Annotated in this window: 110 protein-coding genes, 3 tRNA genes, 1 pseudogene, 1 riboswitch and 5 other annotated features (1 of these 120 running past the window's edge); of the genes and pseudogenes, 103 read left to right on the plus strand and 11 right to left on the minus strand. The window is 37.0% G+C overall.

All coding sequences use genetic code 11. The features are described 5' to 3' along the window. The first annotated feature begins 444 nt into the window (after positions 1-444). From ACFSCX_RS05125 to ACFSCX_RS05155, 7 genes are all read left to right on the plus strand, one after another. Complete coding sequence (locus tag ACFSCX_RS05125; protein ID WP_377927081.1) at positions 445-1,269, plus strand: putative sporulation protein YtxC; 825 nt, start codon at positions 445-447, stop codon at positions 1,267-1,269. 86 nt (positions 1,270-1,355) lie between these two features. Then, positions 1,356-1,590 (plus strand) — a binding site (T-box leader). A gap of 139 nt (positions 1,591-1,729) precedes the next feature. After that, the gene (gene thrS, locus ACFSCX_RS05130; RefSeq protein WP_377927082.1) at positions 1,730-3,667 is read left to right on the plus strand and encodes a threonine--tRNA ligase; all 1,938 of its coding nucleotides are present in this window, start codon (positions 1,730-1,732) and stop codon (positions 3,665-3,667) included. 59 nt (positions 3,668-3,726) lie between these two features. Continuing rightward, positions 3,727-3,863, plus strand: a sequence feature (ribosomal protein L20 leader region). A 69-nt stretch (positions 3,864-3,932) separates the two neighbouring features. Further along, entirely contained in the window at positions 3,933-4,433 is a 501-nt protein-coding gene (infC, locus tag ACFSCX_RS05135) for a translation initiation factor IF-3 (RefSeq protein WP_377927213.1), read from the plus strand. Positions 4,434-4,453: 20 nt separating this feature from the next. Beyond that, positions 4,454-4,648 (plus strand): 50S ribosomal protein L35, encoded by a 195-nt coding sequence (rpmI, locus tag ACFSCX_RS05140; protein ID WP_377927083.1) that lies wholly within the window; start codon positions 4,454-4,456, stop codon positions 4,646-4,648. 204 nt (positions 4,649-4,852) lie between these two features. Further along, positions 4,853-5,212: a 50S ribosomal protein L20 gene (rplT, locus tag ACFSCX_RS05145; protein WP_377927084.1), complete on the plus strand. Its 360-nt coding sequence runs from the start codon at positions 4,853-4,855 to the stop codon at positions 5,210-5,212. 60 nt (positions 5,213-5,272) lie between these two features. Further along, entirely contained in the window at positions 5,273-5,542 is a 270-nt protein-coding gene (locus ACFSCX_RS05150; protein ID WP_377927085.1) for a DUF1294 domain-containing protein, read from the plus strand. Positions 5,543-5,637: 95 nt separating this feature from the next. Beyond that, the gene (locus ACFSCX_RS05155; protein ID WP_377927086.1) at positions 5,638-6,219 is read left to right on the plus strand and encodes a TVP38/TMEM64 family protein; all 582 of its coding nucleotides are present in this window, start codon (positions 5,638-5,640) and stop codon (positions 6,217-6,219) included. A gap of 175 nt (positions 6,220-6,394) precedes the next feature. Here the strand turns inward: ACFSCX_RS05155 and ACFSCX_RS05160 are convergent, their stop codons facing one another. The 3 genes from ACFSCX_RS05160 to ACFSCX_RS05170 form a co-directional block, all read right to left on the minus strand. Beyond that, positions 6,395-6,904, minus strand: coding sequence for an SRPBCC domain-containing protein (locus ACFSCX_RS05160; RefSeq protein ID WP_377927087.1), 510 nt, complete (start codon positions 6,902-6,904; stop codon positions 6,395-6,397). 82 nt (positions 6,905-6,986) lie between these two features. After that, entirely contained in the window at positions 6,987-7,322 is a 336-nt protein-coding gene (locus ACFSCX_RS05165; protein WP_377927088.1) for an ArsR/SmtB family transcription factor, read from the minus strand. 589 nt (positions 7,323-7,911) lie between these two features. After that, entirely contained in the window at positions 7,912-8,304 is a 393-nt protein-coding gene (locus ACFSCX_RS05170; protein ID WP_377927090.1) for a sigma-w pathway protein ysdB, read from the minus strand. 104 nt (positions 8,305-8,408) lie between these two features. Here ACFSCX_RS05170 and ACFSCX_RS05175 point away from each other — a divergent pair, with 104 nt between their 5' ends. Together ACFSCX_RS05175 and ACFSCX_RS05180 are read left to right on the plus strand one after the other, a co-directional pair. After that, complete coding sequence (locus tag ACFSCX_RS05175) at positions 8,409-8,903, plus strand: dUTP diphosphatase (protein WP_377927091.1); 495 nt, start codon at positions 8,409-8,411, stop codon at positions 8,901-8,903. 40 nt (positions 8,904-8,943) lie between these two features. Continuing rightward, positions 8,944-10,032, plus strand: coding sequence for a M42 family metallopeptidase (locus ACFSCX_RS05180; RefSeq protein ID WP_377927214.1), 1,089 nt, complete (start codon positions 8,944-8,946; stop codon positions 10,030-10,032). A gap of 592 nt (positions 10,033-10,624) precedes the next feature. On the opposite strand, the gene sspI is transcribed toward ACFSCX_RS05180, so the two are convergent. Beyond that, a complete protein-coding gene (sspI, locus tag ACFSCX_RS05185; RefSeq protein WP_377927092.1) occupies positions 10,625-10,834 on the minus strand; it encodes a small acid-soluble spore protein SspI in 210 nt (69 codons plus the stop codon). A 127-nt stretch (positions 10,835-10,961) separates the two neighbouring features. Between sspI and ACFSCX_RS05190 the strand changes: the two genes are divergently transcribed. The 7 genes from ACFSCX_RS05190 (at position 10,962) to ACFSCX_RS05220 (ending at position 20,188) form a co-directional block, all read left to right on the plus strand. Further along, the gene (locus ACFSCX_RS05190; protein ID WP_377927093.1) at positions 10,962-11,717 is read left to right on the plus strand and encodes a TrmH family RNA methyltransferase; all 756 of its coding nucleotides are present in this window, start codon (positions 10,962-10,964) and stop codon (positions 11,715-11,717) included. A gap of 31 nt (positions 11,718-11,748) precedes the next feature. After that, on the plus strand, positions 11,749-12,486 hold the full coding sequence (locus ACFSCX_RS05195; protein ID WP_377927094.1) for a YwaF family protein: 738 nt from the start codon (positions 11,749-11,751) through the stop codon (positions 12,484-12,486). Between the two features lie 46 nt (positions 12,487-12,532). Next, positions 12,533-12,767 (plus strand) — a binding site (T-box leader). 55 nt (positions 12,768-12,822) lie between these two features. Next, positions 12,823-13,857, plus strand: coding sequence for a phenylalanine--tRNA ligase subunit alpha (gene pheS, locus ACFSCX_RS05200; RefSeq protein ID WP_377927095.1), 1,035 nt, complete (start codon positions 12,823-12,825; stop codon positions 13,855-13,857). A 15-nt stretch (positions 13,858-13,872) separates the two neighbouring features. Continuing rightward, a complete protein-coding gene (gene pheT, locus ACFSCX_RS05205) occupies positions 13,873-16,290 on the plus strand; it encodes a phenylalanine--tRNA ligase subunit beta (protein WP_377927096.1) in 2,418 nt (805 codons plus the stop codon). Between the two features lie 172 nt (positions 16,291-16,462). Beyond that, positions 16,463-17,896 (plus strand): PTS system trehalose-specific EIIBC component, encoded by a 1,434-nt coding sequence (gene treP / locus ACFSCX_RS05210; protein WP_377927097.1) that lies wholly within the window; start codon positions 16,463-16,465, stop codon positions 17,894-17,896. A 91-nt stretch (positions 17,897-17,987) separates the two neighbouring features. After that, complete coding sequence (gene treC, locus ACFSCX_RS05215; protein WP_377927098.1) at positions 17,988-19,667, plus strand: alpha,alpha-phosphotrehalase; 1,680 nt, start codon at positions 17,988-17,990, stop codon at positions 19,665-19,667. Between the two features lie 29 nt (positions 19,668-19,696). Continuing rightward, on the plus strand, positions 19,697-20,188 hold the full coding sequence (locus tag ACFSCX_RS05220) for a PTS sugar transporter subunit IIA (RefSeq protein ID WP_377927099.1): 492 nt from the start codon (positions 19,697-19,699) through the stop codon (positions 20,186-20,188). Positions 20,189-20,288: 100 nt separating this feature from the next. Here the strand turns inward: ACFSCX_RS05220 and rnhC are convergent, their stop codons facing one another. Next, the gene (gene rnhC, locus ACFSCX_RS05225; protein ID WP_377927100.1) at positions 20,289-21,227 is read right to left on the minus strand and encodes a ribonuclease HIII; all 939 of its coding nucleotides are present in this window, start codon (positions 21,225-21,227) and stop codon (positions 20,289-20,291) included. A 154-nt stretch (positions 21,228-21,381) separates the two neighbouring features. Here rnhC and zapA point away from each other — a divergent pair, with 154 nt between their 5' ends. The 13 genes from zapA (at position 21,382) to ACFSCX_RS05290 (ending at position 36,715) form a co-directional block, all read left to right on the plus strand. After that, positions 21,382-21,645, plus strand: coding sequence for a cell division protein ZapA (zapA, locus tag ACFSCX_RS05230; RefSeq protein WP_377927102.1), 264 nt, complete (start codon positions 21,382-21,384; stop codon positions 21,643-21,645). A 49-nt stretch (positions 21,646-21,694) separates the two neighbouring features. Then, positions 21,695-22,237 (plus strand): CvpA family protein, encoded by a 543-nt coding sequence (locus ACFSCX_RS05235; protein ID WP_377927103.1) that lies wholly within the window; start codon positions 21,695-21,697, stop codon positions 22,235-22,237. Positions 22,238-22,373: 136 nt separating this feature from the next. Then, positions 22,374-24,089: a DNA polymerase/3'-5' exonuclease PolX gene (gene polX / locus ACFSCX_RS05240; RefSeq protein ID WP_377927104.1), complete on the plus strand. Its 1,716-nt coding sequence runs from the start codon at positions 22,374-22,376 to the stop codon at positions 24,087-24,089. A gap of 30 nt (positions 24,090-24,119) precedes the next feature. Further along, positions 24,120-26,480, plus strand: coding sequence for an endonuclease MutS2 (locus ACFSCX_RS05245; RefSeq protein WP_377927105.1), 2,361 nt, complete (start codon positions 24,120-24,122; stop codon positions 26,478-26,480). A gap of 50 nt (positions 26,481-26,530) precedes the next feature. Beyond that, positions 26,531-26,941, plus strand: a complete 411-nt coding sequence (locus ACFSCX_RS05250; RefSeq protein WP_377927106.1) for a DUF350 domain-containing protein — start codon at positions 26,531-26,533, stop codon at positions 26,939-26,941. Between the two features lie 488 nt (positions 26,942-27,429). Continuing rightward, on the plus strand, positions 27,430-29,112 hold the full coding sequence (locus ACFSCX_RS05255) for a long-chain-fatty-acid--CoA ligase (protein ID WP_377927107.1): 1,683 nt from the start codon (positions 27,430-27,432) through the stop codon (positions 29,110-29,112). A gap of 160 nt (positions 29,113-29,272) precedes the next feature. Further along, positions 29,273-29,863 (plus strand): TetR/AcrR family transcriptional regulator, encoded by a 591-nt coding sequence (locus tag ACFSCX_RS05260; protein ID WP_377927108.1) that lies wholly within the window; start codon positions 29,273-29,275, stop codon positions 29,861-29,863. Between the two features lie 37 nt (positions 29,864-29,900). Continuing rightward, positions 29,901-30,674, plus strand: coding sequence for an enoyl-CoA hydratase (locus tag ACFSCX_RS05265; protein ID WP_377927109.1), 774 nt, complete (start codon positions 29,901-29,903; stop codon positions 30,672-30,674). A gap of 84 nt (positions 30,675-30,758) precedes the next feature. Beyond that, a complete protein-coding gene (locus ACFSCX_RS05270) occupies positions 30,759-31,532 on the plus strand; it encodes an electron transfer flavoprotein subunit beta/FixA family protein (protein ID WP_377927110.1) in 774 nt (257 codons plus the stop codon). 46 nt (positions 31,533-31,578) lie between these two features. Further along, positions 31,579-32,556, plus strand: a complete 978-nt coding sequence (locus ACFSCX_RS05275) for an electron transfer flavoprotein subunit alpha/FixB family protein (RefSeq protein WP_377927111.1) — start codon at positions 31,579-31,581, stop codon at positions 32,554-32,556. Positions 32,557-32,695: 139 nt separating this feature from the next. After that, the gene (gene trxA / locus ACFSCX_RS05280; protein WP_377927112.1) at positions 32,696-33,010 is read left to right on the plus strand and encodes a thioredoxin; all 315 of its coding nucleotides are present in this window, start codon (positions 32,696-32,698) and stop codon (positions 33,008-33,010) included. 232 nt (positions 33,011-33,242) lie between these two features. Then, positions 33,243-35,018 carry an excinuclease ABC subunit UvrC gene (uvrC, locus tag ACFSCX_RS05285; protein ID WP_377927113.1) on the plus strand — a complete coding sequence of 592 codons (1,776 nt, stop codon included), beginning with the start codon at positions 33,243-33,245 and terminating at the stop codon, positions 35,016-35,018. Positions 35,019-35,090: 72 nt separating this feature from the next. After that, a riboswitch (Lysine riboswitch) is annotated at positions 35,091-35,273 on the plus strand. Between the two features lie 209 nt (positions 35,274-35,482). Further along, positions 35,483-36,715, plus strand: a complete 1,233-nt coding sequence (locus tag ACFSCX_RS05290) for an aspartate kinase (RefSeq protein ID WP_377927114.1) — start codon at positions 35,483-35,485, stop codon at positions 36,713-36,715. Positions 36,716-37,002: 287 nt separating this feature from the next. Here ACFSCX_RS05290 and ACFSCX_RS05295 read toward each other — a convergent pair whose 3' ends face one another. Next, positions 37,003-37,455 (minus strand): YslB family protein, encoded by a 453-nt coding sequence (locus ACFSCX_RS05295; protein ID WP_377927115.1) that lies wholly within the window; start codon positions 37,453-37,455, stop codon positions 37,003-37,005. A gap of 319 nt (positions 37,456-37,774) precedes the next feature. On the opposite strand from ACFSCX_RS05295, the gene ACFSCX_RS05300 reads away from it, so the two are divergent. The 30 genes and pseudogenes from ACFSCX_RS05300 (at position 37,775) to ACFSCX_RS05445 (ending at position 65,155) form a co-directional block, all read left to right on the plus strand. Beyond that, on the plus strand, positions 37,775-38,404 hold the full coding sequence (locus tag ACFSCX_RS05300; protein ID WP_377927116.1) for a succinate dehydrogenase cytochrome b558 subunit: 630 nt from the start codon (positions 37,775-37,777) through the stop codon (positions 38,402-38,404). Between the two features lie 94 nt (positions 38,405-38,498). Next, complete coding sequence (gene sdhA / locus ACFSCX_RS05305; protein WP_377927215.1) at positions 38,499-40,256, plus strand: succinate dehydrogenase flavoprotein subunit; 1,758 nt, start codon at positions 38,499-38,501, stop codon at positions 40,254-40,256. Between the two features lie 2 nt (positions 40,257-40,258). Further along, positions 40,259-41,020, plus strand: a complete 762-nt coding sequence (gene sdhB, locus ACFSCX_RS05310; RefSeq protein WP_377927117.1) for a succinate dehydrogenase iron-sulfur subunit — start codon at positions 40,259-40,261, stop codon at positions 41,018-41,020. Between the two features lie 122 nt (positions 41,021-41,142). Then, positions 41,143-41,631, plus strand: a complete 489-nt coding sequence (locus ACFSCX_RS05315; RefSeq protein WP_377927118.1) for an acyl-CoA thioesterase — start codon at positions 41,143-41,145, stop codon at positions 41,629-41,631. Positions 41,632-41,745: 114 nt separating this feature from the next. Beyond that, positions 41,746-41,970 carry a spore germination transcription factor GerE gene (gerE, locus tag ACFSCX_RS05320; RefSeq protein ID WP_149218241.1) on the plus strand — a complete coding sequence of 75 codons (225 nt, stop codon included), beginning with the start codon at positions 41,746-41,748 and terminating at the stop codon, positions 41,968-41,970. A 206-nt stretch (positions 41,971-42,176) separates the two neighbouring features. Beyond that, positions 42,177-42,599, plus strand: coding sequence for a MarR family winged helix-turn-helix transcriptional regulator (locus tag ACFSCX_RS05325; protein WP_377927216.1), 423 nt, complete (start codon positions 42,177-42,179; stop codon positions 42,597-42,599). Between the two features lie 9 nt (positions 42,600-42,608). Continuing rightward, entirely contained in the window at positions 42,609-43,403 is a 795-nt protein-coding gene (gene racE / locus ACFSCX_RS05330; protein WP_377927119.1) for a glutamate racemase, read from the plus strand. 373 nt (positions 43,404-43,776) lie between these two features. Next, positions 43,777-44,850, plus strand: a complete 1,074-nt coding sequence (locus ACFSCX_RS05335) for a GerMN domain-containing protein (RefSeq protein WP_377927120.1) — start codon at positions 43,777-43,779, stop codon at positions 44,848-44,850. Between the two features lie 152 nt (positions 44,851-45,002). Continuing rightward, entirely contained in the window at positions 45,003-45,752 is a 750-nt protein-coding gene (rph, locus tag ACFSCX_RS05340) for a ribonuclease PH (RefSeq protein ID WP_377927121.1), read from the plus strand. A 13-nt stretch (positions 45,753-45,765) separates the two neighbouring features. Continuing rightward, the gene (locus ACFSCX_RS05345; protein ID WP_377927122.1) at positions 45,766-46,368 is read left to right on the plus strand and encodes an XTP/dITP diphosphatase; all 603 of its coding nucleotides are present in this window, start codon (positions 45,766-45,768) and stop codon (positions 46,366-46,368) included. Between the two features lie 2 nt (positions 46,369-46,370). Then, positions 46,371-46,877: a metallophosphoesterase family protein gene (locus tag ACFSCX_RS05350; protein ID WP_377927123.1), complete on the plus strand. Its 507-nt coding sequence runs from the start codon at positions 46,371-46,373 to the stop codon at positions 46,875-46,877. 116 nt (positions 46,878-46,993) lie between these two features. Beyond that, positions 46,994-47,067, plus strand: a tRNA-Gly gene (locus ACFSCX_RS05355). Between the two features lie 19 nt (positions 47,068-47,086). Beyond that, positions 47,087-47,160 (plus strand) — tRNA-Arg (locus ACFSCX_RS05360). Between the two features lie 131 nt (positions 47,161-47,291). Then, the gene (locus tag ACFSCX_RS05365; RefSeq protein WP_377927124.1) at positions 47,292-47,459 is read left to right on the plus strand and encodes a hypothetical protein; all 168 of its coding nucleotides are present in this window, start codon (positions 47,292-47,294) and stop codon (positions 47,457-47,459) included. Between the two features lie 91 nt (positions 47,460-47,550). After that, positions 47,551-47,733 carry a hypothetical protein gene (locus ACFSCX_RS05370; protein WP_377927125.1) on the plus strand — a complete coding sequence of 61 codons (183 nt, stop codon included), beginning with the start codon at positions 47,551-47,553 and terminating at the stop codon, positions 47,731-47,733. Positions 47,734-47,848: 115 nt separating this feature from the next. After that, positions 47,849-48,040: pseudogene (locus ACFSCX_RS05375) on the plus strand (DUF7674 family protein); the annotation flags it as partial. A 16-nt stretch (positions 48,041-48,056) separates the two neighbouring features. Continuing rightward, a complete protein-coding gene (locus ACFSCX_RS05380) occupies positions 48,057-48,563 on the plus strand; it encodes a hypothetical protein (protein WP_377927127.1) in 507 nt (168 codons plus the stop codon). A gap of 192 nt (positions 48,564-48,755) precedes the next feature. Beyond that, a tRNA-Arg gene (locus ACFSCX_RS05385) sits at positions 48,756-48,818 on the plus strand. 948 nt (positions 48,819-49,766) lie between these two features. Next, positions 49,767-49,901 (plus strand): hypothetical protein, encoded by a 135-nt coding sequence (locus tag ACFSCX_RS05390; protein ID WP_377927128.1) that lies wholly within the window; start codon positions 49,767-49,769, stop codon positions 49,899-49,901. 140 nt (positions 49,902-50,041) lie between these two features. Continuing rightward, on the plus strand, positions 50,042-50,824 hold the full coding sequence (locus tag ACFSCX_RS05395; protein ID WP_377927129.1) for a class I SAM-dependent methyltransferase: 783 nt from the start codon (positions 50,042-50,044) through the stop codon (positions 50,822-50,824). Positions 50,825-50,848: 24 nt separating this feature from the next. Further along, positions 50,849-51,898, plus strand: a complete 1,050-nt coding sequence (locus ACFSCX_RS05400; protein ID WP_377927130.1) for a GNAT family N-acetyltransferase — start codon at positions 50,849-50,851, stop codon at positions 51,896-51,898. Between the two features lie 623 nt (positions 51,899-52,521). Next, positions 52,522-53,517 carry a tetratricopeptide repeat protein gene (locus ACFSCX_RS05405; protein WP_377927131.1) on the plus strand — a complete coding sequence of 332 codons (996 nt, stop codon included), beginning with the start codon at positions 52,522-52,524 and terminating at the stop codon, positions 53,515-53,517. Positions 53,518-53,917: 400 nt separating this feature from the next. Continuing rightward, the gene (tig, locus tag ACFSCX_RS05410) at positions 53,918-55,204 is read left to right on the plus strand and encodes a trigger factor (protein WP_377927132.1); all 1,287 of its coding nucleotides are present in this window, start codon (positions 53,918-53,920) and stop codon (positions 55,202-55,204) included. Positions 55,205-55,537: 333 nt separating this feature from the next. Next, complete coding sequence (gene clpX / locus ACFSCX_RS05415; protein WP_377927133.1) at positions 55,538-56,803, plus strand: ATP-dependent protease ATP-binding subunit ClpX; 1,266 nt, start codon at positions 55,538-55,540, stop codon at positions 56,801-56,803. 190 nt (positions 56,804-56,993) lie between these two features. Next, positions 56,994-58,673 carry an ATP-dependent protease LonB gene (lonB, locus tag ACFSCX_RS05420; RefSeq protein ID WP_377927134.1) on the plus strand — a complete coding sequence of 560 codons (1,680 nt, stop codon included), beginning with the start codon at positions 56,994-56,996 and terminating at the stop codon, positions 58,671-58,673. Positions 58,674-58,848: 175 nt separating this feature from the next. Next, on the plus strand, positions 58,849-61,173 hold the full coding sequence (lon, locus tag ACFSCX_RS05425) for an endopeptidase La (RefSeq protein ID WP_377927135.1): 2,325 nt from the start codon (positions 58,849-58,851) through the stop codon (positions 61,171-61,173). Continuing rightward, positions 61,170-61,778: a ribosome biogenesis GTP-binding protein YihA/YsxC gene (gene yihA / locus ACFSCX_RS05430; protein WP_377927136.1), complete on the plus strand. Its 609-nt coding sequence runs from the start codon at positions 61,170-61,172 to the stop codon at positions 61,776-61,778. Before lon ends, yihA begins: the two co-directional genes overlap by 4 nt. Positions 61,779-62,855: 1,077 nt before the next feature. Then, positions 62,856-63,638: a transporter substrate-binding domain-containing protein gene (locus ACFSCX_RS05435; RefSeq protein WP_377927137.1), complete on the plus strand. Its 783-nt coding sequence runs from the start codon at positions 62,856-62,858 to the stop codon at positions 63,636-63,638. Positions 63,639-63,727: 89 nt separating this feature from the next. Next, positions 63,728-64,387 carry an amino acid ABC transporter permease gene (locus ACFSCX_RS05440; RefSeq protein ID WP_377927138.1) on the plus strand — a complete coding sequence of 220 codons (660 nt, stop codon included), beginning with the start codon at positions 63,728-63,730 and terminating at the stop codon, positions 64,385-64,387. A gap of 45 nt (positions 64,388-64,432) precedes the next feature. After that, positions 64,433-65,155, plus strand: a complete 723-nt coding sequence (locus ACFSCX_RS05445; protein ID WP_377927217.1) for an amino acid ABC transporter ATP-binding protein — start codon at positions 64,433-64,435, stop codon at positions 65,153-65,155. A 26-nt stretch (positions 65,156-65,181) separates the two neighbouring features. Here ACFSCX_RS05445 and ACFSCX_RS05450 read toward each other — a convergent pair whose 3' ends face one another. Continuing rightward, complete coding sequence (locus ACFSCX_RS05450) at positions 65,182-65,667, minus strand: LiaI-LiaF-like domain-containing protein (RefSeq protein ID WP_377927139.1); 486 nt, start codon at positions 65,665-65,667, stop codon at positions 65,182-65,184. A gap of 229 nt (positions 65,668-65,896) precedes the next feature. On the opposite strand from ACFSCX_RS05450, the gene hemA reads away from it, so the two are divergent. The 8 genes from hemA (at position 65,897) to ysxE (ending at position 74,605) form a co-directional block, all read left to right on the plus strand. Beyond that, positions 65,897-67,255, plus strand: a complete 1,359-nt coding sequence (gene hemA / locus ACFSCX_RS05455) for a glutamyl-tRNA reductase (protein WP_377927140.1) — start codon at positions 65,897-65,899, stop codon at positions 67,253-67,255. A gap of 15 nt (positions 67,256-67,270) precedes the next feature. Next, positions 67,271-68,104 carry a cytochrome C assembly family protein gene (locus tag ACFSCX_RS05460; RefSeq protein WP_377927141.1) on the plus strand — a complete coding sequence of 278 codons (834 nt, stop codon included), beginning with the start codon at positions 67,271-67,273 and terminating at the stop codon, positions 68,102-68,104. A gap of 38 nt (positions 68,105-68,142) precedes the next feature. Further along, positions 68,143-69,075 carry a hydroxymethylbilane synthase gene (gene hemC / locus ACFSCX_RS05465; protein ID WP_377927142.1) on the plus strand — a complete coding sequence of 311 codons (933 nt, stop codon included), beginning with the start codon at positions 68,143-68,145 and terminating at the stop codon, positions 69,073-69,075. Beyond that, positions 69,075-69,875: a uroporphyrinogen-III synthase gene (locus ACFSCX_RS05470; protein WP_377927144.1), complete on the plus strand. Its 801-nt coding sequence runs from the start codon at positions 69,075-69,077 to the stop codon at positions 69,873-69,875. The genes hemC and ACFSCX_RS05470 overlap by 1 nt, the downstream gene beginning before the upstream one ends. Next, the gene (gene hemB / locus ACFSCX_RS05475) at positions 69,862-70,842 is read left to right on the plus strand and encodes a porphobilinogen synthase (RefSeq protein WP_377927145.1); all 981 of its coding nucleotides are present in this window, start codon (positions 69,862-69,864) and stop codon (positions 70,840-70,842) included. The genes ACFSCX_RS05470 and hemB overlap by 14 nt, the downstream gene beginning before the upstream one ends. A gap of 12 nt (positions 70,843-70,854) precedes the next feature. Beyond that, entirely contained in the window at positions 70,855-72,144 is a 1,290-nt protein-coding gene (gene hemL, locus ACFSCX_RS05480; RefSeq protein ID WP_377927147.1) for a glutamate-1-semialdehyde 2,1-aminomutase, read from the plus strand. A gap of 213 nt (positions 72,145-72,357) precedes the next feature. Further along, positions 72,358-73,473 (plus strand): stage VI sporulation protein D, encoded by a 1,116-nt coding sequence (gene spoVID, locus ACFSCX_RS05485; RefSeq protein WP_377927148.1) that lies wholly within the window; start codon positions 72,358-72,360, stop codon positions 73,471-73,473. 85 nt (positions 73,474-73,558) lie between these two features. After that, positions 73,559-74,605, plus strand: coding sequence for a spore coat protein YsxE (gene ysxE / locus ACFSCX_RS05490; RefSeq protein ID WP_377927149.1), 1,047 nt, complete (start codon positions 73,559-73,561; stop codon positions 74,603-74,605). A 20-nt stretch (positions 74,606-74,625) separates the two neighbouring features. Here ysxE and ACFSCX_RS05495 read toward each other — a convergent pair whose 3' ends face one another. Further along, entirely contained in the window at positions 74,626-74,817 is a 192-nt protein-coding gene (locus ACFSCX_RS05495) for a hypothetical protein (RefSeq protein ID WP_377927150.1), read from the minus strand. A gap of 172 nt (positions 74,818-74,989) precedes the next feature. Beyond that, positions 74,990-75,220 (plus strand) — a binding site (T-box leader). Positions 75,221-75,457: 237 nt separating this feature from the next. Between ACFSCX_RS05495 and ACFSCX_RS05500 the strand changes: the two genes are divergently transcribed. From ACFSCX_RS05500 to ACFSCX_RS05530, 7 genes are all read left to right on the plus strand, one after another. Then, positions 75,458-78,103: a valine--tRNA ligase gene (locus tag ACFSCX_RS05500; protein WP_377927151.1), complete on the plus strand. Its 2,646-nt coding sequence runs from the start codon at positions 75,458-75,460 to the stop codon at positions 78,101-78,103. 88 nt (positions 78,104-78,191) lie between these two features. Further along, positions 78,192-79,496, plus strand: a complete 1,305-nt coding sequence (locus tag ACFSCX_RS05505; protein ID WP_377927152.1) for a bifunctional folylpolyglutamate synthase/dihydrofolate synthase — start codon at positions 78,192-78,194, stop codon at positions 79,494-79,496. 135 nt (positions 79,497-79,631) lie between these two features. Then, on the plus strand, positions 79,632-81,350 hold the full coding sequence (locus ACFSCX_RS05510) for a sensor domain-containing diguanylate cyclase (RefSeq protein ID WP_377927153.1): 1,719 nt from the start codon (positions 79,632-79,634) through the stop codon (positions 81,348-81,350). 326 nt (positions 81,351-81,676) lie between these two features. Then, a complete protein-coding gene (locus tag ACFSCX_RS05515) occupies positions 81,677-82,672 on the plus strand; it encodes a hypothetical protein (RefSeq protein WP_377927154.1) in 996 nt (331 codons plus the stop codon). A gap of 71 nt (positions 82,673-82,743) precedes the next feature. Beyond that, on the plus strand, positions 82,744-83,997 hold the full coding sequence (locus ACFSCX_RS05520; protein ID WP_377927155.1) for a VanW family protein: 1,254 nt from the start codon (positions 82,744-82,746) through the stop codon (positions 83,995-83,997). Positions 83,998-84,050: 53 nt separating this feature from the next. Further along, on the plus strand, positions 84,051-84,473 hold the full coding sequence (locus ACFSCX_RS05525; protein ID WP_377927218.1) for a type IV pilus modification PilV family protein: 423 nt from the start codon (positions 84,051-84,053) through the stop codon (positions 84,471-84,473). A gap of 1 nt (position 84,474) precedes the next feature. Further along, positions 84,475-85,020 carry a prepilin-type N-terminal cleavage/methylation domain-containing protein gene (locus tag ACFSCX_RS05530; protein ID WP_377927156.1) on the plus strand — a complete coding sequence of 182 codons (546 nt, stop codon included), beginning with the start codon at positions 84,475-84,477 and terminating at the stop codon, positions 85,018-85,020. 29 nt (positions 85,021-85,049) lie between these two features. Here the strand turns inward: ACFSCX_RS05530 and ACFSCX_RS05535 are convergent, their stop codons facing one another. Beyond that, positions 85,050-86,393 carry an Ig-like domain-containing protein gene (locus tag ACFSCX_RS05535; protein WP_377927157.1) on the minus strand — a complete coding sequence of 448 codons (1,344 nt, stop codon included), beginning with the start codon at positions 86,391-86,393 and terminating at the stop codon, positions 85,050-85,052. 173 nt (positions 86,394-86,566) lie between these two features. Between ACFSCX_RS05535 and ACFSCX_RS05540 the strand changes: the two genes are divergently transcribed. From ACFSCX_RS05540 to pheA, 26 genes are all read left to right on the plus strand, one after another. Beyond that, positions 86,567-88,204: a GspE/PulE family protein gene (locus tag ACFSCX_RS05540; protein ID WP_377927158.1), complete on the plus strand. Its 1,638-nt coding sequence runs from the start codon at positions 86,567-86,569 to the stop codon at positions 88,202-88,204. Between the two features lie 12 nt (positions 88,205-88,216). Further along, positions 88,217-89,257, plus strand: coding sequence for a type IV pilus twitching motility protein PilT (locus ACFSCX_RS05545; protein ID WP_377927159.1), 1,041 nt, complete (start codon positions 88,217-88,219; stop codon positions 89,255-89,257). Next, positions 89,258-90,466: a type II secretion system F family protein gene (locus ACFSCX_RS05550; RefSeq protein ID WP_377927160.1), complete on the plus strand. Its 1,209-nt coding sequence runs from the start codon at positions 89,258-89,260 to the stop codon at positions 90,464-90,466. A gap of 175 nt (positions 90,467-90,641) precedes the next feature. Continuing rightward, entirely contained in the window at positions 90,642-91,112 is a 471-nt protein-coding gene (locus tag ACFSCX_RS05555) for a type II secretion system protein (protein WP_377927161.1), read from the plus strand. Between the two features lie 55 nt (positions 91,113-91,167). Beyond that, on the plus strand, positions 91,168-91,929 hold the full coding sequence (locus ACFSCX_RS05560) for a prepilin peptidase (protein WP_377927162.1): 762 nt from the start codon (positions 91,168-91,170) through the stop codon (positions 91,927-91,929). A 22-nt stretch (positions 91,930-91,951) separates the two neighbouring features. Further along, entirely contained in the window at positions 91,952-92,923 is a 972-nt protein-coding gene (pilM, locus tag ACFSCX_RS05565) for a type IV pilus biogenesis protein PilM (RefSeq protein WP_377927163.1), read from the plus strand. Between the two features lie 10 nt (positions 92,924-92,933). Continuing rightward, entirely contained in the window at positions 92,934-93,533 is a 600-nt protein-coding gene (locus ACFSCX_RS05570; RefSeq protein ID WP_377927164.1) for a PilN domain-containing protein, read from the plus strand. Further along, positions 93,533-94,630, plus strand: a complete 1,098-nt coding sequence (locus tag ACFSCX_RS05575) for a LysM peptidoglycan-binding domain-containing protein (protein ID WP_377927165.1) — start codon at positions 93,533-93,535, stop codon at positions 94,628-94,630. The genes ACFSCX_RS05570 and ACFSCX_RS05575 overlap by 1 nt, the downstream gene beginning before the upstream one ends. Before the next feature lie 113 nt (positions 94,631-94,743). Further along, positions 94,744-95,805: a hypothetical protein gene (locus tag ACFSCX_RS05580; protein WP_377927166.1), complete on the plus strand. Its 1,062-nt coding sequence runs from the start codon at positions 94,744-94,746 to the stop codon at positions 95,803-95,805. A 326-nt stretch (positions 95,806-96,131) separates the two neighbouring features. Then, positions 96,132-96,698: a Maf family protein gene (locus tag ACFSCX_RS05585; protein ID WP_377927167.1), complete on the plus strand. Its 567-nt coding sequence runs from the start codon at positions 96,132-96,134 to the stop codon at positions 96,696-96,698. 36 nt (positions 96,699-96,734) lie between these two features. Beyond that, complete coding sequence (gene radC / locus ACFSCX_RS05590; protein WP_377927219.1) at positions 96,735-97,406, plus strand: RadC family protein; 672 nt, start codon at positions 96,735-96,737, stop codon at positions 97,404-97,406. Positions 97,407-97,587: 181 nt separating this feature from the next. Then, positions 97,588-98,607 (plus strand): rod shape-determining protein, encoded by a 1,020-nt coding sequence (locus tag ACFSCX_RS05595; protein ID WP_377927168.1) that lies wholly within the window; start codon positions 97,588-97,590, stop codon positions 98,605-98,607. A gap of 89 nt (positions 98,608-98,696) precedes the next feature. Beyond that, a complete protein-coding gene (gene mreC / locus ACFSCX_RS05600; RefSeq protein WP_377927169.1) occupies positions 98,697-99,575 on the plus strand; it encodes a rod shape-determining protein MreC in 879 nt (292 codons plus the stop codon). Between the two features lie 3 nt (positions 99,576-99,578). Then, positions 99,579-100,097 carry a rod shape-determining protein MreD gene (mreD, locus tag ACFSCX_RS05605; protein ID WP_377927170.1) on the plus strand — a complete coding sequence of 173 codons (519 nt, stop codon included), beginning with the start codon at positions 99,579-99,581 and terminating at the stop codon, positions 100,095-100,097. Positions 100,098-100,240: 143 nt separating this feature from the next. Continuing rightward, the gene (minC, locus tag ACFSCX_RS05610; RefSeq protein ID WP_377927171.1) at positions 100,241-100,921 is read left to right on the plus strand and encodes a septum site-determining protein MinC; all 681 of its coding nucleotides are present in this window, start codon (positions 100,241-100,243) and stop codon (positions 100,919-100,921) included. Between the two features lies 1 nt (position 100,922). Then, the gene (minD, locus tag ACFSCX_RS05615; protein ID WP_377927172.1) at positions 100,923-101,717 is read left to right on the plus strand and encodes a septum site-determining protein MinD; all 795 of its coding nucleotides are present in this window, start codon (positions 100,923-100,925) and stop codon (positions 101,715-101,717) included. A gap of 114 nt (positions 101,718-101,831) precedes the next feature. After that, a complete protein-coding gene (locus ACFSCX_RS05620) occupies positions 101,832-102,632 on the plus strand; it encodes a peptidoglycan DD-metalloendopeptidase family protein (protein ID WP_377927173.1) in 801 nt (266 codons plus the stop codon). Then, positions 102,625-103,491, plus strand: a complete 867-nt coding sequence (locus ACFSCX_RS05625; protein ID WP_377927174.1) for a M50 family metallopeptidase — start codon at positions 102,625-102,627, stop codon at positions 103,489-103,491. Before ACFSCX_RS05620 ends, ACFSCX_RS05625 begins: the two co-directional genes overlap by 8 nt. 65 nt (positions 103,492-103,556) lie before the next feature. Then, entirely contained in the window at positions 103,557-105,035 is a 1,479-nt protein-coding gene (locus ACFSCX_RS05630; RefSeq protein WP_377927175.1) for an Rne/Rng family ribonuclease, read from the plus strand. Positions 105,036-105,085: 50 nt separating this feature from the next. Next, positions 105,086-105,162 (plus strand) — a sequence feature (ribosomal protein L21 leader region). Between the two features lie 15 nt (positions 105,163-105,177). Next, positions 105,178-105,486: a 50S ribosomal protein L21 gene (gene rplU / locus ACFSCX_RS05635; RefSeq protein WP_377927176.1), complete on the plus strand. Its 309-nt coding sequence runs from the start codon at positions 105,178-105,180 to the stop codon at positions 105,484-105,486. Between the two features lie 10 nt (positions 105,487-105,496). Then, positions 105,497-105,832 (plus strand): ribosomal-processing cysteine protease Prp, encoded by a 336-nt coding sequence (locus ACFSCX_RS05640; protein WP_377927177.1) that lies wholly within the window; start codon positions 105,497-105,499, stop codon positions 105,830-105,832. Between the two features lie 29 nt (positions 105,833-105,861). Beyond that, a complete protein-coding gene (gene rpmA, locus ACFSCX_RS05645) occupies positions 105,862-106,152 on the plus strand; it encodes a 50S ribosomal protein L27 (protein ID WP_377927178.1) in 291 nt (96 codons plus the stop codon). Positions 106,153-106,387: 235 nt separating this feature from the next. Then, the gene (locus tag ACFSCX_RS05650) at positions 106,388-106,921 is read left to right on the plus strand and encodes a Spo0B C-terminal domain-containing protein (RefSeq protein ID WP_377927179.1); all 534 of its coding nucleotides are present in this window, start codon (positions 106,388-106,390) and stop codon (positions 106,919-106,921) included. Between the two features lie 48 nt (positions 106,922-106,969). Then, a complete protein-coding gene (obgE, locus tag ACFSCX_RS05655) occupies positions 106,970-108,256 on the plus strand; it encodes a GTPase ObgE (protein WP_377927180.1) in 1,287 nt (428 codons plus the stop codon). Positions 108,257-108,464: 208 nt separating this feature from the next. Continuing rightward, a complete protein-coding gene (locus ACFSCX_RS05660; RefSeq protein WP_377927181.1) occupies positions 108,465-108,914 on the plus strand; it encodes an ACT domain-containing protein in 450 nt (149 codons plus the stop codon). 18 nt (positions 108,915-108,932) lie between these two features. Further along, positions 108,933-109,790, plus strand: a complete 858-nt coding sequence (gene pheA / locus ACFSCX_RS05665; protein ID WP_377927220.1) for a prephenate dehydratase — start codon at positions 108,933-108,935, stop codon at positions 109,788-109,790. Between the two features lie 211 nt (positions 109,791-110,001). On the opposite strand, the gene ACFSCX_RS05670 is transcribed toward pheA, so the two are convergent. Next, on the minus strand, positions 110,002-110,544 hold the full coding sequence (locus tag ACFSCX_RS05670) for a transcription repressor NadR (RefSeq protein ID WP_377927182.1): 543 nt from the start codon (positions 110,542-110,544) through the stop codon (positions 110,002-110,004). A 13-nt stretch (positions 110,545-110,557) separates the two neighbouring features. Further along, the gene (locus ACFSCX_RS05675) at positions 110,558-111,688 is read right to left on the minus strand and encodes an IscS subfamily cysteine desulfurase (protein WP_377927183.1); all 1,131 of its coding nucleotides are present in this window, start codon (positions 111,686-111,688) and stop codon (positions 110,558-110,560) included. 250 nt (positions 111,689-111,938) lie between these two features. Here ACFSCX_RS05675 and nadB point away from each other — a divergent pair, with 250 nt between their 5' ends. The 3 genes in view from nadB to nadA are tightly spaced (at most 2 nt apart) and all read left to right on the plus strand, a layout consistent with a single transcriptional unit that may run on beyond the window. Beyond that, positions 111,939-113,483, plus strand: a complete 1,545-nt coding sequence (nadB, locus tag ACFSCX_RS05680) for an L-aspartate oxidase (RefSeq protein WP_377927184.1) — start codon at positions 111,939-111,941, stop codon at positions 113,481-113,483. Beyond that, positions 113,480-114,328: a carboxylating nicotinate-nucleotide diphosphorylase gene (gene nadC / locus ACFSCX_RS05685; protein ID WP_377927185.1), complete on the plus strand. Its 849-nt coding sequence runs from the start codon at positions 113,480-113,482 to the stop codon at positions 114,326-114,328. The genes nadB and nadC overlap by 4 nt, the downstream gene beginning before the upstream one ends. A gap of 2 nt (positions 114,329-114,330) precedes the next feature. Next, on the plus strand, positions 114,331-115,343 hold the 5' portion of the coding sequence (nadA, locus tag ACFSCX_RS05690; protein ID WP_377927186.1) for a quinolinate synthase NadA. The gene runs 94 nt beyond the window's last position; only the first 1,013 of its 1,107 coding nucleotides appear in the window; the start codon lies at positions 114,331-114,333; its stop codon lies off the right edge, out of view.

Here is a 115,343-nt window from a genome sequence, read left to right on the forward strand (position 1 = left end):
TTGGCGGGTTGGTAAATGATTGAGTTAACTTGGTTAAGTAGTTCAATCGTAGCATAGTCTTGGGACTTTTTTATGTGTAAAAATATTATTTCATACACCAGAAATTATAAGTTTTGATTGTATCTTATTACAATGTGCTTTAGTAATCCGGCCACTCGAGGTCAAATAACCTGTCATGAATCAAAGGGAAAAACCACCCTTTTTCATGACAGGTTATTTGCTCTTCCTTAGGCTAAACGGCGCGCGCATAGCCTTTTGTTCCTTCCTTCACAAAACACTTCAATTACACAACTACATAAGAGAAACGCTGCAATAGTTAGTGTTGCTTGACTTTAAACATGCCAAGTTCTGCCAAGAAATGCCTTATATAAGTGAACTGTTATCATTTTTTTTGTTCCCCTTCATATAAATAGAATCAGGTGCTAAAAAGGGGGGACAACCAATATGCATATCAGCTTTGAAAAATCTTCCGATGCTGAAGATGTATACAAAATCATACAAGAATTCATAAATGAGCCAATCCAATACATGGATATTGCACTTGAAGAATGTACCCTTTACATAAATATTGAGAAAGATGAGTTGTTTTGTATTCATACATATGTTGTACCTGCTCTTACAAAGTTTGTAACAGAATGGAAGGAAACTTTATATTTACAAGAAATTATTTCAAACATCTTTTATTTTCACGATGAAATGGAGCAGCAGAATATTATCCAAATGGTATATTCACTTGTAGACGAGGTTGAGTGTAGTACGATGAAGGAGAAAAAGAGGGAGGAAATTGTTACACAATCACTAAAAAAATTTCTTTCAAAGAACATATCATTTTCTTTTGATGCATTCGTAACGTTTCGTTTAAAAGAATATTTGAAGCGATTAGAAGAATATATAGAGCTTGCCATTGATGAATATAAATTAGAGCAGGATTACCAGGATTTTATTGAAAGTCTTAGAAAGTATATTTTCGCCAAAACGCCTACCTTTGACCTCATTCATGTCGTTCATGAAAAGGATGCATTTTTATTTTACGATAGGGAGTATAAGGCGATCACACATCATATCCAATTGATTGAGGAAGACTTTGTTACTATAAATGGATTTGAGGTTGATAAGCAAGTGATTGCCCCACTTCTGTTTCTTGCACCAAAAGAAATTCATTTGTATACGTATTTTTTTGACCATGGAGTTGTTCAGACACTTATGAATATTTTTCAAGAGAGAATCCAATGTCACCAGTATGAACAATTTAATAATATAAAGAACTAATTTCTTCCAAATTAAGCTAATCATAAAAAGACCTTGCTTTCCTTTTCAAATATGCATATAATAACCTACATAATCAATTTATCATGAAAATTGTTATGATGAGGACATGGATTATTTTTACGGCTCACAGAGAGGGAAGACATGGCTGTAAGCTTCCTAGCACGGAAAGTACATCTACCACCTTTAAACTTTAGTACGGAACCGGCATAAATGTCTAAGTATGTACTAACGGCTCAAACCGTTATCTTTCTTCTAAGCTAAAGGGGTTTTGTCTACCTTTAGAAAGAAGGGTGGAACCACGATACATAACTCGTCCCTTTTCTAGGGATGAGTTTTTTTATTTTGGCTTTGTTAAACTACTGTGTTGATATTTTGTATTGGAAAGCGAGTTACCTTTCCACGGAAATAAACATCATAGTAAAACAGAGCCCTATTTAAAAAGCAAAAAGGAGTGACTAGGATGTCAGAATTGGTGAAAATTACATTTCCAGACGGAGCGGTTAAGGAGTTTGATAAAGGTACGACAACAGAAGATATCGCGGCATCAATAAGTCCAGGACTAAAAAAGAAAGCGATTGCTGGAAAGATGAATGGAGAATTAATTGATTTGCGTACTCCAATTAATGTAGATGGAAGCATTGCAATTATAACTCAAGATTCTGATGAAGCACTAGAAATTTTACGCCATAGTACAGCTCACTTAATGGCACAAGCGGTAAAACGCCTTTTTTCAGATCAAAATGTGAGATTAGGTGTTGGACCTGTGATTGAAGGTGGGTTCTATTACGACATTGATATGGAATCTTCCATTACACCTGAAGATCTTGGCAAGATTGAAAAGGAAATGCAAAAAATATCAAATGAGAACTTAGACATTGTTCGCGTTGAGGTTTCGCGTAATGAAGCAAAATCACGCTTTGAAAAAATTGGGGACCATCTGAAGTTAGAATTACTTGAGGCTATACCCGCTGATGAAGCTGTTACCATTTACGAACAAGGTGAATTCTTTGATCTTTGCCGCGGGGTTCACGTACCTTCAACTGGGAAAATTAAAGAATATAAGCTGTTAAGTGTTGCAGGTGCATATTGGCGTGGTGACAGTAATAATAAAATGCTTCAACGTATTTACGGGACTGCCTTCTTCAAGAAGGAAGACTTATCCGAACACCTACGTCTATTAGAGGAAGCAAAAGAGCGTGATCATCGTAAACTAGGAAAAGAGCTAGATCTTTTTACAACTTCCCAAAAAGTAGGACAAGGCTTGCCTCTATGGCTTCCAAAAGGTGCAACGATCCGCCGTATTATTGAACGATATATTGTGGATAAAGAAATAAGCTTAGGCTATTCACATGTTTATACTCCTGTTTTAGGAAGTGTGGAACTGTATAAAACTTCAGGACACTGGGAGCATTATCAAGACGACATGTTCCCTGCAATGGCCATGGATAACGAGGACCTTGTCTTACGTCCGATGAACTGTCCTCACCATATGATGGTTTATAAAAGCGACATCCACAGCTATCGCGAACTACCAATCCGTATTGCAGAATTAGGGCAAATGCACCGTTATGAGATGTCAGGGGCACTGACAGGCTTACAACGTGTACGTGGAATGACATTAAATGACGCTCACATTTTCGTTCGTCCTGATCAAATTAAGGATGAGTTTATCCGAGTGGTTCGCTTAGTTGAAGCAGTCTACAAGGATTTTGGATTAGAGAACTACTCATTCCGCTTATCTTATAGAGATCCTGAAGATAAAGAAAAGTATTTTGATGACGATGCGATGTGGGAAAAGGCACAAAGTATGTTAAAAGAAGCAATGGATGATCTAGGACTTGATTATTTTGAAGCTGAAGGAGAAGCAGCCTTTTATGGTCCAAAGCTTGATGTTCAAGTACGTACGGCATTAGGAAAAGACGAAACATTATCCACTGTACAATTAGACTTCTTGCTTCCTGAACGTTTTGAATTAACATATGTTGGGGAAGATGGAAAACAGCACCGACCAGTTGTTATTCACCGCGGTGTTGTTTCAACTATGGAACGTTTCGTAGCCTTCCTAATAGAAGAGTATAAAGGCGCATTCCCGACATGGCTTGCACCAGTTCAAGTACAAGTAATCCCGGTTTCTCCTTCTGTTCACCTTGATTATGCATTAAAGGTGAAGGAACAACTGCAAGCAGAAGGAATCCGTGTTGAGCTGGATTCTCGTGATGAAAAGATTGGTTACAAGATTCGTGAGGCACAAATGCAGAAGATTCCGTATATGCTAGTTGTAGGAGATAATGAAATACAAGAGAACGCTGTTAATGTACGTAAGTATGGAGAACAGAAGTCGGAAACTCTCCCTTTTGAACAGTTTAAAGAGAATCTTGTACAGGAAGTTAAGAGATAAGTGTTGACAGGTTATAGGTCAGCATGGTAAATTTATTTAGGTAATTAAATAGTATGTGAATTCCAAAGAAGAAGCACCCGCTTCTCACCTGATTGACGCACATTGTAGTTAGCAGGTTTCAACGAAAAGCTTTATGCATGTTTGTGATGACTTTCGTTAGTGTGGGTGTTTTGTACACCCACACTTTTTTAATTTGTTTACAAGTGTGTCTTATGGAAAGAGCGGTACAAAATTTCGGAGGTGGCTCACTATTAGTAAAGACATGATGGTTAATGAAGGCATTCGTGCACGTGAAGTACGTTTAATTGGAGCAAATGGAGACCAATTAGGTATTAAGTCTCGTCAGGAAGCACTTGAAATTGCACAGAATGTTAATCTTGACTTAGTTATGGTTGCACCAAACGCGAAACCACCAGTATGTCGTATCATGGACTATGGTAAATTCCGTTTTGAGCAACAAAAGAAAGAAAAAGAAGCTCGTAAGAATCAAAAGGTCATTAACGTGAAGGAAGTACGTCTAAGCCCTACAATTGAAGAACATGACTTTAACACGAAGCTAAGAAATGCAATCAAGTTCCTAGAAAATGGGGACAAAGTGAAAGCATCAATTCGTTTCAAAGGTCGTGCAATTACTCATAAGGAAATTGGACAGCGTGTACTTGATCGATTCTCTGAGGCTTGTAAGGAAGTAGGAACTGTTGAATCTGCTCCAAAAATGGATGGACGTAGCATGTTCTTAATGTTAGCACCAAAAAATGAAAAGTAACAATTAAGGAGGAACTCCCAATGCCTAAAATGAAAACTCATAGTGGTACAGCTAAGCGTTTCAAGAAAACAGGATCTGGTAAACTTAAGCGTTCACACGCTTACACAAGTCACTTATTCTCAAACAAGACTAAAAAGCAAAAGCGTAAGCTTCGTAAAGCAACTCTTGTAAGCAGTGGCGATTACAAGCGTATCAAATTCATGGTTGGTAAATAAGTTAAAAAACAATTCGAATTCAAATAAAATCTCGTTTGAATAGGAGGACAACATAACCGAGAAATTCAAGGCGGCGAAGCAGGAGCACCGGTGTATATGTATTAACATGAGGAGCAACAAAGGCGAGCCAACGAAGAAGTTCGATAGTTATTTGTTCTCGGACGGTTCGAACATCACTTTAAGATATCCTAGGAGGGAAACAAAATGCCAAGAGTTAAAGGTGGTACAGTAACTCGTAAGCGTCGTAAGCGCGTACTAAAGTTAGCAAAAGGTTATTTCGGTTCAAAACATACATTATATAAAGTAGCAAATCAACAAGTAATGAAGTCTCTAAACTATGCATTCCGTGACCGTCGTCAAAAGAAGCGTGACTTCCGTAAACTATGGATCACTCGTATTAATGCGGCTGCACGTATGAACGGACTTTCTTATAGCCGTTTAATGCACGGTTTAAAAGAAGCAGGTATTGAAGTTAACCGTAAGATGTTAGCTGACCTAGCTGTTCATGATGAAAAGGCATTTGCTGAATTAGCGTCTGCTGCAAAAAACAATCTAAATAAGTAATGATAACGAGCCTCTCTTTTAGAGTGGCTCTTTTTTCATTCAAAGCTCAGGAGGTACGTAGTGATCTACATTCTCGGGTATATAATTCTGGCATCATGTATTGCATGCTTAATCATGTGTATAGACAAACAAAAAGCTATCAAGCAGAAATGGAGGATTTCTGAAAAAACATTATGGACCTTTGCTATAATTGGGGGTTCATTAGGGATTTTGGTGGGAATGAGTTTATTTAGACATAAGACGAAGCATCGTTCATTTCAAATAGGTATTCCCGTTTTGATTATGCTTCAAACAGCACTATTGATAGTAATTTTGCAAAATATGTCATAATGGCTCGTACGATTGTATAGAATATATAGTCAAAGATTGCCTACATGAATAGAGCTCTGCTTTCAAATGTCAGTCATCCTTCAGGGGGGGTCTAGATGAATCAAACGATGACAATGTTATTCGCTTTTCTAGAAGGTAGCGGAATGTGGGCACCAGTAATATTCCTTCTTTTTCATAGTATAAGACAATTCCTATTTATTCCAGTTGCTTTGTTATGTGTGGTAGGAGGTATTTTATTTGGGGCATTACTTGGGACTCTTTATTCAGTAGTAGGGTTAACGATATCATGTATTGTTTTTTATTTCTTGTATCAAGGCATGCCCAAGACATTTGCAAAGGTTCATAGAATGAAAGAAAGGTGGATAGGTGATCGGATCAACCTAACTATAGGACAAATCACCATCTTGCGCTGCATTCCCTTCATGCAGTATCAGCTATTATCCCTCATTCTCCTCGAGAGAAAAAAGAACTTATTTTCTTTTACAAAGCAGTCCATCATTACGAATACCCCTACAGCTATACTATATACGTTGTTTGGACAATCGATTAGTCATTTATCCCCATCAGTTATTGTCATCATATTGCTTTGCTTTACCGCATTGTTCTATTTATTACGGGAGCGAGTCACAACCGTAAAATGGACTTCCTTTTTTGCAAAGACGAATAGTCCACAGTAAAACCGTGAAGATTATCCTTCACGGTTCACTTGTGAGGTACAAAATGATAAATCATAGACCGAATTACCAGAAAAAATTAAAGCTACCGTACATCAAAACGATCCTTTAGCTTCACTTATTGTTATCTAATTTTCAATGTTTTAACAATTTCTTTTCTTGGCGTAGGTTACAACCATTATTTTATCGTGGATACGTACTCTTCTAGACGATCCCAAGTTTCAGTAAATCCTTGCTCCATTCCCATATCTAAGACGGTTTTTAGCGCTTCTGCCGAATCATAGATGGCACGATTAACAAGCTTTGTCTTACCCTCATCTTCTTCAAATGTTAAAGTGATGTGAGTTGAAGGCATTCCATCTACTTCATTCCCTTCTGCATCTGAAAAATAGTCAATATAAACTATCTTTTCATCCTGGATAATCTCTTCATAAACTCCTTTTCCCCAAGATTCGAAACCAAAAAAATCACCTTGATTCTCATCAATACACTTCATACAATAATGCCAGATTCCACCTACTTTAAAATCAACGTTACATACGGTAAGAATCCAACCACGAGGTCCCCACCATTGTTTAAGATGTTCAGATTCCGAGTACGCTTTGAAAACTAAATCCTTAGGTGCATCAAACTGACGTTCAATAACAAGTACGTTTCCCTCTACTTTTGAGATCATTTTAGTTGACATATGAATTCCTCCAAAAAGATTTTTTTATTATACCTACTATGGTAAATCTATGGTAAATAATTTTTTCCATTTGAAACCTCTATCATTTCTCACCTTTATCTTCCATCTGTTTTTGCATAACCTTTACATAATCATCCAAGCGGTCAAATCTGTCCTCCCAGATTTGGAGATATGACGCAATCCATGCATCCAAATTCATAAAAGGCTCTGGACGCAATCTGTAAATACGGCGATTCGCATCTGCGTGTGCTTCAACAATGCCGGCCACAGAAAGAATTCGGAGATGTTTAGATGCTTGTGGCTGACGTATTTTTAAACGATCTGTAATTTCTCCCACAGTAAGGGGGCCATCTCGCAAAAGTTCAACAATCTGTAAACGATTGGGTTCGGCTAGAGCACTCAATGTTGTCGTATCCATTTTTAGAACCTACCCCTATCCATAAAAATAGTTTCACAATCTACAGTAACCTATAACTAGTCTTAATAATCCCCTCCTAATTTGCCAAACCTCTCCTAATACCAAACTATACTTTGGAGTTCTGACATGTATTTTGTATTTATCCCGTTCCAACTGGCGCTAAAACCCCCACTTCAAAACTTTAAATGAATCGAGAAGTTTAAGTGGGGGATAAGCGCCAGTAAGAACCCTGTATAGGAACACAGACTAAAGTCGCCACCTTCTGTGACAATGTCTGTGTGACCCACATCATGCGGGCCTGGGCTAACAATCAGTGGGGGATGAGGAAAACCCCCACTGATTGAAGTTTCACTTTATTGGAAATAATATACCATATAAGGAATATTCCTGTAAAGGTATATTAGAGATATTTTTGTAATTTCTATTCATACGATTGTATTTTTAAAAGAGGGTGACTAAATAGCTCGTTGGTTTCAGTAACTTTTTACAATCTCTAACAACAAAAAAACACACGCTATCCAGATGCGGAATAACGTGTGTATAAGTATGACTATTAAACTTGTTACCACTCTTTAGTAAACCCGTTAGATTATCCTTCATGGTTTTTAATTAGTTCTTTTATAGGGCTTTTCCACTGGACTGTACTATGTGGATATTGAATTAATATTTCCCTTTCAAGGAAATAAAAATCTTCTTTCGTAAAGCCTTGCAAGCTAGAGGCAGATTTGACAGAAACATTGATGGTTACAACTTCGAATGAATTTTCGGTAGTTCCTAAATATTTTTCCCCCTCAAACATTGCTCCCCTATATGTTATATAAAAGTTTTTGTGAACATTCCTTTTATCATCAAGGAAATAATATTTCTTCTGTTCATGAGCAAGCTCAAGTTTCCTTTTTGGGTTTAGTAAATATTTGAAGCCTGTATATATAAGTGCAACCATTGCAATCAATATTAAAAGTCTAAAAAGTATGATAATCATGGTTAATCCCCCTATAAGCATGGTCCTTTTACATATATACGAATAAAGATAGAGAAGGTTTCAAAAGTTTTTGTTATAATTTTAACATAATAAGGAGGTTTATTATGAATCTATCTACATTATTTACGATGCAAAAAAAGTTAGATCAAAGAATTGAATTAGAGCACGGATTACAAAATGAATCTCTGTTTGAACGAAAGGTTCTGGCTCTATTAGTAGAACTAGGGGAACTAGCAAATGAAACTCGTTGTTTTAAGTTTTGGAGTAAAAAGCCGGCTTCAAACAAAGACGTAATCGTAGAAGAGTATGTAGACGGCTTACACTTTATCCTGTCATTAGGAATAGAAGCAGGTTATGATCAAGAGATTGAAAAAATAGAAATAGAAACTTCTATGGTACAAAACCTCACCACTCACTTTATTGATGTATACAGTGGAATCTATAAGTTTAAAGAAGACCATTCCAAAGTGAATTATATTTGTTTAATTGAACAATATCTTTTATTGGGACATGCCCTCGACTTTAAATATGGGGATATTGAAAAAGCATATATGGATAAAAATACGGTCAATCACGAAAGACAGGATCAAGGATACTAGTACATATGTAGGAAGTAACTGAGGGAGGGAGAATTTGATTGTGAAGAAAATGGATAAAACACTCGTTATGCTAAAAGAATTAACAGACGCAAAAGGAATACCAGGTAATGAAGGTGAAGTTCGGGAGGTTATGAAAAAATTTATCGAACCTTTCTCTCATGAAGTTTACACGGATGGGTTGGGGAGCTTAATTGCTAAAAAAGTTGGAGATGAGAAGGGTCCAAAAATTATGATTGCAGGACACTTAGATGAAGTCGGTTTTATGATTACTAAAATTGATGAGAGAGGATTTCTCCTTTTTGAACCAATCGGTAGCTGGTGGTCTCAGGTGTTACTTGCCCAGCGCGTAACAGTTGTGACAAAGAATGGGGATGTAAGTGGTATTATTGGCTCTAAACCGCCACATATTCTCTCTCCGGAAGCTAGAAAAAAACCGGCGGACATAAAAGATATGTTTATTGACATTGGAGCTTCAAGCCGTGAGGAAGCAATGGAATTTGGAGTTAGACCAGGTGATCAAGTCGTGCCATATTTTGAGTTCACGGTAATGAACAACGAAAATCTACTACTTGCAAAAGCATGGGATAATCGTATTGGATGTGCGATTGCGATTGAAGTGTTAAAGCAATTAAAGAATGTCGACCATCCAAATATCGTATATGGTGTAGGTACTGCACAAGAAGAGGTACCGGTATCAAGGGGAGCACAGACCTCGGCTGAAATGATAAAACCAGACATCGCTTTTTCTGTAGATGTCGGTATTGCAAGTGATACACCCGGTATTTCAGGTAAAGAGGCTCGCAGTAAAATGGGAGAAGGACCTCAAATCATTATATATGATGCTTCTATGATTTCTCACAAAGAGCTTCGTGAGTTTGTTGTTGGAATAGCAGAGGAGTTTAATATTCCATATCAATATGATTACATTCCTTTAGGTTGGACAGATTCGGGAGCGATTCATGTAACTGCAAATGGTGTTCCAGCTTTGTCCATTGCTGTTCCAACTCGCTATATCCATACACATGCGGCTATGTTACACCGCGCTGATTTTGAGAATACGGTCAAGCTGCTTGTAGAGATTATTAAAAAGCTTGATCTTGATAAGGTACGTGAGATTACTTTTTCTTAGTCGCTTTATGGTCATGATTTAACGCGGAAAATTCCAGTAAGAATTGCCGTTGTATAGTGGAAAAAGCGGAATTGCTGCAAAAATGTCATAGTTGCCAATAAGAACTGCAGAGTTGCTGATAAACGCACCAAAGTTGACGGTAAAGTCGAAACTTACTGATAAATCCAAAACTTGCTGATAAAATCAAATAGTTGCTGAAAAAATTCTAGTAGTTGCTGATAAAATCGAACAAGTTAATGATAAGTTCCAAGAGTCTATAAAAAAGAACAAGATAATAGCCAAGTTGACTTTGCAAAGCTAGTATGGAAGCTTATAGGAGCAAAATTCTCGAGAAAAATGCCCGGAATATATAAAAAATTTGCACAATTTTGTAAAAAATGCCGTATTTTTTAAGGGTTGAGTGTAACAGGTGGGACTTCTGCAGGTGAATCACGACGAGGAGGCAGAGGTCCTATGGAGTCTATGCTAAAGGCTGCTACATCCTGTAAGTAAATCAAACTAGAGATGCCAGTACATCCAATACAAGTGCGGAATGGGAGTCCCTCCAAGGGGGGGAACCTAGCAAAAAGAAAAGGATAGCAGAAGCTATCCTTTACATTTTTAATGCATTTTCTAAAGTAGTAAGCATTTCTTGCTTATCGCTATCATTTGAATGTTGCCAAATGACTTCGAACAACACCCCTAGTCCAGGAAGCATTTTTTCTTCACCACTTTGAATGGCATCTACAATGGTGGCTTGCAATTCTTGCTGAGAGTTCCCTTGTACATTTGTAATAACAGCATTACGTAAGTTTAAATCCATTTTTTGTACACCTCTTCATGAAAAGTTGGCTTCATACATGATTATGTTTCTTCATAACAGCTTTAAATATGTATCTAATTTAAGATATAATGGGAAATCATACAAAGAAAGTAAAGGACGGAAGAAAATGAAGCAAATTGAGTCCAAGAAGAATCCTCGTGTTAAACAATGGAAAAAGCTACATACAAAAAAAGAGCGTGATAAAACAGGTCTTTTTTTCATTGAAGGCGAACATTTAGTTGAAGAGGCATTAAAGTACAAAGACTTTATAAAAGAACTCATTGTCAGTGAAAGCTTTACACTACCTCTTAACTGGAATGTCGATGATGTTGAACTTTATTTAGTTCCAGATGAAGTGATGAAAGAAATTAGCGAAACGGAAACACCTCAAGGTGTATCAGCCGTTTGTGTGCAGCCAACCTTCAAGGAAAGTGACATGGAAATGGAATCTATTCTACTAGTGGATGCAGTTCAAGATCCAGGAAATTTAGGAACCATGATTCGTACGGCAGATGCTGCCGGTATAAGTGGCGTCATCCTTGGAGAAGGATCAGTCGATTTGTTTAATAGTAAAGTTCTACGTTCCTCTCAAGGATCAATCTTTCATCTACCAATTTTAAAAGGAAATATTGGTGATTGGATTCATAAATTGAGAGGGTATGGACATACCATATATGGAACTTCATTAGAAAATGGTAGTCCATATCAGACGGTTACAACCTCTCGGCCCTTCACTTTACTTGTTGGAAATGAAGGAAGGGGAGTAAATAAGGAATGGCTGTCTTTTACAAATCACAACTTGTATATCCCCATCCATGGTAAAGCAGAATCCCTAAATGTAGCCGTTGCAACAGGTATTCTATTATATTATTTACGTACCTAAAAACAGCTGATTAAAAACAGGGGGAATCAATATGGGGGGATTTTTTAGTGCCAGATCAGAGAACACATTTGCATTGTATTCAGTTTCACATGTTAGCATGATCATTCTATTTATCGTATTAGCGGTGATGCTCTATGTATATCGTGAACAAATACGACAAAATGTATGGAAAAAGTCTATTCGTTATTCATTAATAGGAGTACTGGTCCTTAGTGAGCTGTCCTTAAACATCTGGTATACAACAACAAATGTTTGGAATCCGTTGGACACATTACCTTTTCAGCTGTGCTCAATCTCTTTATTTCTATGTATTTTTATGTTAGTTACAAACAGCTATAGAGTATTCGAAGTGACATACTTCTTTGGTTTGGCAGGTGCTTCGCAGGCACTACTGACTCCTGAACTATTTTTTGACTTCCCTCATTATCGATACTTTCATTTTTTTCTTGCTCATATTGGGATCATGCTCGCTTGTTTATATATGGTTTGGATTGAAAAAATGACACCAACGGTTAAATCAATTTGGAAAGCGATCATAACCATAAATGTTATCGCGTTTGTAGTCTTTTTTGTGAATAAATGGACAGGTGGGAACTATATGTTCTTGGCCAGGAAGCCAGCAAACCCAAGTCTAATCGACTTTTTAGGGCCATACCCTTACTACATACTATCCTTAGAGATCGTTGCAATTGTATTATTTAGCTTGCTTTATCTTCCAATATTTTTTGCTAAGAAAAACAATAAGCAAAGAATGCCTAATTCGGCTTGAATTTGTCAATACTTTAAGGTAGTATCATATAGTATAAAAAATATCTAAAAAAACAATGATAGAGACTAGTAGCTTGTTGAACTGCCAACTAGGGAGAAGGTGTCCTAGACTGAAAGCACCTTTGTGGTATGTGATAAGTGAATTCACCTCTTGAGTTGACACTTGGACCGATTTAATCGTAAAGGTGTTCCGGTGAAGAACCGTTATGACAATGAAGTGACTAAAGCTTTTGGCTTTAGTAATTAGGGTGGTACCGCGAATTTCAAGTCCTCGTCCCTTTATGGGATCGAGGACTTTTTTGTATTTAAAAAAATTGAAAAATTAGGAGGAAAAAACATGCAAGAACGTTTACTTGAGCTAAAACAAGAAGCTCTTGATCAAGTGGAAGCAAGCCGAGACTTAAAAACTCTTAACGATATTCGCGTGAGCTTTTTAGGAAAGAAGGGACCTATTACAGAAGTACTTAAGGGGATGGGGAAACTCCCAGCTGAAGAGCGTCCAATTGTTGGGGAAGTAGCAAACAAAGTAAGAGAAGCGATTTCGAATGCAATTGAGGGAAAGCAAGCTACCCTTGAAAAAGCAGAGGTAGAGAAAAAGCTAGCTTCTCAAAAGATTGATGTAACATTACCCGGTCGTCCGGTCCGAAAGGGAAGTAAACACCCCCTTACTGCCATTATTCAAGAGATTGAAGACTTGTTTATTGGGATGGGATACACGATTGCTGAAGGTCCTGAAGTTGAAAAAGATTATTATAATTTTGAAGCTTTAAATCTTCCAAAGGGTCATCCAGCAAGAGATATGCAAGATTCTTTCTATATTACAGAAGAAACGCTTTTACGTACTCAAACCTCTCCGATGCAAGTTCGAACAATGGAGAAACATGAAGGAAGAGGGCCCATTAAGATAATTTGTCCTGGGAAAGTGTATCGCCGTGATAATGATGATGCGACACACTCTCATCAGTTTACTCAAATTGAGGGACTTGTCGTTGATGAAAACATTCGTATGAGTGATTTAAAAGGTACATTAAAGGTGTTTGCACAAAAATTATTTGGAGAAGACCGAGAAATTCGCCTTCGACCTAGCTTTTTCCCATTTACAGAACCTTCCGTAGAGATGGATATTTCATGTAAAATCTGTAATGGAAAGGGCTGTAATGTATGTAAAGGAACAGGTTGGATTGAAATTTTAGGAGCAGGAATGGTACATCCAAATGTTCTTGAAATGGCAGGGTTTGATTCAAAGAAATACACAGGATTCGCCTTCGGAATGGGACCAGAGCGTATTGCAATGCTGAAGTATGGAATTGAAGATATTCGTAATTTCTATATTAATGACCGTCGTTTCATCGAACAATTTAGACGAGCATAAAAGGAGGGTAACAACATGTTTGTTTCTTATAAATGGTTAAGTGAATATGTAGATTTAACGGGTGTATCAGCCGATGAACTAGCTGAGAAGATTACAAGAAGTGGGATTGAAGTTGAAGGTGTGGAAGTTTTAAATAAAGGAATTAGTGGTGTTGTAGTTGGTCATGTTGTAGAACGTGAGCAACATCCAAATGCAGACAAACTAAGTAAATGTTTAGTTGATATCGGGGCTGAGGAGCCTGTGCAAATTATTTGCGGTGCTCCCAATGTAGCGAAAAATCAAAAGGTTGTAGTCGCAACAGTTGGAGCAGTGTTGCCTGGTAACTTCAAAATCAAGCGTGCGAAGCTTCGCGGGGAAGAATCAAATGGAATGATTTGTTCACTTCAAGAAATAGGTATTGAAGGTAAGCTTGTTCCTAAGGAATACGCGGAAGGTATCTTCGTCTTTCCAAACGATGTTGAAGTCGGGGCAGATGCACTTTCTCAATTAAACCTAGATGATCAAATTTTAGAGTTAAGCTTAACACCAAACCGTGCAGATTGCTTAAGTATGCTAGGGGTGGCGTATGAGGTAGCAGCGATTTTAGGAAGAGAAGTTAAATTCCCTGCTATTGAAGTGAACTCTATCAAGGAAAAGGCGTCTGAATATATTAAAGTAAGTGTTGATGCAATTGAGGATAACCCAATTTATGTTGCAAAAATCGTAAAGAATGTGAAAATTGGTCCATCACCTATTTGGATGCAAACAAGATTAATGTCAGCTGGAATTAGACCTATCAGCAATGTTGTAGATATTACAAACTATATTTTGCTAGAGTATGGCCAGCCGTTACATGCATTTGATTATGATTGTTTAGGTTCAAAAGAGATCGTTGTTAGAAGAGCAAACAATGGGGAGAAAATCGTCACATTAGATGATGTAGAAAGAACATTAACAGATGAGCACCTAGTTATTACAAACGGTTCTGAAGCTGTCGCTCTTGCAGGTGTAATGGGAGGAGCAACATCAGAGGTAGGCTCTGATACGACAACTGTTCTGATTGAATCTGCCTATTTTAATGGAGCTACAATCAGGAAGGCTTCAAAAGATCATGGCCTTCGAAGTGAAGCAAGCACTCGTTATGAAAAAGGAATTGATCCTAAACGTACTCATGAGGCTGCAGAACGAGCAGCGCAATTAATGGAACAATACGCAGGTGGTGAGGTGTTAGACGGTATTGTTGAGGTTAATGAATTAAATCTAGAGCTTGCTACGGTGGAGATTTCTCTTGAGAGAATTAATAAGGTACTTGGAACTGAAATCACTGCTGAGACAGTAAGAGATATTATGACACGTCTTCAGTTCGACTATAAAGAAGACAATGGTCAATTCTTGATTACCATTCCTTCTCGTAGACAGGATATTACTATTCAGGAAGATATTATTGAAGAAGTGGCACGATTATATGGCTATGATAATTTACCTGTAACGTTACCTGCTGGGGAACAAACTCCTGGCCAGTTAACTGAACTTCAATTACTTCGTCGTAAGGTTCGTCATTACTTAGAGGGGGCAGGATTGTATCAGGCTGTAACGTACTCTCTTACTAGTAAGGAAAAGGTACACCGTTTCTTAAATAAAGAAGAACAAGCTGCACCAATTGAGCTCTTAATGCCAATGAGTGAAGACAGAAGTGTGTTACGATTAGGTCTCGTTCCTCACCTAACCGATGTTCTAAAGTATAACTTGCATAGGCAAGTGGACCAGTTAGGTTTTTATGAGATTGGAACAACATACGTCCCAACAGCCGAAGGTCAATTGCCAAATGAAATTGAAAAGGTGGCAGGTGCTGTAACCGGGCTTTGGCATACTCACCTTTGGCAAGGTGAAAAGAAGCCAGTTGATTTTTATGTAGTAAAAGGTATATTAGATGGATTATTTGATACGATTGGCATCTCTCATGTGCAATATGAGGCAGCTGATCGAACAGACCTCCATCCGGGTAGAACAGCTCATCTTTCTGTTGATGGTCAGTATGTTGGATTTATTGGGCAAATCCACCCAACCACTCAGAAAGAACTTGATCTCCAAGAAACGTATGTTTTTGAGCTATCATTAGAGCTATTGTCAACATTCAGTAGGGAGCGAGTAAGCTACACACCAGTCCCTCGTTATCCATCTATTACTCGAGATATTGCATTAGTTGTAAATCAAACGATTTCTGCTGGCGAAATTCGCCAAGTTATCACTGATGCTGGTGGATCGTTATTAAAAGATGTTCATGTCTTTGACCTTTATGAAGGTGAAAAGATGGAACAAGGGAAAAAATCACTTGCTTTCTCTCTACGTTACTTTGATCCAGAGCGCACACTCACAGATGAAGACGTGTCCTCTGCCCACCAAAAGGTCCTTTCTGCAGTAGAAGAAAAGACAGGTGCCGTTCTAAGAGGATAAAGAGAGCATTATCCATCTATCAATTAATATAATTAAAAAAGGAGACCTACTATTTACTTAGTAGATCTCCTTTTTTATTTCCAACACATGCGTAATATTTCATGGTAACGCAAATAATATCCACGAATACAAGTAGTACCTAAGTCTTAATTTATATAAATGGGGGGAGATTATGAGTAAATTTACAGATTCAGCGAAAGAATTGCTGGAGCATGTAGGAGGAAGTGACAACATAAATGTGGTCACTCATTGTGCGACGAGAATGCGTTTTGTATTAAAGGATCCTAAAAAAGCAGATGTTAAAAAAGTGGAGGAAATAGATATTGTTAAAGGGACTTTTACACAAGCGGGTCAATTCCAAGTAATCATTGGGAATGATGTATCGACCTTCTATAATGAATTTACGAAAATCGCAGGTGTAGGTGATACTTCAAAGGAAGAAGCAAAGGTTGCAGCCAAACAAAATATGAATCCACTTCAGAGATTGGTTGCTCACCTTGCTGACATTTTTACACCGTTAATTCCTGCCTTAGTCGTAGGGGGGCTTATTTTAGGATTTCGCAATGTAATTGGTGAAATAAATATGATAGATGGAGGAACAAAAACCCTTGTTGAAGTTTCGCAGTTTTGGGCAGGCGTGCATGCTTTCTTATGGTTAATTGGTGAAGCTATCTTTCACTTTCTACCTGTAGGAATTACGTGGGCGATTTCTCGAAAGATGGGTACCACTCAAATTCTAGGAATTGTTTTAGGGATTACCCTAGTTTCTCCGCAGCTTCTAAATGCATATGGAGTAGCGGGAGCAGAAGATATTCCAGTATGGAATTTTGGATTTGCCCAAGTTGAAATGATAGGTTATCAAGCACAGGTAATACCTGCAATATTAGCTGGTTTTGTCCTTTCCTACCTTGAACTAGGATTGCGAAAAGTGATTCCAAATGTAATTTCCATGATTTTTGTACCTTTTTTTGCATTAATTCCAGCTGTATTAATTGCACATGTTGTTCTCGGCCCAATAGGTTGGACCATTGGATCATGGGTCTCTGGAATCGTATACGCTGGTTTAACCTCTGGATTTGGCTGGTTATTTGCTGCTATTTTTGGATTTGCTTATGCACCACTAGTTATAACAGGTCTTCATCATATGACCAATGCAATTGATTTACAATTAATGAGTGAAATTGGAGGAACGAATTTATGGCCGATGATTGCCTTGTCTAATATTGCTCAGGGATCCGCAGTTGTGGCCATGATATTCCTAAACAGAAGAGATGAAAGAGAGAAACAGGTCTCTGTACCTGCTGCAATCTCATGTTATTTGGGTGTTACAGAGCCCGCGATGTTTGGAATCAATTTAAAATATGTTTTTCCATTTCTCGCGGCTATGATTGGTTCATCGATTGCTGCTGTAATTTCAGTAGGTAGCGGGGTTATGGCTAATTCGATTGGGGTAGGCGGTATCCCAGGAATCCTGTCTATTAGAATTCAAGATATGCTAATTTTTGCTATTGCCATGTTAGTTGCAATTATTGTTCCGTTTTTGCTCACGGTCATATTGTCTAAAACAAAAATGGGCAACAACGCTTATAAGCGCTTAGCAAAGTGATGATTTGAAGGATAATGGTGAAGTGTTTTAGTTTAACAGAAGATAGAAAATCCTGTCCTAGCATCAAAGTGTAAAAAGGTAGGTGTTATCTTTGGCAGAGCCTTGGTGGAAGAAAGCAGTCGTTTATCAAATTTATCCGAAAAGCTTTAACGATACAACGGGAAATGGAATCGGAGATCTACTAGGGATTATTGAGAAATTGGATTATCTGAAAACTCTTGGTATCGATGTGATATGGCTCACTCCCATTTATGAATCTCCTCAACGAGATAATGGCTATGATATCAGTGATTATTATAGAATATATGATCAATATGGTGAAATGGCTGATTTTGAACGTCTTTTAGTTGAAGCGCATAATCGAAATATAAAAATTATTATGGACATTGTAATCAATCATACATCTACTGAGCATAAATGGTTTCATCAATCCATGTCCTCAAAAGATAACCCATATCGAAATTTCTATATTTGGAAGGACGGAAAAAATGGAGGTCCACCCACAAATTGGAAATCAAAATTTGGTGGGTCAGCATGGGAATATGATGAAACTACTGGACAATATTACTTGCATTTATTTGATACCACCCAAGCTGATTTGAATTGGGAAAATGAGGAAGTGAGGAGAGCTGTTTATGAGATGATGGACTATTGGTTGAAAAAAGGTGTGGATGGATTTAGGCTAGACGTGATTAACTTAATATCAAAGGACCAAGATTTTCCTAATGATGATGGATTCAATCCGCCCGGTGATGGGAGAAGATTCTATACAGATGGACCACGTGTGCACGAATTCTTTAGGGAAATGAACAATCAGGTATTCTCTAAATACGACATAATGACAGTAGGGGAAATGTCTTCTACAACCATTGAACATTGTATTAAGTATACAAATCCGAGCAGAAATGAACTTAATATGACGTTCAATTTTCATCATTTAAAGGTAGATTATCCAGGCGGAGAAAAGTGGACAAAGGCTAATTTTGATTTTCATGAGTTGAAAAAAATATTATCTACCTGGCAAATAGAAATGTATAAAGGATCAGGCTGGAATGCATTATTTTGGTGTAACCATGACCAGCCAAGGGTGGTATCGCGATTCGGAGATGACCAAAAATATCATAAAGAATCAGCTAAAATGTTAGCTACAACCATTCATATGATGCAAGGAACTCCGTATATATATCAAGGTGAGGAATTCGGTATGACGAACCCTAACTTTGAAGATATAGATGATTACCGCGACGTTGAATCCTTAAATATATATAAACTAAAGAAAGAGGAAGGAATGTCAGATCAAGAAATTATTGAAATACTTAAGCAAAAATCAAGAGATAACTCAAGAACACCTGTCCAGTGGGATGGAACGAAAAACGCTGGCTTCTCAACTGGGATCCCATGGATAAAGGTTGCTCCCAATTATCACGAAATTAATGCTGCTACCGCTATTGAAGACAAACAATCCATATTTTATCATTATCAAAAACTAATTAGTCTTCGAAAAGAGTACGATATTATTACACATGGAGATTATCAGTTGCTTTTAACTGATCACGATCAAATATTTGCTTATTTAAGAAGCTATAAACAAGAAAAGCTTTTAGTTATCAATAATTTCTACGAAAAGGAAACAACCTTTATGCTGCCTGAAAGTATTTATCAAGGTGAACAAAAATGGAAGATCTTATTATCAAACTACGATGATTCTTCAGAAGCTTTAAAGAATTTTCGATTACGACCATATGAATCAATCGTCTATCACTTAAGTTAAGAAAAACTTTTAAGGTAGGGAGTTATGATATGTTAAAAAATCTTTTTTCAAAAAAAGAACAGGTTGTTCATATTTTCTCACCAGTAAAAGGAAGGATACTTGATGTTACGGATGTACCAGATCCCGTATTTTCTCAAAAAATGATGGGTGAGGGTATAGCTATTGAACCGTCAGATGGAGAGGTTGTTTCTCCTGTTGATGGTGAAGTCGTACAGGTTTTCCCAACGAAACATGCAGTGGGTATTAAAACGAAATCAGGTGTAGAAATATTAATCCATATTGGCCTAGAAACTGTAAATTTAAATGGTGAGGGCTTTACTAGTTTTATTAAAGCAGGAGATAAAGTAAAGCAAGGAGATAAATTAATTAGTTTTGATTTACAAATGATTCGAGAAAAGGCAGCCAGTACAATCACACCATTAATTATTACCAATACAGATGATGTAGTAGGGACTCTAGAAAAGAATATAGTAGATGCAGCAACTTTTGAGACAGAGGTGCTGACTGTAATACGAAAGTAACACAAAAAAGTACATCAAAGAAAAGTGATGTACTTTTTTAAATATCAGCGTATGGTTCAGTCATACTCATTATTAATTACCGCTCCGAACAGTTTTCAGCTTATCGAATCAGTTTTCTAGCCTTTTCAGTATTAGCAAAATGTAATTTGGCAATAGAATTAAATATTTCTTCACCTTGCTCGCTCATAATTCGTGCTGCAATTCTATCCACACCAGGCCCAGCACCTTTTTGAAGCTCTACCCCTGTTAACACTGACAACTTATCGAATTCTTTTACGAACGAATATCTTGCAATAATGGAGGCAGCTGCAACAGATAAATGTACGCCTTCTGCTTTTGTACTAAAGTAGACGTGATCTTTAATCATATGTTTTTCATTTTTAATATGTCGAAAATACACGTCAGGCTCTGCGAATTGGTCAATTAGTATTCCATCAGGTTTTTTAGGAGCTAACTTATTTAACACATTTGATATCGCTTTGTTATGAAGCAATGCTTTCATCTTTCCTTGTGTCATTCCTTTTTTTTGAAGTTCATTATATTTTTCATTTTGTAAGACGAGCAAACTATAAGGAACGACTTTGATAATGTCTTTTGCGATCTTTACAATTTGCGAGTCGTGTAAGTTTTTTGAGTCTTTTACACCTAACTCTTTTAATAGCTCCATTTTGGAAGGTTCCACAAAGGCTGCAACTACTGTAATAGGACCGAAGTAATCACCTGTTCCGACTTCATCCGAACCAATAATTGCCATATCTTTAATATTCTCAGGTACAGCATACCTATCATTTCTAACTTTAGGTGATGACGCTTGCTTTGACACTGATTCCGTTGATACCGATTCCCATCTTGCAGCTTCTAAGTTTGCACCTGCCCCTTGAAACATGACTTTCCCAGATTTATAGGCAGTCACAACACAGTTGGGGAGCTTTGCCGTATATAATCCTCCAGGAGGAATTTTTTCTAATAAATACCCTTTATATTGAGCCTTGATTTTATCCATTATAGTAGAATTTACAAGAATCACCTTTGTTGACATGGACATTCACTCCTCATTACTTATAAAATAGTCCAGAAGAAACCTATAAAATACATTTCTCTTATGATACCTTAATTCTAGTAGTTCTTTCCAACTGTTATGGTTCATGTTATCATATATTTTAGGATTCCAGGCTAGAACGGGGGCAACAAATGTGTCTGATCAAAAAAAGACGAAGACGACAGTAGATATATATGGCCAGCAATATTCAATCGTTGGTAGTGAGAGTACTAGTCACATAAGACTGGTTGCCTCAATTGTCGATGACAAAATGAGAGAAATCAGTGAAAAGAATCCATCATTAGATATTAATAAGCTTGCAGTATTAACAGCTGTTAACGTTGTACATGACTATATTAAAGTAAAAGATGAATTAGAAGCATTGCAAAAGATTGTGCAGGAGTTAAGAGAAACATAGGACGATTGCGTTTAATAATGGGAAAACTAGATTGAAAAGGGTTGACGGTATGCTAGATTTAGCTTTAATTATCATTCTCGGAATGGGATTTTTAATTGGATTAAAAAGAGGGTTTATCCTTCAAATAGTACATTTAACAGGTTTTATTGTAGCTTTTATTATTTCATACTTATATTATGACGATTTAGCTCCGACTTTAAAGCTATGGGTTCCTTATCCGGCTTTGGAGGAAGGAACGATGATGGCAATCATTTTTGACAATGCTGATCTAGAAATGGCCTACTATAATGCGATTTCTTTTGCTCTACTATTTTTTGGTACAAAAATTATCATGCAAATTATAGGCTCAATGCTAGATTTTGTAGCCCATCTTCCTTTACTTAAACAGATTAACGGCTGGGCTGGTGGTCTACTAGGTTTTATAGAAGTCTACTTAATTTTATTTATCGTCTTGTACATAGGTGCACTATTACCGATTCAGTTTATACAAACGAATATCCAGGAATCCTTTATTGCTATGACCATTGTTCAGCATACACCCATTTTTTCGGGAACTATTCGTGAACTATGGATTGAACATATAGCCCTTTAAATTCTTTACTCTCATTACGAATGTAGTGGGAGTTTTTATTGTTAAGAAGAGGATACATATTAATTTACCATGAAGTTGTACTTTTCATTTGTTTCCTTGTATCATTTTAGTAGGACATAGTAGGACGGTGTGTGAGATGAATAAAAAAGATGTAATTGGATTATTAGAAACGATTTCAATATATATGGAACTTAAAGGAGACAATCCTTTTAAAATTGCGGCTTTTAGAAAAGCGGCTATTGCACTTGAGCAAGATGAACGTCCAATAGAAGCTATTGAAGATGTTACAGCCTTACCTGGTGTTGGCAAAGGGACGGCAGCTGTAATTGATGAGTATATGAAAACTGGAAAATCGATGGTGCTTGAAGAATTAAAACAAGAAGTGCCACAAGGTTTAATCCCATTGTTAAAGCTCCCTAGTTTAGGTGGGAAAAAAATTGCAAAGCTATACAAAGAGCTAGGAATTGAGGATATTGAAGGGTTAAAGCAAGCGTGTGAGGAACAGAAAATTCAAGGCCTGGCAGGTTTTGGTGAGAGATCAGAACAGAAAATATTAGCAGCCATAAATGAAGTAGGAACAAGACCAGAACGGCTGCCAATTGCGTTTATGTTGCCAATTGCTCTTGATATAGAAGAACAGTTAAGCAAGATGGAATTTATTGAAGCCTTTTCTAGAGCAGGAAGCTTACGTAGGTTAAGAGAAACAATTAAGGATTTAGACTTTATTATTGCAACTAATCACCCATCAGCTGTCAAAGAGCAGTTACTACAAATTCATAGAGTGAAGGATGTCATTGCAGCAGGTGATACGAAGGTTTCGGTGCAGCTTGCCTTTGATTACGAGGTGTCAGTTGACTTCCGTCTCGTTGAGCCAAAAGCATTTGCAACCACTCTCCATCATTTTACCGGTTCAAAAGAGCATAATGTGAAAATGAGGCAGCTAGCAAAAGATAGAGGCTTAAAAATTAGTGAGTATGGTGTAGAATCAATAGAGACTGGGGAGGTTCATACATTTGCAACAGAAGAGGAATTCTTCATGCATTTTGGACTAAACTTTATTCCACCAGAAGTAAGAGAAGGTGAACGCGAAGTCGACATATACGAAGAAGAAATGAACTTACTTTCTTTAGATGACATTCAAGGGGACCTTCATATGCATTCCACATGGAGTGATGGGGCACACACAATTGAAGAGATGGCAGTAGCATGCATGAAGCGTGGGTATTCATATATGGCCATTACTGACCATTCTAAGTACTTAAGAGTGGCAAATGGACTAACAGTCGAGCAAATAAAAAGGCAAAAAGAAGAAATTAGTCGGATAAATGAAAAGTATAAAGACTTTAAGATCCTCTCTGGGATTGAAATGGATATTCTACCAGACGGTACGTTAGATTACGACGATTCTCTCTTAGAGGAAATGGATATCGTCATTGCTTCTATACACTCTAGTTTTTCGCAAAAACGTGATGTTATTATGGAGCGATTAAAGACAGCGCTTGTCAATCTTCATGTAGATATTATAGCACACCCGACAGGAAGGCTAATTGGAAGAAGAGAAGGATATGATGTTGATATAGATCTGTTAATTGAGCTTGCCAAGGAAACAGATACAGCTCTAGAACTAAACGCAAATCCACATCGACTTGATCTATCAAGTGAACATATTCGAAAAGCGAAGGATGCTGGAGTGAAGGTTGTCATTAACACGGATGCACACCAAGTAGCGAATTTATCGTACATGGAAATTGGAGTTTCAGCCGCTAGAAAAGCCTGGATTCAAAAAGAACATGTGATCAATGCTTGGGATATAGAGCAGTTACAGGCTTTTTTAAACCGTCATCATGTATAGCCCATAGAAGATTGAAAGGAGAACACCGAAATGTTAGAACGCACATTAAAGGTGCTTGAATATAACAAAGTGAAGGAGCAATTAAGTAAGCATGCCTCTTCCTCACTTGGTAAAGAAAAAGTAGAGAAATTAACTCCAACCACTTCATTTGATGAAGCGGTAGCTTGGCAAGATATGACAGATGAGGCTACAACAGTATTAAGACTAAAAGGGAATGTTCCATTAGGTGGAATTCATGATATACGCCCTTTTGCTAAACGAGCAAAAATAGGAAGTACATTAAGTCCCCATGAGCTCATTGATATATCCAGTACAATATATGCTAGTAGGCAAGTGAAGAAATTTATTGAGGATTTAGTGGAGGAAGAGCTTTCTATTCCACATCTTCAAAACTTTGCTAATAGCCTTATTCAATTAATAGAGCTAGAACGTAAAATTAATTTTTGTATAGGAGATAACGGAATTGTACTCGATGGGGCTAGCGAAAAGTTAAAAGGAATTCGTCAGCAGCTTAAAACCTATGAATCAAGAATTAGGGAAAAATTAGAAAACATAGTTCGTTCGACTTCCACTCAAAAAATGTTATCAGATGCAATCATAACAATTCGAAATGATCGGTATGTGATTCCTGTTAAACAAGAGTATAGAAGTGCTTTTGGGGGTATGGTTCATGATCAATCTGCCTCAGGTGCAACCTTGTTTATTGAACCACAGTCAGTTGTAGAACTAAATAACCAATTAAATGAGACGAAGTTAAAAGAAAAACAAGAAATAGAACGAATATTAATTGAGCTCTCGAAGGAAGTTGCATTTGAAGCAGATCACTTAATAAACAATGTAACGATATTAGCTGAGATTGATTTCATGTTTGCAAAAGGTAGCTATAGCCAAAAAATTAAAGGGTCTAAGCCAATATTAAATAACCAAGGCTATCTTAAGTTGTTAAAGGCAAGACACCCTTTAATTCCAAAGGATGAAGTAGTACCAAATGATATTGAGTTAGGAAAAGAGTTTACAAGTATCGTTATCACCGGTCCCAACACTGGAGGGAAAACAGTAACTCTTAAACTAGTTGGTTTATTTACTCTTATGGCCCAGTCTGGATTACAGATTCCAGCTCTTGACGGCTCAGAAATGGGTATGTTCCAAGCTGTTTATGCAGACATTGGAGACGAGCAATCGATTGAGCAAAGCTTAAGTACCTTCTCATCTCACATGGTCAATATCGTAGAGATCTTAAAAAATGTTGATGCTAACAGTTTAGTTCTTTTTGATGAACTTGGTGCTGGGACAGATCCACAAGAGGGAGCTGCGCTAGCGATTTCGATCTTAGATGATGTATATGGAAGAGGTGCTAGAGTCATTGCCACAACTCACTATCCTGAGTTAAAGGCATATGGTTACAATCGCGAAGGGGTTGTCAATGCCAGTGTTGAGTTTGATATTGAAACATTAAGCCCTACGTATAAACTTTTGCTTGGGGTTCCGGGAAGAAGTAATGCATTTGAAATCTCGAAACGCTTAGGTTTAAATCAACACGTCATTGAGCACGCAAGACTTCATATTAGCGCAGAAAGTAATCAAGTTGAAAATATGATTGCATCTCTAGAGGAAAATAGACGGAGAGCAGAGGCAGAATTAGAAGAGGCACATGAGTTACGTAAGGATGCAGAAAAGCTTCATAAGGAACTTCAAAGTCAGATAATCGAGTTTAATGAGAAACGCGATAAAATGTTTGAAAAAGCAGAGAAAAAGGCTGCCGATTCCATTGAAAAAGCCAAGGAAGAAGCCGAAGAAATCATTAAGCATCTCAGGAAAATGCAAAGAGAGCAATATGCGTCCATAAAAGATCACGAACTGATCGAAGCGAGGAAACGATTGCAAGATGCGTCTCCAGATCTTGTTAAAAATAGAAAAGATAAAAAGCAAACAGTTTCGAAAGCTCAAAAATTGCACCCAGGTGACGAGGTAAAGGTGCTGTCTCTTGATCAAAAAGCTCATCTCATCGAAAAAGTAAGTACAAATGAATGGCAAGTGCAAATTGGAATTATGAAAATGAAGGTCAATGAAAAGAACCTAGAGTATTTGAGTAGACCTAAACAAGTACAAACAAAACCACTGGCGACGGTTAGAGGAACAGATTCGCACGTGAAATTAGAGTTAGACTTACGCGGGGAAAGATATGAGGATGCGTTAATGCGAGTCGAAAAATATATAGACGATGCTCTTTTAGCAGGCTATCCTCGAGTTTCCATTATTCACGGAAAAGGTACCGGAGCACTAAGAAAAGGCGTTCAAGAATATGTGAAAAATCATCGTTCTGTTAAAAAAGTTCGTTATGGTGAAGCACCAGAGGGAGGAACAGGTGTCACAATTATTGAACTAAAATAAACAAGAGTATACCTGCCACTGGTTTTACCAGAAAAAGGAGAGAGAGAATCTTGAATGAATTTTGGGAAAATATTTATGTTCAATCAGCAGCAAATTACAGTGTTGTAGTATTGTGTGCAATTCTTTTTCTAACGGTTTTTGAATTAGTAACAAAGTACAAAAATTGGGAGCAAATACAAAATGGTAATTTGGCTGTTGCTATGGCAACAGGCGGGAAAATATTTGGTATCGCTAATATTTTCCGGTACTCGATTGAAGACCATGATACATTATTAATGATGATCGGATGGGGGTTCTTTGGTTTTTTACTATTGCTGATCGGGTATTTCATTTTTGAATTTTTAACACCTTCCTTTAAGATTGACGATGAAATCGAAAAAGACAACCGCGCTGTAGGATTTATTTCAATGATGATTTCAATTGGTTTATCCTTTGTAATTGGTGCTGGAATTGTTGGATAGTGAAATTAGGCTTAAGGAGAGATGGGATTGGAGACCTTAGCTAAAGTACTATTGGGACTTTGCGGACTATTCTTGTTAATAGGGATTATCTATATGTTTTTCTTTGCATAGGGTTGGCATTAGCCAACCCTTATTGTTTTTTACTTACACAAAAGATAAATGAGTATTTTTGAACAGGATGTTTCTCTAGAAAAAGTTTGACCCTTAGTCCATCCTCCCTAGTACTTATACTGTAAGATATAGGAATTGTGGGCTATTGGGTCCGTCAGGATGATTCAAAATCTTTCCGTTTTTTCTATATTCGAAAAATAAAATGACTCTCATGCGTTAGTGTGATTACTATGGGAGTTAATTCCATAGTTTAGAGGACAAACTGTCTAAAGAAAAAATCTAAATTTTCTAAATTTATATTAATTGTCATACAAAAGGTTGTGTACTATAATAAAGTTAAGAAAATTGAATTTATTCTAAAAAAGGAGGCTGGACGGATGAGTAAGCCATGGCTAAAACATTATCCTCCTGAAATCCCGCATACAATCTCTATTGACAACAAAGCTGTTCACCATTACCTACAGGAATCGGCATCAAAGTACCCAAAAAAGAAAGCGCTTTATTTTTTAGGAAAGGAAATGACATTTTCAGAGCTATACGAGCAATCCCTACAATTTGCTAACTACTTACTTCAGCTTGGATTAAAAAAAGGCGATCGTGTCTCCATTATGCTACCAAACTGTCCACAAGGAGTAATTGGTTACTATGGAACGTTGATGGCAGGCGGTATTGTTGTTCAAACAAATCCACTCTACATGGAGCGGGAGCTTGAGTATCAACTAAAAGATTCAGGCGCAAAATTTATCCTATGCTTAGATCTACTCTATCCAAAAGTTAGGAAGGTGAAGTCGGTAACTGAACTAGAGCATATTATTGTAACGGGCATCAAAGATTATTTACCATTTCCCAAGAACCTAATATATCCATTTGTTCAAAAGAAACAGCACGGAATTGTAGTAAATGTGGAGCATAAAGGTAATAATCATCAATTTTCTTCCATAATGAAAACAACTGAAGCAAAACCAGTAAACATCGAAGTGTCTCCAAGTGAAGATCTTGCTCTCTTACAATACACGGGCGGTACTACAGGTTTTCCAAAGGGAGTTATGCTTACTCATGAAAATCTAGTTTCAAATGCAAATATGTGTGTAAGCTGGATGTATAAATTAAAAAGTGGTGAAGAAAAGGTATTGGGAATCCTGCCATTTTTCCACGTATATGGTTTAACAACGGTGCTAAATATTTCAGTTATGCAAGGAAATGAAATGATATTATTGCCAAAGTTTGATGCTGAAACAACATTAAAAACCATACAAAAGAAAAAACCAACCCTATTTCCTGGTGCACCAACCATTTATATTGCCTTACTTAATCATCCTGACATAACAAAATATGACCTTTCCTCCATTGATTCTTGTATTAGTGGATCAGCACCACTTCCTGTTGAGGTTCAAGAGAAGTTCGAGAAGGTAACAGGAGGTAAGCTAGTAGAAGGATATGGTCTTACGGAAACATCACCTGTTACACACGCAAATTATTTATGGGAAAAGAGGGTTTTAGGTAGTATTGGTGTTCCATGGCCCAATACGGATGCAAAAATTATTTCGCCAGAAACAGGTGAGGAAGCAAGTATTAAGGAAATAGGAGAGCTTGTCATTAAAGGACCACAAGTCATGAAAGGGTATTGGAACAAACCAGAGGAAACAGAAGCTGTCTTAAAAGATGGCTGGTTGTTAACTGGAGACTTAGGCTATATGGATGAGGAAGGTTATTTCTATATAGTTGATCGAAAGAAAGATATGATTATAGCCGGAGGTTATAATATTTACCCTAGAGAAATTGAAGAGGTTCTATATGAGAATGAAAAAATACAAGAGGCTGTTGTAGCTGGAATACCAGACCCATATCGTGGTGAAACAGTAAAGGCATATATTGTATTAAAAGAAGGAGTTACATGTACGGAGGAAGAATTAGATGAGTTTGCAAGAAAACATTTATCTGCTTATAAGGTTCCAAGAGTGTATGAGTTTAGAAAAGAGCTGCCAAAGACAGCTGTTGGAAAAATATTAAGAAGGTCACTTGTAGAAGAAGAAAAAGAAAAGCTATCAAAAGTAAATTAATTCTTATGGGAACACATTGGTGTTCCCTCCTTCATTTTAAACAAAGAATAGGACTCTATCTTGACAGTAAAGGAAACGTCGATTAGAATGAGAATATGAATGAATAGTCATTCATTTCTGCTTGAATCCTATCTTTGACTATTAAAAGGGGAAAGCTAAAGTGAAAAAAAATAAACCGAAATATAAACAAATTATTGATGCAGCAGTTATTGTAATTGCTGAAAATGGCTATCATTCAGCACAAGTATCAAAGATAGCTAAAACGGCTGGAGTAGCGGATGGAACGATCTACTTGTATTTTAAAAATAAAGAAGACATCCTCGTTTCAGTCTTTGAAGAAAAGATGGGAATCTTTGTTGAAAACTTAGAAAAACAGATAACAGGTATTTCTTATGCGGAGAAAAAATTATATACTTTAGTAGACATGCACTTTAAACATTTGGCTTCCGACTTTCATCTTGCCATTGTTACACAGCTTGAATTACGCCAATCTAATAAGGAATTACGACTACGAATTAACGCAGTACTAAAAGGGTACCTTGCTATTATCGATCATATCGTAAAAACCGGAATGGAAACGAGCGAATTTAGAAAAGATTTAGATGTAAGGCTGGCAAGACAGATGATTTTTGGAACAATTGATGAAACCGTGACAAGTTGGGTCATGAATGATCAAAAGTATGATCTTATCCAACTAGTTAAACCAGTGCATCAGCTTCTTATTAACGGTTGTGGGTACACAAAGGCTTAAGAAAAAAGGATGTACAACAATGCTAAGGGGGAGAATTATGGAATTTTTCAAAGTCGAAGTAAGGGAATCAGTCGGAATCATAACCTTAAACAGACCTCCTGCTAATGCTTTATCATCTAATGTTTTGAAAGAGCTTACAAACGTACTTGATAGCTTGGAACAAAATGAAGATGTTAGAGTGCTCTTATTACATGGTGAAGGTCGCTTTTTCTCAGCAGGTGCTGATATTAAGGAATTTACAACAGTACCGAGCGGAGAAGAGTTTGAAAAGCTATCTACATACGGGCAGGACCTATTCGAACGTATGGAGACATTTTCAAAACCGATTATAGCATCTATTCATGGCGCTGCTCTAGGTGGTGGTTTAGAGCTTGCTATGGGGTGTCACATCCGCCTAGTCTCTGAGACTGCAAAACTAGGTTTGCCAGAATTACAATTAGGTTTAATACCTGGATTTGCTGGAACGCAAAGATTAACACGCTTTGTCGGTGCTGCAAAAGCTGCTGAAATGTTATTAACAAGTGACCCAATTTCTGGAACAGAGGCTGTGCAAGTAGGATTAGCAAACAAATCCTTTCCAGAGGAACAGTTGTTTGAAGAATCTTTAAAACTAGCAAATAAAATTGCTCAGAAGAGTCCTGTTTCTATGAAAGCAACTCTTGAATTACTTAATTACGCGAAGACGGGTAGCTTTTATGAAGGTGTTAAAAGAGAGGCTCGATTATTTGGAGAAGTATTTACCTCAAAGGATGGTAAAGAAGGTATTAACGCATTTATTGAAAAGCGTCTGCCTAACTTTGTAGGTAAGTAATTCATTTTTTTAAATGAAATTATCAGAATCCTTAAAATGATGAAAATCCATAAAAATTTTGCAAAATTCTTAGGAGGGAATACGATGAACATTTATGTAATTATGAAAAGAACGTTTGACACAGAAGAGAAAATCTCCATATCTAACGGTAAAATTGCTGAAGACGGTGCAGAGTTTATTATCAATCCTTATGATGAATATGCAATTGAGGAAGCGATCCAATTACGTGATGCAAACGATGGTGAAGTTACGGTTGTAACGGTTGGAGGAGAAGATTCCGAGAAAGAACTTAGAACCGCTCTTGCAATGGGCGCAGATAAAGCTGTATTAATTAATGTTGAAGATGATCTTGATAATGGTGACCAATTCTCTACAGCTACAATTTTAGCGAAATTCTTCGAAGATAAAGAGGTAGATATTATCCTAGGTGGTAATGTGGCAATTGACGGTGGATCAGGTCAAGTTGGACCACGCTTAGCTGAATTACTAAACATTCCTTACGTTACAACCATTACCAAGCTTGAAGTTAGCGGAACAAATGTAACGATAGAACGTGATGTTGAAGGAGACTCTGAAGTTATTGAAACTTCATTACCAGTATTAGTAACTGCTCAACAAGGGCTTAATGAGCCACGCTATCCTTCTTTACCAGGGATCATGAAAGCAAAGAAAAAGCCGCTTGAGGAATTAGAATTAGATGATCTAGATCTTGAAGAAGATGATGTAGAAGCGAAGACAAAGACGATCGAAATTTACCTTCCTCCAAAGAAGGAAGCGGGTAAGATTTTAGAAGGTGAATTACAAGACCAAGTAAAAGAACTTGTTTCTTTATTACACACAGAAGCTAAAGTAGTTTAAGACACGATAACTATATGAACAAACAAGATCAAGGAGGTAGTTTAAAATGGCTAGAAAAGTTCTTGTATTAGGGGAAGTACGTGACGGTGGTTTACGTAATGTATCGTTTGAAGCGCTATCAGCTGCAACTACAATCTCAGAAGGTGGAGAAGTTGTTGCCCTTTTAGTTGGGGATCAAGTAAGTGACTTAGCGAACAAACTATTTGCTTATGGTGCTGACCGTGTATTAGTAGTGGAAGATGAAAAATTAAAGGATTATACACCAGATGGTTTCTCACAAGCGGTTATGGCTGCAATCAATGCTGAAAGCCCTGAGGGTATTGTGTTTGGTCACACTGCATTAGGGAAGGATCTTTCACCTAAAATCGCTAGTAAGTTAAATTCTGGTCTTATTTCAGATGCAACTGCAGTTGAAATTACAGGTGGTAACGTTGTATTCACTCGCCCTATTTACTCTGGTAAGGCATTTGAGAAGAAAATCGTAACGGATGGAACTATTTTTGCGACAGTCCGTCCTAACAACATTGTTCCTTTAACAGAAGATACGTCTCGCACAGGTGATGTATCGACATTAACAGTAGAAATTAAAGATCTACGTACAATCGTTAAGGAAATCGTTCGCAAAACAACTGAAGGTGTAGACCTTTCTGAAGCGAAGGTTGTCATTGCAGGTGGCCGTGGTGTGAAAAGTGAAGATGGATTCTCACCATTAAAAGAGCTTGCTGATGTATTAGGCGGGGCAGTAGGAGCTTCTCGTGGTGCGTGTGATGCGGAATATTGCGACTACTCACTTCAAATCGGTCAAACAGGGAAGGTTGTTACTCCAGATCTATATATTGCTTGCGGTATCTCTGGAGCTATTCAGCATCTAGCAGGTATGTCAAACTCTAAAGTAATCGTTGCTATTAATAAAGATCCAGAGGCGAACATATTTAAAGTAGCAGATTACGGAATTGTTGGCGACTTATTTGAAGTTGTTCCATTACTGACTGAAGAATTTAAAAAACTTAAAGTGAATGCATAATAAATTTAAATGAGCCTTTTTCTGGCTCATTTTTTTTGTTTCAAAGGGGTAGATTATACTTGAGCAGAAAATTAGCAAGTCAGATTCTATAATGGTATACTTTGGGTATAAATTAGTAGCATATTGGGAGGATTATAAAATGGCAATATCTAATGTAACTGATCAAAACTTCACTTCTGAAACTAGTGAAGGTCTTGTACTTGCAGACTTTTGGGCACCATGGTGCGGACCTTGTAAAATGATTGCTCCAGTTTTAGAGGAGCTTGATAGTGAAATGGGCGATAAGGTGAAAATTGTAAAAGTTGATGTGGATCAAAACCAAGAAACAGCAGGAAAATACGGGGTCATGAGTATACCTACATTACTTGTTATGAAAAATGGAGAAGTAGTTGACCAGGTTGTTGGTTTCCAACCGAAAGATGCTCTTGCTGAATTATTAGAAAAACACGTTTAATTAAAATTAGGTACCATTCATTCTAAATGGATGGTATTTTTTTATTTCTTGGGAAATGTTGTCGAACATTGTGGTGAATAGAGAGCGTTTTAATAAACTATTTCGATGCTGATAAAAAACTATTACCAGAGGATGAAATTGATAAATCATGGTACAATCAATATACCTTAGTGATGACAAAGAAAGCTATCCCCAAAATAGAACGTATAAATAGGGAGAGAGGAGGGGGGATATGAACAATCAGTTGAAGGAAAAGCTTGCAATTCTACCAGATCAACCGGGTTGTTATTTAATGAAGGATAGGCAAGGTACGATTATTTATATAGGTAAAGCAAAGGTATTAAAAAATAGAGTCCGATCATATTTTACAGGATCACATGATGGGAAAACATTACGTCTTGTTAGTGAAATTATTGATTTTGAGTATATTGTAACTTCCTCGGATATAGAAGCATTAGTCTTAGAAATAAATCTAATTAAAAAGCATAATCCCAAGTACAATATCAACTTAAAAGATGATAAAACCTACCCATTTATCAAAATCACCAGTGAAAAACATCCACGATTAATCATAACTAGACAAGTTAAAAAAGATAAAGGGAGATATTTCGGACCATTTCCAAACGTTTTTTCAGCAAATGAGACGAAGAAACTTTTGGATCGAATCTATCCTCTTAGAAAGTGCTCCACTCTCCCTGACCGCGTTTGTTTATACTATCATATCGGGCAATGTCTTGCTCCTTGTGTCCAAGAAGTGAGTGATGAACAGAATAAGGGAATGGTTGATGAGATTATTCGTTTCTTAAATGGCGGATACAAGGATATTAAGACAGAACTATCTGAAAAGATGTATAAAGCCTCAGAAGAGATGGATTTTGAAAAAGCAAAAGAGTATCGTGATCAAATAGCACATATAGAAGCAACGATGGAAAAACAAAAGATGATGATGACAGATTTTGTGGACAGGGATGTTTTCGGTTTTTCCTATAATAAGGGTTGGATGTGTGTGCAAGTTTTCTTTATTAGACAAGGCAAGCTGATTGAAAGGGATGTTTCTATGTTCCCTATCTATGCCGATCCACATGAAGAGTTCCTTACGTACTTAGGACAGTTCTATCAGGAAAGTCATCATTTTAAGCCAAAGGAGATTCTATTACCTGATGGTATTGACCTAGAATTAGCCGAACAATTACTTGAAGTGACAATTCATCAGCCGAAAAAAGGGAAGAAAAAAGACTTAGTAGCACTAGCGAGTAAAAATGCTTATATTGCTTTGAATGAGAAATTCTCTCTCATTGAAAGAGATGAAGAAAGAACAATTAAGGCTGTAGAAAATTTGGGCAACCAAATGAACATTCATACTCCTTACCGAATTGAAGCATTTGATAATTCAAATATACAAGGGACAAATCCTGTATCCGCCATGGTTGTATTTATAGACGGGAAGCCTGATAAGAAGGAATACCGAAAATATAAAATTAAGAGTGTAGAAGGCCCTGATGATTATGCATCCATGCGAGAGGTTGTTAGAAGAAGATATACGAGAATATTAAAGGATCATTTACCATTACCTGATTTGATTATTATTGATGGTGGAAAGGGCCATTTAGCTGCGGCGCAAGACGTGTTAGAAAATGAACTAGGGCTAACGATTCCAATCGCAGGACTAGTTAAAGATGAAAAGCACAGAACATCGGAATTGTTAATTGGTAGCCCTCCAAAAATAATTGAATTAGAAAGGAATAGCCAGGAATTCTATCTTCTTCAGAGAATACAAGATGAGGTTCACCGCTTTGCTATTAGTTTTCATAGACAGCTTAGAAGTAAAAGTGTTTTCCAGTCGATTCTTGATGATATACCAGGTATTGGTGAAAAGAGAAAAAAACAGCTACTAAAAGCATTTGGTTCAGTTAAAAAAATGAAGGATGCTTCACTTGATGAGTTTATTGAGGCTGGTTTACCAAAGACTACGGCCGAGCTACTCTATTCAAAATTATTAGAAGAGTAAGAAGGAAGTTGTCAATATATCATTTTTTTGATAGAATGGACTATAATTTCATATACACTTCATAAATACTGAAGTGAAGGTAGAGGTGCGAACTTCAAAAGTATGTAATCTAAAGAGGAATGAGCTCTAATGATGGTTACAAAAAGGGGAGCTGTCGCCGAAGCGAACGAAATCTCATCATTTCATTTGCTGGTTTTGCATTGAATAAATGTAGGACTGTCAAACAGGTAATCTGTTTGGAGAGCTATCTCACACTGGGCGGCGTTATTCGATTACACGTTCTAGCAATGAGAGCTCTCTCATTGCTTTTTTTATTTGTTTTTTAGATTTTTTATTCTAAAAACTATGGGAATAGGATAAACGCTTCGTTAGAGTGTATGAGCGCAACCATTGTATTTCTAAATAATAAAAGCAAGTAGTAGGGAAAATAAGTAATAGAAGTAAAAGGTAAAGGGTGGAATACTGTGGCTATTATTGTACAAAAATTTGGCGGAACCTCAGTTGGTTCTATTGAAAGAATTCAAAATGTAGCAAACCGAGTGATAGAGACGATTTCTAATGGAAATCAAGTTGTAGTCGTAGTTTCTGCAATGGGAAAATCAACGGATGAACTTGTAAACCTTGCTAATCAACTGTCGAAAAATCCAAGTAAGCGAGAAATGGATATGCTATTAACAACTGGAGAGCAAGTGACAATTTCATTACTTTCTATTGCTCTGCAGTCCAAGGGATTTGATGCCGTCTCACTTACAGGCTGGCAAGCTGGAATTGAAACGGAGCCTATTCATGGAAATGCCAGAATAAAGGCTATTGAGACAGAGAATATCTCAAGACTGCTAAATGAGGGGAAAATTGTCATTGTTGCAGGGTTTCAGGGGATTACGGAAGATAGAGAAATTACTACTTTAGGTAGAGGTGGATCAGATACAACAGCAGTAGCTCTTGCTGCAGCCTTAAAAGCGGAGAAGTGTGATATTTTTACCGATGTAACAGGTGTATATACAACTGATCCACGTTATGTAAAAGAGGCTAGAAAACTGCATTCTGTTTCATATGATGAGATGTTAGAGCTAGCTAACTTAGGAGCAGGTGTGTTACATCCAAGAGCAGTTGAATTCGCCAAAAACTATTCTGTAGCACTAGAGGTACGCTCAAGTATGGAATTTGAAGCAGGGACAAGAATTGAGGAGGAAGTATCGGTGGAGAATAATTTAGTCGTAAGAGGTATTGCATTTGAAAAAGAAGTAACAAGAGTGACCGTTGTAGGTCTTCCAAACGGATTAAATACACTATCAACGATCTTTACAACTTTAGCCAAAAATGGAATCAATGTAGATATCATTATTCAAAGTATGACTAATCAAGATGTTACAAACATTTCTTTTTCAATTAAATCATCAGACTTAGAAGAAACACTTATGGCTCTTGACCTAAACCAGTCTGTTCTTAACTTCCAGTCCATTGAGCATGAAAGTGGTTTAGCAAAGGTGTCAATCGTTGGATCAGGAATGATTTCAAATCCAGGTGTGGCAGCTGAAATGTTTGATGTATTAGCAAGTAATGATATTCAAGTAAAGATGGTTAGTACATCAGAAATAAAAGTTTCGACAGTAGTTGAAGAAGCTAAGATGGTTAAAGCAGTGGATGCTTTGCATACTGCATTTGAATTAGGGAGCGAAGTAGAGCAAACTGTATAAAGAGGTAAAGGTCTGATGTTAACAGACCTTTTTTTGAATAATTAAGATAATATAAAAGTTTTTAAGGAAGAGAATGGGAAAGTGTCTTGGAATCTAGCTCCAGCACCCAGCCAAGATGAAATCGCGACGATCTTTGCCATTTCATCCTACTCGAGGAGAAAGAAAAATCACTTTTTCCTTGGTCAAATAACCTGTCATGAATAAAAGGGAAAACCACCCTTTTTTTCATGACAGAACATTTGCACCTTCTTAGGCTAAACGGGGCGCCCTGAGCCTTTTGTTCTGAATTATTCAATGGAATCCTTATGATCCCATTTTACAGTAATAAATACTTTGTTGGATCGTTTCTTTTGATCTTCATATGCCTCAGCAATTACGTTCTTCATTTGTTCATATTGTTGGGCGAGAAATCCACTTTCAAGTTGATAGCTAGCAGGCTTTCGAGATTTATTTCTTGCAGCAATAAACTCACTTGTTAATTCAAATTCTAAGTGATTCTTTTTTTCTGAAACAACGGAAAGCGTGCCCCATCCCATTTGCTCGAAAAATTGAATAATTTCTTCGCCCTTCGAAAGAGGGTATTTTCTAGCAAGGTTTTTCCCACTCCAATATAATATGGCTGGAAGTTCCTTTCCTAATATTTCTGGTAACAGAATCCCTCTTAACAGTTCGTATGACATACCGGATGTATGTAGGTTCTCAAAGTGAGATAATTGTTCATGAATGGAAGGTTGGTTCATTGTAACTCCTCCTTATAGATACTCAAACGTTTTAAAATTGTATTTAGTATAGCACTATATATATTACATAATATGGAGCATTAATCAATTATTTCAACTATAAGTTCAATTGTTTGGGTGATAAAATTTAGTACAAGATTGTCCTATCATGAAATTATTTTGTTTAAACAACACCTAAATTATTGTATACGTTTTCTTGACGCACTATGTGGTTGGGAGTAAAATGAACATGTCGCATTCTATCGAAAAGAATGATTTATGCTGCTATTTTATTATTTTAGAGAAGTAATTTTGTTTCAACAATCAAGGGGGGTAAAACATGGCAGGAAATCGTGAATTTATTAATCGCAGATTGCATTCACTACTTGGTGTGATTCCAGTTGGTATTTTCTTAATTCAGCACTTAGTAGTCAATCACTTTGCAACTCAAGGCGCAGAAGCGTTCAACAAAGCTGCGCACTTTATGGAGAGCTTACCATTTAGATATGTACTAGAGGCTCTTATCATCTTTATACCAATTCTTTATCATGCAATTTATGGACTTTATATTGCATTTACTGCAAAAAATAACGTTAGCAATTATGGATTTTTCCGAAACTGGATGTTCTTATTACAACGTATTTCTGGTGTAGTTACATTAATTTTTATCTCATGGCATGTATGGGAAACAAGAATTGCAGCTGCTTTTGGAGCAGAAGTAAATTATGACATGATGGAAGCTATTTTAAGCAATCCACTTATGCTAGTTTTCTATATTGTAGGGGTTATTTCAACTATTTTCCACTTTGCAAATGGACTTTGGTCATTCTTTGTAAGCTGGGGTATTACGGTTACACCTCGTTCTCAAGTGATTTTAACATATGTCACTCTTGGAATTTTCGTGGCTCTATCATTTGTAGGACTTCGTGCGATATTTGCATTCATTGATCCTACATTAGCAAATATCTAATAGACCATTATTAATGGACAGATCAATATATTACAAAAATATCTTTTTAGATGAACATTCTAAAAAGACCCTATAGAAGGAAGTGAATTTGAAAATGAGTAAAGGCAAAATTATAGTTGTCGGTGGTGGACTTGCTGGTCTTATGGCAACTATTAAAGCTGCAGAAGCTGGCGTTTCAGTAGATTTATTTTCACTTGTTCCTGTAAAACGTTCACACTCAGTTTGTGCACAAGGTGGAATAAACGGTGCGGTAAACACAAAAGGTGAAGGCGATTCCCCATGGGAACACTTTGATGATACGGTATATGGTGGAGATTTCTTAGCGAACCAACCACCTGTAAAAGCAATGACAGAGGCAGCACCTGGAATTATCCATTTAATGGACCGTATGGGTGTTATGTTTAACCGTACACCAGAGGGACTTCTTGACTTCCGTCGTTTTGGTGGTACACAGCATCACCGTACTGCATTTGCTGGTGCAACAACAGGACAACAGTTACTATATGCACTTGATGAACAAGTACGTCGTTATGAAGTGGCAGGTTTAGTTCAGAAGTATGAAGGCTGGGAATTTTTAGGTTCTGTTCTGGATGATGAGGGAACCTGTCGTGGGGTTGTTGCTCAAAACCTTACATCTATGGAAATTAAATCATTCCCTGGTGATGCTGTTATTATGGCGACCGGTGGCCCAGGAATAATCTTTGGAAAGAGTACTAACTCAGTAATTAATACCGGATCTGCTGCAGCAATTGTTTATAGACAAGGTGCATATTATGCAAATGGAGAATTTATTCAAATTCACCCAACAGCAATTCCTGGTGATGATAAACTTCGTTTAATGAGTGAGTCTGCTCGTGGTGAAGGTGGACGTGTATGGACTTACAAAGATGGTAAGCCATGGTACTTCTTAGAAGAAAAGTACCCAGCATATGGAAACTTAGTACCACGTGATATTGCAACTCGTGAGATCTTCGATGTATGTGTAGAGCAGAAGCTTGGTATTAATGGTGAAAACATGGTGTACTTAGATCTTTCACATAAAGATCCAAAGGAACTTGATATTAAGCTTGGTGGAATTATTGAGATTTATGAAAAGTTCATGGGTGATGATCCACGTAAAGTACCTATGAAAATATTCCCTGCTGTTCACTATTCGATGGGTGGACTATGGGTAGATTATGATCAAATGACAAACATTCCTGGTTTATTTGCTGCTGGTGAGTGCGATTATTCTATGCACGGTGCAAACCGTTTAGGAGCGAACTCGTTACTTTCTGCTATATATGGTGGGATGGTTGCAGGACCTAAAGCAGTTGAATACATGAAGGGTCTTAAGAAGACTGCAGATGATATTGATTCTTCTGTATTTGATCGTTACGTAAAGCAAGAAGAAGAAAGAATCCAAAACATTATGTCTATGGATGGAAAAGAAAATGCTTATGTCCTTCATAAAGAGCTTGGTGAGTGGATGACTGACAATGTAACCGTTGTACGTACAAACGACAAGCTTCAAAAGACAGATGAGAAGATTCAAGAGCTTCAAGAAAGATTTAAAAACATTAATATTAATGATACTGCAAAATGGAGTAACCAAGGTGCTTCATTTACTCGTCAGCTTGAAAATATGTTACATTTAGCACGTGTTATCACAATCGGTGCATTAAACCGTAATGAAAGCCGTGGGGCTCACTATAAACCGGAATTCCCTGAGCGTAATGATGAGGAATTCTTAAAGACTACAATGGCTAAATTTACAGACGATGCCCCTAAGTTCCACTATGAGGATGTTGATACGTCTTTAATTGCGCCACGTAAGCGTGACTACTCAAAGAAAAAAGAGGGGGATAAATAACAATGAGCGAAAAGAAAAAAATCCGTTTCATTATTAGCCGTCAGGATAGTCCTGAATCCGCCCCTTACAAACAAGAGTTTGAACTAGATTATCGTCCAAACATGAACGTAATCTCAGCTCTTATGGAGATTCGTCGTAACCCTGTTGATGTAAATGGTAATGAAACATCACCAATTGCTTGGGACATGAACTGTCTTGAAGAGGTGTGCGGTGCATGTTCGATGGTTATTAATGGAAAGCCAAGACAGTCCTGTACTGCTCTTGTAGATCAGTTAGAGCAACCTATTCGCCTAGAGCCAATGAAGACGTTCCCAGTTGTTCGTGACCTACAAGTTGATAGAAGCCGTATGTTTGACTCACTTAAGAAAGTGAAAGCATGGATTCCTATTGATGGAACATATGATTTAGGTCCTGGACCACGTATGCCTGAAAAGAAGCGTCAATGGGCCTATGAATTATCTAAATGTATGACATGTGGTGTATGCTTAGAAGCGTGTCCAAATGTTAACAGTAATTCTGATTTTATTGGACCTGCTCCGCTTTCACAAGTTCGTCTATTTAATGCACATCCAACAGGAGCTATGAATAAATCTGATCGTTTAGAAGCAATTATGGGTGACGGTGGACTTGCGAATTGTGGTAACTCACAAAACTGCGTACAATCTTGTCCAAAAGGAATTCCATTAACAACTTCAATCGCAGCATTAAACCGAGATACTACGGTTCAAATGTTCAGAAACTTCTTTGGTAGTGACGAAGTTTAATTTATATCATCAAAAAAATTTTAAAACCTCTTCATGCTGATCATGAAGGGGTTTTTTACCTATATTTATGGTACAGGTCATCTATTTCATCAGCAAAGAATTCCAAAATAGGAGGAGTTAATGTGAAAAAAGCGTCTTACATAGAAGATATTCATAAATGGGAAACAGGATTTTCTTATTCATATCCTATAAAAGTAAGGTTTTGTGAAACAGATATGTTCGGACATGTAAACAATACAACCATTTTTACATATTTTGAAGAAGCGAGAATCGAATTTTTTAAATCAATAGGGCTTATGCAAGAATGGATGAATGGAAATAGCGAGCTGATCCCAGTTGTTGCCGATTTACAATGTGATTATCTTGCGCAAACATTTTTTGATGAAACATTACTTGTATTTGTAAAGATTCAAAAAATAGGAAGATCCTCTCTAGACTTACATTATATGTGTAAAAAAGAAAATGGAATTGTTGCATTTACTGGTAGGGGTACAATTGTGCAAATTAATAAAAAGACTGGTAAGGCATGTGAGTGGAATGAGAAATGGGTAGCGCAATTCAAACAACACATGCTACAAAAGTCAGATGAAGAAATCCTCCAAAAATATTAGTAGTGGACGAATCAGAATATGTAACAGCAACCATCAAAGTCACATAGTATATGTTGACTAAATATATACCCATCCGATTAAACAGCTCGCACCTTAGCAAGGAGGGTACAACAATTGAAGGAGAAAGACTTTCAACCAAAGCCATTGCTCACAAAACGAGAAAGAGAAGTATTCGAGCTGTTAGTTCAAGATAAAACAACGAAGGAAATTGCAGGAGAGTTGTTTATAAGTGAGAAGACGGTTCGAAATCATATTTCCAATGCTATGCAAAAGCTTGGAGTAAAGGGGCGTTCACAAGCGGTTGTAGAGCTCCTTCGTATGGGGGAACTAGAGCTTTAGTATGTTGCCGGTTTTTTCTAATAAGAAAAAGCCGGCTTTCTACATACTGTTACGTTCAATGGAAAAAATGATGCTTTTATAGCTTTTTCTTGAAATTTCGCCAAAAAAGATAGAAAATAAAACTAATATACACTTACTACTTACTTATTCTAAATTGACAGGGGGAGTGTGTTGTGACCCAATACAATCAACAAATAGATATTGATATGGTCGTAGCTGAATCCGAGAAATCGTTAAGATATATTGCTGGTATTATTAAACAAAAAGGTAGAGAGATATTAAATCAATATACGATTACCCCGCCCCAATTCGTCGCTTTGCAGTGGCTATTAGAGAATGGGGATATGACAATAGGCGAACTGTCTAATAAAATGTTTTTAGCGTGTAGCACGACTACCGACTTAATTGATCGAATGGAAAAAAGCGAGCTAGTTGTACGTGTGAAGGATGAAAATGATCGAAGAGTCGTCAGAATTCACCTTTTAGACGAGGGGGCACGTATCATTGAGGAGGTAATTCAAAAACGTCAAAATTATTTAGCTCAAGTATTAAGTACGTTTTCTACCGAGGAGGTTTCTTCTTTAGAAAAGCTGTTAAGCAAGCTACATCAAGAAATGAAAACAGAATGAGGCGATTATTTGAATAGACCAATAGGTGTCATTGATTCAGGTGTAGGTGGATTAACTGTTGCAAAGGAAATAATGCGACAATTGCCAAAAGAGCAAATCATTTACTTAGGTGATACCTCGAGATGCCCATACGGTCCTAGACCTCAAGATGAGGTAAAGAAATTCACATGGGAAATGACGAATTATTTAGAGAAATATGAAATCAAAATGCTAGTAATTGCTTGTAATACGGCAACTGCTGCTGTTCTTGAAGAGGTTCAGAATAGTTTATCCATTCCAGTAGTAGGGGTTGTACATCCAGGTGCAAGGTCTGCAGTAAAAGTAACAAGAAATAAGAGGATTGGAGTTATCGGGACGGCTGGAACTATTAAGAGTCGTGCATATGAAATCGCACTGAACTCTATTAGTGATGAAATAGCTGTTGAGAGTCTTGCCTGTCCAAACCTTGTGCCAATTGTGGAATCGGGAGATTTTGAATCCGAAGAAGCTCTGGACGTAGTATTGGAAGAGCTACGGCCACTTTTAGAAAGTAGTATGGATACGCTTATACTTGGATGTACTCATTATCCATTATTATCTCCCCTAATAAAGAGAGTATTAGGCTCGAAAGTAACGTTAATCAGTTCTGGGGATGAAACAGCAAGGGAAGTAAGTACGATTCTCTATCATAACCAGCTCCTTAATAGATCTGCTAAAAAGACTCATCAATTTTTAACAACAGGTCCGAAAGAGGCTTTTCAAAAAGTAGCTAGTAAGCTGTTTCAACAAAATATAGACAAAATACAAGTAATACAATTAACGTGATGGATATTTTTTAGTTAGGAAAGTAAAGGTTTCTGGTGTTTAGTTTATACAATGTTACCGCTAAATCCAGCCGGCTCCAGCGCTCAGCCAAGATGAAATGGCGACGATCTTTGCCATTTCATCCTACTCGAGGGAATAAGAAAAAATCACTTTTTCCTTGGTCAAATAACCTGTCATGAATAATAGGGAAAACCACCCTTTTTTCATGACAGGTTATTTGCTGTGCCTTAGGCTAAACGGGGTGCACTGAGCCTTTTGTTCTTATACTGCATTCTAATCCCTTAAGTTTTTTTAAAAAATATGTGACAAGCGGTCTAAATATTAAAAAAGCTCGTATATATAGTAGTACAAACTACCTTGGGAGGGAATTGGAATGTCTAAATTACCAAAAGCAAAAATAGTAACTTCAACCATGATTGCATCTTCTGTGCTGCTTTCTGGTTGTGGATTATTCGGGGGAGATCAAGCGATGCAAGAAATCGATCCTCCTCAAGATGTAACGTATGTAGAAGATGGGACAACGGTAACTGAAGAAAATTCAAATGTTCAGAATAATGATGAGGCGACGACAGAAACGGTTACAAGAGAAATTTACTTAATTGACTCCGATGGATATGTTGTTCCTCAAACCTTCGATTTACCTAAATCAGAGGGTGCAGCAAAGCAGGTACTTGAATACTTAGTAGATGGCGGGCCGATCAGTAACATGTTACCTGACGGATTTAGAGCGGTGCTTCCAGCAGATACACAGGTTCAAACAAATTTATTGGAAGATGGTACAATTGTCGCTGATTTTTCACAGGAATTCACAAACTATAAAGCTGAAGATGAAATGAGAATCCTACAAGCCATTACGTGGACACTCACACAATTTGATTCAGTGAAAAATGTTAAAATCAGAATTAATGGTCATGATCAAACCGTTATGCCTGTGAATAATACTCCAATCAATAATGAAGGTTTAAGTCGTGAGGATGGAATTAACCTTGATAACTCTGGGGTTGTTGATATGTTAGATAGTGAATTGGTAACCCTCTATTTCCTTTCGCAACAAGGAGATAATGTCTATTATGTGCCGGTTACGAGAAGAGTTGAAGAGATGGGGCAAGATAAGATTGTAACGGCAGTTAACGAGCTGATTGAAGGTCCAGGATTAATTTCTGGTTTGCTATCCGAGTTTAATCCAGAGGCAAAGTTAATTTCTGAACCTACCTATGAAGATGGTGTTGTTACATTAAACTTTAACGAATCAATCCTTGGAAATCTTGAAGGAACAGCTATCTCTAAGCATGTTCTCAATTCTATTGTATTTTCGTTAACCGACCAGCCTGGTGTTGAGAGTGTGGCAATCCAAGTTAATGGAAATAGTGAGCTCTTAACGGATTCAGGCGAATCTTTACTTGAACCAGTTTCAAGACCTTCTAGTGTTAACACAGGAGAGTTTTAAGATTTGCTAACTGTTGGCTATTAAGGAAAAAATAACATATACTTATAAAAGAGGTAGGCAAATTGCTACCTCTTTTTATTCGATTTTTGTACGTTTATTTGTCAGATGATGGCTATACTATGGAAGCGAATCCATGTTAAGGAGGGTTTTACGTGAGAGTTGATGGAAGAGAACGACACCAATTAAGAGAAGTACATATAGAAAAGGACTACATAAAACACCCAGAAGGATCTGTATTAATCACAGTAGGAGAAACAAAGGTTATTTGTACTGCTAGTATTGAAGACAAGGTACCTCCTTTTATGAGGAATGGGGGGAAAGGATGGATTACGGCTGAATATTCAATGTTACCAAGAGCAACTGAAACAAGAAATATAAGGGAATCTAGTAAAGGAAAAGTTACTGGACGTACAATGGAAATTCAACGTCTCATTGGACGAGCTTTAAGGTCTATCGTAGATTTAGAGAAGCTAGGTGAACGTACGATTTGGATTGATTGTGATGTTATTCAAGCGGATGGAGGTACTCGAACGGCTTCTATTACAGGTGCTTACGTTGCGTTAGTACTAGCATTATCGAAATTATGGGAGAAGAAGGTTCTGACAAGCTTACCAGTTTATGATTTCTTAGCTGCAACCTCGGTTGGTATTGACGAAGAACTTGGACCTATTTTAGATTTGAACTATATAGAGGATTCGAAGGCTAACGTAGATATGAATATTATCATGACTGGAAAAGGAGAATTTGTTGAATTGCAAGGTACTGGTGAAGAAGCGACATTCTCAAGAAAACAATTGAATGAACTGCTCGATCTTGGAGAGAAAGGCATACAAGAGTTAATCACCCTCCAACAGGAAACCCTTGGTGAACAAATTGCATCTATAATCCTGAATAACAAGTAAAGGATGAACTTTTTTGAAAAAAGTAATTGTGGCAACAAAAAACCGTGGCAAGGTACAGGATTTCAAACAGTTGTTTCAGAGGAAGGGTTATGAAGTAATTTCATTATTAGAAATTCCGAGTAGTCCAGATATTGATGAGACAGGAACAACATTTGTTCAAAATGCAATTCTGAAAGCGGAAGGAATATCTGACATCCTCCAAACAATGGTTATAGCAGATGATTCTGGCCTTTCAATAGATGCTTTAGGGGGAAAGCCAGGAATTTTTTCAGCTAGATATGCTGGTGACCATAAAAATGATGAAGATAACTTAAACAAAGTGCTTAAGGAGCTTCATGGAGTAAAGGAAGAAGATAGAACTGCCCGTTTTCATTGTGCCCTTGCCTTAGCTGTTCCTGGTCGAGATACCATTACGGTGGAAGGAACTTGTGAAGGATTTATTACAGAAGAGCCGATTGGAGATAACGGGTTCGGCTATGATCCAATCTTTTTCGTTAGGGAAAAAAACAAAACAATGGCTCAGCTAACAAAAGAAGAAAAAAATGAAATTAGTCATCGTGCAAATGCCTTAAGGAAGTTAGAAGAAACAATGAAGAACATAAGGTTAGGATATTAAATATGAAAGTTTTACTAATTAGTGATTCACATGGATTAGAGAACGAACTAAGGCAAGTTGCAGAGGCGTACACGGGTAAGGTTGATCTAATGATTCATTGTGGAGACTCTGAACTACCTGCTGTCCATGAGGTTTTAGAGAATTTTCTAGTTGTAAAAGGTAACTGTGATTTAGAGAACTTTCCCGAGGATCTTTTAGAGGAAGCTGGAGAGTTTAAGCTTTATGCAACACATGGGCATTTATATAATGTGAAAATGTCACTTGCAAATATTAGCTATCGTGCTGATGAGGTAGGGGCTAATATTGTATGTTTTGGACACTCTCATCTTGCTGGATCAGAATTGATTGACGGAATATTGATGATTAACCCTGGCAGTTTTCGATTACCAAGAGGCAGAAAGGAACGAACCTACTGCATACTTGAGCTAATTAATCGAAATGTGTCGGTAATTTTCTACGATCATGAGCATGAAAAAATAGAACAATTATGCTATACTTATACTCTGTAGAGGGGATTCTGTTCTCCTCTGCAAAAAAATATCAAAAGTTGTTGACTTTTGATTTTAATCTTGTTAAGATAATATCTGTCGCTGATAATTGATTTCTTAAATATCAGAGTGAAAATGCGGGTGTAGTTTAATGGTAAAACCTCAGCCTTCCAAGCTGATGTCGTGAGTTCGATTCTCATCACCCGCTCCAAAAAGTTTTATAGTAATTTGTCCCAGTAGCTCAGCTGGATAGAGCAACGCCCTTCTAAGGCGTCGGTCGGGAGTTCGAATCTCTCCTGGGACGCTAACTAAATCGGGTGCAATGCCCGTCAAATCAACCTTCTATATCGTTTAGTGAAACGGTCAGTATAACGGTCATGTAAGTAATTACACCGTATATCGACTTACACACTTTCGATATAGGAGGTTTTTTGTATGACCAAAAGAAAAGGAATATTTGAAGTAAATGTAGATGTGAGAAAGATTTTAGAAGGGAGTTCTACTACCTCTAAAGAAGCACCAAAGGCTATTAAGCAAACGAATGTATTAAGTAGGTCTATATTAATTTCAGATGCTCTTGATGTCATTACAAGGCAAATATAGCTACAAAATATTTGAATTTGGAGAATCATTTGTAATAGCAAAGAGATTTGAAGCAAACCAAATAAAATAACAGGTTAACTAAGAGGATATTATGATTAAGAAAACAGGAAATGAGTATAGTGATTTATTAGAACAAGAATTGTTAGAAGCAGGTGTGCCAATGCTGAATGGATTAGACGGTAAACCTATGAATCCGACTAATGTGTTAGTAAACCATTCAATTTCGGCTAAACCATTTATTAACATATTATTAAACTATGCTCAAAGGAAATAGAGTGGTGGAATGGAGAACAGCCTGGACTTCACCATTTATTTGGAAATGTTTTAAACCCTTTCCTCATTGCTCATATAGAAGCGGAAGAGAACATTGACCTTATACAAAGGTATTTGATATCTTAGAAAGAATGGCGAAGAGTACAGATGATGACATAGACAATGTCTTAGTAGTTACTATACTTGCACGAATAGGTGATGATTCAGAGGTTTTAAAGAAATCAATTAAATACATGGGTGCTATTACAAAGGACAAATCTTATGAATTTGAAAAGAATTTAGGAAGGACATTAAAACCATTTAAATAAATTAGAAGGTGCATAAATGGATGTTAAGACGATTGCAGAGGTATATAGACTAGGACTACTAATAAAGTTCTTTAACGTGGAAGAAGTTATCCAATGGATTGACAATATCATTGAGGAAAGGGATGTTAATGATATTCCTTCTGTCTTTTATGATATATCATTAGTAAAAGACAAAAAAAGAATGGTTGATTTGTTAGGGGAAATTGATGGAACGGTTGAAAAGAATAAGCCAACTAATATATTACTTAGCTTAATCTATGACAGTTGGGAAATAAAAAATGAAGATGAAACAATCAGTATGATGAATGATTTAGCTTATATCTCTTATGATTACATAGATAGCTTATTGTTCGGAACAATTGTGGCACTTGTAGACCAATATGAAGAAGCCAAAAATGGATATGGTAATCCTTCTTGTTCTGTGGAAACCATTTTAGGTTATGTATCGGAAGCTAAAGATTCAATAAAGGAATTTCTAGTTGATTATAGGCAATATATGAAGTTATGGAAGGATAAAGGGTAGTGTAGGAGACCACTTGAATGTATTGGGAGGTGGTCTTTTATAATATCGACATTTGTTTGTTAGTTCATTTTAAATTACATATCCTAATTGATAATGAAACATACTTCTTTTATAATGGGGATAAGCGATAACGGTCTAAGTTCGACAAATGACCGTTATACATGAACGTGAACGAATAGCGATATATAAGGCAGCTCAGCTGGATAGAGCAACGCCCTTCTAAGGCGTCGGTCGGGAGTTCGAATCTCTCCTGGGACGTCATTTAATGTTTTGGATAAGTGAAAGCACTCATAAACGTTGTTAAATCAACGTTTTTGGGTGTTTTTCTTTTGTGTAGGAATATTAAAGAATTTGATAGGAAAAGATCTAAAATTTATTTATTAGACAAGTTATATCACCATCTTCTCAACCTTTTCAATAATGCTTTTCTCATCTCGAACTGAAACATGGTTGATAGGAACCTCCTATATATAACAAGACGCTTGTGAATGACGTATTCTGGTGGGCTATATTCAGAAGTAGTTACACGATTAACAGGCACAGCATCTCAGGATTTATCTGTAATGTATGATACAACTTATTATTATATAGTAGTCGCTTCAAATGTTTAGTGATAGTTTGAATCGTAATAAAGCCTCTGTGACCCTGCATAATTCTTGCCGATTCAAGATAGCAAAATTGATGTTGACTCATTTTATAAAATCAACTCAGATGGGACAGTTTACTCTTGAGGGACAAAAGCTACAGACAATTAGGGTTAAGAGATCCGACTAAACGTACCTATCTAACAAGCAATTTATCTCTCTTCCTAATCGATGACCTAGTAGTAGGATAGAACTTTTTAGTTGCTCTTGAGCAGAGTTTACGGTTGGGGAGCTAATGCTTCAAGGTAGGATTATTTCTAGTCCAACCCTAATTCACACTAGTACTATAGTTGATGCAGACTAATAATAATTAGCCCTTCTCATTTGAGAGGGGTTCTTTTCTTTTTTCTCTTATGATGGAGAATTACAGAATTAAGTGGTTTATTCTGAACCTTTATACCGAGGCTGAATTAGAGATGATACATCGGGAATTATTAGGGAATTCCTAGGAATGTTTCACCTATACATCGGGAATTATTTGGAAATCACTAGGAACTTTACATATATTGAAGGATTTAGAAGTTTTTAATCCGAATAACCGTTATAAGGGGGTGAGACTATGAAAAAGTTTTTAATAGGAATGTTAGTAATTGGAGCTTTAGCTGTAACTGCTGTAACAGCAACTCCAGTTGCTGAAGAAGAAGCTACTGTTAAGGTTTTAGATCCAAGATTACCAGTAGTTAGACCAACATAATAAAGTATAGAAAAACCATCATTCAAGCTCGTTCTAATTAATTTGGAGCGAGCTTATTTAATATAATCTAGCATCAACTAGCATTCTATCCAATATATAACATGGTGAAATTCACTTACTGAAAATGAAGGAGAATATCATTGGAAAATAATAATAAATCGTATTTTTACGCAGAAAAACAAGAAGAGTTAGACCGGCTTAAGCTCCAAGCAAGTGCTGTACAAGATATTGAATTAGGAATTTTAGAGAAGCATGGTTTGTCAACTCATCTTGATGTTCTTGATGTAGGTTGTGGTCCAGGGTTTACGACGAGTTTACTAGCAGATAGATGTCAGCCGACATCTCTTTTAGGAGTTGATAATAATCCTGAATTAATTTCTAAAGCTAAAGAATTGGCAAACTCTAATAATCAATCTACTGTTTTTTCTATACAGGATGTTTACGAAATTAATTTATCTAAAAAATTTGATTTTGCTTATGCAAGGTTTTTGTTTCAGCATTTAGAAAAACCAGTTAAAGCACTTAAGTCAATATCTAATGTCCTAAAGGAAAACGGTAGACTATGTATTCTTGACATTGATGAGGATTTTCTTCATCTACATCCACCTTTACACTCCTTTATAGAAATTAAAGAAAAAGTGATTTTACAGCAAAAAAAGCGAGGTGGAGATCGTTTAATAGGAAAAAAACTTAGAAATCTCTTGATTGAGGCTGGTTTTGAAGAAATTAATGTTACCATCCTTCCTGTTACTTCAAACCAAATTGGTCTTGACGCCTTTTTTGATTTAACAACAAGCTTTAAGAAAGAATTACTAACAAATAAAGACGATGTTGACCAATTTAATGAATTAAAGAAGATTATGAAAAATGAGAATTATTTTGGTGTCGTTAGTGTATTTTTTGTTTCTGGAGTTAAAAGATAATATTTTGGAGGAGTAGTATTAAGAATGATTACTCTACATAAAGCAGATTCTACAAACGAATTACAAGAGATATACCATTTAAGATACATGGTATATGCTACAGAAATGAAAAAGAATATACATTCTAGTACAGAACAGCTTTTCGATCAATATGATGAGTGGGGAATTAATTATTATGCATTAGATGGAACAAAGCTTGTTGGATGCATTCGGTTAAATGTAGGTTTTGCTCATCAGTTCGATAATGTATGGCATGAACGAATGGCTGTACCAGGATTATTTGACAACAATCCTAAAATAGGATTAGTTAGTAAGCTATTGATTCACCCCGAATATAGAAGTACAAATGTAATGTTTTCACTGGTTAAATTAGGATACCAGACACTTTTAGATCTCGAAGTACAAATGAATTTTATTACGTGTGCACCATCTTTAATCAGGTTATATGAAAGACTTGGTTTTATTCGGTATCGTCATCATTATATAGACAAGGAGCTAGGGTTTCTTGCACCATTACTATTATTTCCTAGAGATAGACAGTATTTAAAAGAGATTTCATCTCCACTATGGAGGATTGGGCGCAAAATAGAAAATAATTTGAATGACCATTCTGTTAAAAGAAATTTATTAAGTACTTTACCTGAATATTGTTCAAAAATAATATCAGCAGATTCAGTTTATGAAATTGTGAACAATTTAGTTGGATTTCAAAATATTTCAGTATTTGAATCATTTTCATATGATGAAATTCTGCTTATTTTAGAGGGTGCTGTTCTTATACATTCAAAGATAGGGGATCCTATCATTACAAAAGGTGAGTTTGATAACGAATTATTTATTCTGCTTGAGGGTGACCTTTTGGCAGAAAATAGCAAAATTGATATTGGTGAACCATTAAGTGTAGATCCTTTTTTAAAAGGAAGTCATCATACTATTAATATAATCACTAAAATTGACAGCACCTTCCTTGTAGTATCACGTAAAAATGTCATGGGACTAGTTGTGAGAAAAAGAGAACTCTATAACAAATTGATTGAAAATATAAGTGAATATTCATCACAAAAAATAGTATAAAAAATGGATATGTATTTAGATATTGAGGATTTTGATAAAAATGGATTACTTTCGTCTCAAACTAAAAGCAGATGTATTCCTTCCAATAAAGAGCTTTTCAAGAAGGATGAAGTTAATAAGGTGTATGTGTAAAAAGTCAGTCTTTCCAAGAGATTTTTAAAAAAAGAAGCTTATGACATCTACTGAAAATATGTAGATTGCTTGTTGGTAGTGGAGATTGAGTAGTTTGCGTTATATTTTACAACAACCTCATCCATAAATTTTTATATATTCGTTTTTTTTCTCAATATTGTATGTGCCCCTGTGGCGCTAAAACCCTTTTCGTAATCGAAAAGGGTTTTTTAAATTATTTAGAAAGTATAAAAGTTTTCAGCAAGAGAATGGGCTCGTGACTTGGAATCCAGCTCCAGCACCAAGCCACACGAGGTCAAATAACCCTAAATGAGTAAAAAGGGAAAAGCACCCTTTTTCTCATTTAGGAACATTTGCTCTTCCTTAGGCTCAAGGGGGCGCACGGCGCCTTTTGTCTATCTTTTGACTTTGTCCTCACTTAGTCGATACTTGTGTTTATATAATGATGTTGGTAAACTGAATCTGAAAATCAACTGGTTAAGGGAGTTATCATGGAAAATAGAGAAAAAGATCATAACGTAGTCCCCTTTCCTAATTTAAAGCAACGTATACTCGAAAAAGGAATGGATGCGATCAAACATAAACAATTTGATGAGGCTCTTGATTTGCTTCAGCAAGCCTTACCTCTTGAGGAACAAATAGATGAGGTCTATCTTGGAATAGTCGTCTGTTTATTTGAGCTTGGACATCTAGAGGAAGCGAAAGAAAAATGTCAGCTTATGTTAAAGCAAGATATTGGTGATTATTATGATGTATTACAAATTTACTTAACAATATTAATCCAGTTACGTAAGTATGATGAAGTAGAAACAACCATTGAGGCAGTACTACAAGAAGGGAAAATTCCCTCTCAAACAGTTGAAAATTTCTATAAGCTATTAGACTTCAGTAGAAAAATGACTCGCTATGACGATAAAGAAAACGCATTAATCGATGTTGGCTTATTAGTAGATGATGTTTCGATTGCTGATCAGTGGAATATTATTCAAGCATTACGTAATGAAAAGCAAAACATTTCCTATGCGTATCAAACATTAGAAGAATTTTTGCTTGATGACACAAAGCATCCTTTATTAAAAACAGCGATTCTTGAAATGTATGTAGAAAAAGGTATCGTTAGGAATATAAAGGTGGAAAAGTTTGGACTGACCATGGATGTTCAGACAACTGAGCTACATGAAGTTCCTTCCCATTCTTTTACCTTACGTGTTCTTCAATCACTAGATCAAGCATTAGGGAATGAAAACCCAAGTCTCTTTGAGCTCGTGAAGGACATGTGGCACCGTCATTTACTAGTAATGTACCCATTTATTCCAGAACCAGAGCAACCGAATTTATGGTCAGCAGGCTTGCATAAAGTAGGATATGACACACACGGTATAGATGTTGATCTAGACGAATTAACAGTTCTCTATGGAATCACTATAAACGATTTACTATTTTCAAGTAGTCGTATAAGAGAAATAGAGGAAATCTCATATATATAGGCATGTAACTGTTTAACAAAAGATACAGTATAAATAGACAAAGCTTGTCTGTGAATTTACCTTGTAAGTGAAGTTTTTTAACTAGTAAATAGTAACATTACTTGAAAGGTTTTTAACCCGCATTATTATCCCTATTTCAAAGAAAGTAGATTTCTGGAATCATAGGAGGGAGTAACTGCCCGTTAAAGCCAGATAGATTCAACTAACAATTAGAGGGGAGAGAAAAACTCCCACTGATTGAAGTTTCACTTTATCCTATGTTATAATAGAATGGTTGCAAACCATACAGCTAGCCATACATAATTGGGGGTATAAACTTGTGTGATTGTGTTAATAAATTGGACAAGAAAATATCATTCCTGATAGGCTTAAGTAAATAGATAGTGGAGGGAAAGTATAAATGTCTGTTAAATGGGAAAAGTTAGAAGGTAACGAAGGAATTTTAACAATTGAAGTAGATGCTGATACTTTTAATAAAGGTTTAGACGCAGCATTCAAAAAAGTGGTAGCTAAGGTAAATGTACCTGGTTTCCGTAAAGGTAAGGTTCCTCGTGGTATGTTTGAAAAGCGTTTTGGAGTAGAGTCATTATATCAAGATGCATTAGACATTGTATTGCCGGATGCTTATGAAAATGCTTTGAAAGAAACAGGTGTTGAGCCGGTTGACCGTCCTGAAATTGATGTTGAGCAAATTGAAAAAGGACAAAGCCTCATCTTTACTGCAAAGGTTACAGTAAAGCCAGAAGTAAAACTTGGTGAATATAAGAATCTAGAAGTAGATAGATTAGATGCAACTGTAACTGATGAAGATGTTGAAAATGAATTGAAGAAATTACAAGAGCGTAATGCTGAACTAGTTATCAAAGAAGAGGGTACAATTGATTCAGGAGATACTGTAGTAATCGACTTTGAAGGTTTCGTGGAAGGCGTAGCTTTTGAAGGTGGAAAAGGTGAAAACTACTCTCTTGAAATTGGTTCTGGTACTTTTATCCCAGGCTTTGAGGATCAATTAATTGGTCTTGCTACTGGCGAGGAAAAAGATGTTGAAGTATCGTTCCCAGAAGAGTACCATGCAGAAGATCTAGCTGGAAAGCCTGCTGTATTCAAAGTGAAGGTACATGAAATTAAATCAAAAGAACTTCCTGCTTTAGATGATGAATTTGCTAAAGATGTAAACGAAGAAGTAGAAACATTAGATGAGCTAAAAGCTAAAACTAAAGCCCAGCTTGAGGAATCAAAAAAGCAAGAAGCTGAGAATATGTTAAAAGATAGTCTAGTTGAAAAGGCTGCTGAGAATGCTGAAGTCAATATCCCAGAAGCCATGATTAAGACTGAACAAGATCGTATGATTCGCGAATTTGAGCAACGTCTACAAATGCAAGGTATGAATCTTGATCTTTACTTCCAGTTCTCTGGACAAGATGAAGCTGCTCTTCGCTCACAAATGGCCGAAGATGCAGCAAAACGTGTGCGTATGAATTTAACTCTTGAAGCTATTGCAAATGCTGAAAACCTTGAGGTTTCAGATGAGGAAGTAACACAAGAGTTAGAAACTATGGCATCTATGTACCAAACAACTGTTGACAACATCAAGAACATGCTTGGGAATGTAGACCTACTTAAAGATGATTTAAAAATTCGTAAAGCAATCGATTTTCTTGTAGATAATAGCAAGGCTACTGCATAATAATTTAGTAATAGTATAAAAAAGGCGCGACTAGTTCGTGCCTTGTTTTTACTAACAAAAGTTTCTACATAGTACTAAATAAGCATCACGTTTATTGAGATATAAACGTACGAAACCCTTTATATCATATTCAAAATATACAATCGTCTAAATGTTTTGACCTCTCATAAAAAACGCCTTTTTAACAAATACATACATATAGAGGGTTATCATTACCCTCTACAAGCACGTTTATGGTAAAATGCAATACATAAATACGAATGAGATATAAAAATTTCGTAGCTTCAAATAAGAAGCACCATTGGCACAGTAGTAACGTAAGGGGTGAGACATATGTTTAAATTTAACGATGAAAAAGGTCAGCTAAAATGTTCATTTTGTGGCAAGACACAGGATCAAGTACGTAAGCTAGTTGCTGGTCCAGGCGTTTATATATGTGATGAATGTATCGAGTTATGTACAGAAATTGTAGAAGAAGAGCTTGGGACAGAAGAAGAAGTAGAATTCAAGGATGTTCCGAAGCCAATGGAAATCCGTGATATTCTAGATGAATATGTCATCGGTCAAGAGTCTGCAAAAAAGTCATTAGCTGTGGCGGTTTATAATCACTATAAGCGCATTAACTCAAATAGTAAGATTGATGATGTTGAGCTTTCTAAAAGTAATATCGCAATGATTGGGCCAACAGGTAGTGGTAAAACATTACTTGCTCAAACACTAGCGAGAATATTGAATGTACCGTTTGCTATTGCAGATGCTACATCCTTAACTGAAGCTGGTTATGTTGGTGAAGATGTTGAGAATATCTTACTAAAGCTTATCCAAGCTGCTGATTATGATGTAGAGAAAGCTGAAAAGGGTATTATCTATATAGATGAAATTGATAAGGTTGCACGTAAATCTGAAAATCCATCAATAACTCGTGATGTATCAGGTGAAGGGGTTCAACAAGCTTTACTGAAGATTCTTGAAGGAACCGTAGCTAGTGTGCCTCCTCAGGGTGGAAGAAAGCATCCACACCAGGAATTTATTCAAATTGATACAACAAACATATTATTTATTTGTGGTGGAGCATTTGATGGAATTGAACAAATCATTAAACGCCGCTTAGGTAAAAAGGTTATCGGATTCGGTGCAAATTCTGTTGTTGAAGAAGGCGATACTTCATTACTTTCTAAAGTACTTCCAGAAGATTTGTTAAAATTTGGTTTGATTCCAGAATTTATTGGGCGATTACCTGTTATTGCGAATTTAGAACAGCTTGATGAGGATGCATTAGTTGAAATCCTTACTAAGCCTAAAAATGCTTTAGTAAAGCAATACCAAAAATTACTCGAGCTTGACGACGTTGAGCTTGAATTTGATGAAGATTCTCTAAGAGAAATTTCGAAGCGTGCGATTGAACGTAAAACAGGAGCACGTGGACTTCGCTCTATTATCGAAGGGATTATGTTAGATGTTATGTATGACCTTCCTTCACGTAACGACATTGAAAAATGTGTCATCACATTAGAAACAGTTAAAGGAACGAGCACACCAAAGCTTGTCTTAAAAGACGGAACAGTTATATCCGGAAAAGATAAAAAGGATTCAGCGTAAGCATGATGAGAAAACCAGTCTATCTGGTTTTCTTTTTTCATTTATAAGGGTAGAAATAAAAAGAGTATAATTTTCATTTCGTATTTACCTCCTACTTACAAAGATAAGTAAGTGATTTTTTTTGTTTAGTCCAACTATTACAGGGAGATACTAATGATTAATAGACAACATAGAAACCAGGAGGTAAAACATGAGTTGGACTGGCATTGCGTTATTTATCCAATTATTTTTCGGAGTAATTATCGGCTTATACTTTTGGAATTTACTTCGAAACCAACGTACTCAAAAGGTATCCATTGATAAAGAGTCAAGAAAAGAAATGGAGCAGCTACGGAAATTACGATCGATTTCTTTAACAGAACCACTTGCAGAAAAAGTGAGACCTACTACTTTTCATGATATTGTTGGACAAGAAGATGGAATTAGAGCATTAAAAGCCGCATTATGCGGACCAAATCCACAGCACGTTATAGTTTATGGACCACCTGGTGTAGGAAAAACAGCAGCTGCTAGACTTGTACTAGAAGAGGCAAAACGCAACTCTAAATCACCATTTAATAAAGATGCTGTATTTGTTGAATTAGATGCAACAACAGCAAGGTTTGATGAAAGAGGAATTGCCGACCCGTTAATTGGTTCTGTTCATGATCCAATTTACCAAGGCGCAGGTGCAATGGGCCAGGCGGGAATTCCGCAACCTAAGCAAGGTGCTGTCACCCATGCACATGGGGGAGTACTATTTATTGATGAAATAGGGGAGCTACACCCAATTCAAATGAACAAAATGTTAAAGGTATTAGAGGATCGTAAGGTCTTTTTAGAGAGTGCTTATTATAGTGAGGAAAATACTCAAATTCCAACGCACATTCATGATATTTTTCAAAATGGATTACCAGCAGATTTTAGAATGATAGGGGCAACCACTCGAACTCCAAATGAGCTTCCTCCAGCCATTCGTTCTCGTTGCTTAGAAGTATTCTTTAGGGAGCTAGAACCAGCGGAATTAGCAACAGTAGCGAGAAAAGCTGCAGACAAAATTAACATGGATATTAAAGAAGAAGGAATCTCGATACTTGCCTCCTATGCACGAAACGGTAGAGAAGCGGTGAACATGGTTCAGATTGCAGCGGGATTAGCAATTTCAGAAAACCGCACCCATATTAAAACGGAAGATATTGAGTGGGTGATTCACTCAAGTCAATTGTCTCCTCGAAATGAAAAGAAAGTTATAAAAGACGCTAAAGTAGGATTAGTAAATGGCTTAGCTGTATACGGTCCGAATACAGGCGCCTTACTAGAAATTGAAGTGACAGTTATTCCGACCAAAGAAAAGGGGAGTATAAATATAACTGGAATTGTAGAAGAGGAAAGTATTGGTGATCGTGGTAAATCAGTCAGAAGGAAAAGTATGGCTAAGGGCTCAACTGAGAATGTATTAACAGTGCTTCGAACGTTAGGTGTTCCTGCTGAGGAATATGATATCCATGTTAATTTTCCAGGTGGTATACCTGTAGATGGTCCGTCAGCGGGTATTGCAATGGCGACTGGAATTTATTCGGCTATTCATAATATCCCGATTGATCAATCTGTTGCGATGACAGGGGAAATTAGTATTCACGGATTTGTTAAACCAATTGGTGGAGTATTTGCAAAAATAAAAGCAGCGAAGCAAGCAGGCGCAAAAAAAGTAATTATTCCTAAAGAAAATGTCCAATCAATCCTCAAAGAAATTGATGGAATTGAAATAATTCCAGTTACGCATTTGACAGAGGTATTAGACATTACCTTAGTCAAAAGCCCAGCTGTCTTTGAGGAAGAAGTAATTCCGGCTTCATCAAGTATAATGAATACAAAAACGGAGTCCGTATAAAAATTAAAAGAAGGGACATTTTCCCTTCTTTGGTCATGTAGTAGAATGGTTCATGTACAATAAAAACGGATGTACATTTGCACCTTAATAGACAAAAGGGAATCAAATAAGATAGAATTGAACAAGACTTTTAATGACGTTGTGAGTATGATCGTTACGGAGGTGCAACAGCATAATGGCGAAGAAAAAGGAAATGATCGTCCCACTTCTCCCATTAAGGGGATTACTCGTCTATCCTACTATGGTATTACACTTAGATGTTGGACGGGAAAAGTCAGTACAAGCGTTAGAAAAGGCTATGATGGAAGAACATATAATATTTTTAGCCACACAAAAAGATGCAGCTATTGATAACCCTGAGGAAGAAGATATTTATCAAATTGGAACACTATCGAGAGTGAAGCAAATGTTAAAGCTTCCAAATGGTACAATTCGTGTTTTAGTAGAAGGACTAAGTCGCGGAGAAATTACTAATTTTTATGATCACGATGAATATGTTTCTGTTCAAGTTAAAATCACAGAAGATCCTACAAAACGAGATATTGAAGAAGAAGCATTAATGAGATCTTTACTTGATTATTTTGAACAATACATAAAGTTATCTAAAAAGGTTTCGGCTGAAACGTATGCAACAATCTCTGACATTGAAGAGCCAGGAAGAATGGCTGATTTAATTGCTTCACATCTTCCGTTAAAGATGAAAGAAAAGCAGGACATATTAGAAATCTTTAATGTAAAAGAACGTCTTAATAAGCTTATTAGTATTATCAACAACGAAAGAGAAGTATTAAATCTCGAAAAGAAAATTGGTCAACGTGTAAAACGTTCAATGGAACGTACACAAAAAGAATATTACTTGCGTGAACAAATGAAAGCCATTCAAAAAGAACTTGGTGATAAAGAAGGCAAAACAGGTGAAGTAAGCACACTTAAGGGAAAAATTGAAGAAGCAGGCATGCCTCAATCAGTGAAAGAGACAGCTCTTAAAGAATTAGATCGTTACGAGAAAATCCCATCAAGCTCAGCGGAAAGTGCTGTTATTCGAAATTATATAGAATGGCTCATTTCACTTCCTTGGACGAAAGCAACAGAAGACCAGTTAGATATTAAGCATTCCGAAAAAGTATTAAACGAAGATCATTATGGTTTAGATAAAGTGAAAGAACGTGTATTAGAGTACTTAGCCGTACAAAAGCTAACACAATCTCTAAAAGGTCCAATCCTTTGTCTTGTGGGTCCACCAGGGGTTGGTAAAACGTCATTAGCTCGCTCGATTGCTAAATCATTGAATCGAAATTTTGTACGCGTCTCACTTGGTGGAGTAAGAGATGAGTCTGAAATACGCGGACATCGTAGAACGTACGTGGGAGCAATGCCTGGACGTGTTATCCAAGGTATGAAAAAAGCCGGAACAATAAACCCTGTTTTCTTACTAGATGAAATCGATAAAATGTCTAGTGATTTTAGAGGTGATCCTTCAGCTGCAATGCTTGAAGTGTTAGATCCTGAACAAAATCATAACTTTAGTGACCATTACATTGAAGAACCATATGATTTATCGAAAGTGATGTTTATAGCAACAGCGAATAATTTATCAACAATACCTGGACCTTTATTAGATCGTATGGAAGTTATAACGATTGCAGGCTATACGGAGGTCGAAAAAGTTCATATTGCAAAAGACCATTTACTTCCAAAGCAAATGGAAGAGCATGGTCTAACTAAGGGCAATATGCAACTTCGGGAGGAAGCCCTATTAAAGCTCATTCGCATGTATACAAGGGAAGCGGGAGTCCGAAATTTAGAAAGACAGCTTGCTACCCTATCGAGAAAGACAGCGAAACTGATTGTATCAGAAGAGCAAAATAAGGTGATTATAACCGAAAAACGATTAGAAGAGCTACTCGGTAAGCCTAAATTCCGTTACGGACAAGCTGAAATTGAAGATCAAGTCGGTGTTGTTACGGGACTTGCCTATACTGCCTTTGGGGGAGACACACTTTCCATTGAAGTATCTGTCGTCCCTGGAAAAGGCAAGCTTCTGTTAACAGGAAAGCTAGGAGATGTCATGAAGGAATCGGCCCAAGCAGCTTTTAGCTATATTCGTTCAAGAGCATCAGAATTCAACATTGATCCAGAGTTTAATGAGAAAAACGATATTCATATTCACGTACCAGAAGGAGCTGTTCCTAAAGACGGACCTTCTGCTGGTATCACAATTGCAACTGCATTAGTGTCTGCTTTAACTGGAAGAGCCGTGCGGAAAGAAGTAGGGATGACAGGTGAGATAACCCTAAGAGGTCGTGTTTTACCAATTGGCGGATTAAAGGAAAAATCGTTAAGTGCCCATAGAGCGGGATTAAAGACAATCATTGCTCCAAAAGAAAATGAAAAAGATTTGGACGATATTCCAGAAAGTGTACGAAATGACTTAAAATATATCCTTGTGTCACATTTAGATGAGGTACTTAAGCACGCATTAGTAGGGGAGAAAAAATGAAAGTAAATCAAGCTGAAATTGTCATCAGCGCTGTGAAACCAGAGCAGTATCCTGATGATGGTTTACCACAAATCGCTTTGGCTGGTAGATCAAATGTAGGGAAGTCATCTTTTATTAATAAGATGATTAATCGTAAAGCATTAGCGAGAACCTCCTCAAAGCCTGGAAAGACACAGTTATTAAACTTTTATATCATTAATGAAAAGTTATATTTTGTAGATGTTCCTGGGTACGGTTATGCCAAGGTTTCGAAATCTGAGCGAGCGGCTTGGGGGAAAATGATCGAGACGTATTTGACAAAAGGAGAACATCTAAAGCTTGTGGTACTCCTTGTTGACCTACGTCATGCCCCATCAAACGATGATGTCATGATGTATGACTTTTTAAAACATCACAACATTCCCACAATGATTGTGGCAACCAAAGCAGATAAAATCCCAAAAGGAAAATGGCAAAAACACCTTAAGGTTGTAAGAGAAACCCTTCAAGTGGAAAAAGGTGATCCCCTAGTCCTGTTTTCTTCAGAAACAGGACTAGGAAAAGATGAAGCATGGAAAACACTGCTAAAATATTGCCACATGGAACAATCGGAAGAAGAGTCTTAAGACTCTTCTTTTTTATTTTTAAGTTAATAAAGTATACGTTTCTGGTGTTTAGTTTATATAATGTTACGGCTAAATCGAAGCTCCAGCGCCCAGCCAAGCTGAAGTGGCGACGACCTTTGCCATTTCATCCTACTCGAGGGAAAAAGAAAAATCACTTTTTCCTTGGTCGAAAAACCTGTCATGAATAAAAGGGAAAACCACCTTTCTTTCATGACAGAACATTTGCTCTGCCTTAATCTAAACGTGGCGCACTGAGACTTTTGTTCTGTATGAAAAGAATTAGTACTAGAGACACGAAATATAATATCAGAGATAAGTAATAGTTGAATCGAGATAAGTAAAACGTTGAACGAGGAAAGTAAACCGGAAACGAGATAAGTAAAAGCGAGCAAGAGGAAAGTAAATCGGGAAACGAGGTAAGTAAAAGCGAGCAAGAGGAAAGTAAATCGGGAAACGAGGTAAGTAAAATCGAGTAAGAGGAAAGTAAACCGGAAACGAGGTAAGTAAAAGTGAGCAAGAGGAAAGTAAATCGGGAAACGAGGTAAGTAAAAACGAACAAGAAGAAAGTAAACCGGAAACGAGGTAAGTAAAACCGAGCAAGAGGAAAGTAAATCGGGAAACGAGGTAAGTAAAAGTGAGCAAGAGGAAAGTAAATCGGGAAACGAGGTAAGTAAAACCGAGTAAGAGGAAAGTAAACCGGAAACGAGGTAAGCCAAACCGAACATGAGGATCACAAAATACTAGATTTACGCTAAGTTTTTTTAAAATACTGGATTCATCGTTCACTATATATTTCATTTCTCACTATATGAAGGATATGTAAGGAAAAAAAGGGATTTGTATGGAAAAAGTATATTTTTTTGTGAAAATCAGGTTTTATGTCTGTTAATAACGGGTAACTAAGAAATATGAAAATTGCGACAATGGGAAGAAGGCTGTTACCCTTAAAGGGGTAGATTCAAAAAGTGGGACAATTCGATGCTTGTTCGCATCCATATACATAAACATAACTGCCACACTTTTTGAGACTACCTAGGATCAGCTTTATTCATATATTTTCTAAGGGGGAGAAAGAGCATGAGAAGAAAACATCTATTGTCTACGGTAGTGATGATTTTGGTGGTAGGTCTGCTAGCTGCCTGTGGCGGGAAAACCACAACGAGTGAAGGCTACCAGCTTGCAGAAGGCGGGAAATTTACATTCGCCTCATCTGGAGAATTTAAGCCATTTAGTATGACTGATGGTAGCGGTGTCATGACTGGATTTGATATTGAAGTAGGAGAAGCAGTAGCAGCTGAGCTAGGATTAGAGCCTTCACAGCAAAAGTATAAGTTTAATGCAATAGTTGAAGGTGTGAAAACAGGTCGTTTTGATGCTGCAGTTGCCAGTCACACCATTACGGAAGAAAGATTAGAAAGTGTAAACTTTTCAACTCCTTATTACTACTCAGGTCCTCAAATTTTTGTAAGACCCGATAGTAATATTCAAACTCTCGATGATCTTACTGGATTAGAAGTAGCAGTATCTAAAGGGTCAACTTATGCCGATACAGCAGCTGAGGTAACCGATACAATTATTCAGTATGATAGTGATGTTACAGCATTAGAATCACTCAATAACGGAAAACATGATGCCGTTATTACTGATTTTATCACTGGAAAAGAAGCGATCGGAGCTGGCTTTTCTATTGAGGGAAGAGCGCTTCTAGGGCGAAGTGAACAAGCCATCGCTGTATCTAAAGAAAATGAAGCATTGCTAGAAGCGATTAATGATGCACTTCAAACACTTCGTGAGAATGGTACATTAAAAGATATCAGTATTAAGTACTTCGGTGAAGATATCACGGTTGCCCCTGAATAATGGGGTGTTTCAAATCTGATTAAATAAGAAAGCATGTGCGAAATGCACATGCTTTCCTATCTAAAGGAACATCAAAGGAGTTGAATCAATTGCCTAACTTTTTTCATCTATTAAGCACATTTGCTGAAACGTACCCTGTGTTTTTAAAGGGAATGTGGATGACTTTATATGTTACAGCCATTTCACTTTTAATAGCTATTATTATTGGGTTAGTATTTGCCCTTTTAAAAATATCAGGTATTAAACTATTTGAATGGATAGCGAACTTATATATTTATGTAGTACGTGGGACACCATTGATTTTACAAATCTTTATTTTTTACTTTGGATTAGCGGAATTAAATATTTCAGCGTTTTGGTCGGTGGCATTAGGATTAGCTTTTCATAATGGAGCCTATATTGCGGAAATTTTCAGAGGATGCATTCAATCTATCGATAAAGGACAGATGGAAGCAGGCAGGTCCTTAGGGATGAGTAAAAACTTAACGATGCGAAGAATCATATTACCACAAGCATTTAAAAGAGCCCTACCCCCACTTGGAAACCAATTCATTATTGCCTTAAAGGATTCCTCACTTGCAGCTTTCATAGGATTTTACGAACTCTTCAATGTTGCTACTACACTTGGAGCGAATGAATTCGATAGTATGACATATTTAATCATCGCTGGTGTGTACTATTTAATTCTAGTATTTATCTTTACATTACTAGTATCTGCATTAGAGAAGAAAATGGCCGCTGGTGATTAAAAAGTCGGGAAGGAGAGGGCTGATCGAATGAGCAAAGAGCGAGAAATGATAAAAGTAGAAAAACTAAACAAATCATTTGGGGATTTACATGTATTAAAGGATATAGATATTAATGTGAGAGAAAGCGACGTTGTCGTCTTGATTGGTGCAAGCGGGTCAGGAAAGAGCACCCTGCTGCGGTGTTTGAATTTCTTAGAAATGAAGGATAATGGATTGATTATGATTGAGGGAGAAGAAATTAACAAGGGAACACATAACCTTAACCATATACGGCAAAAGGTAGGAATGGTGTTTCAGCACTTTAACTTGTTTCCACATAAAACTGTTCTTCAAAATGTCATCGAAGCCCCTGTTCAAGTAAAAAAAATACCTAAACAACAGGCGATTGAAGAAGGGATTGATCTTCTTCGCAAGGTCGGTCTTGAAGAGAAGAAGGATGTATATCCATCCAAGCTTTCAGGTGGACAAAAACAGAGGGTTGCCATTGCTAGGGCACTTGCAATGAAACCAGATATCATGCTATTTGATGAACCAACATCCGCTCTAGACCCTGAATTAGTAGGTGAGGTCCTTTCAACCATGAAGGCACTCGCTTTAGATGGAATGACGATGGTTGTCGTCACCCATGAAATGGGTTTCGCTAAAGAAGTAGCTGATTGGGTTGTCTATATGCACGATGGGAAAATTGTGGAGGTTGGTCACCCCGAACAAATCTTTTCCAAACCAAAAGAAGAGAGAACAAGAGAATTTTTAAGTAAAGTACTATAAAAAATAAGACGGCACAACGTGTCGTCTTATTTTTTCTTTATAAATAGTAAATAAACACCTGCCACAATTAAACCGATTGGCCAATATTTCTCAATGAAGTTTACAATGGAACCGATCCACCCTAACCACCCTATAACTTCGTGATAAAATAAGGCAAGAATGGATAAAATTAATAATAATAATCCTGGGAGTAGATTCGACTTTGTTTGCTGATATTTAAGTAAAAATGCACAACCAATAATCAAGGTGAACATTGCCCAATGTTCTGGCCAAAAGGAAAAAAGTATTGAAAAATGAAAATGTAGACCAAACCCAAACAAAATAAATCCAGGAACGATATTTTGATAGTCTCTAGATGTGTAAGCTTGTGCTAGAAACGCAATTCCGATAATGATAAGTAATGTGGGCCAAGTATAAAAAACTTTTAACGAATAGAGATTGAGTTGGTCCAGTAAAAAATATAGTCCTATTCCAATTAATATTATTCCAGGAAATACACCTTGTTTCTTCATAGATAATCACCTTCCAATAAGTAGAAAAATCGATAGTAGGTACTTGTACTTGATAAACGGTGTTGTTTTTGTTATTGTACATTTTGGAGTCATTTTTTTAAGGACGTCTTCGAATAATACCAATATTTATCTTATCATATGAGTTCATAGTCTGTTCACAATTTTTAAACAGGACTTAATTTTATTCATGTTATAATAAACATACATTATTATGGGGGTGGATGAACAAATGCATATTCTTGTAGTTGGCGTAAATTATAAAACAGCCCCTGTTGAGATTCGTGAAAAACTAACATTTAATCAACTAGATTTACCACAGGCAATGACACGGCTAAAGAACCAAAAAAGTATTTTAGAAAACGTAATTGTTTCTACATGTAACCGTACGGAAATTTATGCTGTTGTGGACCAACTCCACACAGGACGTTATTATATAAAGTCATTTATGTCGGAATGGTTTGGATTAGATAAAACGGAATTCTCTCCATTTTTAACAATCCACGAAGATGAAGCAGCCGTTGAGCACTTGTTTCGAGTTTCATGTGGCTTAAACTCAATGATACTTGGTGAAACACAAATTCTCGGACAAGTACGTACGAGCTTTGGCTTATCACAAGAGGAACAAACGGTGGGTACGGTATTTAATCAGCTATTTAAGCAAGCTATTACCCTTGCAAAACGTGCTCATTCTGAAACGGAGATTGGATCTAATGCCGTTTCTGTAAGTTATGCAGCCGTTGAGCTTGCGAAAAAAATCTTTGGTTCTTTAGTAAACAAACACGTTGTAATATTAGGTGCTGGAAAAATGGGCGAGCTTGCTGTTCAAAATCTACATGGTAATGGTGTAGGGCAAGTAACGGTTTTAAATCGCACTCTAGAAAAAGCTGAATTATTAGCTTCACGCTTTGCAGGAACGGCTAAGCCTATAGAAGAACTTGAAACGGTTTTATCAATGGCTGATATTGTAATAAGCTCTACTGGTTCAAAGGATTACGTAATAACTGAGTCGATTATGGCGAAGGCAGAAAAGAAACGTAAAGGTCGTCCTATCTTTATGGTGGATATTGCGGTACCTCGAGATCTTGATCCAGCACTATCTAACTTAGACAGTGTGTTTTTATATGACATCGATGACTTGGAAGGAATTGTAGAAGCAAACCTTCAAGAGCGTCAGCATGAGGCTGAAAAAATAGAGCTTATGATTGAAGAGGATATCGTAGAATTTAACAAATGGCTACGTACACTTGGAGTCGTACCTGTGATTTCTGCATTACGTGAAAAAGCTCTAGCTGTTCAAGCCGAAACGATGCTAAGTATCGAACGAAAGCTACCGAATCTAACAGAGCGAGACATTAAAGTACTAAATAAGCATACGAAGAGTATCATTAATCAATTATTACGAGATCCGATTTTAAAAGCAAAAGAGCTAGCAGGTGAGCCAAATGCTGAGGAATCTCTAGACTTATTTATGAAAATCTTTGATATTGAAGAAGCAGTTGAAGTGCATAAGAAGCGTGAAAATCAAAGCGTGACAAGTGAGTCGAATCAATGGCAAGTATCTTCTCAAAAGGTATCGGCAAAAGTCTAAGTGAGGATTTGATGAATGTTTACTATCTCAATGAGTTGGGTTTACGAACTTACCATTCTTATATATGCACTTAGTGTATTATTATACTTTATTGATTTCTTACACAACAACCGGAAGGCAAACCGAATCGCCTTCTGGTTGCTTTCTATTGTTTGGATTTTACAAACATTTTTCTTAATCATTCGAATGATTGATATTGGCAGAATCCCCATACTTACGATATTTGAAGGGTTATACTTTTACGCATGGGTACTTATATCCCTATCACTTATAGTAAACCGACTAGTACGAGTCGACTTTATCGTGTTCTTCACGAATGTGCTCGGTTTCTTTATTATGTCTCTTCATACCTTTGCTCCCGCTCAGCATCAATCAACATTATTAGCCCAACAACTAGTCTCGGAATTACTGATTATACATATTACAATGGCCATTTTGTCTTACGGGGCTTTTACTCTTTCCTTTGTTTTTTCATTGTTATATTTTATTCAATATAATTTATTGAAGAAGAAAAAATGGGGAAAAAGATTACTTCGATTAGGTGATTTGTCAAAACTAGATCACATGTCGTATGTATTAAATGTGATTGGAGTACCAATGCTGATATTATCTCTTTTATTAGGAATAATCTGGGCTTATATAAAGCTCGATCATTTTTATTGGTATGATGCAAAGGTCATTGGGTCATTTATTGTGCTCGTTACATATAGTTCTTATTTATATTTGAGAGTTGGAAAAGGACTTGAAGGAAAAACAATGGCTACATTAAATAATATGGCGTTTTTAGTCCTGCTCATTAACTATTTTTTATTTGGTAATTTGTCGCGATTTCATATTTGGCATTCGTAAGCAAGGAAGTGTAGTTTTAACGGTGAAGGAGGATAATGATGAGAGAAATTATTGTAGGTTCTCGTAGAAGTAAGCTTGCTTTAACCCAGACAAATTGGGTGATTGAACAATTAAAAGCATTAGGGGCACCATTTGAATTTAAAGTGAAAGAGATCGTTACTAAGGGTGATGTCATACTGGATGTGACATTATCAAAGGTTGGTGGAAAGGGTCTCTTTGTAAAAGAAATCGAACAAGCTATGCTAGATAAAGAAATTGATATGGCTGTTCATAGCATGAAGGATATGCCAGCTGTCTTACCTAATGGTTTAATTGTTGGTTGTATGCCAGCACGTGTTGATTATCGTGATGTATTAATTTCAAAGGATCATACGAAGCTTGCCGCTTTAAAGAAAGGGGCGATTATCGGAACGAGTAGCCTAAGAAGAAGTGCTCAGTTACTAGCCATTCGTCCTGATTTAAATGTAAAATGGATTCGTGGAAATATTGATACAAGACTATCTAAGCTGAAAAATGAAGAGTACGATGCGATACTATTAGCAGCTGCGGGCTTACATCGTATGGGGTGGACAGAAGAGGTAGTAACGGAATATCTTGAGCCAGAGATTTGTTTACCTGCGGTTGGTCAAGGTGCTCTTTCAATAGAATGTAGGGAAGAGGATTCAGACCTACTAGATTGGCTACAAAAATTCAATGATACGAAGACTGAAACGACTGTTAAGGCGGAACGCGTGTTTCTCCATGAGCTTGAAGGAGGTTGTCAAGTACCTATCGCGGGACTTGCAACGCTCTTAGAAGATCAGCAGATCAGATTAACAGGATTAGTTGGTACACCTGAAGGGAAAACCATTCTTAAAGAGACAGTAACTGGATCTGATTACTTGAAAGTTGGGCAAGAAGTAGCGAAACGACTAAAAGATCAAGGAGCCTTAGATATGATTAAGAAGGTAAAAGAGGACCTTAATTCTTAATGAAAGCATTGCCTCTTCATCATAAAACGATTGTGATTACTAGAGATGGAAAAAGTAACGAACAATTGGCTGCACATATATCGAAACTCGGTGGAGTGCCAATTTCAGTTCCGCTACTTGACTTTAGACTTTCAACCATAACTGAGCATGAAGAACGAATCATTCATGATCTTATGCAGTATGATTGGATTGTGTTTACGAGTGCAAATGGAGTAAGCTATTTTTTTGAACTGTATTATAAATTGAAAAAAGAATCTGTACTACGGTTACCTAACATCGCTGTAGTTGGAGAGAAAACAAAAAATTCCATTGAAGAGAGAGGATTTATTCCTTCACTAGTTCCAAAGGAATATGTGGCAGAGTGTCTCATTGAAATGTTCATGCAGGAGCCTATTGAACAAAAAAAGATCCTACTTATAAAGGGAAATCTTGCACGTCCGGTATTAGCGAATGGTTTAAAAGAGCTTGGAGTCACTGTACATGAGCTTGTTGTATATGAGACCTATTGTCCGGCGACTAGAGAACAGCTCAAACAGTTATTACATCAACGAGTGGATGCGATCACATTTACAAGTCCTTCAACCATTAAACATTTTGTACAGCTTTTACGAGATGAAAATTGGCAGTCTTGGATAAACAAGACACTTGTTTGTTGTATCGGTCCAATCACCCAAAAAACAGCACTGGAATATGGCATTATCCCGCAAATAGTACCGAATACTTATACGTTAGACCATTTGTTGGATGAATTAACTTTGTTTTTTATTAATAAGGAGGAAGAGCTAGATGGCACAATTTAAACGTCATAGAAGACTTCGCAGTTCGGCAAACATGCGTTCCATAGTCCGAGAAACTTATTTACATATAGAAGATTTTATTTATCCGCTTTTTATTGTTGAGGAAGAAAATACAAAGCAGGAAGTTCCTTCTATGCCTGGTGTATACCATTTATCCTTAGATTATTTAGTGAAAGAGGTTCAATCGATTGTAGACTTGGGAATCAAGTCGATTATTTTATTTGGTGTACCAAATGATAAGGATGAAGTAGGATCTTGTGCTTATCATGAGGAAGGAATTGTTCAAAAGTCAATAAAGCTTGTTAAAGAGCATTTTCCTGAATTAGTCGTGGTTGCGGATACTTGTCTTTGTCAATATACATCTCATGGACACTGTGGAGTCATTGAAGATGGGTATGTAGAAAATGATAAGAGTCTAGAGCTATTAGTGAAAACGGCTGTTAGTCAAGCACAGGCAGGAGCAGATATTATCGCACCATCAAATATGATGGATGGGTTTGTTGCGGCAATTCGTGAAGGATTAGATGAGGCTGGGTTTGTCGATACACCGATTATGTCTTATGCAGTCAAATATGCTTCTTCTTTTTACGGACCTTTCCGTGATGCTGCCCATAGTACACCTCAATTTGGCGACCGGAAGACATACCAAATGGACCCAGCTAACCGCCTCGAAGCTCTTCGTGAGGCTGAATCCGATCTAGCTGAAGGGGCCGATTTCTTGATTGTAAAACCAGCACTATCTTACTTAGATATTATTAGAGATGTAAAGGACTCGTTTAATGTTCCCGTGGTAGCTTACAATGTTAGTGGTGAGTATTCTATGATAAAGGCTGCTGCTCAAAACGGTTGGATTTCTGAAAAAGAGATTGTGCTAGAAATGTTAACAAGTATGAAGCGTGCTGGAGTCGACTTGATTATTACGTACTTTGCGAAAGATGCTGCAAACTGGTTGTCTGAAAATGAAAAATAGGAGGCCGAACATATGAAGCAATTTTCGAAATCTGTAGCTGCTTTTAGTGAAGCACAGACAGTGTTACCAGGTGGGGTTAATAGCCCGGTTCGTGCATTTAAATCAGTGAAAATGGATCCTGTTTTTATGGAAAGAGGGAAAGGATCGAAAATTTATGATATTGATGGAAATGAGTACATAGATTATGTTCTTTCTTGGGGACCATTAATTCATGGTCATGCTGATGATAAACTCGTTGAAGCATTAAAAAAAGTAGCAGAGCTTGGGACAAGCTTTGGTGCACCTACGATACTAGAAACAGAACTTGCTAAGCTTGTTATTGAAAGAATTCCATCGATTGAGATGGTGAGAATGGTCAGCTCTGGTACAGAAGCTACGATGAGTGCACTTAGACTAGCAAGAGGTTATACAGGTAGAAATAAAATTATGAAATTTGAAGGCTGCTACCATGGTCACGGAGACTCCCTTTTAATTAAAGCCGGTTCAGGTGTTGCAACATTAGGACTCCCGGATAGTCCAGGTGTACCAGAAGGCATTGCTCAAAATACGATTACCGTTCCTTATAACGATATGGAAAGTGTCAAGTATGCATTTGAGCAATTTGGAGACGATATTGCAGGTGTTATTATTGAGCCAGTTGCAGGTAATATGGGTGTTGTTACACCTCTACCAGGTTACTTAGAGGCACTCAGGGAAATTACTAATCAATATGGTGCTCTACTAATCTTTGATGAAGTAATGACGGGATTCCGTGTTGGCTATCATTCTGCACAAGGGAAATATGGAGTTACACCAGATCTTACTTGCTTAGGAAAGGTAATCGGCGGAGGACTTCCAGTAGGAGCTTACGGGGGACGCCGTGAGATTATGGAAAAGATTGCGCCAAGCGGTCCTATCTATCAAGCTGGAACATTATCTGGTAATCCACTTGCAATGACAGCTGGTCTTGAAACGTTGCGTCAACTTACACCTGAAACATATGCCGAATTTGATCGGAAAGCTGATCGTTTAATTGAGGGATTAACAAAAGCTGCACAAAAATATGAACTCCCTCACAGATTAACAAGAGCAGGATCAATGGTTGGTTTCTTCTTTACGGATGTAGAAGTTACAAATTATGAACAAGCAAAAACATCAAATTTAGATATGTTTGCTGAGTATTATCGTAACATGCTTGAAGAAGGTGTGTTTTTGCCACCTTCACAGTTTGAAGGAATGTTCCTTTCAACCGTACACTCTGATGAGGATATTGAAAAAACGATTGAAGCAGCAGAAAAGTCATTTTCTAGACTTAAGAAATAATTGGAAAAACCACTTCATACATTTGTATGGGGTGGTTTTTTTTGATAAGTTAAGAAAATATTTGCGAGTGTGAGTTTCTCGGTATGTCCAAGATGATAAAAACTTCAAGAAACGTTACATTCTTTAAAGTTTTTTTCATAAACAAGCTTTTTGAAACATAAACCTGTAATGACATTGTAAATTAATTTGAGGGGTTTGAAAGGAGGAGCGGACTTGACAGTTGAAAACCAATCGTCTATACGATTTTCTGTAGAAGAGTCCATTTGGTTCCAAAGAGGACAGGAAGTATCTGAGTTATTATCAATGTCTTTAGATCCAGATATCGTCATTCAAGAACATGATCAATATATATCTGTTAAAGGTGGATTAGTCTTAACAGGAGAGTATCATGCTCAAACAGAAGATGATGGTAGAGAGGTTAATAGACCTGAAACAGCAAGAAACGTTCATGAGGTTACAACTCGTGAAGATGGGGTAAGTGAGCTAAGACACAAGTTCCCAGTAGATATTACGATTCCAAAAAATCGCATCCAAAATTTAAACGATGTCTATGTCACGATTGAAGCATTTGACTATGAATTACCTCAACGTGGGAATCTGCTATTAGAAGCTGATTTATCCATAACAGGTATTTATGGTGATGAGAAACAACAAGCAGCATTTGAGGAAGAAAGAGAAGAAGAAAGTCGTGAAGAGGAAGATGTAGAAGTGGATGAAACGATAGAGGAAGTTCAATCCACTCAGGAAGAACCACCAGGGGATGACGAAGATGTAGTAGAGGAAGTAACAGCTGAAGATGCTCACCATGATCTTCAGGAAGATTTACAAGAAAATATTGAAGAAGAATTGGTAGCACCGTTAATGAGAGGTTCATATTCAGAGGAATCTGAAGAGCCTGTGACGAATGAAGACCCATTCACTCCGTTTGTCGTTGAAGCAAAAAGTGAACATCCTGAAGAAGAGGTGGAAGTTTCAGAGGAAAAGACAGACGAAGTCGAAGAGACCGTTGCTTATGTACGTACAGCACCACAGCTAGAATTCAAGAGTCGTGTAGAGCAACCAGAAGCAAGTAATCCGGCTGAATCAAACGATTCTGGGTCTAATGATGAAAATACTTTGTACCTAACAAAGTTATTTGCAGATGAAAATACATCTGAGACAGCGAAATTAAGAATGTGTATTGTCCAAAAGGATGAAACTCTAGAAATGATTGCAGAGCGGTATGATGTTCAGGCGCAATCGTTGATTAGAATTAATCATTTAGATCGAGAGCATTTAGCTGAAGGACAAATATTATACATTCCAGCTCTAGTTGGAAATCGAAAGTAAGAGGTTAAAAGAAACGTGAGTGAGGTTCTCTCCTCACGTGTTTCTTCTTTTTCAATGAGTAATAGAAAAGGAAGTGTAATAATCGATGACAACTGAATTACTTCAGCAATATCAACCTTTGTTAAGAGAATATGGCATTGAACCACAATTTATTGAGGATTTAGGCCGTGTGAAAAAAATCCATTCTACTGATGGAATACTAGCTTTGAAACAAGCAAAGCTTCCATATAATGAAATAGCTCACTACGAGAGAAAACTACAATTTTTACAATATAAAAGCTATGGATATAGCGTTCCAGTATATCGAACAAAAACTGGGAGTTTTTTTGTTTTTGATAATCACTATAGTGCTTACTATTTAATGCCGTGGTTAGATTCATATAATGATGAAGAGGAACGAAACGATCATGCTTTTCAGCTATTTAAACAGCTAGGAGAACTACATGCCAACTCATTGAAAGAAGAGAGGCTTAAAGATGGTGAAGTAGATGAGCTTGTAGACTGGATAAAGGATCATTGGCAAAAAAGAAGGGATGAGCTTGAGCTATTTATCGAGAAGTGTGAAGAGAACACATATATGTCGCCCTTTCAACTATATTACTGTACGTATTTTCAAGAGATGATGAGAGCACAAGAGTTTGCATTAAGGAAATTAGATGATTGGAAAGAAATGATGGACGAGAAAAAGAAATATCGCACTGTTTTTATACACGGTCAACCTTCATTCCATCATTTTTTATATAATGTAGAAGGTCAAGGTCTTTTTGTTAACTTTGAACGGTCAGGTTATTCTTCCCCTATCCATGATTTGCTTTACTTTTTTTACCGGTCGTGTAAAACGTACCCACTCCACACGGATGATCGTTTCCAATGGTTTCAAACGTATCGAAGTCATTTTCCTTTACAAGAAGATGAAGTTACTTTATTTATGGCGTACTTGGCTTATCCAGAAAATATGTATAGAGTAGTAAAAGAATATCAGAGTAAGAGCAGTAAGAGTGAATTAAAGTCATTACAGCTTCTCCAGCGATCTTATTGGCAAATGAAAAACATTGAATATTTTCTTACGAACATCGTTGTGTTTGAAGAAGAGAAGAAGAAAAAAGAACAACAAGAGTCCCAGGAATCATAAGGGAATCTTGGTGTTCTTTTTTATAGCCATTCTAAGTGAAAGCTAACTGCCAGTAAAATTAGTATTCCTAAAAGGATAACGTCGAATGGGGTAGGGATAAAGATTGTTCGAACTCCTTGGAAGATTGTAATTGGAATAATTACTTGTATTGTGACGGAGCGGCAATACCTCAACCAAGGAGGAAGGGTATAGGGGTTATATCTTCTTTTCATAAATTGCCCTCCTTACAGTATGTTCTATGTATTACAGTGTATGTACATCAACATCAAAAGGTGAAAATCAGATAGGCTCATCACCATTTTTTGTATAAATTCAAAAAAATACGGGAATACTTATTGACGATTCAGTGGGAATTTCGTAGACTATGTTATATATTTTAAAATTATAAATGCAAAGACAGGGAAGAGTACAGGTAAGCTCCTTCAGAGAGAGAAACAAGTAGCTGAGATGTTTCTTAGGTAAGTTAACTGGAATGTCGCCCTTGAGCAGCTCTTTTGAATAAAGTAGGAAGAGCCGGTGAAGTGCCGTTATTTTATTGAGTGTGTAGAACATAACGTTTTTTCGTTCTGCAAAAAAAGGTGGTACCGCGAAAATATAACTCCTTTCGTCCTTTTATGGATGATAGGAGTTTTTTATTTTTTACAGAAAATATAAGCTTCGGATCTCGGCGTTGCTCAGAAAATTAAAAATCCTCATTTAAACAACCTAAACTCCGATTTTTAATTTTTTTCGCGCCTTGCCTCCTCGCTACTATTTCCTGTAAGTGACAGTCACTACCCGAAATTTGTCGAATTGTCAAAAAAGGGAGTCAATGCACAAAATTTGTCGAACAGAAACAAGGGAGGAATTAGGATGGAAACGAATGAACAAATGCTTTCAACGAAGTATGATCCAAAAGCTGTTGAAGCAGGCCGATATGATTATTGGCTTAAGGGTAAGTTTTTTGAGGCGAAGCCTGAGGAAGGGAAAGAACCGTATACGATCGTTATTCCTCCTCCAAACGTAACAGGGAAATTGCACCTTGGTCATGCATGGGATACGACCCTTCAGGATATTATGACGCGAATTAAACGTATGCAAGGTTATGATGTTTTATGGCTACCAGGTATGGATCATGCCGGGATAGCTACACAGGCGAAGGTAGAGGCAAAGCTTCGTGAAGAAGGGAAGTCTCGCTATGATTTAGGTCGTGAAAAATTCCTTGAGGAATCTTGGAAGTGGAAAGAAGAATATGCAAGTCACATTCGAAAGCAATGGGCGAAGCTTGGACTTGGATTAGATTACTCTCGTGAACGCTTTACGCTAGATGAAGGTCTTTCTAAAGCGGTTCGTGATGTTTTCGTTTCACTTTACAATAAAGGGCTTATATATCGTGGTGAATACATTATTAACTGGGATCCAGCTACGAAGACAGCTCTTTCTGATATAGAGGTTATATACAAAGATGTTCAAGGTGCGTTCTACCACATGAAATATCCTCTAGCTGATGGATCAGGACATATTGAAGTAGCGACAACTCGTCCAGAAACTATGCTAGGAGATACAGCAGTAGCAGTTCATCCAGAAGATGATCGATATAAGCACCTTATCGGAAAGACCGTCATTCTTCCAATTGTAGGACGTGAAATTCCAATCATTGGAGATGACTATGTGGATATGGAGTTTGGTTCAGGTGCTGTTAAAATTACCCCTGCTCATGATCCAAATGATTTTGAAATTGGAAATAGACATAACTTGCAGCGTATTCTAGTCATGAATGAAGACGGAACGATGAATCAAAATGCTGGAAAGTACCAAGGCATGGATCGTTTTGATTGCCGTAAACAAATTGTAAAAGATCTTCAGGAAGAAGGTATTCTGTTTAAGATTGAAGAGCATACTCACTCCGTTGGACATAGTGAACGTAGTGACGCCGTTGTTGAACCTTACTTATCTACACAATGGTTCGTAAAAATGAAGCCACTAGCCGACAGAGCTGTAGAACTTCAAAAGACTGAAGGGAAAGTAAACTTTGTTCCAGATAGATTTGAGAAAACATACGTACATTGGATGGAAAACATTCATGACTGGTGTATTTCTCGCCAGCTTTGGTGGGGACACCGTATTCCAGCCTGGTATCATAAAGAAACCGGTGAGGTGTATGTAGGTCATGATGCCCCGAGCGATGAAGAAAATTGGGAACAAGATAAAGATGTATTAGATACTTGGTTCAGTTCAGCGTTATGGCCGTTTTCAACCATGGGCTGGCCAGAAGAGGATGCAGCTGACTTCAAACGTTATTATCCAACAAATGTTCTTGTTACTGGTTATGACATCATTCTTTTCTGGGTATCTAGAATGGTATATCAAGCCCTGGAATTCACAGGAAAACGTCCATTTGACGATGTATTAATACACGGATTAGTTCGTGCTGCTGACGGTCGTAAGATGAGTAAGTCACTTGGTAATGGTGTAGATCCAATGGATGTTATTGATCAGTACGGAGCAGATTCACTTCGTTATTTCTTATCAACAGGTAGCTCACCTGGTCAAGATTTACGTTTTAGTATGGAAAAGGTAGAAGCGACTTGGAATTTTGCAAACAAGATTTGGAATGCTTCAAGATTTGCGATGATGAATATGGAAGGTCTAACGTATGAGCAGCTTGATCTATCAGGAGAAAAATCTGTAGCTGACAAGTGGATCCTTACTCGACTAAATGAGACGATTCAAGAAGTGACAAAGCTTGTTGAAAAATATGAGTTTGGTGAAGTTGGGCGTATCCTTTATAATTTCATCTGGGATGATTTCTGTGACTGGTATATTGAAATGGCGAAGCTACCATTATATGGTGAGGATGAAGCTGCTAAGCTAACGACACGTTCAATTCTTGCGTATGTACTAGATAATACGATGAGATTGCTACATCCATTTATGCCATTTATTACAGAAGAAATTTGGCAGTATTTACCTCACCAAGGTGAGTCTATCACGATTGCTGAGTGGCCTAAGGTTCGCTCGGAACTATCTGATGATTTAGCAGCAAGTGAAATGAAGCTATTGGTTGATATAATTAGAGCTGTACGTAATATTCGTGCAGAGGTAAACACACCAATGAGCAAGCAAATTAAACTTCAAATAAAAGCGAAGGATGATGCAACCCTCGCGAAGCTTGAAAAAAACCGTTCCTACATTGAGCGTTTCTGTAATCCAAGTGAACTAAATATCGGATTAACGATCGATACAAATGAAAAAGCAATGACCGCAATCGTAACGGGTGCTGAATTATCTTTACCACTCCAAGGCTTAATCAATGTAGATGAAGAAATAAAACGATTGGAAAAAGAGCTTGAAAAGCTAAATAATGAGGTTGAGCGAGTTCAAAAGAAACTAGGAAACGAAGGATTTGTAAGCAAAGCACCAGCTAATGTAATTGAAGAAGAGAGACTAAAAGAAAAAGACTATATTGAAAAGCGTGACACAGTTCTAGAGCGAATTGAAGACTTAAAAGCGCTATAATCGATTTAGTAAGTGGAGGCGATAACAATCGTCTCCATTTCTTTAAAATAGTACTATTTGTGGACTTTTTATTGGAGGAAAATATGTTATGTTTACTTCTTATGATCAAGCACTAAACTGGATCCATTCAAGGCTAAGGTTAGGAGTTAAGCCTGGGCTGAAACGAATGGAATGGATGATGGAACGACTTCAACACCCAGAGCGAAGAATTAGGGCTATTCACGTAGCAGGTACAAACGGGAAGGGTTCAACGGTAAGCTATATTCGTTCTATCTTACAAGAAGCTGGTTATGAAGTCGGAACCTTTACTTCTCCGTACATTGAACAATTTAATGAACGGATTAGTATAAACGGAGTCCCTATTTCAAATGAAGAAATGTTGGATTTAGTAAATCAAATTAAGCCATTAGCAGATGAGCTAGAACAAACTGATCTTGGATCACCGACAGAATTTGAAGTCATAACTGCGATGTCCTTATTATACTTTGGATATACCCATTTAACTGATTTTGTGATTTATGAAGTAGGTCTTGGTGGAAGGCTTGATTCTACGAATATTGTTCATCCGATGGTCTCAGTTATTACAACTATTGGGTTTGATCACATGTCTATACTCGGGAACACGATTGAAGAAATCACCTTTGAAAAAGCGGGCATTATTAAATCGGGAATCCCAGTTATTACGGGAGTGCAACAATTTGAAGCTCTTAATGTTATTGAAAAAGTTGCTAAGGAGAAGAAGGCAAAAGTTTATCTTTACAACAGAGATTTCTTAATAGAACACGATGCTCCAGTACCGTCTATAGGTGAAAGATTTACCTTTTGTTCTGAACGTAATCGTATTGAGAACCTAGAGATTTCTATGAAGGGTGCGCATCAAGTGTTAAATGCTTCTCTCGCAGTAAAGGTTATTGAGTATTTACAAACGTATTTCTCGGTACAAATTGATGAGGGGCATATTCGTAAGGGCCTTTTTAAAATGTTCTGGCTTGGGCGGTTTGAAACGGTATGTGAACAACCACATATAATTATAGATGGTGCTCATAACCCAGAAGGTATCCAAGAACTTATTAAAACTGTACAATCACACGTAAAGGATCAGGAAATAACGGTTATGTTTAGTGCACTACAGGATAAAAAACTGGATGAGATGATTCAATTATTGCAGTCTATCGGTAAAAAATTGATTTTTACTTCCTTTGATTTTCCTAGAGCAGTACCAGCAGAGAAGCTTTTTGAATCTTTCCCATACCATCATGCGGAAATGCATATTGATTATAAACAAGCTATCGAACAAACCATTCACTCAATGGAAAAGAATGAAGTCCTTCTAATAACAGGATCCTTATATTTTATTTCTGAAGTAAGACAATATCTAAAAAATAGAGCATAGAATGAAATATAGTACTTTTGTAAGAGGAACAAACTACTAATTTTTTTGTGACATCTATCTGAATATTTGATAAAATGAAATTATATATTCATGAAAGCAAGAAATTATTAGTAGAGTAGAGGAGAGGAGGAGCTTATGGGCGTAAGTGTAAAGAGACAAATAATGATATACCTAGCATGGCTTCTCTTATTTCCTACATTACTTTGGATGATATATATAAATTTCCAACCACCTGTTCCGTTTTTTGAAACGGATATGATTACTTTCTTACTATTAATGTGCATTGTCTCTGCATTACCAATCATTGTAAATGATACGCCAATTTTCTTTACAAACGGTGTATCACTATCTGTCTTTTTAGTGTTTGGACTATTTGCCGAAGTCGTTTTTATGCAAATTGCTTTAATTGTACTGATGGTAAAAGTTAGGGTAAGTAACAAAGACTTTTTCAGAGTGCCGATGAATTCCTTAATGTTTCTATTCATTTCATTATCTGGTGCTTTTGTCTATTATGGGCTTGGCGGAAAGCACGGTGAATTTGAATTAAATTCAACGAATACTTATATTCCGATTATTACGTACGTGTTAACAGTGGTTCTCTTCAATCATGTAACCCTTCATTTAGTAAGAAAATTTATATATAAACGATCTGTTATTTTTTTTAGTAGGGATTTAATTTGGGAAGTTATGACCACCTTGTTTACCATTCCAGTAGGATTTGTGTTATATGTCCTTTATAGTGAAATTGGAATTACAGGTGTGTTTTATGTTGGGTTGCCATTTGTCAGTTTAGCAATTATTTTAAAGTTATATTACTCAAGTCAAAAGGTGAATACGTATCTTCAAGATGTAAGCTCAATTGGTCATCAGCTAACGGAGCGATTAGAAGTAAACGAGGTTTTGACTCTATTTATTGCGAAACTTTCCGATATGCTGAAAGTGGACGTAGCATACATTGTTGATGTTTCAAATAATAATCGTTTTGAGTTATTACGGTACATGGAGAATGGGAAAGAAGTAGAAATCTCTGATGCAACTTTTCATCAAGACACTGGAATAAGCAGATATGTGTACGAACAAAAACAGCCTGTACTATTTAAAAAGAGATCTGAGTGGTCGTTCTTGGCTTCAGGGTTTCTTCCATCAAGTGTTGAAAGTGTGATTTCTGTACCAGTAAAACGTCATCAACAGGTAGTTGGAATTATTACATTAGCCTCTACACAAAAAAGAGCATATGAACGATTCCAGTTGATGATCGTTGATATATTAGCGAACTATTTAGCAGTAGCTATTGAGAATGCAAAGCATCATGAAGCAACTAAGAATATTAGTGAGAGATGCGCTCTTACATCTTTATATAACTATCGTTATTTTGAGAACAAACTGGAGGAAGAATTTAAAGTCATTTCGGAAAACCCTTCTGCTACCATCTCACTTGTTTTACTAGACCTTGATCATTTTAAATCTGTGAACGATACGTACGGTCATCAAGCAGGAAACGAAATATTAAGCCAGCTAGCAGAGAGATTAGTAGAAATCGTTGGAGCGAAAGGGACAGTAGCCCGTTATGGAGGAGAAGAATTTGCAATATTGCTCCCAAATCTAGATCGATTTACATGTTTTAAACTGGCAGAAACGATTCGACTAGCAATCTCTAACACTCCATTTACGATACAGAATCACTTAGAAGAGAATAATAAGAAGTTGAACATTAGAATTACTGCAAGTATTGGTATTGCATCTGCCCCAGATGATGGAGATGACCCTATGGCACTCATTAGACACGCTGATCGAGCATTATATACAGGAGCAAAGCAAAAAGGAAGAAATAAAGTTGCACAATATGTAAAATAGGCCTTTCGATTAATTCGAGAGGTTTTTGTTTTTGATAGGCATAAAAGGAAAATTAGAGAGTTTGTAGAAGATTGTATATAGGTAAATTGAATAATTTTTTTACTATTGACTCAAAGAATGTAACCTTCATGTAAATCGCTGGCTATTATAAAAAATAATTGCCATTGAATCATTCTTTTATAAAAAGGTATTTTGTAATACAATGAAAATAAGTCGAATTATGTCGTATTATCGATTGCTTTTTAAGTCATACGCACTTCCCAAAATACTATTCACCTATAACAGTTATTAATGTTTACTTACAAAGAGAGTGAGGTGAGATTTTTTTGGATTATATATTTTTACTTATCGCCCTTATTTTATTTGGTCTAATATTATGGGTTTTACCTTTTGGTTTTCAATTCAAGGGAAAGCTTTTGTTATTGTTCCTTGTTTCGTTGTTGACAATTGTTGGCTATTTAGCTAATACGATAATGGCTATCTGGCAAACGGCAAGTATATTATTTGTCTTGGTTACTTTAATCACATTTGTTATTTATCAAAGAGCAGGTCATCTCTTTGAGACAACTGAAATTATCCATGAGGAAACACAGGAGCAAAAAAGGTTCATTATCCCTGTACGGGAAAAAAGTCCTGAAAAACTTCCTTTTGTACCTAGTATGAGGTCAAATGAGGAAGTAGTTTCTCACAATGAAGATATTGAACATGAACATGAAGATGAAGTATGTAATGATGCACCTATTCCACCTGACAATGCTGAATCAGATCTAAACGAGATTAAATATGAACCTGAACTTATAGATAATGAAATTGAGCCTATACTTTCTGAAAATAAAGAACATATCGGTGTCAAAGGGCTACTAGAAAATATTACCGAACATAAAGAAAAAAATGAGCCGGATCAATATGTAAACATGAAAGTAGAAAAATCTAATGAGATCTCATCTCCAAAGAGCTCTGTTAATATTGATGAGGATTTAGAGGTTCTATTACATCGTAATTTAGAATCAGATAATGAACTAGCGGATGAAACAATGGAGAGGCCATTACTTATAAAAAAAGACGATGAACCTACTCCCTTAATCCGAGACTTAGAATCGTTAGTTGAGGGAGAAGAAGTAAATAAAAAAGAATCAGAAGAAATTGAAGTTGGCTTTTTACGGTCCTTTGATCAGTTCGAAGTGATTGAGGAACTTCAACTTGAACCTGTTCAACAAAAAAAGCAGGATTCCTTAAAGGAAAAAGAGTATCACGAGTTACCTTTCGATGTTATCGAGGAGCTAAAAGAATTTCCAACTGAAAAAGACAGGAACAAAGATTAAAGTGGTCCTATGTTTTCGTATTAGAACTTTAAAGCAGCCATAAACTACACGTACGAAAGGGGGCTCTTGATGTGAGAAGTAAGGAATTCATGAAATTATTTTCATCATTATTACTTGGAATCATGTTTGTGTTAAGCTTCTCACAACTTGGGGCCTATGGTTACAAGCATGTTTTCAAGAATAATAGTGTTTTTGAACAAAATACGATCATTGGAAATGTGGATGTATCTGGGATGACAGAGGAAGAGGCTTCAAAATATTTAACCGAATCATTTAATGCATGGTTCCAATCGAGTATTCTCACCCTCAATTATAAAGAAGTAGAAAAAAGATTGGCTTCAGAAATGTTTCGATTTTCAATATATGATAGTGTGAATCTAGCTGAAAATGGAAAAGTCTCACCATTAATCATTACTGTTGAAGAATCCGTATATAAAGAAATGATTGGTGCTTTTAATGATTCGGTCCTTGAAGCAGCAATCAACGATGAACTCCTTAAGAAGGAAATCTTAAATGTAGTAACAACCATGCAAACGGGGGAATTTTCCTTTAAATTGATTGATTATATTGAGGAAGATCTAGAAACAGTCGTTGTTTCCGAAGGAGCAGTTAACCTCACCGAAGAACAAGTGATTGTAATGACAAATGCTCTAGAAAATCGAAATCAGCTTGTGATTCCTCCATTAAGCCAAGTATCGGTTTTACAGTATATACATGACCAAGAGATACAGCTTTCAAATGAAGAGTTGAATATTTTAGCTTCTGCACTATACAAAACTATCCTTCCTACTAACTTTGACATAGTAGAAAGGCATACAAGCAGAGCTTTTCCAGGTCATGTAGAACTAGGATTTGAAGCACGGATTTTAGATAAAAGTATGGATCTTTCCTTTCACAATCCGAATTCAACTGAATATGTGGTAAATATGACGATTCAAAAGCAACAATTAAAAATGGAGCTTGTCGGTGCTCCATTTGTATATGAGTATGAAATTCTTTTAAAGGATAAACAAACGTTTCCCCCGAAATCTATCTTACAATTTGATCCAAAACTACCATATGGGGAATCTCGAGTTGAAGAAGAAGGACAAGAAGGCTACTTAGTGACGGTGGTTCGTAATAAAATGGATAAGAACGGAAGCGTCCTTGATTATGATACGATATCAGAAGATTTTTATCCTCCCGTTCATCAAATTGTCGTGACGAGCATTTTGCCGAAAGATGAAGTATTAGATGAAAATGAAGTTGTTGAAACACCTGTCGATACTAATGGAGTTAACACGAATCCAACTGAAGAAGATGAGACAGAGAACATTAGTGAGTAGGACAAGTCAGAGGCTTGTCCCTTTTTATAACTATTGAAGGATTGTGATTGAAAATGTGGAACCAACAAAATGGAATGACGTTATTTGAAGTACTAGCTGCAATAGTGATCTTATCAATTATTGCTATAGTTCTAATGAATTCTATGGGCTTTACGTCAATAGCATTTTCTAAAAGTGACAAAAAGGTAGAAGCTATTTTAATAGCGGAAACAGAGTTGAAAGTCAAATTGCATGAACTAGAAATTGCGTCTCCTCCAATAAACGTTTGTACTACCTCATGTACAGAATCGAAGAGTGTGAATCGAAATGGACACAATTATCACATCTCTATTATAGAAACTTCTCTCACCCAAACCCCAGCATATAATTATTCAAGTCAAAATCCATATGTTTCAATGCAGGGAATTGCGGTTATGTACAATGGAACATCTAATGAACAACGCCTAATTACGGTTGTAGTTGATTGGGAGCGATAAAATGAAAAGTGAAAAAGGTCTGACCTTACTTGAAATTCTAGTAACTATTACAGTGTTTTTTATCGTTGTAGGTGTCTGCTTTACCATGTTCTCCACAGTAAACTTATTCGTGAATACCTCTGAAGAGAAATTTAATCGTCATACTGATCAAAACCTTACGATTAACTCTATAACGAAGGAAATTGCAGATCCAGTAGAATTATATTATAGTATTTCACCGATTCAAGAGCTGAGGTTTAAGAACTACAAAGGTGATGTCAAATCTATACGTTACGAAGCGACCACACATACATTAAGCTTCGTTTCATCTTCATCGAATGATATTATGAGCTTCAATGACAGTCAAATTTTTGTCCTATCTGAAAATGTATCCAATTTTGTATTAACAGATCAGAATGGAGGATCTGTTCCAACAGAAGTTATCTTAGATAGTGATGTTCTTTATTCACTACGACTTACCTTTCAATCGATAAAACCAAATGCTAATGGAACGGAAGAAATTAGAACAAATGAAGTAACAATCAATATCAAACCTTTTAAACAATAAAAGCTGAGTAGAAAAACTACTCAGCTTTATTAATTACAGCTCGTAAAAGGGCCTCTACTCCCGTTTAATAAACTACTTGATGATAACAGAGTACCACATCGTTTTGCATTTGAAGGGATAGTTGATGCATTTTTGTTAACAAACATATTGTCAACATAAATGATTCCCACGTTAGGTTCAAGTGTAAATGTTATCAAGCCACTATTCTTTTTCTGACTGTAGCTTTCCGAGTAATCAGCATAAATATTTTTAGACGCTGTAACGGATACATTACTCTCAGCGATAAGAGTTGTGTTTTCCATATAAACATTACCATCTTTCGCTGTAATCGTTACATCACTAAAGATACTATTACTACTATCTTCCAGTCTCGTTCCTGAAATAAGAATATCCCCACCATTAGCTGTTAAGATTAACCCTTGATTTTGAGAACCGTTACCTGAGGAAGTAAGTGATACTCCTTCTTCAATTGTGATACCATTTTCAGCAGTAAACTCAATATATTCTCCATTTGGAGCAGTATAGGTTCCAACTTCACTCTTTACGATAATTTTATCAGCTGTCGTAATAGTAGGCTGAATTAATACTACTGTTTGAGTACCATCAGGCTCTTCGATTAAGACATATCCATCATCGATTGGTGCGGATGCAGCAAGTACGGTAGTTGATGTCGCATTACTTACAAGTTTTCCTGATGATTTTGCGGTTGCTGAGAACACGTCACCCTCATATAACGGTCTGTATAATGTTAACGAGAAATTTCCGTCGACAGTTGCTTGTACAGAGTATATATTTCCATCTCTTTTATCTGTAATAGTTACAGTAGAGCTAGGCTCTGCTGTTCCAGTAATATAGTTTGGAGAGGTTGTGGTTGCAGTTTGTAAACTAAGCACAGGTGTGTCTGTTTTTTCAGTAATGGGACTAGGTGTTACTGCCTTTGTCATCACTTTTTTATTAAAGAATCTTTCTCCGCTGTCCTTTTGGCGGTTTTGATTATGATCTCCAGTAATCGCTTCAACGACTACTACATAATCGTCACTCGAAGTCATATCTGAATAAGTCAGATAACGATTTGTGTATTCAGCAGCAAGGGAAGAAGGTACTGCGTACTGATAATAGTCGATGCTTTCTCCATTAGGCAAAGTAATGGGTAGGTACCCATAGTTTGTCTGAAACGTATCTGGGGATTGAATGTATGTTTGCATTCCTGATACTGCCAGATTATACGCTAATTTTTCATACTCATTTCGAGTATCATTCGCACTCATTGTAGTTGTATATGAAAAAATAATAGGCAATGTGATCGCTAATACAGCAAATATAAGTAGAACATATATAAGGGCAGACCCATCTTCGTTTTGAAGGGCTTTCATTAACTCCCTCCTCTCTTGTTACCTATATTATACTACATCTCACTTTTGGTGAGGAATGATTTGTCATATAACAGTGTATTTCACAATAGATCAGAATTTAATATAATAAGATTATGCTAGACTATAAAACGATCATAATTTAGTGTTGTGTGTAGGATAAAGGGAGTGGGAAAATGGTAGGAAAACGAAAGAGGTTGGGTAACCTACTAGTAGAGGCTGGTTTGATTACAGATAATCAATTGCAGGATGCTTTAAATACAAAAAAAGAAGGGCAAAAACTAGGAGACTCCCTACTAGAAAAAGGATTTATTTCCGAGCAACAACTGATAGAAGTACTTGAATTTCAGCTCGGGATTCCTCATATATCCTTGTACAAATACCCTATTGATACAAGCTTAATGAACATCGTACCAAAGGATGTCGCACGTCGTAATCTGCTTATCCCCATTAAGAAAGAAGGAAACCAGCTAACAGTTGCGATGAATGATCCCATGGATTATTATGCAGTGGATGATTTACGTTTATCAACTGGCTTTCAAATTTCTCAAGTGATTGCCACGAGAGATGAGATTCTCTCGGCCATTAATAAGTATTATAACAATGAGGAATTTCCAGAGGACTTTGATGTAAATGATGGAGATCAAGATGGTGAGAACGCACCTGCTATTCGTCTAGTAAATCAAATTCTAGCAAGTGGTATCCAGCAAAAAGCGAGTGATATTCACATTGATCCACAGGAAACGAATCTTCTTGTACGTTACCGCGTTGATGGACTTTTAAAAACAGAACGCACTCTGCCAAAATCTATCCAAAACGTATTAATAGCACGTATTAAAATCATGGCTAATTTAAATATTACCGAGACTAGACTACCTCAGGATGGACGAATAAAAGTAGAATTAGAATATGCTACTGTTGACCTACGTATTGCCATTCTACCAACAATCTTTGGGGAAAAAATAGTAATCCGTATATTAGACTTAAGTAACGCCTTAAATAAACTTTCACAATTAGGCTTTAACAAGATAAACTTGCAAAGATTTGTAAAGCTAATTGAACGACCATCTGGTATGGTACTGATTACGGGTCCAACAGGATCAGGGAAATCATCTACCCTATATTCAGCCCTTAACCACCTAAACACAGAGGAAGTAAATATTATTACCATTGAGGACCCGGTTGAATATCAAATTCAAGGAATCAATCAAGTCCAGGTAGGCCATACGATTGGTTTGACGTTTGCAAATGGGTTACGATCTATTTTACGTCAGGACCCAAACATTGTCATGGTCGGGGAAATAAGAGATGTTGAAACAGCTGAAATTGCTGTTCGTGCTTCGTTAACCGGTCATGTTGTTCTAAGCACGATGCATACAAATAGTGCGATTGGAACGATTCCGAGACTGGTCGATATGGGAATCGAGCCATTTCTTGTTGTTTCGTCTCTATCTGGCATTGTTGCACAGCGTCTAGTACGAAAAATTTGTCAGGAATGTAAAGAAGAACTGATGCCTTCAGAAATGGAACATGATGTATTTCAAAAACGGGGGCTAAAAGTCGACCACGTGTATAGAGGCAATGGTTGCAAGGCTTGTCATGAAACTGGGTATAAAGGTAGAATTGCCCTACATGAAGTGCTCGTCATTGACGATAAAATAAGAAATATGATGATGAACAATAATTCAATACATGCAATTAGAGATTATGCACTTAAAAATGGCATGATATTTCTGATAGATGATGGTCTCTTAAAAGTAAAACAAGGATTAACGACAGTTGAGGAAGTACTGAGAGTTGCGCTAAGTGAGTAGGAGGTGATAGCGTTGAAGGAGAGGTTAGATCATATATTGCAAGCAGCATTTGAACTAGAAGCGTCAGACATTCACTTAACTGTTGGAGTTGCTCCCATATTGAGAATAAATGGCGACTTAAAGCAGTATGGCAAAGAAGCGCTTAAACCTGAAGATACAGAGAACATGGCTAAGTCAATCGTACCAGAGGACCTTTGGGTGTCATTCCTTGATAAAGGAGAATTAGATTTCTCATACGGAATACCGGGGGTTTCTCGCTTTCGTGTCAACACATATAAACAACGTTCCTGCATTAGTTTAGCAATACGTGTTGTACCCACACAAATCCCGACGCTTGAAGATTTAAAATTGCCAGAAGTACTCACAGACATAGCGGCGAAACATCAAGGGCTCATATTAGTGACAGGACCAACTGGAAGTGGTAAATCAACAACACTTGCGGCGATGATTGATTTTATGAACCGAAATATGAGACGGCATATTATCACCTTAGAGGATCCGATTGAGTATATTCATAAGCACAGGCAATGTATTATCGACCAGCGTGAGGTTGGCTTTGATACAAAAAACTTTTCAAATGGGCTTAGGGCCTGCTTACGTCAGGATCCAGACGTGATACTAGTTGGAGAAATGCGCGATTTAGAAACGATTTCGACTGCTATAACAGCTGCAGAAACAGGGCATTTAGTATTGGGAACACTTCATACAACAAATGCGCCAGCTACAATTGATCGTATCATTGATGTGTTCCCTCCGAATCAACAGCCGCAGGTAAGAATCCAGCTTGCAGCGACGTTAGCAGCGGTCATTTCACAGCGTTTATTACCAACAGCTGATCGAAAAGGTAGAGTAAACGTAAATGAAATCTTAATCAATAACTCAGCGATAAAAAATTTAATTAGAAACGAAAAAATCCACCAAGTTCATAGTGTCATGCAAACAAGCCGCTCTCTAGGGATGCATACACTTGATATGTCAGTGAGAGACTTGCTTGAGCAAAAAATTATAACGAGAGAGACAGCTGCTCCTTATTTACAGGAGAGTGGAGCATAGATGCCATTATTTAAATATCAAGGAAGAGATAAACGTGGCCGTAAAGTAGCTGGGCGAGTTCAAAGTGACACAAAGCGTGAAGCTATTGCAACATTGCGTGAAGAAGGTGTTGCTGTATTAAAAATTGACGAGATAAAAGGCATACTTTACCAGGAAATCAAGCTCGTTCAGGACAAAGTAAAGCTCAAGGATTTTGTCATCTACGTACGACAATTTTCAACCTTATTGAAAGCGGGTATTTCAGTAGTTGATGCTACTCATATTCTTTCCCAGCAAACAAGTAGTAAGGTTTTAAAAAAATCACTATTTGATATTGAAGAAGGTTTAAGAGGTGGTAATGCTTTTACAGACGCTGCTGAAAAACACCGAAAGATCTTCCCACCCCTATTTCTTAATATGATGAAGGCAGGGGAGATTGGTGGAAATGTGGATGAAATTTTGGATAGACTTGCAGACTATTATGAGAAACAAAATAAGCTAAGACAAAAAGTGAAATCAGCTATGACCTATCCCATTGCAGTTGGAAGTATTGCGATCGTAATTGTTGTATTCATGCTTACATTCGTCGTCCCGACTTTCGTTGATATGTTTTCCTCATTCGGAGCAGATCTGCCTGCTATTACAAGATTTGTGCTAGGGTTGTCAGCATTTTTTACCAAGTTTTGGTGGCTGTTGATAATACTTCTATTTGGATCGTATTTAGGAATTGTTGTTGCCTTAAATAATAAAGCCTCTAGGTATTATATAGATTATTTTATTTTACGTGTCCCAATCTTTGGTCCTTTGTTTCAAAAATCAGCTTTAGCTAGAATGACGAGGACGTTAAGCTCATTATTTGCAAGCTCTGTTCCAATATTACAAGCAATTTCGATAGTAGAACGTATCATTGGGAATGAAGTGATTGCAAGAGTCATTAAGAAATCAAGAATTTCGTTAGAGCAGGGAAAACCTTTAGCAGAGCCAATGAAGGAACACTGGGTATTCCCACCACTCGTCAGTCAAATGGTTGCAGTCGGTGAAAAAACGGGTTCACTCGATGTCATGCTAGACAAGATAGCCGATTACTATGAGTCGGAAGTAGAAGCGACTACTGATCAAATTAAGTCACTCATTGAACCAATGATGATCATCTTCTTAGCAGTCATTGTTGGAGGAATTGTTGCTTCCATTGCTGTACCTATGTTCAGTATTTTCGAAAATATTGGGTAACAAGTAAGGGAAAAATTATAAAAATTTATGAAAGTTTAATAGAATTTGTAATAGAATAGTATTATAATACTAGTATATGTAAGACAAATTTCAACATTTTTTTTACTTTGTGAATACCGACATCTTAAGATCTACAAAAACATACGATAGATAGTGAAGGAGTGGAGAAATCATGATGAAGAAGATTAAAGATTTCATGAAGAAGTGGAAAGAACAAGCTGGTTTAACGCTTGTTGAGTTATTAGCAGTTATTGTTATTTTAGGTATTATTGCAGGTATTGCGGTTCCGAGTATTGGTGGGATTATTGAGAATAGTAAAAAGGATGCTCATATTTCAAATGCTATCATGCTGGCTAATGCTGCAAAATTAGCTAATATTGATCGTTCGACAGCAGGAAGTGATAGTATATATACTATCACGGAACTTAATACAGGTGGATATCTAGAAGGAACCCCTCCAAGTCCAGGGAATGCTGGCGAATATGATCCTGCTAATTCAAAAGTCGAAATAGCTGAAAGTTCTGGAGTAGTGACTTATACAATTACTTTACAAGACACGACAGCTACTCCACATATATATATAAATGGAGAACTTTTATCAGCTCTTCAAGCTGATGGTGCAAGAGCACTAGTAGTACTTGAATAATATTAATTGAAAAATATTCCACGCAGTGGAATATTTTTTTTGAAGGAGTAAATTTATGACTCTATTATATATATATTCATCTATTATTGGAATTATTTTGGGGTCTTTTTTCAATGTTGTGGGATTAAGAATCCCCAAAAACGAATCCATCATCACCCCTAGATCCCACTGCACGTCCTGTCAGCGAACTTTAACGACTCTTGAACTTATTCCAGTATTCTCTTACCTCTTTCTCAGAGGGAAATGTAAAACATGTGGAACGAAAGTCTCTCCTCTTTATCCTATTATGGAGCTCTTGACTGGAGTACTGTTCCTCTTATCTGCATTATGGTTTGGCTTTACACCAGAATTAATCGTTGCACTTTGTTTCATCTCATTATTGATCATCATTACAGTTTCTGACATTGCTTATATGCTCATCCCAAATAAAATCCTATTATTCTTTTTACCGGTACTTATCATGTTAAGAATATTTATACCGTTAGATCCATGGTGGGACCCATTAGCGGGAGCATTCACAGGCTTTGGTCTTTTACTGTTAATTGCGATTGTGACAAAAGGAAACGGTATGGGATTTGGAGATGTAAAGTTATTTTTTGTAATTGGGATTGTGCTAGGTGTTCAAAATGTACTACTTACCTTTTTCCTAGCTTCTCTACTAGGGGCTGTTATTGGGGGGATTGCCTTGCTTGCCAAGGTGATTAAGCGGAAGCAGCCGATTCCTTTCGGACCATTTATCGCGTTGGGAGCAATTATCTCTTATTATTTTGGCGATAATATTGTAGAATGGTATATAAATTGGATTGCTTTGATTTGATGAATTGTCGGTGGTGAATGAAGTGAGAAAAGGCCAACAAGTTAGTCTAGTAATAAAAGATCATGTAATTCGCTATGTGCAATTTAAAAACAGCCAAAAGGGACTCATTTATAAATCATATGGAGAACGTTATTTACCAGCCGGAATTATTGATGAAGGTAAAATTGTTGAACGTGACACATTTATGATGATTTTAGAAGAATGTGTAAACGACTGGAAAATAAAAGGGAAACCTCTTTTATTCACTGTTCCAGATAACTCGGTTGTGATACGTAAGGTACAAATAGATGAGGAAATTCCAGATGAAGAAGTAAAGGGTCATTTATATTTAGAGTTAGGCGAAACACTGCACCTACCTTTTGATGAACCATATTTTGATACTAGTATTGTAGGTAGACATGGAGGAAAAAAGGAAGTTATTTTAGTTGCAGCTCCTGAACAAATAGTCAATGAGTATCAAGATTTACTTGAAGAGGCTAAAGTAAAACCTGTCGTCGCAGATTTATCTTCACTTTCCCTTTACCGATTATATTATCATCTTGATCTTGCACACCCAGAAGATCATTTATTATCTCTTCAGCTCTCAATTAACTCAATGAATATTACGATTTTCTATCAGCATATTCCGATTTTCACAAGACATGTTCGCTTAAATATTGAAAATGGCACATGGGAATTGAAGCGAGACTTTGAAAAAGAAGAGGTTTTGTTTTGGAAAGGTGATAGACATGAAGTGGACATGCAGCTTACTGATACAGTAACTGAGCTTGAAAGGATTATGAACTTTTATAGGTTCTCTCTCTCTAAAGGAAAATCACAAATTACAAAGCTACTTATTACGGGTGATCATCCTGATTTACTTTGGTTTATTGCAAAATGTAAAGAGTCATTTGATACGCCCATACAAACCATGCAAGACCGTGAAATTTATTTGAAAAATGGAAACGGGATTCCATCAAGATTTAATGAAATCGTTGGGCTTTCATTAAAATAGAGGTGCAGCAATGTTAGTAGATATAAACCTATTACCCGAAAAACAGAAGAGGAATTTTGCATTATATGTTGTGCTTTTCTTTGTGTTGACTGCAAGCATCATCGGGGCAATCATTTTTTATCTACAATATCAGCACAATACACAACAAGTGAAAATTATTCAACAGCAAATTCAAGATACCAAAATGCTGCGTACGGTTCAGGAGAAAAAACTGACAGACTATGCTTCCTCATCAGCAGTTGCAGAGCTGGAAACAGCGATTAACTGGACACAGGAACTACCGATTCCAACTGTATTCTTAATGAGACATTTATCAGCCCTTTTACCGGAGCGAGGCTATATGTTGAATTTTAGTTATACGGATGACGGGAGTGTAAATCTAACCGTTCAGTTTGATACTAGCCGTGAAGCGGCTTATTACTTGAAGAGCTTAAAAGATTCGGAATTCATTGACACTGTTAATTTAACGAGTCTTGTCACAAGTGCAGCAGATGATGAACCAGAAGTGAAAGAGCTAGTTAGTGTATTATTACCACGTTATATAGGGGAATTTCAAATCCAGCTGAATAAAAGCGCATTACGGGATGCGGATAATAAGGAGGCAAAATGATGAGCTTCCGTCTTTCAAAACAAAATATTCTACTACTCATGACCATCATCATTATTGCTCTTGCAGGGTTTGTAAATGCCTATTTATTTATTATGAAACCTGTTCAAGCAAATGTTGAGACATTGCAAGGCCAGTTGCAGCAGGAAGAAGCAATGCTTTCAACGGTTGAAGCAAGTGTTAATAATCGTCAGGAAAAAGCATATCAAGGGACGACCGAGCTTCAAAAAAAGCTTCCGGTTGATCCGTTACTTGAACAATTTATTTTGGATTTAGAAAAAGCAGAAATCGTATCAGGTAGCTTTATTTCCACTATGAGTTTTGGTGAAAAGGTGGAAGACGATGGAGGTACTAGTTTAGTTGATGAATATTTAAAAGAAGCTGAAAAAGCAAAAGAAGAGAATGCGGATCTAACTGATATAGGAAGCAATGACGATAACGAGGATGGTGAAAAGACTTCACCTGAAACATCAACAGATTTACCTATGCCAGAAGGTGTACAAAAGTTATCTGTAAACTTAACCGTAGAATCTCCCACATATTTCGAACTAGAGGCGTTCATTGCAGCACTGGAAAATCTCCCAAGAATCACAAAAATTGACTCATTAACCTTTGCTGGTATTAAAGAAATCGTTACGACAGAAAATAAACCTGAAAAATTAACGTATACCTTAACCGTTTCAACGTTTTATTTTCCAAAGCTTGAAGAGTTAAAAAGTCAGCTTCCTCCGCTTGAAGTGCCGAGCCCAAGTCAAAAAGTGAATCCTTTAGTGCCTGTTGTTCCAAAAGATGAGACAGAGGGAAGTGGAGAAGATTCGCCAGTTGATGAAGGCAAGGGGACATCTGCTCAAAATGAGAATGAGTATACTGAAAAAACGAAAAGCGAAACAAATCAAGCAACTGAACCAACATCACAAATTGAAAACTACACACTTATTCGACACGTTGTTCAACCGGGCGAAACTCTTTTCCGAATTTCTCTAAAATACTACAAGGATCGAAGTGGTGAACAAATCATAAAAGAGTGGAACAATCTGACAGGGGATCAAGTAAATGCTGGTCAGGTCCTGAACATACCGATAAAAGACGATGACGAATAATGACGAAAAGCTTTAGTAACAAGACGACAAATGTCTTGTTATTTTTTTTTATCTATATGATACAGTTGTAAAAAGTATTCCATCGAATGGGATGGAATAACGGAGGTGTAAGAATGGACAAGCAACAAATTTCTATAAAGATTAACGGAAAAGAGCGGTCGTTTCAAGAAACGACATCGGATCATAAGAAAAAGGATGAAGAACCCATCTTGGCTCATGAAGAAATGGCGGCTGCAAAAAGTGAGGAAGAAGAATTTGATTGGATTTTACCTCAATATGATAAAAAAACGGACAAGCAGGACTATGAAGCTATTATTCAATTTGACAAAAGTCGTCCTAGACAAAAGTCCTTTATCGGATCGATCAGTGTTCCTCACAAGCCCAAAGGAAAAGTATCAGCTATTTTACCCAAAACATTTATACTGGCTGTTCTGGCTGCATTAATCATCGGAACTGGCTTCGGAATGATGGTCCTTCATATATTCACAGGTAAAAATGTAGAACAGGCTTATGTAACAGATCCAAAAGAAACATCTGTTGATCCAATAAATGTACCTGAAGAAACCCCTACAGGCGGAGAAGAAAAAGAAGTGCCTACTGCTACAGTTGGAGAGGTCATTACCTTCCCGTCTATGAGTGCATACGTAGTGCAAGGTGGGGTTTTTTCTTCCATGGAAGCAGCAGCACCGGTTGTCGATCAAATACAAACAGATAGACTATCTAGTACGATGGTTAGTCAGGACGGTAAGCACTTTTTGTTTATGGGGCTAGGTTTAAGCGAAGAATTTATAAGGTCCATTCGTACCCCCTATGATGAAAAGGGATATGAAACGTATGTGAAATTGTTTACATTAGAAGAAAAACAAATAGAAGCAAACCCAATTCTCATAGAAGTGAAACAGCTATATGATGAGCTCTTGCAATATTCTAGTAACCTTTATTCCTCCTCAAAACCGTCTACCTCATGGGAGGAAATTCAATCTTTATATGAAAAATTATACGTATATTCGGAAGTGACCTTAAACGGCCATAGCTTGGAGTTTAGTGAGTCAGTAAAGAACGCTTATATGAAGGTTGAAACCTATCAAACATCAAAAACAGCAGAATCCTTTTGGTCCTCTCAACAAGCGTTATTAGAAGGCTTTTCGTTCTATGAAAAATTAATTTCTGAATGAGTTTTGAGAAGGAACAATTCAAATGGAACGGACATAAATAAAAGAGAAGAGACGAACTGTATGACGTTTCTTCTCTATTTTCTATGGCTATAAATAGTTGAAAGCAAACTATTCCTCACAACTTACCGTATGATAAAACTATAGAAATTCAAGGAATACTTGATGTTTGCCTACTTTTTCTAAGCTATGTCATATTTTATTAACAGTTAGGAAATACTAAAATGTTGCTAGAAAACTAAATTTTAGCAAATTGTGGAACCTGGTAATGAATGGTAAGATATTGATGTATCTTCCTTTCAAAATTGATAAAAAAGTTAGGTGATGACATGCAACACCTCGTTTTAGCCTCTTCGTCTCCAAGACGAAAAGAACTACTTACAAACCTCGGAATTTCATTTGAAGTTTCATCAAGTTCAATAGAAGAAATAGTGGATCCGACACTTTCTCCAGAAAAGGTTGTGATGACCTTAGCAGAGCAAAAAGCCTTGGATGTTGCTAGACGTTATCCACATGCTTATGTCGTTGGTGCAGATACCATTGTGACAAAAGACTCTATCCTATTAGGTAAACCTCGAGATGAACAAGATGCTTTTCGCATGTTACAATCATTGTCTGGACAGACACACTCTGTTTTAACAGGAGTTACGATTGTTTATAATGGTAAAGCAAATTCCTTTTATGTTGAAACAGAAGTAACTTTTTGGCCACTATCAGAAGTAGACATCTACAGCTACATTCAATCAGGTGAACCTTTAGATAAAGCGGGATCATACGGAATTCAAGGACTAGGTTCTTTATTTGTCCGAGAAATAAAAGGCGATTATTTCTCTGTTGTTGGTTTGCCTTTGTCAAGACTGGTAAGGGAGTTAAAACAGTTCGGTTTCCAATGTTAAGGAGGAATCGGCTTGACCAGAAGCAGTGTAACGTTAATGATTCGAGATTTTCCACAAGACGAACGGCCGCGTGAACGGTTAATCAACGATGGACCAGAGAGTTTAGCAAATCATGAGCTATTAGCCATTTTACTAAGAACAGGTTCCAAGGAGGAGTCAGTTCTCCAATTGTCCAATCGAATGCTGACACATTTCGAAGGCTTACGAATGCTGAAGGATGCAACGATTGAGGAATTGACAAGTATGAAAGGAATTGGTCAAACAAAGGCCGTGCAAATCATGGCAGCTCTAGAGTTAGGTAGAAGAATTGGACGCTTGCAGCATGAGGATCGATATGTCATAAGATCTCCCGAGGACGGAGCCAATTATGTGATGGATGAGATGAGATTTCTTTCTCAAGAACACTTTGTTTGTCTATATTTAAATACAAAAAATCAAGTTCTTCATAAACAAACCATCTTTATTGGAAGCTTAAATGCATCCATTGTTCATCCGAGAGAAGTGTTTAAAGAAGCATTTAGAAGATCGGCTGCCTCGATTATTTGTGTCCATAATCATCCTAGCGGAGATCCGAGTCCGAGCAGGGAAGATATTGAAGTAACAAAGCGCCTTACAGAATGTGGGAAAATCATTGGAATTGAGATTCTTGATCACCTTATTATCGGTGAAAATAACTATGTGAGCTTGAAGGAAAAAGGCTATGTGTAATACTATGCTTTTCTTGGCACATCCTTTATAATACTACTTATGAGTTTGGCTCAAACATAAATTTTCTACAAGTTTCGAATAAAATCAGTATGATAATGAAAGTGGAAACATATCTGTATTATATAGAAGAGCTTGTCAGTGCCATAACAACATCAAATCGGTTAGAAAGGAAGATACATACATGTTTGGTACTAAAGACCTTGGAATAGATTTAGGAACTGCTAACACGCTTGTGTACGTAAAAGGAAGGGGAGTTGTTGTAAGAGAGCCGTCTGTCGTTGCCTTGCAAACGGATTCAAAGCAAATCGTTGCAGTTGGTAACGATGCAAAAAATATGATCGGCAGAACTCCCGGAAATGTAGTTGCAACTCGTCCAATGAAGGATGGAGTAATTGCTGATTATGATACAACGACAACGATGATGAAGTATTATATTAGACAAGCCGTTAAGAATAAGGGCTTGTTCTCACGTAAACCATATGTAATGGTTTGTGTTCCTTCAGGGATTACCGATGTAGAAAAACGTGCTGTTCTTGACGCTACAAAGCAGGCCGGTGCTCGTGATGCCTATGCGATTGAAGAGCCATTTGCAGCTGCTATTGGAGCAAATCTTCCTGTTTGGGAGCCAACGGGGAGTATGGTTGTCGATATTGGTGGTGGAACTACAGAGGTTGCCATTATATCGCTCGGTGGAATTGTAACGAGTCAATCCATACGAATCGCTGGAGATGAAATGGACGATGCCATTATGTCGTATATTAAGAAAAACTATAATTTAATGATTGGTGAACGAACAGCTGAGCTTTTGAAGGTTGAGGTTGGTTCAGCTGGTATTCCTGATGGAATTGAGGATATGGATATTCGTGGACGTGACCTGCTGACAGGTTTACCTAAAACTATTTCTATCACAGCAAAAGAGATTGCAGATGCATTAAAGGATACGGTTGATGCTATCGTTGAAGCAGTAAAAAATACACTAGAAAAAACACCACCAGAGCTTGCAGCTGATATAATGGATCGTGGAATTGTATTAACAGGAGGAGGAGCACTCCTTCGCAATTTAGACAAAGTGATTAGTGAGGAAACAAAAATGCCAGTATTGGTTGCCGAGAATCCACTAGATTGTGTGGCAATCGGCACTGGAAAATCACTAGATAATATTCATCTTTTTAAAAACAAGACACGAGAAGCGTCTAGATGATATCATTGACCTAAGGAGTTCATTCTTCTTAGGTCTTTATTAGGGAATACAAATAATATAGATACAAGGATAAAAGAGGGTGTAAAATCATGCCACAATTTTTTCTAAATAAACGACTCATTCTATTACTAGTAAGCATCATTATTTTAGTGGCATTGATTGGATTTTCATTGAATGATCGAGATAACCTTACGTGGCCAGAACAATTTTTAAAGGATACGGTTGGAGCTGTAGAATCTGTGTTTCATAGACCAGCCCATAGTATTAAGGGATTTTTCAGTAATGTTGAGGGAATTCGAAATACATATAAAGAAAATGAATATTTGAAGGCAAAGCTTGAAGAATATGTTGAACTGTCCGTTAAGGTAAAAGTATTAGAAGATGAGAATGAAAAGCTTAGGGCGTTACTTGATAAACCAGATAGTATTCGTGACTATAATGCCATACAAGCCACAGTCATAGCTAGAAATCCAGATAAGTGGGAATGGAACGAGATTCTTACTCTAAATAAAGGTAGTCAACATGGTGTAAAACAGGATATGGCGGTCATTACATCTGATGGTCTTATTGGAAAAGTCAAATACGTATCACAATTCACATCAACAGTTCAGTTATTAACTGCTTTAGACCGAACAAATCGTATTTCATCCATCATTCAAGGGAAAGAAAATATATTTGGTTTAATCGAAGGCTATGACGAAGAAAAAGCGGCGCTCCTTTTTAAAAGAATTCCTTACGATGCTGTACTAGAAGAAGGGGAAAAGGTTATTTCCTCTGGTTTAGGTGGAGTATTCCCGCATGGACTGTTAATTGGAGAAATCACAGAAGTTGTTCCGGATGAATACGGACTAACCAAGATGGCTTATGTAAAGCCCTCGGCCAACTTTTATGAAATTGATCATGTTATTATCGTTGATCGTGTCATGATGAGTGACGTAGATATTGCCGAAGAACAAGAGGAGGAATGAACCATGAGAAAGTGGATTTTTCCAATCCTTGCTCTCCTTTGCTTTGTTGGTGAAAGTATATTTGTGCAGGTTCTCCCATCTGAAATGTACGAGTTGGAACGGATTATCGTTCCTCGTTTTGTCATGGTAATGATCGTTATTATTACTATGTACTCAAATCTCCAGCTAGGAATGTCATACGGAATAGTACTAGGCTTACTATATGACTTGATGTATACTAATTTAATAGGGGTTTATATGTTTGCTTATCCTCTTTTAGCTTACTTTATTACCCTTACAATGAAAATATTACATATCAATATATTAACTGTAACAGTTTGTAGCTTGTTCTCTATAACTCTTTTAGAGTTTTTTGTTTATGGGGTACAGTTGCTAATAAAAGGAACAAATCTTGAGGTAGTTGATTTTCTCAATATTCGACTACTACCTACATTAGTGTTGAACTTAGCATTTGTTATTTTATTTTATATTCCGTTACGGAAACGATTTAATCTTTTACTCGTTGCACAAAAGGATGATTGAATGAATAAAAGCTTGGCGTATGCCAAGTTTTCTTTCCGTTATAAGTGGACAAGTATAGTAGTTTATAAAAGATTTTCATGTCATAAAAGAGGAAAATCTAGCAGACCTGTCGAATTTTTATAAGTATGAGGTGAGCGTAAGTGATGGGACAATTGCAACAATATGTAACAATCAAAGGGACGAAAGATGGCTTAACGTTACATCTCGATGACCGTTGTTCATTTCAAGAACTATTATCGGAAATTGAAGAAAAACTATCCGTTAATCATCATACACAGCCAGATAGCCCCCTCATAACTGTTCGTGTGAAAGTAGGGACTCGCTATATATCAGAAGAACAAGAAGAAGCTTTAAAAACGCTGATTCGAAAGAAGAAAAACCTTGTTGTAGGCTCTATTGATAGTGAAGTAATCACAAAAGAGCATGCAGAATTATTACGTAAACAAGCTGAAATAACCTCTGTCTGTAAAATGATTCGCTCTGGACAAGTACTACAAGTTGAGGGAGATTTACTCCTAATCGGTGATGTCAATCCAGGTGGAACTGTCATAGCAAGTGGAAATATATTTGTAATGGGTGCATTACGTGGTAGTGCACACGCAGGTGTACATGGGAATAATGAGGCTGTCATTGCTGCTTCTGTCATGAAACCTTCACAGTTGAAAATATCCAATGTCATTAATCGTGCACCAGACCGTTTAGTAGAGGATAGCAATGATATGGAATGTGCATACATAGATGAGGATCAACAAATCGTGATCGATCGATTACAAGTTTTATCAAATCTTCGACCGAAGCTTACGAGATTAGAAAGGGGAATGTAACGTGGGAGAGGCTATTGTTATTACATCTGGTAAAGGCGGCGTAGGAAAAACAACAACATCAGCAAATATCGGAACCGCGTTGGCACTTGCCGGGAAGCGTGTTTGTTTAGTGGATACAGATATTGGTCTTCGCAACTTAGATGTTGTCATGGGACTTGAAAACCGTATCATTTATGATCTTGTAGATGTAGTGGAAGGTCGATGTAAAACACACCAGGCCTTAATAAAGGATAAGCGTTTTGAGTGTTTATACTTATTACCAGCTGCACAAACAGTTGATAAATCGGCAGTTTCGCCCGAACAAATGAAGAAACTCATCACAGAGCTAAAACAGGATTACGACTACATTATTATTGATTGCCCTGCTGGGATTGAGCAAGGCTATAAAAATGCAGTTGCAGGTGCTGATAAAGCAATTGTTGTGACGACACCTGAAGTATCATCTGTCCGTGATGCAGATCGTATTATCGGACTTTTAGAAAAGGAAGAAGTAGAAGCGCCGAAGCTAATCATAAACCGAATTCGAAACCACATGGTGAAAAGTGGTGAAATGCTAGATGTTGATGAAATTGTTTCCATCCTAGCCATTGACCTTATTGGTATTGTAGCGGATGATGATAGCGTAATTAAGGCGTCTAATAGTGGGGAGCCTATTGCCTTGGATCCTACTAGTCGTGCGTCAATTGCCTATCGTAATATTGCTAGAAGAATTTTAGGTGAATCAGTACCCCTTCAATTACTTGATGAAGAAAAAGGTGTCTTCACAAAAGTAAAGAAGTTCTTTGGGATTAGATAGAAGCTGCAAATGCAGCTTCTTTTTTTCATTCATTTAGTTATCATTCCTTTTTTTGCATATCTACAGAGGACAAGTCATAAAATGTACAAACTCTAAAATTAAGGAATGATGGAAATGAGTCAACGTGCTGAAGAAATACGAAAGCGAATTGCGCGGCGAAAAAAGGAAAGACATCAATTATACTCACCTCATGGTCCCAAAAGCAGGAATGCTCGCCCTACATATTTAGCTAGTGATGAGGAAAGGCATGGTTATGGACCATTTGATACAGTGGATGATAGTGAGTCATCAGGAAGTCATCCCTTGTTTCATAAAGAATGGTTTATGTTTAAGATCTTGGCATCCGCTTGTCTAATTTTAGTTGTTGCGATTATCTTTAGAGATGGTTCAGATCGGTTTGAGCCAGTTCAAAAGTTTGTGTCCAAAACAATGGAATCTGAGTTTCAATTTGCTGCCGTCACAGCTTGGTACGAGGATCAATTCGGTAAACCATTAGCACTGTTTCCAACGAACAATGCAGTTAATAAACAGATTGAGGACAAAACTCCAGGCTATGCAGTGCCAGCAGTCGGCTGGAGAATCCTTGAGAATTTTGAAGCGAATGGTCAAGGTGTGATGATTGAAACAGAGAGTGAATCATTTGTAGAAGCGATGAGCGAAGGAACAGTTATTTATATAGGACAAAAGCCAGATATTGGAGGAATTACAGTTGTTGTTCAACATAGTGATGGAAGTTCAGAGTCATGGTACGGGAACTTAGATTCCATTCACGTTAATTTATACGATTTTATTGAAAAAGGCTCTAAAGTCGGCAAAGCTATCAGTAACGAGGATGGTGTGAATAGCACGTTTTATTTTGGGATCAAAGAAGGAGATAGCTTTATTGATCCGATACAGGTGATAAACTTTGACTAGAAACATTTTGACTTTAACTCAAAAAATTCAAATACATCCACTTTTCTGGTTTGTAATAGGAATTAGTATCATAACAGCCCACTTCACAGAACTTCTGATAGTTTTTATGACGGTACTGATTCATGAACTGGGCCATGCATGTATGGCTCAGTTTTTTCATTGGAGAATCAAAAAGATCCAACTACTACCATTTGGTGGAGTTGTTGAGCTAGATGAACATGGAAACCGACCGTTAAAAGAAGAACTATTAGTGATTCTTGCTGGGCCGTTTCAACATATTTGGATGATTGGTGTTGCCTTTTTATTTGTAAAATTACAAATTATCTCTGCGCCCATATTTGAATTATTTATCTATCATAATCTAATTATTCTTTGTTTTAATTTACTACCTGTTTGGCCATTAGATGGTGGGAAATTATTGTTTTTATTATATTCTCTTAGAATGCCATTCACTAAAGCACATCGCTCCATGATGATAACCTCAATTAGTGTTATTTTAGTGATCATCATGTTTACGTTTTTATTCGAACCTTACCATTTTAATTTATGGATTATCGTCTTATTTTTACTAGTGTCTCTCTATACAGAGTGGAAACAGCGGTCATTTGTATACGTCCGTTTTTTGATGGAAAGATATTATGGTAAATATTCCAAAATAGAGAAGCTTAAGCCCTTATTAGTTGAGGAAGGAGAGCAGGTTATAGATGTTCTTGGAAAGTTCTTTAGAGGGTATAAGCATTTGATTGTTATCACGGAAGGAAATAAACGGCGTGAACTAGATGAAAATGAATTGCTCTATGAATATTTTGCTAGAAAACGAACGACCAGTAGGGTAGGAGACCTCACTCAAGAATATTGACTTCTGTAAGACTAAAGCAGTAAAGTGTAACTAATGAAAAGTCTGATAAAAGTGGTGAACAGAAGTTGAAAAGAACGGTTATTATGAATCTTATGAGTAATGAGAAAAGAGTGGCCGTCTTAGAAAATTCTAAGGTGGCCGAATTTCATTTTGACGATCCTTATTCAGAAGATATGGTTGGAAATATTTATTTAGGTAGAGTAACGAGAGTAATGCCTGGAATGCAAGCTGCCTTTGTTGATATTGGACTAGAAAAAAACGGGTTTATTCATCGAGATCAGTTAATGTCCTTCCATTTAAGTGATATGGATATAAAGGAAAGAAAGAACCGAAGTATTTCTGAATTTGTCCATGAGGGAGAAGCTCTGATGGTGCAGGTTGAAAAAAATAGTGTGGGAACAAAAGGTCCGAAATTAACAAACCTTGTTGAAATATCAAGCAGTCTAGTCATTTATCTTCCTCATGGAAATTATCTCGCTGTTTCAAAGAAAATCGAAAGTGAAAAGCTACAATCTAGCTTAAAAGACGAGATAAAAAGCTTCATTTCAGAACCAGAAGGAATAATTGTCCGCACTGCATCGAAACAAGCCTCTCTTCAAGAAATAAAGGATGAAATCAACCTGCTGAGAAATGAATATGAAGAAATCGTAAAGGTAACCAAGCTAAAAAAGCCTCCAGTGCTATTAAAAAAAGAAAGGGTCATTGAGGACAAAATCATCCGTGAATTAGGTCAGGAGACGATAGAAAAGATCATTGTGGATGAAGCTAATGTATTTGGGCAGTTGAAAAAGCTTTACCCTAGTATTGAGATAGAATATCATAGGCAAAAAGAAAATATATTTGCTCATTTTAATTTAGAACATGAATTAGAGAAAATGATAAAAAAAATAGTATGGCTAAAAAATGGTTCCTATTTAATTATTGACCACACTGAGGCTTTGACTGTAATTGATGTCAATACTGGAAAATTCACCGGTAACGCGAATTTAAAAGATACTGTTTTACGGACAAATGAACAAGCAGCTATAGAAATTGCCCGTCAAATTCGCTTGAGAGATATAGGTGGGATTATTTTAGTGGACTTTATTGATATGAAGTCAGAATCGGATAGGGAGACAATAGTAAAGGCGTTGAAGCATGAGCTCATAAAAGATAGAACACGGACTGTTATCTACGGTTTCACTCAGCTAGGTATACTTGAGATGACACGGAAAAGATTGAGAGAAAATATAACAGAGCAACAAACAACTACTTGTCCAACCTGCAGGGGGACTAGTGTAGTTCTTTCAAGTAAGTCAATCGCATTCAAACTTGAAAGAGAATTGATGGAGTTAAAGGGACAAGATATGGAAGCGGTATGGGTTGAGGCTACTAAAGATGTCAGTGAAGTGTTAATGGATCCTACTGAAAAACTACTGGATCGAATACAGCAATCCATACATATCAAACTCTATTTTACCGAAATAATTCGTTCAAAACCTGAATATATCATTCGTCACATTGGAACCGATGAAGATGCCAGAGAGCGTATAAATAGAAGTTGACAGTAACGCGGATTTCATGATAGTATCGTAATGTTATTGTTTGTAGCGCACCCGTGCTACAACCGCACAGATCAGGTGTTAAAATGATATTACATCATTACCTGTTATGGCGAGTCTGGGTAAACTTAAGGAGGTGCAAAGTATGTACGCAATTATTGAAACTGGCGGTAAGCAAGTAAAAGTTGAAGAAGGCCAAGCTATCTACATTGAAAAATTAGATGCTACAGAAGGCGACACGGTTACATTTGACAAGGTTCTTTTCGTTGGTGGAGACAACGTTAAAGTTGGTAGTCCACTAGTTGATGGAGCTACTGTTTCTGCTAAGGTTGAAAAGCAAGGTCGTGGAAAGAAGCTTGTAATCTTCAAGTACAAGGCAAAGAAAAACAACCGTAAGAAGCAAGGTCATCGTCAACCTTACACTAAAGTTGTTATCGAAAAGATCAACGCATAAGGATTAATGTATGATATACATTAAAGTAATCAGGAATTCAAATCAGCTAGTTGAATCGGTAACGGTTACAGGACATGCTGAATATGATGAGCCTGGTAAAGATATTGTTTGTGCAGGTGTTTCCGCTGTTACATTTGGGGCAGCCAATGCAGTTGAAAAACTGTGTGGTGTTGCTTTAAAGGTGGAACAGGGTGAAAGTGGATTTCTCCGCTTTATACTACCTATGAATGTAGATAGTAGTATGAACGAGAAAATTCAACTCCTAATTGAAGGTATGCTTGTATCACTAAAAACAATAGAGATATCCTATTCGGATTTTATAAACATTCAAACGAAAATCGTTTGATCACCATTATTTTATAGGAGGTGGATTTCATGTTAAGATTAGACCTTCAGTTTTTCGCTTCTAAAAAGGGAGTAGGTTCTACAAAGAACGGTCGTGACTCAATTTCTAAGCGTCTTGGTGCAAAGCGTGCAGATGGTCAATTCGTTTCTGGTGGATCAATTCTTTATCGTCAACGTGGAACTAAGATTTATCCAGGACTAAACGTTGGTAAAGGTGGAGACGATACACTATTCGCTAAGGTTGACGGAGTTGTTAAGTTCGAAAGACTTGGCCGTGACCGTAAGCAAGTAAGTGTTTACCCAACTGCTCAAGAAGCATAATATTACCTTTTGCTTATGATAAACTCTAACCATTTGGTTAGAGTTTATTTTTTGCCTGTATAAAGGAAAGAAAATTAATGTTTACATAATCTTATGTGTGAAACCTACCATAATATTCTTTTCTTACTAAAACTTTGATATAATAGCAATTAAATGAAGGTTCGGAAGATGACTATAAATGTCAAAGGATTAGTGCAAGACTAGTACTTGCCTAGTAGACTGAAGGAGAGCGGCTATGAAAGAATGGAGTATTGTGGAGTTATTGAAACAGTCCCGTCATGATTGGTTAAATAAATTACAACTTATTAAGGGTAATTTATCTTTAAATCGAATCGAACGGGCAAAAGAAATAATTGAAGAAATTGTCATTGAATCACAAAACGAGGCAAAGCTTACAAACATGCAGCTGACAGAATTCGCTGGATTTTTAATGACTTATAACTGGGGAAGTCATCATTTTTGCTTAGAATACGAAGTACTGGGATCTACATACGACTTATCTGAATACGATTCCGTTATGTTACACTGGTGTGAACAGTTTTTTACAGTAGTGGATCAATCTGTTTTGAAGACAGGTGAAAATCATTTGAGCTTGTCCATTCATTGTACTGATGCAGAAATTCGTTTCTTTTTTGATTTTAGTGGAATACTAGATGATATCGTGGCTGTAAGAGATTGGCTTGAATCAGAGGAATGGGACAAGTCCATTGTCCTGACTGAAATGATTGCGTCCAAATCGGAACTTATAGTCGAATTGCAAGTGAAATAGATAAATCGGTTTGTTTAGCCTAAAAAAGTAAAGAGTGGTGTTGATACATTGTTTGTCGATCATGTCAAAATATATGTTAAAGGTGGAGACGGCGGGAATGGAATTGTTGCATACCGTCGTGAGAAATATGTACCAATGGGGGGACCTGCTGGTGGAGACGGAGGAAAGGGAGCAGACGTTATCTTTGTCGTAGAAGAAGGTCTTCGAACGTTAATGGACTTCCGTTTTAAAAGGCATTTTAAGGGTGACCGAGGGGAACATGGGAGATCTGCAAATCAACATGGTAAAGGCGCACAACCTCTCATTGTTAAAGTCCCTCCTGGAACCGTTGTAAAAGATGAAGATACAGGCAATATCATTGCCGACTTAGTCACACATGGCCAAAAAGCTGTTATTGCAAAAGGCGGACGTGGTGGAAGAGGGAATTCCCGTTTTGCCTCACCATCTAATCCTGCACCGGAAATTGCAGAAAATGGAGAGCCAGGTCAAGAGCGTAATGTTGTATTAGAACTAAAAGTATTAGCAGATGTTGGATTAGTAGGTTTTCCAAGTGTCGGAAAGTCAACGCTTTTGTCTGTTGTCTCTGCAGCTAAACCTAAAATTGCAGAGTATCATTTCACAACGATTGTACCAAACTTAGGTGTTGTTCAGACTGAAGATGGAAGAAGTTTTGTAATGGCGGACCTTCCAGGTCTAATAGAGGGAGCACATGAAGGTGTTGGACTTGGACATCAATTTTTAAGACACATCGAAAGAACACGTGTAATTGTACATGTAATTGATATGGCAGGGACAGAAGGAAGAGATCCGTATGAAGATTATGTAACAATAAATGCTGAATTAAAAGAATATAATTTGCGCTTAACCGAGCGTCCACAAATTATAGCAGCGAATAAAATGGATATGCCTGATGCAGAAGAAAATTTAGAACGCTTTAAGGAACAGCTTGAAGAGGATGTTCAAATCTTCAAGATTTCCGCCCTTACTCAAAAGGGATTAAAGGAGCTATTATTTGCAATTGCAGATATGCTTGAGCACACTGAAGAATTCCCTATGGAAGAAGTAAAAGACGAAACAGATACACGCGTTATGTACAAGCATGAACCTGATCCTAGAAAGTTCTTTATTTCTCGTGATGATGATGGTGCATACGTATTAACTGGTGACGAAATCGAAAAACTCTTTAAGATGACAGATTTTAGTCGGGACGAATCGATTAAACGATTTGCAAGGCAGTTGCGTACCATGGGCGTAGACGAAGAGCTGCGTGAGCGTGGGGCGAAAGATGGAGATACAATCAGATTATTAGATTTTGAATTTGAATTTGTAGATTAATTAGGAGCAGAAAGGCTGTCATTTTGACAGCCTTTTCGTGCAAATAAGTTTGTCATCTATTATTCGTCTCCAGCGACATTTAAGGTGAACAGTAAAAAAATGGGAAGAACGATTCTTTTCCTTACAAGTAACATACACTCTGCCAAGGCTTATGGGAGCTCATTAAGTTTTTTATTCAATCTTTAACAGTTTTGTCTGGGGGATACATATGAAGAAACGAACTGAGGAGAAATTTTATTTAGTACATGAAGATGTTTTACCTGAAGCCATGAAAAAGACATTAGAAGTAAAAACACTAATGGAACAAAAAGGACTTTCTGTTTCGGCTGCAACACTGCAGGCAGATTTAAGTAGGAGTGCTTTTTATAAATATCGCGATATGATTTATCCTTTTCAAGCGATGGTCAAAGAACAAATTGTAACGATTTTTTTAACTTTAGAAGATCGATCAGGTACTTTATCAAAGCTTTTAACGATCATAGCTGATGCAGGTGGTAATGTATTAACAATTCATCAAACCATTCCACTTCAAGGCTTGGCAAACGTGACGTTATCAATAAGCACATCTGCAATGGGAAAAGATATTGTTCAACTTATTAGTGATTTAAAGAAATTAGAATTTGTTCATAAAGCAGATATTGTTGGATCTGGTGCATAGAGAGGGATTAACATGGATATAGTTATCGGGTATTTAGGGCCAAAAGCTACCTTTACAGAGCAGGCTGTTAGAACGATTTTCGACGGTCATGCAATCAAACCTTTTCCATCTATCCCTGCCTGTATACAAGGAGTCGAAGAGGGAGTCATTACATATGGTATTGTTCCAATTGAGAATACAATAGAGGGATCGGTTACGCTAACATTAGATTATTTAATTCATGAGTATCAGTTACCAATCGTAGGGGAAATAATCGTCCCCATTCAACAACATTTAATGATCCACCCTAAGAACACAAAGCAAAGCCGTATAGAAAAGATACTCTCGCATCCTCATGCATTGGCACAATGCAGAAAATACCTACATGATTCCTTTTCATCTGTTGAGCAAGTTGAAATGTTATCTACTAGTGCTGCAGCAAGGTATGTAATGGAAAATAGTGAGGAAGCTATTGGTGCGATTGCGAACGAATTAGCAGCGAAAGAATATGGGTTACAAATCATAGCTCGAAATATTCATGATTATGAAAATAACCATACCCGTTTTGTCATCATCCAAAGAGCTAATGATGAGGTGAAGAGCATATTTAAAGGGGAGGATTATAAAACAACCCTTGCCATCACCCTGCCTACAGATCAACCAGGTGCACTTTACCAAGTTCTTGCAGCTTTTGCATGGAGAAAGCTTAACCTATCAAAAATTGAATCAAGACCACTGAAAACAGGCCTCGGAAATTATCTATTTATCATTGATGTAACAGAAAGTATGAACAACATCTTGGTAAATGGAGCTATTAATGAATTAGAGGCTTTAGGCTGCGGAGTTACTTGCCTCGGCAGCTACCCTGTACTCACAAACAAAAGCTCCTTTGTATAGGGAGCTTTTGTTTGTGAATAGCTAATGTAACTAGTATCAATACATAGGTTCATTACCGGCATACCGGCCATATTAACATGTTTACCGATCAATAAGGGGTATAACCGTGCTTGTATTTCAAACTATTGGCCATTTACCGGTCTACCATACCATACTCCATTTGCCATTGCCATTTTGATTGGATCAAAGATTTGGTCGCTTACGTCTCTTATTAAGCTTGCAGTAATATCCCTGCATCACGTAAAGATCGGCAAGCTCTTTCAAGTTTTTCTTGTGAATCTGCTTCTAATGTATGAAGGTGAATTCCATCTGTTAACTCTGATAATAACGGGGCATTTGTTTCCTTTAATTTTGTAAGAAACTGTTCCACTTCACTTCGATTGCTCACCATTACAGAGGCAGTTAAATCACCATATACAGGATGCTCGATTTTTACATCCTTTACTCGAACGCCATGGTCTACAATTATAAATAATTCTTCCTTCGTTTGATCAGGAGTATGTTGACATACAACAACCTGCTCAAAAAGATGATGATTAGTTTTATCGTGAATGTATATGTAGCCTTCTGATGTTGCGAGAATCGGCTCTTGTTTGGCTTTTAATAAAGACATGTCTCCGACAATTACTTGTCTGCTGACATTTGCCTTTACAGCCAATTCACTTCCCTTCATAGGTGCTTGTGAATTTTTCAATACATCAAGTAAATACTGCCTTCGTTCTTCTCCTGCTAACTTTTTCTTTCCTTCTGGCATTCATATCCCACCTTTAATAACTGCTTGTGATGATTTCCAATACATCAATCGTTTTATAAATGTCTTCTTTTGTTGTTTGTTTTCCAAGTGAAAGTCTTATAAATTGTTTAGCATCCGGTGACGATTTCCCAATTGCTACCATTGTTTTTGAAGGGGCTTGCTTTCCTACCGAACAAGCACTTCCTGTTGAAATAGCAATTCCATGACGGTTACATTCAAGCATGGTATATTGCCCTTCAATTCCTTCAATCGAAAGTCCAATAATATGAGGTAGCACACTGTCTGAATGTCCCTCAATCTGAATCCTTCTAGAAAATTTAGATAGCCCATCAACTAACATTTCTCTAAGCTGTGTGTATCTTTTAAAATCGTCCTTCATTTCTTTATGAATAAGCTGAGTTGCCGTAATGAAGCTTGCGATTCCAGGAACATTTACGGTTCCTGGCCTGAATCCTTTTTCATGAGTGGTGTTCTCAAAATACGAATTCCATTTAACCTTTGGAGAGATATAACAGGCACCGACACCTTTTGGTCCATAAATTTTATGACTAGATATTGAGAGGCTATCAATTTGGCTAGAGGTACAATCAATAGGTACCTTTCCATATGTTTGGACACAGTCTGAATGAAATAGGATCCCATGTTTTTTTAACAGTTTACCTATTTCTTCAATCGGTTGAATGGTCCCAATTTCTGAGTTGGCGTGATGGATTGAGGCTAGTACTGTATTCTCGCTAATGGCATTTTCTAAGTCTGTAAGGCTAATGTGTCCAAAATGATTTACTGGTAAATAGGTGACCAAATAGCCTTCTTTTTCAAGCTGTTTAAAGAGATTGAAAATAGAAGAATGTTCAATGCTAGTTGTGATAAGATGGGCCCCGTTTTTTTGATTTTTTCCATTTAATAATGATCGGATAGCAAGAATATTTGATTCAGATCCTCCACTTGTAAAAAATACTCCCTTTGGATCTCCTGAAATACTTTGGGCAATTTCTAGTCGGCAAGACTCAAGAAGGTTATTAGCTTTTGTGCCGATATCATGTAAACTACTAGGATTTCCGTAATAATTTCTTGAAGCCTCAGAAAAGACATGAATGGCCTCTTCGCGCATTGGTGTAGTGGCTGCATAATCTAAATAAATCATTTTCGCTTCATCCTTATATTGAAATTTATTCAATAATACCATTTTTTTAAGATACTTTTGCAATTGTACGTTTCAAAGAAGGCTAATCAGTAGAGAAACCTAAGCCTTTCTACTACCGAAAAACATTGACCAAACTAGAGTTCTAAATCCTAAAAGGAGTATACCAGAAAAAAACTCTTGTCATTAGTTTAAATATGTGTAAATATAGGTGTCAAGACATTAGTATATACTTTTATTAGGGGGCATTTTCATGCCTAAAACAGATGTTGTAATTATTGGTTCCGGCTTAGCTGCATTAGTAGCTGCAAGTCGTTTATGTATGGATAAGAATGTGATAATTTTCACAAAGGCGTCCAAGGAAAATAGTAATTCCATTTTGGCACAAGGTGGTATTGCTTCTGCGATCTCAAAAGAGGATTCTTGGTGTTCACATCTTAAAGATACGATGGGAGCAGGTTGTAATCATAATATAGACAAAATGGTAGAAACACTTGTTAGAAATGGTCCTACTTATATACTTGAACTCATGGAGCAAGGTATGAAGTTTGATACAAATGAATTTGGTGACCTTCTTCTAGGTAGAGAAGGAGCCCACTCATACCGAAGAATATTACACGCTGGTGGAGATGCGACTGGAAAAGCCCTTGTCACATTTATGATGGAAAAAATAAAGAACAAAGTAACTATTGTTGAACATCATATGGCAGTTGATCTCATACTTGATAATAATCGTTGTATTGGAGTTACTGCAATAAATCAACAGGATGAAAACATCACATTTTTTGCTGAACATGTAATTTTAGCGACTGGAGGCTGCGGAGGAGTATTTGAATACACATCCAATGATCCAACTATTATTGGAGACGGATATGCGATGGCCTATCGTGCAGGCGCGGATTTAGTTGATATGGAATTTGTGCAATTTCATCCGACTTTATTGCATGTTAATGGAACTTGTCCAGGGTTAATATCAGAAGCTGTTAGAGGAGAAGGTGCTGTATTAGTAACCGAATCCGGAAGAAGAATCATGGAGAATAAGCATAGCTATAAGGATTTAGCACCTCGTGATATTGTTACTAGAGTCATCTTTGATGAAATGAGCAATGGAGAAAAAATATTTTTAGATATTTCGATGATAGATTCATTTAACGTACGTTTTCCAACTATCACTACGCTCTGTGAAAAGAATGAAATTATTATTGAACAAGGAAAGATACCCATTGTCCCAGGCGCACACTTTATGATGGGTGGTATTAAAGTAAATGAGCATGGTGAGAGTAGTTTGCGGTATTTATATGCAATTGGTGAAGTAGCCTGTACAGGTGTTCACGGGGCAAATAGATTAGCAAGTAATTCACTACTAGAAACCATTGTGTTTGCAAATGCGGTTGCTGATCGTATTCTTTCAGAAACTGTTGACCAAGTCAAATATACAAGTGATATAGCAAATGGAATCCATTTAAATGGGATTCAACTCCCCTCTGAGGATGAGATTAAACAGATGATGAGCAAAAATGTTGGAATCGTTCGCAATCAGGCTGGTCTTCAAGCTGTGGTAGAGTATCTCGAGCCCTATACGAAGTTGACAACAAAAGAAGTAGGATTCACACAAGCCTCAATTGTAAGATTGAATATGATAACAACTAGTTGGTTAATTGCAAGTTCTGCTTTAATGAGACTAGAAAGTAGGGGAGGGCATTTTCGAAGTGACTACCCTGAAACAATGAGTAACTGGCAAGGGAGACTCATTAACAGAAAAAAACAAGACGTGTTTGTGCTAGGAGGATTGTCATGAATGTTATTAAATTACGAGAGGATTTAAAACATTTTTTACTTGAGGATATTGGGGAGAGGGATGTTACATCTTCATCGATATTTCCGAGTTCCTTTGTAGGGGAAGGAAATATAATAGCAAAAGACGAAGGAATTTTAGCAGGTACATCGATTATTAGAGAGTGTTTACATTTGGTTGATCCATCAATAGAGGTGATCCTTTACAAACACGATCGAGATAGAGTTTTGACAGGAGAAACAATTGCAACAGTAAAGGGACCTGTTATCCACCTTTTGACGTGTGAAAGAATTATCTTAAACCTCCTACAAAGAATGAGTGGTATTGCAACATTGACAAATCAGGCGGTTCAATTATTAGACAGTAGTCAAACTAAAATTTGTGATACACGGAAAACAACACCTGGACTACGTATGTTTGAAAAGTATGCAGTTACATGTGGCGGAGGATCCAATCACCGGTATGGATTATATGATGGAGTAATGATTAAAGACAATCATATTGCGTTTGCTGGGTCCATCAAAAACGCAGTAAATGCTGTAAAAGCAAATGTCGGCCATATGGTGAAAATTGAAGTTGAAACAGAAACAAAGGAAGATGTACTTGAAGCTATTGAAGCTGGTGTTGATGTCATTATGTTTGATAATCGTACTCCATCTGAAATAGAAGAGTTTGTGAAACTTGTTCCCTCCCATATTGTTACCGAGGCCTCAGGTGGTATTACATTAGAAGTGCTACATGAGTATGGAAAGACAGGCGTTAATTACATTTCATTAGGTATGCTTACGCATTCGAATAAAGCATTGGATATTAGCTTTGTCACCGGATGGAAAGTGAAGGGGGTTTGACCATGAATATTTTAGAGGCAGTACAGCTAAAGGATGGAAGTTTACCTGAAAAGTATAAATTGATGACAGATCTGGAAATGGAAAGTCGAGTCAAGGAAATAAAGGAGAGTTTTGGCACTAAGCTGTTCATACCAGGCCATCACTATCAAAAGGATGAAGTCATCCAATTTGCAGATGAAACAGGTGATTCTTTGCAATTAGCGCAGCAATCTGCGGCAAATACTGAAGCAGAATATATCGTGTTTTGTGGAGTTCATTTTATGGCTGAGACAGCCGACATTTTAACAAGAGAAAATCAAAAAGTAATATTACCCGATATGCGAGCGGGCTGTTCTATGGCAGATATGGCAGATATACACCAAACTGAAAGAGCTTGGGATCAATTATTGGACTTATTTGGAGAGACCATTTTGCCACTAACGTACGTTAATTCTACTGCATCCATTAAAGCATTCTGTGGAAAAAATGGAGGAGCAACGGTGACATCTTCTAATGCGAAAGAGATGGTTTCCTGGGCATTTACACAAAAAGAAAGAATTTTATTTTTACCTGATCAACACCTTGGCAGGAATACGGCCTTTGATTTAGGTGTTCCACTAGAAGAGATGGCAGTATGGAATCCTCTAACTGATAAGCTGGAATTTGAAGGTAATCCCGACAATATCAGAGTGATTTTATGGAAGGGGCATTGCTCTGTTCATGAAAATTTCACGGTGCAAAATATCGAAAGCCTTCGTATATCAAACCCAAATATGAAAATTCTGGTTCACCCTGAATGTAGTAGAGAGGTTGTAGCGTTGTCTGATTTTGCGGGATCGACTAAATATATAATTGATACCATTAATAGAGCACCTGCAGGAAGTAAATGGGCAATTGGGACTGAAATGAATCTTGTGAAGAGAATTATTAAAGAGCATCCTGATAAAGAAATAGTGTCCTTAAATCCACATATGTGCCCATGCTTAACAATGAATCGAATTGATTTACCACACTTGCTTTGGTCGCTAGAAAATAT

Source organism: Bacillus salitolerans (genome assembly GCF_042680805.1).
Taxonomy (GTDB): domain Bacteria; phylum Bacillota; class Bacilli; order Bacillales; family SA4; genus Bacillus_CJ; species Bacillus_CJ salitolerans.

Excerpts from the sequence above, each read along its gene's own strand:
- ACFSCX_RS05125 (WP_377927081.1), top strand. The coding sequence starts at position 445 with ATGCATATCAGCTTTGAAAAATCTTCCGATGCTGAAGATGTATACAAA.
- thrS (WP_377927082.1), top strand. The coding sequence starts at position 1,730 with ATGTCAGAATTGGTGAAAATTACATTTCCAGACGGAGCGGTTAAGGAG.
- infC (WP_377927213.1), top strand. The coding sequence starts at position 3,933 with ATGGTTAATGAAGGCATTCGTGCACGTGAAGTACGTTTAATTGGAGCA.
- rpmI (WP_377927083.1), top strand. The coding sequence starts at position 4,454 with ATGCCTAAAATGAAAACTCATAGTGGTACAGCTAAGCGTTTCAAGAAA.
- rplT (WP_377927084.1), top strand. The coding sequence starts at position 4,853 with ATGCCAAGAGTTAAAGGTGGTACAGTAACTCGTAAGCGTCGTAAGCGC.
- ACFSCX_RS05155 (WP_377927086.1), top strand. The coding sequence starts at position 5,638 with ATGAATCAAACGATGACAATGTTATTCGCTTTTCTAGAAGGTAGCGGA.
- ACFSCX_RS05160 (WP_377927087.1), bottom strand. The coding sequence starts at position 6,904 with ATGTCAACTAAAATGATCTCAAAAGTAGAGGGAAACGTACTTGTTATT.
- ACFSCX_RS05165 (WP_377927088.1), bottom strand. The coding sequence starts at position 7,322 with ATGGATACGACAACATTGAGTGCTCTAGCCGAACCCAATCGTTTACAG.
- ACFSCX_RS05170 (WP_377927090.1), bottom strand. The coding sequence starts at position 8,304 with ATGATTATCATACTTTTTAGACTTTTAATATTGATTGCAATGGTTGCA.
- ACFSCX_RS05175 (WP_377927091.1), top strand. The coding sequence starts at position 8,409 with ATGAATCTATCTACATTATTTACGATGCAAAAAAAGTTAGATCAAAGA.
- sspI (WP_377927092.1), bottom strand. The coding sequence starts at position 10,834 with ATGGATTTAAACTTACGTAATGCTGTTATTACAAATGTACAAGGGAAC.
- ACFSCX_RS05190 (WP_377927093.1), top strand. The coding sequence starts at position 10,962 with ATGAAGCAAATTGAGTCCAAGAAGAATCCTCGTGTTAAACAATGGAAA.
- ACFSCX_RS05195 (WP_377927094.1), top strand. The coding sequence starts at position 11,749 with ATGGGGGGATTTTTTAGTGCCAGATCAGAGAACACATTTGCATTGTAT.
- pheS (WP_377927095.1), top strand. The coding sequence starts at position 12,823 with ATGCAAGAACGTTTACTTGAGCTAAAACAAGAAGCTCTTGATCAAGTG.
- pheT (WP_377927096.1), top strand. The coding sequence starts at position 13,873 with ATGTTTGTTTCTTATAAATGGTTAAGTGAATATGTAGATTTAACGGGT.
- treP (WP_377927097.1), top strand. The coding sequence starts at position 16,463 with ATGAGTAAATTTACAGATTCAGCGAAAGAATTGCTGGAGCATGTAGGA.
- ACFSCX_RS05220 (WP_377927099.1), top strand. The coding sequence starts at position 19,697 with ATGTTAAAAAATCTTTTTTCAAAAAAAGAACAGGTTGTTCATATTTTC.
- rnhC (WP_377927100.1), bottom strand. The coding sequence starts at position 21,227 with ATGTCAACAAAGGTGATTCTTGTAAATTCTACTATAATGGATAAAATC.
- ACFSCX_RS05235 (WP_377927103.1), top strand. The coding sequence starts at position 21,695 with ATGCTAGATTTAGCTTTAATTATCATTCTCGGAATGGGATTTTTAATT.
- polX (WP_377927104.1), top strand. The coding sequence starts at position 22,374 with ATGAATAAAAAAGATGTAATTGGATTATTAGAAACGATTTCAATATAT.
- ACFSCX_RS05245 (WP_377927105.1), top strand. The coding sequence starts at position 24,120 with ATGTTAGAACGCACATTAAAGGTGCTTGAATATAACAAAGTGAAGGAG.
- ACFSCX_RS05255 (WP_377927107.1), top strand. The coding sequence starts at position 27,430 with ATGAGTAAGCCATGGCTAAAACATTATCCTCCTGAAATCCCGCATACA.
- ACFSCX_RS05265 (WP_377927109.1), top strand. The coding sequence starts at position 29,901 with ATGGAATTTTTCAAAGTCGAAGTAAGGGAATCAGTCGGAATCATAACC.
- ACFSCX_RS05270 (WP_377927110.1), top strand. The coding sequence starts at position 30,759 with ATGAACATTTATGTAATTATGAAAAGAACGTTTGACACAGAAGAGAAA.
- ACFSCX_RS05275 (WP_377927111.1), top strand. The coding sequence starts at position 31,579 with ATGGCTAGAAAAGTTCTTGTATTAGGGGAAGTACGTGACGGTGGTTTA.
- trxA (WP_377927112.1), top strand. The coding sequence starts at position 32,696 with ATGGCAATATCTAATGTAACTGATCAAAACTTCACTTCTGAAACTAGT.
- uvrC (WP_377927113.1), top strand. The coding sequence starts at position 33,243 with ATGAACAATCAGTTGAAGGAAAAGCTTGCAATTCTACCAGATCAACCG.
- ACFSCX_RS05295 (WP_377927115.1), bottom strand. The coding sequence starts at position 37,455 with ATGAACCAACCTTCCATTCATGAACAATTATCTCACTTTGAGAACCTA.
- ACFSCX_RS05300 (WP_377927116.1), top strand. The coding sequence starts at position 37,775 with ATGGCAGGAAATCGTGAATTTATTAATCGCAGATTGCATTCACTACTT.
- sdhA (WP_377927215.1), top strand. The coding sequence starts at position 38,499 with ATGAGTAAAGGCAAAATTATAGTTGTCGGTGGTGGACTTGCTGGTCTT.
- sdhB (WP_377927117.1), top strand. The coding sequence starts at position 40,259 with ATGAGCGAAAAGAAAAAAATCCGTTTCATTATTAGCCGTCAGGATAGT.
- ACFSCX_RS05325 (WP_377927216.1), top strand. The coding sequence starts at position 42,177 with ATGGTCGTAGCTGAATCCGAGAAATCGTTAAGATATATTGCTGGTATT.
- ACFSCX_RS05335 (WP_377927120.1), top strand. The coding sequence starts at position 43,777 with ATGTCTAAATTACCAAAAGCAAAAATAGTAACTTCAACCATGATTGCA.
- ACFSCX_RS05350 (WP_377927123.1), top strand. The coding sequence starts at position 46,371 with ATGAAAGTTTTACTAATTAGTGATTCACATGGATTAGAGAACGAACTA.
- ACFSCX_RS05365 (WP_377927124.1), top strand. The coding sequence starts at position 47,292 with ATGACCAAAAGAAAAGGAATATTTGAAGTAAATGTAGATGTGAGAAAG.
- ACFSCX_RS05370 (WP_377927125.1), top strand. The coding sequence starts at position 47,551 with ATGATTAAGAAAACAGGAAATGAGTATAGTGATTTATTAGAACAAGAA.
- ACFSCX_RS05380 (WP_377927127.1), top strand. The coding sequence starts at position 48,057 with ATGGATGTTAAGACGATTGCAGAGGTATATAGACTAGGACTACTAATA.
- ACFSCX_RS05390 (WP_377927128.1), top strand. The coding sequence starts at position 49,767 with ATGAAAAAGTTTTTAATAGGAATGTTAGTAATTGGAGCTTTAGCTGTA.
- ACFSCX_RS05400 (WP_377927130.1), top strand. The coding sequence starts at position 50,849 with ATGATTACTCTACATAAAGCAGATTCTACAAACGAATTACAAGAGATA.
- ACFSCX_RS05405 (WP_377927131.1), top strand. The coding sequence starts at position 52,522 with ATGGAAAATAGAGAAAAAGATCATAACGTAGTCCCCTTTCCTAATTTA.
- tig (WP_377927132.1), top strand. The coding sequence starts at position 53,918 with ATGTCTGTTAAATGGGAAAAGTTAGAAGGTAACGAAGGAATTTTAACA.
- clpX (WP_377927133.1), top strand. The coding sequence starts at position 55,538 with ATGTTTAAATTTAACGATGAAAAAGGTCAGCTAAAATGTTCATTTTGT.
- lonB (WP_377927134.1), top strand. The coding sequence starts at position 56,994 with ATGAGTTGGACTGGCATTGCGTTATTTATCCAATTATTTTTCGGAGTA.
- lon (WP_377927135.1), top strand. The coding sequence starts at position 58,849 with ATGGCGAAGAAAAAGGAAATGATCGTCCCACTTCTCCCATTAAGGGGA.
- yihA (WP_377927136.1), top strand. The coding sequence starts at position 61,170 with ATGAAAGTAAATCAAGCTGAAATTGTCATCAGCGCTGTGAAACCAGAG.
- ACFSCX_RS05435 (WP_377927137.1), top strand. The coding sequence starts at position 62,856 with ATGAGAAGAAAACATCTATTGTCTACGGTAGTGATGATTTTGGTGGTA.
- ACFSCX_RS05445 (WP_377927217.1), top strand. The coding sequence starts at position 64,433 with ATGATAAAAGTAGAAAAACTAAACAAATCATTTGGGGATTTACATGTA.
- ACFSCX_RS05450 (WP_377927139.1), bottom strand. The coding sequence starts at position 65,667 with ATGAAGAAACAAGGTGTATTTCCTGGAATAATATTAATTGGAATAGGA.
- hemA (WP_377927140.1), top strand. The coding sequence starts at position 65,897 with ATGCATATTCTTGTAGTTGGCGTAAATTATAAAACAGCCCCTGTTGAG.
- ACFSCX_RS05460 (WP_377927141.1), top strand. The coding sequence starts at position 67,271 with ATGTTTACTATCTCAATGAGTTGGGTTTACGAACTTACCATTCTTATA.
- hemC (WP_377927142.1), top strand. The coding sequence starts at position 68,143 with ATGAGAGAAATTATTGTAGGTTCTCGTAGAAGTAAGCTTGCTTTAACC.
- ACFSCX_RS05470 (WP_377927144.1), top strand. The coding sequence starts at position 69,075 with ATGAAAGCATTGCCTCTTCATCATAAAACGATTGTGATTACTAGAGAT.
- hemB (WP_377927145.1), top strand. The coding sequence starts at position 69,862 with ATGGCACAATTTAAACGTCATAGAAGACTTCGCAGTTCGGCAAACATG.
- hemL (WP_377927147.1), top strand. The coding sequence starts at position 70,855 with ATGAAGCAATTTTCGAAATCTGTAGCTGCTTTTAGTGAAGCACAGACA.
- ysxE (WP_377927149.1), top strand. The coding sequence starts at position 73,559 with ATGACAACTGAATTACTTCAGCAATATCAACCTTTGTTAAGAGAATAT.
- ACFSCX_RS05495 (WP_377927150.1), bottom strand. The coding sequence starts at position 74,817 with ATGAAAAGAAGATATAACCCCTATACCCTTCCTCCTTGGTTGAGGTAT.
- ACFSCX_RS05500 (WP_377927151.1), top strand. The coding sequence starts at position 75,458 with ATGGAAACGAATGAACAAATGCTTTCAACGAAGTATGATCCAAAAGCT.
- ACFSCX_RS05505 (WP_377927152.1), top strand. The coding sequence starts at position 78,192 with ATGTTTACTTCTTATGATCAAGCACTAAACTGGATCCATTCAAGGCTA.
- ACFSCX_RS05510 (WP_377927153.1), top strand. The coding sequence starts at position 79,632 with ATGGGCGTAAGTGTAAAGAGACAAATAATGATATACCTAGCATGGCTT.
- ACFSCX_RS05525 (WP_377927218.1), top strand. The coding sequence starts at position 84,051 with ATGTGGAACCAACAAAATGGAATGACGTTATTTGAAGTACTAGCTGCA.
- ACFSCX_RS05530 (WP_377927156.1), top strand. The coding sequence starts at position 84,475 with ATGAAAAGTGAAAAAGGTCTGACCTTACTTGAAATTCTAGTAACTATT.
- ACFSCX_RS05535 (WP_377927157.1), bottom strand. The coding sequence starts at position 86,393 with ATGAAAGCCCTTCAAAACGAAGATGGGTCTGCCCTTATATATGTTCTA.
- ACFSCX_RS05540 (WP_377927158.1), top strand. The coding sequence starts at position 86,567 with ATGGTAGGAAAACGAAAGAGGTTGGGTAACCTACTAGTAGAGGCTGGT.
- ACFSCX_RS05550 (WP_377927160.1), top strand. The coding sequence starts at position 89,258 with ATGCCATTATTTAAATATCAAGGAAGAGATAAACGTGGCCGTAAAGTA.
- ACFSCX_RS05555 (WP_377927161.1), top strand. The coding sequence starts at position 90,642 with ATGAAGAAGATTAAAGATTTCATGAAGAAGTGGAAAGAACAAGCTGGT.
- ACFSCX_RS05560 (WP_377927162.1), top strand. The coding sequence starts at position 91,168 with ATGACTCTATTATATATATATTCATCTATTATTGGAATTATTTTGGGG.
- ACFSCX_RS05570 (WP_377927164.1), top strand. The coding sequence starts at position 92,934 with ATGTTAGTAGATATAAACCTATTACCCGAAAAACAGAAGAGGAATTTT.
- ACFSCX_RS05575 (WP_377927165.1), top strand. The coding sequence starts at position 93,533 with ATGAGCTTCCGTCTTTCAAAACAAAATATTCTACTACTCATGACCATC.
- ACFSCX_RS05580 (WP_377927166.1), top strand. The coding sequence starts at position 94,744 with ATGGACAAGCAACAAATTTCTATAAAGATTAACGGAAAAGAGCGGTCG.
- ACFSCX_RS05585 (WP_377927167.1), top strand. The coding sequence starts at position 96,132 with ATGCAACACCTCGTTTTAGCCTCTTCGTCTCCAAGACGAAAAGAACTA.
- radC (WP_377927219.1), top strand. The coding sequence starts at position 96,735 with ATGATTCGAGATTTTCCACAAGACGAACGGCCGCGTGAACGGTTAATC.
- ACFSCX_RS05595 (WP_377927168.1), top strand. The coding sequence starts at position 97,588 with ATGTTTGGTACTAAAGACCTTGGAATAGATTTAGGAACTGCTAACACG.
- mreC (WP_377927169.1), top strand. The coding sequence starts at position 98,697 with ATGCCACAATTTTTTCTAAATAAACGACTCATTCTATTACTAGTAAGC.
- mreD (WP_377927170.1), top strand. The coding sequence starts at position 99,579 with ATGAGAAAGTGGATTTTTCCAATCCTTGCTCTCCTTTGCTTTGTTGGT.
- minC (WP_377927171.1), top strand. The coding sequence starts at position 100,241 with ATGGGACAATTGCAACAATATGTAACAATCAAAGGGACGAAAGATGGC.
- ACFSCX_RS05620 (WP_377927173.1), top strand. The coding sequence starts at position 101,832 with ATGAGTCAACGTGCTGAAGAAATACGAAAGCGAATTGCGCGGCGAAAA.
- rplU (WP_377927176.1), top strand. The coding sequence starts at position 105,178 with ATGTACGCAATTATTGAAACTGGCGGTAAGCAAGTAAAAGTTGAAGAA.
- ACFSCX_RS05640 (WP_377927177.1), top strand. The coding sequence starts at position 105,497 with ATGATATACATTAAAGTAATCAGGAATTCAAATCAGCTAGTTGAATCG.
- rpmA (WP_377927178.1), top strand. The coding sequence starts at position 105,862 with ATGTTAAGATTAGACCTTCAGTTTTTCGCTTCTAAAAAGGGAGTAGGT.
- ACFSCX_RS05650 (WP_377927179.1), top strand. The coding sequence starts at position 106,388 with ATGAAAGAATGGAGTATTGTGGAGTTATTGAAACAGTCCCGTCATGAT.
- ACFSCX_RS05660 (WP_377927181.1), top strand. The coding sequence starts at position 108,465 with ATGAAGAAACGAACTGAGGAGAAATTTTATTTAGTACATGAAGATGTT.
- ACFSCX_RS05670 (WP_377927182.1), bottom strand. The coding sequence starts at position 110,544 with ATGCCAGAAGGAAAGAAAAAGTTAGCAGGAGAAGAACGAAGGCAGTAT.
- ACFSCX_RS05675 (WP_377927183.1), bottom strand. The coding sequence starts at position 111,688 with ATGATTTATTTAGATTATGCAGCCACTACACCAATGCGCGAAGAGGCC.
- nadB (WP_377927184.1), top strand. The coding sequence starts at position 111,939 with ATGCCTAAAACAGATGTTGTAATTATTGGTTCCGGCTTAGCTGCATTA.
- nadC (WP_377927185.1), top strand. The coding sequence starts at position 113,480 with ATGAATGTTATTAAATTACGAGAGGATTTAAAACATTTTTTACTTGAG.